The sequence below is a fragment of the Nocardia sp. NPDC051321 genome, from assembly GCF_044455225.1.
Taxonomy (GTDB): domain Bacteria; phylum Actinomycetota; class Actinomycetes; order Mycobacteriales; family Mycobacteriaceae; genus Nocardia.
Genome location: NZ_JBITEM010000006.1, coordinates 428415 through 541661 on the forward strand (window position 1 = coordinate 428415; position 113247 = coordinate 541661).

The following is a 113247-nucleotide window of genomic DNA, read 5'->3' on the forward strand; positions in this document are numbered from 1 at the left end:
ACAATTTTCCTGTCTACTCCCTGAATTCCAGTTGTCTCGAGCGTATTCAAGACATCGAGTCGGAGAACATTGTCCCGATCAGCGCTCTACAATTGCCCGGCACGAGACTGATGAGGGACAACTCCACTGCCTGGAGGACTGCATGGGGGAGCACCAGCGCGTCGGGCGGCCCCTGCGGACCGATCCGGAGCAATTCCCCGCTGATCTGCCCGCGACAACGCGAGAACTGAACGCCGAGCTCAACAGGCTGCTGACCGAGGCGGGGCTGACCCACAAACGAGTTGTCGACCTGACCGACGGGTTGGACCTGACCGACAAGCAGCGCGCTCGCCAGATGGGTGAAACCCCCGGTGGACCCTCGCGACAATTCTTCGACGCGATCATCGCCACCGCGGCGGACAAACTCGATCGTCCGGTCCAGGATCTGCTCGACATCTTTGTCCCGCTGCGGGAACGAGCGCAGGCGGACATCCCGGGATGCAAACTCCCGCAACGGGTTCCATTAGTTCCCCCGGCCGCCGATCCGCCTGGACAATTGGCCGGGGCCAACGGTGGCGTCACCCTGGCGGACAAGACGGCATGGCTGCTCACCCTGCTGTGCGAGGGGAAGGAGGCCAGCGCCGCCGAACAGCTGGATGAGGTCTTCCGCCGCGGCGACCCGATGCTGCCCGCAGCGCTGGTCGAAGTAGGCCGCCGCCTTCCGGGTGCGGTCGCCTCCTTGCTGTACGCGGTCTGTGAACGGGGAGAGAGTGGGCTCGGCGCGGAATTGTTCGAGGCGATCATCGATCTCGACGAGGAGGTTGCCGGGCGAATCGCCGCGGTCCCCTGGCGCCAGATATCTCCTCCGCCCGCACCGACGACCAGCATCCTGACGACCGATCCGGAGCTGCTGTTCGGCCGCCGGATCGCCGCGGTGCTCCGGCGAGGGGATGTCGGGCAGGCAAGTCGCGAAGTCGTCGCGAAGATCCGCGAACCGCTCGGCACGCAGCGGAGCATCCTGAGCGAGATCATCGAAATCAGTTCGGATGGACCGCAACTGGCCAACATGCTGCTGTCGTCGATGGCGAAGTCACACCGCGAACAGATGATCCTGTGTGTGGTTCAGCTCTTGCGCGCCGCGCGGACGATAGATGGCAAAGCCCTGCTGCGCGGCTTCGACAATGCGCTGTCGTCCGAGCTGCGCGCGACCATTCTGCTGCTGCTCAGCCACACCAGCCGGATTCCGAACACGCACGGGCCGAGTGACCAATTCACCGACCTCTCCGGCTTCTTGGCCGCCGCGGCGCCCGCCCGCCTTGCCACGGTGCTGACCGAGGAGGAGGTCGTCTCCGCCGAGGGTTTGGCGGCGGGGCACCTGCTGGAGGCGGTGCCCGACTTCGGCTCGATCCTCGGGCGAATGACCTCCGCCCGGTTCAACGAGACCGCGACGCTGCTGGCGCGCGCGCTCTTCGATTGGGACACCCGCGCGGGCATACTCGGTGTGCCAGAACGGTATTGGCCCGTGCAGAACCTCGCCGACACGATGCTCAATATGACCTCGGGGAGCCAGCTCACGGGGGCGATCCTGAAGAACAACCCCGAAAGCGGCACGCTGCTCTTCCACGCCATGCAATGGCTGGACCACCCGCAGTTCCCCGCGCTACTGGAGGCGTTGGCCGACCATGTGACGATCGAAGCCCTCGCCGACACGCTCATCTCCGTCAACCAAGACCTGCGGCGACTGCGGATCTTCGAAAAGCTGATCACGCAGACGGCGGCAGGCGCCGAGCCGATCATCCACACCGTGGTCAATCACCCGATCGCCGCGACGGCGCTGTTGTCTCCTGCGCGCAAATACGCTCCGCCGCTTGCCGAACGGCTGCACGCGATGCTCGGGGATGAACGAGAGTCCGGCGGCACCCGCCGACCATCGGAACCTCAGCATGTTGCCGCACACACCGAAAAGCCCAGCCAGCCACAATGGTTCGAGACGCCCGCGGCGTCGGCGGTGCCGGTATTCGAGACCGTCGAGGCGAAAGAGCAAGTCGTAGCTTCGGATTCGACACAGCGGGCCGCCGCGCCGGGGGCACCGCCCGCACCGGTGTTCGGTGCTGCCGTCCCGGTCGAGCGATTCACCTCGCTGTTCCCCCGTGCAGTCGCCCCCGGGGTACCAGACCCGAGCGCAAGTGGTGATGCCGGCCGATCGCCCGCGCACTCTCTGTGGTCCCCGGCCGACACCTCGTCCACGCCTTCGCTTTTCCCTCGGTCCCCCGCACCCCAGCCCCCGCCCGCTCCGGTGTCTGGTGTCGCGGGTCCGGTAGAGCAGGACCCGGCTCCGCATTCGCCGTTGACGACTTCGGCCACCGGGACATCGCCCGCCAAGGCCCCCGCTGTGGCCAAGTCGGCCGACCAGACCAGACAGGTCCCGCCCGGATCCTCGTGACCGCGCGCGTCGTAAACCGGTGGTGCCGTGCACTCCTGAGGCATGGCGCGATCCGGTGCGGGCGTCGACGACAACGCAGGCTAGTTGATCTTGTATATCCAGATTCCCGGGTTTGTCAGTTCGCCGGTGGCCGACCATCGGTAGGTGCGGGCCAAGCCCGGGCCTTCGTATCGGTGCAGGTAGTTCAGTAGGTCGGCGCGGTTTCGGTGGCCGGTGGCGATGCCGTTCAGGGTGATGGTGGTCAGGTCGTATGCTTCGATGGCGTTCCAGCCCGCGCCGTGGTTGTTCAGGGCGCGGAAGTCGAAGTAGAACCGTCCGGTGACCGGGGCACAGGAACAGGACAGAAACGCGCCGCGGACCGAAATTGGCGAGGGCGCAACGAAATCCGTGCTCAGTGCGCCTTCGGTGGTGACGAAGGGGGCGGTGACGCCGCCCTGTTTCAGCTGCTGGGCGAAGATTGCCGCTTCGACGGCGTAGCCGGAGTAGAAGACCGCGTCCGGTTTGCTGGCGGCGACCTTGGCCACAGCGACGCTGAAATCGCGATCGCCCTGCTTGACGTCCGCGCGACAGCTGGGCTCGGCGGCGCTACCGAGCATCGCGACGACATCGTGCGCCATGCCCTTGCCGAAGCCGGAATCGTCACGAACCACACAAATCTTGCTGAAATGAGCTGTGTCGGTGAGATATTTGGCGACGGCACGCCGGTAGACATCGGTGGTGGCCACGGCACGGAAGAAGCTGCGCCAGCCGCTTGCGGGGTCGACGGGAGTGGTGCCGGGAAAAAGAACCGGCAATCCGGCATCACTGAAAAGCTGTCCGGTCGGCAGGATCCCGGCGGACAACGGACCGACCAACGCGACAATCGACGGGTCGTTCACGATCTGTCGCGCGACATCGGCCGCGGTCTGCGGAAACCCACCGGAGTCGAATTCGCGCACGGCGACAGGGCATCCGGGGTTCGCCCTGGTGAACTGGTCGACGGCCAGCTTCACCCCGTCGATCAGACCGCGATCGGTACCGGCGTCGGCTCCGGTGAGTGGCGCGGTCGAGGCGATGGTCAACGGCTCGCACGCGGCCTTGCCGTCGCCGGCGGGATCCGCCGCGGCGCTGGCTCTCGGCACCTCCTTGCCCTCGGCGTCGATCTGCATCAGCGCCTGGAACGGTGCGGGGCCTCCGGTCGTGCCCGGTGCGACGGCAGCGGACCAATCGATCGGTCGCAGCGCAACGGGTCCGGTCGAGATGGCAGGCTGCTTGGTGGAGTGGTCACTTGTCGCCCAATGAATCCCGACCACCAGCGCGAGAACGACAGCGAGCACCAACCCGCCGATACCGGCGCGGCGCAGCAATCGACGCGCGGGGTGGTGCGCGTCCTGTGGCATCGGCCGCTGTTGCGGGAGCGGCACGACCGGGCTCTGCGGCACCGCCAAAGCCTGCTGTGCGGCGACCGCGAATTCGGTGCAGGAACTGAATCGTTCGTCGGGATTCTTCGCGAGCGCCTTCGCCAGCACCGCGTCGACGCCAGATGGCACATCCGGTCGCAGGTTGTGCAGTAGCGGCGGGGCATGCTGCAAGTGGCCGGCGATCATCGCGGCAGGACTGCTGGCCGCGAACGGCGAGGTGCCCGACAGCAGCCAGAACAGGCTGCACGCCAACGAGTATTGGTCGCTGCGGTGATCGACGGGGACGAACGACAATTGTTCCGGCGACGCGTATGCCAGCGTCGCCGCCAGTCCACCGTCTTCGGTCAGTTGCCGTGACTCGTCACGTAATCGCGCGATACCGAAGTCCGTCAACAGAACTCGCTCACCCTGCGCCGCGGTCGCGCGAGCCAGCAGGATGTTCGCCGGTTTCACATCGCGGTGCAGCACGCCGGTGGCGTGCGCGTAGTCGAGCGCTTTCGCGGTCTCGACGATGATCTCCGCGGCCCGCTCCGGCGGCAGCGCGCGCGGGTCGAGATCCGCGGCGTCGATGCCGTCGACGTATTGCATCGAGATCCACAGCTGCCCCTCGTCGAGACCGCGGTCGTACACGGCCACGATGTTCGGGTGGTCGAGCCGTGCCGCCAGATCCGCCTCGCGCTCGAACCGTGCGCGAATTTCGGTGTCGGCATACAGATCCGGATAAAGCAGCTTCAAAGCGGTCAGGCGCGGCAGGCGGGGATGTTGCGCCAGGTATACCGCGCCCATACCGCCGCGGCCCAGCTGACGCTTGATCACATATCCGGCGAAAACCTCACCAGCACGCAGCATCCAGCCCCCTCAGACTTCGAGTCCTCCGGACCGAGCCGAGCTAACTGCCGACCACGCGGGTAGCGGTGACGAGCTGCCGATCGGCCCGAATGCATCGTCCCTCGTCAAGCCCATCCTAGCCGCGAGAAACCCTGCCGCACTAACGAAACGGACGCTGGCCGGGGACCGCGCCGCTGGTCGCCCGATGCCGCTCTCTGCGTCGGGTGACGACGCGTCGGGTGCCGCGACGACACCCGACGCGGGTAGAACTACTCCCCCAGGTACACCGGGAGCTGGCGGTGACCGTTGGATACGAAGCTGCCCACGGGCTGCAACTCCGCCGGATCCACCGCCAACCTGAGCTTCGGGAAGCGCTCGAAGAGGGCGGGCAGGGCGATCGCGGCTTCGAGCCGCGCCAGCGGGGCGCCGATGCAATGGTGGGCACCATGACCGAAGGACAGGTGGTCCTTGTTGGTGCGGTGGATGTCGAACTGATCGGCGGTCGCGCCGTGCAGGCTCGGGTCGCGTCCGGCACCCGCGTAGGAGGCAAGAATGGCCTCGCCCTTGGGGATTCGGATGTCGCCGACGTCGATATCGTCGACGGCGTAACGCAACGGCAGGTGCGCGACCGGCGCCTCGTAGCGCAGCGTTTCCTCCACCACTTCCGACCAGGGCACCCGGCGCTCGACCACATCGGCCCGCTGCTCCGGATGGGTCAACAACGCGAAGATCGCCTGATCGAGCAGGTTGACCGTGGTCTCGTGGCCCGCGTTGATGACGAGCATCAGGGTGTCGACGAGTTCCTTCTCGGCCAGTCGCTCACCGTCCTCGGCACGGGTGGTGATCAAGACGCTGGTGACGTCGTCGCCGGGGGTTTCGCGGCGGTAGGCGACGAGTTCGCTTACGAGCCGGTACATTTCGAGGTAATTGGCTTGCGCTTGCTCGGGCGTGAACGAGGTGTCGAAGAATCCGTCGACGCACTTGTGCAGGCCGCCACCGAGATGTTCCGGCACGCCCATCATTTCGGTGATCACCTGGATCGGCACCGGATACGCGTAACCCGCACGGAGGTCTACGGATTCGCCGGGCAGGGTGGCCGCGAGCGCGTTCAGCAGGTTCTCGGTGATCGCCTCGATCCGCGGCCGCAGCGCCGTGCTGCGCCGGTGGGTGAACGCGGGCGAGACCAGTTTCCGGAGCCGCCGATGGTCGGCACCGTAGGCGGTGAACATGTTGTCCACCGCGACCCAGGGCAGCAGCGGCCACGCCTCGGTGATCTCGCCGTTGATGAACGAAGACCAGTGCTGCCGAGGATCTTTGGACACGCGCGGATCGGCGAGCAGGCTCTTGAGCACCGTCGCGTCGGTGGCCGACCACGCGGGCACGCCGCCCGGTAATTCCACCACCGCGACGGGTCCGCGCGCACGGATCCGCGCGGACTCGCCTTGAATGTCGGCACCGGTCGTGTCCAGAACTATCGGTTCATGCTCCATCGGACGCTCCTTACATCATGTTCAACGGAGGGGACTTGGGGAAGACGACCGGCAGCGCGGCGACCGCGCGGTGGAAAGGCCCCGGCCGCCATGCCAATTCGTGCACAGGTACGGCGAGTTCCATTTCGGGGAGTGCGTCGAGCAGCTGATCGATGGCGTCCTGCACGATCAGGTAGGCGACCGACTTGGCCGGGCAGGCGTGCGGTCCGGCCGCCCACGCCAGGTGCGAGCGGTTGCCGGTGCGGTCCCCGCCCCGGATCTCGGGGTCGTTGTTGCAGCCCGCGAGGCTGATCAGGACCGGCTGGTGCGCGGGCAACCAGTTGTTGTCGATGAGAATCGGCTGCCTCGGGTAGGAGGTGCAGAAGTTCGCCATCGGCGGGTCGTTGAACAGCACCTCGTCGAGTGCGTCACGGGTCGACATGCTGCCGCCGAGGACGTCGCCGCCGAAACGATCGTCGGTGACCATCAGCATCAGGGTGTTGATGATCAAGTTCTGCTGCGGTTCGATGCCCGCGCCGTAGAAACTGATCAGCTGGCACAGCATTTCGGTGTCATCGAGTTCGGCAGGGTGATGCGCTAGTCGCGAGGTGACGTCGTCGCCCGGCTCCGCGCGCCGCAACCCGATCAGCTCCAGCAGTGCCTCGCTGAGCATCTGCATGCCCTGGGCGGCGTTGACGGTATCGAAGAGCGCGGCCATGCCGGTCGCGACCCGCTGGCCCAGTTCCGCTGAGCAGCCGACCATTTGGTTGAGTACGTCGAAGACCAGCGGGAACGCGTACTGGGTCACCAGGTCCGCCGAGCCGGTCTCGCAGAAGGAGTTGATCAGCGGGATGGCGATCCGCTCGACGGTGGAATGCAGGGCGTGCAGGTCGATTCCGTCGATGGCGGCGGTGTAGGCCTGCCGGTAGCGCGCGTGCGCGGCACCGCTGTTGCGCAGCGCGTTCGGGTACCACTCCATCATCGGCTTGATGGGTGAGTCGTCGGGGATGTGCTGCTGCCAGGTCCGCGGGTCGGCCGGAAAATGCTCGGGGTCGTTGAGGATTCGCAATGCCGCCTGATAGCCGACCACCAGGGTGGCCGGTACGTCCGGGGCCAGCTCGATCGGCACCAGCGAGCCGTACTGGCGGCGCATCTCGGCGTAGGCGCGATGCGGATCGGCGGCGAACTCCGGGGTGTACAGCTGGACGCGGGGGCCATCGGTGTCGATGGGTGATCCGTGCTGGACCGGGCAGACTCCGGGCGCGGCAGTCTCGGTGAACGGTGACGTGGTCAAAGACGTGACTCCAAGCGGTCGGTGCGCGGGCACGTGGCTCGGTCACGTGCCTCGGGAAAGGTCGGAGGTGTATCAGGTGTCAACCGACCATAGGTGACCATTGCTAACGAGTGCACGCCGAGGACCGGGACGCTCCGTGGCAACCGCAGATTCACCGTGTCTACCTCATAATCCCTGCAGGACACGTATTTTCGACGGGTGCGACACCGACTGATCCCCCTAGTCCCGGCAACCGCCCAGAACCCGACGGCTCACCCACGGTAGCAGCATTGCGGCAAAGTCTCTCTCGATGTGGCAACAGGTTTCAGGTGGTTGACGGCGCGCAAATAGCTAGTGCTACCAGGGGATACACCGCTGCCGTTCAGCTGGTCTGTACCGACTGATGCGGATGGGTGTGGATCTGATCGGGTGGGTTAATTGACCTTGTAGAGCCAGGTTTGAGGCGTCGCGAGTTCGCCGGTGGTGGACCAGCGATAGGTGCGGGCGAGGCCGGTGCCCTCGTAGGCGCGCAGGTAGTCGACGAGGTCGGCGCGGGTCGCGCGGCCGGAGGTGATGCCTTTCAGGATGATCGTGGTGAGGTCGTAGGCCTCGACGGCGCTCGGGCCGGGAGCCTGCCCGTTGAAAGCCTGGTAGTCGCTGGCGAACTCGGCCACGACCGGGCCGCACGAGCAGGACACGAGCGCGCCCGCCGCCGAATTGCCCGCTTGGGTAGCGAAATCCGGCGTGACCGTGCTTTCCGCGGAGACGAACGGTGCGGTGATACCCGCGCGGCGCAGCTGTTGCAGCAGGGCGGCGGCCTCTTCGTAGTAGCCGGAGTAGAAGACGGCATCCGGTTTGGCTGCGGCGATATCGGTTGTCACCGTGGTGAAGTCGCGGTCGCCCTTGCCGATCTCGGCCGCGCACTTCGGATCGGCGGCGGAGCCGAGGCTGGAGACCGCGCTCCCGGCCAGGCTGCTGCCGTAACCGGTTTTGTCCTTGATGACGCAGATCTTGCGGAAGTGCGCCGTATTGACCAGGTATTTCGCCAAGGCGGTGCCTTGGACGTCGTCGGCGGCCAGCCCACGGAAGAATGAGTGCCAGCCGTTGGTGGACAGTGCGGGGCCGGTGGCCGACGGAGTCAGGAACGGGAGCCCAGCGTCACTGAAAACCTTTCCTGTAGAAGCGATTTCCGACGAGAACACCGGACCCACCAGCGCGACGATCGACGGGTCGTGCACGATCTGCGCGGCCACACCCGCCGCCTGCGCGTCGCTCGGAATATCGAATTCCCGCAGTGCGACAGAACATCCCGGATTGGCCTTCGTGAACTGATCGATAGCCAATTTCACCCCGCCGCCTGCGGTATGCGCGGCACCTGCTGTCGTGGCAATGGTTACGGGCGCACACGTCGCCTTACCATCACCATCGGGAGTAAGCGCGGCACCGGGTTTCGCAACCTCTCTGCCCTGGGCGTCAAGCTGCGTCACCGGCTCGAAGGCGCGCGACGCACCGGCGGTCCCCGGCGCCGCTGCCCCCACCCAATCAATTGGCCGCGATGCGCCCGGCCCGGATGATGCGGTGCGCGACACCGCGGTATGCGACGAGGACCACGAATTCGCCCAAACGATCCCCGACACGATCGCCGCCACCACGACCACCACCCCCGCCACACCAGCATTACGTGCGGTTCGCCCAGCAGGACGCGCCGCTATCAGCGCTGCGGTCGTGGCATGATTGGATATCGTTGGGGCACTCGGGGATTGGCGCTCCAACTTGGCTTCTGGACCGAGCGCGCCGGTGGAGAGCGCTTGGCGTGCCGCGGTGGCGAACTCCGCGCAGGAGTTGAAGCGGCCTTCGGGGCGTTTGGCCAGTGCCTTTGTCAGTACGGCGTCGATGGCGGGCGGCAGGTTCGGGCGCCGGCTGGTGAGCGGGGGCGGCGGTTGCTGGAGGTGCGCGGCGATCATGGCCGCCGGGTTGTCGGCGGCGAAGGGCGCGGTGCCGGACAGAAGCCAGAAGAGGGTGCAGGCCAGGGCATATTGGTCGGTGCGGTGATCGACGGTGCCGGCCGATAGTTGTTCGGGGGCGGCGTAGGCCAAGGTCGCCGCGAACATTCCGGTTCGGGTGAGCTGGTGTGCGTCGTCACGGAGCCGGGCTATGCCGAAGTCGGTCAACAGGACTCGCTCGTCCTGACCGGCCGTCGGGCGGGACAGCAAGATGTTGGCCGGTTTCACGTCGCGGTGCAGGACGCCCACGGCGTGCGCGTAGTCGAGTGCCTTCGCGGTCTCGGTGATGATCTCCACCGCGCGTGCCGGTTCCAGCGAGTCGGGTTCGAGTGCTCCGGCGTCGATGCCGTCGACGTACTGCATCGAGATCCACCGGGTGCCGTCGTCGACGCCTCGGTCGTATACCGCGACGATATTCGGGTGGTCCAGCCGCGCGACCAATTCGGCTTCGCGCTCGAATCGTGCCAACATTTCGTCGTTGGCATGCAGGCCAGGACTGAGCAGCTTCAACGCGATCCGGCGCGGTAGCCGCGGGTGCCGCGCGAGATACACCGAGCCCATGCCGCCGCGACCCAGCTGGCGCTCGATCACATACCCGGCGAAAACCTCACCAGCGCGCAGCATCCCGTCCTCTCAGACGTCCAGTAACCCGGCCATCGTAGCCTGCGTTTTTACGCGGGCGAGCTGACCCGAACGCGCTAGCCGGACCCGCTGGAGCCGGTCGGGGCCTGCTAGTCGACTGGCACGATAACTTCCTGCTCAGGTGCCATTACTTGCCCGGGCGAGGTCGCCGACGCGCCGCAGTATCCACCGAGGCGGTAGCGGCCAGTGGGCACACTCGTTTGAGTCTTGCACGCTTCGGGTCGGCGTGACCGGCCGGAATTCCGTTGACCTGGGCCCGGCAGTTCCAGGAGGCTCGGTGTTGTGCACAGGAATACGGAGCCGGTCCGTCTCGAGCCGCTGACCGAGGACAATCTCGCGATGCTGCTCGAAGTGGCGGTCGGCGACGCGGATCCGCTGGAGGTGATGCCGCCGGTCGCGGGTGCGCCAGGCTGGAATGCGCGGCGTGAGCAGGCGTTTCTCGAGTTCCACCGTGGGCGCGCGCTGCTGGCGGAGGCGCCGGTCGAATACACCTATCTGATCGCGGTGGGTGGCCGGGTCGTCGGCGCCGCGCGGTTGCAGCCCGGCGCGGAGGGGCTCGAGGCCGGAGTGTGGATCGGCCGCTCGGAGCGTGGGCGGGGTGTGGGCCGGGCCGTTGCCGAGCAGCTGCGGACGGCTGCCGCGGAGCTCGGTGCACGCCGAATCGTTGCCGTCACCACGGTCGGCAATTCGGCGGCACGCACGCTGCTCGGGGCGGCCACTTCGACGGTCAGCGGCGACACGGTGACGGCGACACTGGCGCTCGATTAGTGCCGCGTACTGGCGGTACTCACTGGTGTGGCGCGAACCTGTTCAACTGTGGCGCAATCACTTCAGGGCCTGCGCGACCTCTGCCAATGCGGCGCGCAACAAGGCTGAGTAGGCGTCGAGGTCGGGAACTGTCGCGGTATCGGCGTGCAGTGAGATCGTGACGGTTTCGCCGAGTCCGTGCACCCCGTGGGTCAACCGCATGACCGAACCGATCGCCGGGAAGCCGCCGGTGAAGTGCACCCGGCCGCCGCCGAAGCTGAGGTCCGCCGGGCCGCGGTGCACGCTGGAAACGACGGTGTGGCCTGTGATGGCGTCGGGGACCGTGGTCAGCGGGTAGCGGGCGATATCGCGCCGGAGCAGCGGGGCGGGCACGACGGCGGTGACGCGATCTTGCGCCGTCAACAGCGGATGCCGGGCGCGCACCCGCCGATCCGCCATGGCGGCCGCGATCTTGTCGGCACGAAGGCGCAGATCGGGTTCGTCGACGCAGAGATCGACGCTGAGACTGCGGTAGTTGTTGCGCGCGTTGGCCATCGCGGTATCGGATAGCGCCATGGGCACCTGCGCACCGAGCCGCCGCACCGCCGCACCCCGCCCGTCGAGGTAGCGCGCGAGCGCGAGCGACACCGCGGTGAGCACGACAACGGTCACCGTGCGCCCAGGCGCCCGCAATGCCGCCGTGTCGCACACCATCATTCGCACGGCGTGCGCCGAATTCGCTTCCGTTGCAGCCTGGTTGACCAGGCTCGGCGGAAAGTCCGGCCCGGGCGACGGCAACTTCCCCGACGTGGTGAGCTCGGCGAGCTCCTGCTGCGCTCGAAAGGCCTGATAACCCCGGAAGACCGTGCGGGCCAGCTGAATCGGCATGCGCGGCAACGCCAAAACCGCGGCTATCGGCGCGGACGTCGCCGACCTGATCGGCACGCGAAGCAAGCCAGGAACCGAATCCTGCAGGCTGGCGGTCGGTCCGAATCCGCCAAGCTCGGCACCGACCGACCGCGCCCACGTCACCACCGTGGCCAGGGTGCTGGCGCGGGCCAGGCGACCGGAGCGCGAAGCACCTCCCACAGAGGTGGCCTCCTCCCCTGGGCCCGCCTCGGCGAACAGCGCCCGCGCGATCTCGGCGGCGCGACGGCCGTCGGCGAGTGCGTGCGATATCTGCAGGACAGCGACGAGCACAGGCTCCCCATGTCCGGGTGAAGGCGCGTCGACGATCCCGCGGAACACGTGCAACCGCCATGGCCGCGCCGCCGCGGCGACTCCGGTGTCGAGCACCTCGCCGAGGGCAGCTTGCAGGTGCGCCCAATTCGGCTCCGGCAGTGGATGCTCGATGAACTGGTCGGGGGTGAAGTCGCACGGCACCCAGGACGGGTAGTCGAGATCGCCCGGCACGGCGCGCGCCCGGACTCGCAGGTCGGCGATGCCCGCGCTGCGTTCGGCGACGAAGGCGCGCAGGTCCGCGGCCGGGAGTCCGGCATCGGCGAAGCAGTACAGCAAGAACAGATCGTTGCGGGTACGGGCCGACAGCCAGTACATCGTCGCGTCCTGCGCTGCCATCGCACTCACCGCCCGACAGTATCGAACCGGTCGGCCCACCCTCCGCTCGAACGCCGGGCGCCTGCACTCGTCATTCTCGGGGCAGCACCGGCGGCGGCTGAATGATCTTGTTCCACAAGTGGATCGCGCTAAACCTATCGATTACCCGATGACCTCCTGCTACCGTCTGTAGTAGAACGCACACCACTCTCAGGGGCGGGGGTCGACCATGGCAACACAACTCGGTCGCAAGGTCAGCGCGCAGGCGAATTCCGCCGACGAGCGATATCAGGCCGCGAACTTTCTCAAGCGGTCGATCAACAAGGTCTTTCCGACGCACTGGTCATTCCTGCTCGGCGAGATCGCGCTGTACAGCTTCATCATCCTGCTGCTCTCTGGCGTGTATCTGAGCTTGTACTTCGACCCATCCATGACCGAGGTGGTCTACAACGGCGCCTACCAGCCGTTACGCGGCGTCACCATGTCGCGGGCCTACGAGACCGCGCTGAACATCTCGTTCGAGGTGCGCGGTGGGTTGTTCGTGCGGCAGGTGCACCACTGGGCCGCATTGCTTTTCGCGGCGTCGATCATCGTGCACCTGTTCCGGGTGTTCTTCACCGGCGCGTTCCGCAAGCCGCGCGAGGCGAACTGGGTGATCGGCGCGCTGCTGCTGATCCTGGCGATGTTCGAGGGCTACTTCGGTTACTCGCTGCCCGACGATCTGCTCTCGGGCACCGGCCTGCGTGCCGCGTTCTCGTCCATCACGCTCGGCATTCCGATCGTCGGCACCTGGATGCACTGGCTGATGTTCGGCGGAGACTATCCGGGCACCATCATCATTCCGCGCCTGTTCATCGCGCACGTGCTGCTGTTCCCCGGCATCATGCTCGCGCTGATCGCGGCGCACGTGGCGCTGGTCTGGTACCAGAAGCACACCCAGTACCCGGGTCCTGGCCGCACCGAGAACAACGTGGTCGGCGCGCGCATCGTGCCGGTGTTCTCGCTGGATCAGGGCTCGTTCTTCGCGTTCACCCTCGGCATCGTCGCCATCATGGGCGGCCTGCTGCAGATCAACCCGATCTGGAATATGGGTCCGTACAACCCTTCTCAGATCTCCGCGGGTTCACAGCCGGACTTCTACATGATGTGGACCGACGGCATGATGCGCCTTATCCCGCCATGGGAGCTGTATCTGGGCCGCTATACGGTGCCCGCCCCGGTGTGGGGCGCGCTGATCATGGGCTTGGTGTTCACGGTGCTGATCATGTACCCGTGGATCGAGAAACGGCTGACCGGCGACTCGGCCGTGAATCACAACCTGCTGCAACGCCCGCGCGACGTGCCAGTGCGCACCGCGATCGGTGCGATGTCGATCGCGTTCTACGTCGTGCTCACGCTGTCCTGCGTGAACGACATCGTCGCCTACAAGTTCAACGTCTCGCTGAACGCGACCACCTGGACCGGGCGCATCGGCATTCTGCTGCTCCCGCCGCTGGCCTACTTCGTTGCGTACCGGATCTGCCTCGGCCTGCAGCGCGGTGACCGTGCGGTGCTCGAGCACGGCGTCGAGACCGGCGTGGTCCGGCGGCTGCCCAACGGCGAGTACATCGAGCTCCATCAGCCGCTCGGCCCGGTGGACGAGCACGGCCATCCGATCCCGCTGGAGTACCAGGGCGCACCGGTGCCGAAGAAGATGAGCAAGCTCGGCCTGGCGGGCAAGCCGGGGACCGGCAGCTTCTTCCGGGCCGATCCGTGGGAGGAGTCCGAGCGCAATCACGAGGCCGACCACAACGAAGAGCGGCGGCAGCTCGCGGTGCTGCGGAATTATCAGGAACGCGATAGCCGGAACGGGAACGGCGCGGACGGTAACGGCTCTGGCCGTTAGCCGACGGTCATTAGCTGACGTGCGCGCGTTATCCCGACATGCAAGTATTCGGACGCCGGAAACCCGATGCCCGAATATTGCGTGGCCCCGAGTCCGTGCCGACTCGGGGCCCGTAGTGCCTGTTCGGACGACCTGTTGTTATCAGGCGCGGCCGAACTCCCCCTGCGCCACTCCGGTTAGGAATGTGTCCCACTGACCCGGGGCAAACGCCAGCACCGGGCCATACCCGTTGTCCTTGGTGTCACGGACCGCGATTTTGCCGTCGACTAGAAAGGCGACTTCCACACAGTTTCCGTCGGGACCGCTGTATGTGCTCTTGCGCCACACAGCATTCGTCAAATCAACCTCCACGGCACTAGCTCCTTTGCTGCGTCGAGAACGAGATTTCTTCTGACATCGTTCTAACTAGCACCGGCACTCGGCCAAGCAACGCCGAATCCCCTGCGCCTGCTGGAAGCGCGCAACTCAACGGTGCGTCGTTATCGCACTGTACGTCGGGGTGAATACACCCCACGAGGTTGCCCCCGCGCGATAAACACTAGCAGGCCTATCGAAAGTTTGCCCGTCTCTTGCTTATTCAATCATCGCAACTGCCACGTTTGCGAAGATAGAATGTTGCGGAAACATTGCCAGCAGCTATCGACCATTCCTCTGATCGGACTGCGGCAAACTTTCCGGCCGACGTAATTGCTCCGTGATCCGTCATTGTTTCCTTATGTGGACACTGGCTCATCGACGCCACGGCCGGTGGCGGGCATGATGGAAGTCATGGTTGACCGCGATCGCGACGACGCAGGTCGCGCCCTTAACTCTCGTCCGCGTGACCGATTGGGCCGTCCGCTGCCGTTCGGCAGTGTCGGAGTTGCCCGAATTCCCGATGATCTGAACCTGCCGCCACAGCAAACCCTCGCCTTCGCTCAGCAACTGCTGGACGACGGATTGGCATTCAACGCGCACGAGGTATTAGAGGCGGCGTGGAAGAACGGACCGTTCGCCGAACGGATGCTGTGGCAGGCACTAGCGCAACTCGCTGTCGGTGTCACACACATCCAGCGCGGTAATCCCAAGGGCGCGCGCACGCTGCTCACCCGCGCGATCACCCGACTGACCGAGTACCAGCCGGAAGACGGCGCGCAGCCGCCCTACGGCATCGACCGCGCCGGCCTGATCGCACACTCGCAGGCACTGCTCGACGCCTTGGCCGCGCAGGCGCCGATCTCGCCGACGGAGCTGACGCCGCGGCTGCGCGGCTGATATCTACGATGGGCATCGTGTCGACGTCATTCCGCCCGTGCCGGGCCCGTGCCTGAGCCGGGTGCGGGCCGGTACGCGCCGAGTCCGTCCGGGGATCTGCACCTGGGGAATCTGCGCACGGCACTGCTCGCCTGGGCATTCGCCCGCTCGACCGGTCGGCGCTTCCTGATGCGGGTCGAGGATCTGGATCGGGTGCGGCCGGGCGCCGAGCAACGGCAGCTGGACGATCTGGCCGCGATCGGACTCGACTGGGATGGACCGGTGGTCCGGCAGTCCGAACGTCTTCCGCATTACCAGGACGCCATCGATCGACTCACCGCCGCCGGCCGCACCTACGAATGCTTCTGCACGCGAAAGGAAATCCAGCAGGCGGCGACCGCGCCACACGGTCCGCTCGGCGCCTATCCCGGCACCTGTCGCACGCTGACCGACCAGGCGCGCATGAGGTTTCGCGAACAAGGGCGTCCGGCCGCGCTGCGCTTGCGGGCCGCCGCAACCGAATTCGAGATCGTCGACGACCTGCACGGGCGCTACCGGGCACCGGTAGACGACGTGGTGCTGCGGCGCGGCGACGGCATCCCGGCCTATAACCTCGCGGTCGTGGTCGACGACGCGGCACAGGGCATCGATCAGGTGGTGCGCGGCGACGACCTGCTACCGTCCACCCCGCGCCAGGCCTATCTCGCGACGCTGCTCGGTCTTCCGGTGCCGCACTACGCGCACGTTCCGCTGGTACTCAATGCCGAAGGACAACGTCTGGCCAAGCGCGACGGCGCGGTGACGCTGACCGATCAACGCGCGCTCGGCAACACGCCCGACCAGGTAGTCGCCGCGCTCGCCGACTCGCTCGGCTACCCGGTGACCTCGGCGGCGGCACTGCTCGACAGCTTCGACCCGGCACATCTGCCGCGCGAACCGTGGATACTCGACGGGAATGGGTTGTTGCAACGCAGTCGATGTCCGTAACGTACGCATTCGTCCAACTACTGATCACTCGACGAGGACAAACTATGACAAGCGGTGGGTACGACCCCAACCAATATCCGCAGGGCGGGCAGCCGTATGGGCAGCCGTACCCGCAAGGCGGCCAGCAGCAACCGCAAGGCGGTCAGCAGTTCCCGCAGGGCGGCCAACAGTTCCCCCAGGGCGGGCAGTACGGTCAGCAGCCGCCGCCGCAGTACGGGCAGCAGCCGCCGCAATACGGCCAGCAGCCGCAGTACGGTCAGGCGCCGCAGTACGGGCAGCAGGATCAGTACGGCCAGTACCCGCAGCAGCCGGGCGGCTTCAATCAGTACGGTGGGCAGCCGGGTGACCTCGGCACCCGCATCGGTGCGCGCGTCATCGACGCGATCATCCTGGCGATCCCCTACGCCATCCTCTACGTGGTGTTCAGCGGCTCGACCGGGGCCACCGTCGGCCTCTCCGTGGTCTGGACGGTGGTAGAACTCGCCTACTTCGTCGGCATGGAGACCACCCAGGGCACCACGCTCGGCAAGAAGATCCTCGGGCTGAAGGTGCTCGCGCCCGGCGGCGCGGCCAAGATCGAACCGGTCACCTCGCTCAAGCGCAACCTGTTCCTCGCGGCGAACATCATTCCGTGCGTCGGTGGCCTGGTCTCGCTGGTTCTCGCGATCTACATCATGGTCACCATCTCGCAGGACCCGAACAAGCAAGGCTGGCACGACAAGTTCGCCGGTGGTACCCAGGTCGTCAAGTCCTGACCCCGATCGGCTGAAGACACGCGCAGGGGCGCACCCGTTCTCGGGTGCGCCCCTGACGTTTTCGTGAAGTCGCGGTTAGGTGGTTCCCGCGATGAGTACGACGACGAACCACAGGATCGCGAGCACGATGGCGCCGACCCCGATCCAGATGCCGGCCAGCGCCATGCCCTTGCCCTCTTGGCCGCTCTGCTTGACCTGGTTCAACGCGATGACGCCGAGGATAATGCCCACGATCGAGCCGAGGCCGCAGGTGACGAATCCGGCCAGGGAGGAGATCAGGGCGCCGATCGCCATGCCGTTGGTGCCCTGCTGTTGCGGCATCCCATACGGCTGGTAGGCGGGCTGGTAGCCGTAGTTCGGCTGACCATACGGTTGCTGCGGCTGGCCGTACGCCTGCTGCGGCTGTTGCTGACCATATGCCTGCTGCGGCGGCTGGTAGCCCGGGTACTGCTGTTGCGGAGGCGGTGTCACGGGCTGGGCGGGCTGCTGTGGGTATTGCGGCGCCGACGGGTACCCCGATGGCTGTTCAGCGTTCGGGTATTGCGGAACTGAGCTCTGCGCACCGGATTCCGGCGATACGCCCTGGCCGCCGTACTGTTTCCACCATTCGTCGGAATCGCCGGGATTCGTCATTGCTACAGGGTATTCCACAACCTGGTTGGATGATGCGGGTGAGTGAGCCGAATAAAATCGAAGTACCCGAATCTGGACACCCCGCGCCGGACCATGCGGCATTCGCCCAGGTGGCGCGGGGGTACTACACACCGATCGTGGCGTTGTTCACGGCGACGCTGATCATCTCCAACATCTGCGCGACCAAGGGCGTGCAGTTCTTCACCGATCACTCGGTGAAGATAGGGCCGTTCGAGGTGCTACCGATCAGCACCGACGGCGCCTGGTTCCTTTTCCCCCTCGCCTACATCCTCGGCGATGTGCTGAGCGAGATCTACGGCTTCAAGTCCGCCCGCCGGGCCATCTACTTCGGGTTCGCCACCCTGCTGTTGACGGTGGTGTGCTTCAAGATCGCGATCGAGTTGCCCGCAGCGACGTTCTACGAGAACCAGGACGCGTTCCGCACCGTCATCGGCACCACGCCGCAGCTGGTCGCGGCCGGCCTGGCCGGTTACTTCGTCGGTGAGATGCTGAACTCCGCGACGCTGGTGCTGATCAAGGAACGGACCAAGGAAAAGCACCTGTGGGCGCGGCTGATCGGCTCGACCGTGGTCGGCGAGTTCGGTGACACGCTGATCTTCTGCTCGATCGCGGCCACCGCCATCGGCATCGACTCGTGGAGTCAGTTCGTGAACTACGTGATCGTCGGCTTCCTGTGGAAGACGCTCGCGGAGGTCATCGTGCTGCCGATCACCTATCGGGTGATCGCCTGGCTCAAGAAGAACGAGCCGACCTACGCACCGAGCAAGGAACCCGCACTACTCAGCTGAAAGACGTGGGCGGCCACCGAACTTCACGCCGTGGAGTTCGGGGCCACCGGTCTACGGGGTCGGCACGCGGCCCTTCCAACGTCCGAGCGTCTCGGCCTTGTGCTCGTCGAAGTAGCCGCCCTCGATGCTCGCGCGGATGCGGTCGACCAGCCGAATGGTGTAGCGCTCGTTGTGAATTGTGCACAGGGTCGCCGCGAGGATCTCCTTGGCCTTGAACAGATGGTGCAAGTAGGCCCGGGTGTAATTGGCGCAGGTGTAGCAGTCGCAGGTGTCGTCGATCGGGGTGAAGTCGCGCCGGAAACGGCTGGTGTTGATGTTGAATCGGCCCTCGGCGACGTAGATGGCGGCATTGCGGGCGACCCGGGACGGGTTCACGCAGTCGAAGGTGTCCGCGCCGTTCTCCACCGCCGTGAAGATGTCCTCCGGCTCGCTGATGCCGAGCATGTGCCTTGGCTTGTCCTCGGGCAGTTCGTCACAGCACCAGCCGACGATGGTGCCGAGGTTGCTCTTTTCCAGCGCGCCGCCGATGCCGTAACCATCGAAACCCGTTCCCTCGCTACCGCGCAACGATGCCAGGCCGCGACAGGCCTGACGGCGCAGGTCTTCGTACTGCGCGCCCTGGATGACACCGAAAAGCGCCTGGTAGGGACGGTGTGCGCGGGCCGAGGTCAGGCGCTCGTGCTCATCGAGGCAGCGTTGCGCCCACGCGTGCGTGCGCTGCAGTGACTTCTCTTGGTAGCCGCGGGTATTGAGCAGGGTGGTGAGCTCGTCGAAGGCGAACATGATGTCGGCGCCGAGCTGATGCTGGATGCCCATGGACACCTCGGGGGTGAACCGGTGCTTCGAGCCGTCCAGGTGCGAGCGGAAGGTGACGCCGTCGTCGTCGACGGTGGCCAGGCGCTCCTTGCCCTTCGCGATCACGTCGTCGCTGCGTACGTCCACCGCCTCCATGGCGAGCACCTTCTTGAAGCCGACGCCGAGCGACATCACCTGGAAACCGCCGCTGTCGGTGAAGGTCGGCCCCGGCCAGTTCATGAACTTGCCGAGCCCACCCGCCTCGTCCACGATGTCGGAACCCGGCTGCAGGTAGAGGTGATAGGCGTTGGCCAGCAACGCCTGCGCGCCGATCTCCCGCATCGTCTCCGGCAGCACCGCCTTCACCGTCGCCTTGGTGCCCACCGGAATGAACGCGGGCGTGGCGATCGAGCCGTGCGGAGTGTTGATCACACCCGAGCGCCCATGCCGCCCATCGAGGCGGTTACCGACGGTGAACGAGAAGGAACCAAGGTCTGACACCCCGACATCCTCCCAGGTCCCCCACCCACCCCTCACCGAGGCAAGCCAAACCGTCCGCCACCAGCAAGATAAGGGCCGCTCCGCCGAGGTGAACGGCGAAGCGGCCCTTGGTCGGGCGCTAGACGTCGGCCGAGGCGGCCGCGAACTGTGCGTTGTACAGGCGGTAGTAGGCGCCGCGTTCCTCGAGCAGGCGTTCGTGGGTGCCGTGCTCGACGATGCGGCCCTGCTCCATCACGACGATCAGGTCGGCGTCGCGGATGGTGGACAGGCGGTGCGCGATGACGAAGCTGGTGCGGTCGCGGCGCAGGGCCGCGGTCGCGTGCTGCACGAGCAGTTCGGTGCGGGTGTCCACCGAGCTGGTCGCCTCGTCCAGGATCAGGATGGACGGCTTCGCCAGGAACGCCCTGGCGATGGTGATCAGCTGCTTCTCACCGGCGCTGACGCCGGAGCCCTCCTCATCGATGACGGTGTCGTAGCCGTCGGGCAGCGCGTGCACGAAACGGTCAACGTACGCGGCCCGCGCGGCCTCGAGGATGTCTTCCTCGCTCGCGTTCGGATTGCCGTAGGCGATGTTCTCCCGGATGGTGCCCTTGAACAACCAGGTGTCCTGCAGCACCATGCCGATGCGGGAGCGCAGGTGGTCGCGGGTGATCCGGGTGATGTCGACACCGTCGATGGTGATGGCGCCGGAGTCGAGCTCGTAGAACCGCATCAGCAGATTCACCAGCGTGGTCTTGCCCGCACCGGTGGGACCGACGATGGCGACCACGTGGCCCGGCTCGGCGATCAGCGACAGCCGCTCGATCACCGGCTTCTCCTCCTCGTAGCGGAAGGAGATGCCCTCGAACTCGACCTCGCCTCGGTCGACCGGGCGGGTATCGGCCGCGATCGGGTCCGGGCTCTGCTCCTCGGCGTCGAGGATCTCGAAGATCCGCTCGGCCGAGGCGACGCCGGACTGCAGCAGGTTGGCCATCGCGCCGATCTGGGTGAGCGGCTGGCTGAACTGACGCGAGTACTGGATGAACGCCTGCACCTCGCCGAGCGAGAGCTGACCCGTCGCCACCCGCAGGCCGCCGACCAGCGCCACCAGCACGAAGTTCACGTTCCCGAGGAACATGATGGCAGGCATGATCAGCCCGGAGATGAACTGCGCCTTGAAGCTCGACTGGTAGAGCTCCTCGTTGCGCTTATCGAACTCTGCGCCGACCTCGCGGTTGCGGCCGAACGCGGTGACGATCTCGTGCCCGGTGTAGGCCTCCTCGACCTGCGCGTTCACCAGACCGGTGTTTTTCCACTGGTCCACGAAGTGCGGCTTGGAGCGTTTCGCGATCAGCGCGGTGACGGTGATCGCGGCGGGCACGGTGAGCAGGGCGATCAGCGCCAGCAGCGGCGAGATCCAGAACATCATCACCAGGATGCCGATCACCGTGAACACCGAGACGATCAGCTGACTCATCGTCTGCTGCAGGCTCTGCGACACGTTGTCGACGTCGTTGGTGACCCGGCTCAGCACGTCGCCGCGCGGCTGGGAATCGAAGTAGCGCAACGGAAGTCGATGGATCTTGTCCTCGATATCGCTGCGCAGTCGCTTGACCGTGCGGTTGATCACCATGTTGAGCAGGAAGGCCTGCAGCCAGCCGAATACCGACGCGCCGATGTAGAGCGCGAGCACCAGCAAGAGCACATGGCCGACGGCGGTGAAGTCGATGCCCACGCCGGGAGTGACGTGCATGGCGCTGAGCATGTCGGCAAAGGTGCTGTCGCCCTTGGACCGCAGGTATTCGACCGCCTGATCCTTGGTGGTCCCCGGCGGGAATTTCAGCTGCTTGCCGACCACGCCGTCGAAGACGAGGTTGGTCGCCTTGCCGAGCATGTACGGGCCGAGCGTGTTCAGCACCACCGAGGTGATGGCGAGCAGCACGACGAGCCAGACGAACTTCTTCTCCGGGGCGAGCCTGCGCAGCAGCCGCTTCAGCGACGGGCCGAACGACTTCGCCTTGGCATCCGGCGCACCGGGGGCCGGCATTCCTGGCCTCATCGCACCTCTTCCGCGCTCAGCTGGGATGACACGATTTCCTGGTATTCCTTGCAGTCGCGCAGCAATTGCTCGTGCGTGCCGATTCCGGCCATCTCGCCGTCCTCGAGCACCACGATCTGGTCGGCGTCGCGGATCGTGGTAATCCGTTGCGCCACAATGATTACCGAGGCGTCCCTGGTGACGGGCCGCAGCGCGTCGCGCAGCCTGGCGTCGGTCGCCTGGTCGAGCGCGGAGAACGAGTCGTCGAACAGATAGACCCTCGGCTGCTTGACCAGCGCACGGGCGATGGCGAGCCGCTGGCGCTGGCCACCCGATACGGTGGTGCCGCCCTGGGCGACCGGAGTTTCCAAGCCCTGCGCCATCTCCCGGACGAAGTCGTCCGCCTGCGCGATCTCCAGTGCGCGCCACAGTTCCTCGTCGGTGGCGTCGGGATTGCCGTAGCGCAGATTGCTGGCGACCGTCCCGGAGAACAGGTACGCCTTCTGCGGGATGAGCCCGATCTGTTCGCGCAGCAGCTCGAGGTCGATGTGCCGGACATCGGTGCCGCCGAGGTAGACGGCACCGTCGGTGACATCCATCAGCCGCGGAATGAGGTTGAGCAGTGTGGTCTTGCCCGAACCGGTGGAACCGACGATCGCGGTGGTCGTGCCCGGCTGCACTTGGAACCGAACGGCTTTCAGCACCGGCTTCTCCGCACCGGGGTAGGCGAACTCGGCGAACTGGAAGTCGACATCGGCCGGGTCGCCCTTGAACGGCTGCGGCAGCGGCGGCGGCACGACCGAGGACTCGGTCTCCAGCACCTCGCCGATCCGGTCGGCCGAGACCGCGGCGCGCGGCGCCATCATGGCCAGGAACGAGGCCATCATCACGGCCATCAGAATCTGCATGATGTAGGACAGCATCGCTGTGAGCGAGCCGATCTGCATGGTGCCTGCGTCGACCGCGTGCCCGCCGAACCAGATCACCGCCACCGCGGTGATATTGCTGATCAGCATGACCAGCGGGAACATCAGCGCCATCAGCCTGCCGACCCGCAACGCGGTGTCGGTCAGCTCTGTGTTGGCGACGCCGAAGCGCCAGGTTTCCTGGCGTTCCCGGACGAACGCGCGGACCACGCGGATGCCGGTGATCTGCTCGCGCAGTACCCGGTTCACCTCGTCGATCCTGGTCTGCATGTCGCGGAAGCCGGGCACCATCCGGCTGATGATCCACCCCATCGACAGCCCGAGCACCGGCACCGCGATGAGCAGCAGCCAGGACAGGCCGAGATCCTCGCGCAGCGCCATGATGATGCCGCCGATGCACATGATCGGCGCCATCACCAGAATGGTCGCGGACATCGCGATGAGCAGCTGAACCTGCTGAATGTCATTGGTATTGCGGGTGATCAGCGACGGCGCGCCGAACATGCCGACCTCGCGCGCGGAGAACGTGCCGACCCGGTGCAGCAGTGCGCCACGCATATCGCGACCAGCGCTCATCGCCGCCTGCGCGCCGAGATACACCGAGCTGCCCGAGGCGAGGATCTGCACGCCGGTGACCGCGAGCATGCGCAGACCGGTGCTCCAGATATATCCGATATTGCCCTTGGTGACGCCGTTGTCGATGAGATCGGCGTTGAGACTCGGCAGATACAGCATCGCGATCACCGAGATCAACTGCAGCACAACGACCCCCGCCAGCTGGGCGCGGTAGGGGTACAGATAGGTGCGCAGAAGTCGAATCAGCATGATGATTCGCAGAATACCGGCGAACAGTGACGTGCGTCGCAAACATTTCTGACCTGCATAAATGCCCTCCGTCGAGGCGCTTACCCGCGCCTGGCGTCCAATTCGGTGGCCCTGGCATCTGATTCAGCGGGTGATATGTCTGATTCAGCGGGCCTAATTCAGCGGGCGCGCTCTACGCGCCCATGCGCCCGGATCATTCGTGAGCGCGTCGACGAACTCGGGTAGCCGATTGTTGGCGACGTCGTCGATCGAAACATTCTCCAGTACCGCACGAATATTCACGCGCAAGGCGATCCAGACACGCTGCAGCGATTCGGCCGCGCCCGGATAGGTGACGTCCTCCGGGCGTTCGCCGCGCACCGAGGCGAGCGGACCCTCGATCGCCCTGATCACGTCGGCGACGGAGATCTCGGTGGCCGGGCGGGCCAGCCAGTAGCCGCCGTCGGGACCGCGCCTGCTGATCACCAGACCGGCCCTGCGCAGGTCGCCGAGCACCGTCTCCAGCACCTTCGGCGGGATTCGCTGGGCCGTTGCGATCGCCTCGGCCTTCACCACCGGCGCGGCCTGCACGACGGGACCGGGCGTGGCCTGGTTCAGCTGCGGCGCGCGGGCGATCTCGAGCAACGTCCGCACCGCGTAGTCGACCTTCGCGGTGATATGCACAGCGTCTCCTGGCGTTTGGTCCGTCGAGTAGCTGCAATCTACGCGCTGCCGCGCGGGTTGAGCACGCAGGTCGCCGCATCCAGCAGGGTGGTTTCCACCAGCGCGTCGTCGGCGCCCGGCGCGAACTCTCGGGACATCAGCGCGACGCCGAGCATCGCGAGCGCCGCGCTGGCGCGAAGCTTGGCTTCATCGGTGGCGTCCGGCCCGGCCAGCCACTCGCGCAGGGTCTGGTCGTCGTCGACGAGGTCGGGGTGCCGGTCGGCCATCGCGTTGACGATCGTCACGGTGTCGCGCAGCACCAGCGCCCCGGCGGCGCGGTGATGGACCAGGCCGCGCAGGTAGGTGCGCAGCACATCCCGAATGCCGTCCGCGTCGTGCGTCGCCCGGTCGAGATCGCCAACCACCGAGCGCATGTGAGCGATAATCGGATCAATAATCGCGTGCAGCAGATCGAGCTTCGAGGCGTAGTGATAGTAGAGCGATGCCTTTGTGATTCCTACCGCATCCGCGACCTCACGCAGGCTGGTCTGCTCGAATCCTTTGTCGCCGAATAGCTTCACCGCGGCGTCGCGGATCGCGGATTTCGTGCCTCGACCAGCGGCAACGCGGCCGGGGGTGGAACGCGCGGTCATCGGATGATCCTCTCACCATTCGTGCGCCGAGCTAACGGACTCAGCGAAATAGAGGTTGCACCTCCGCTTAGGCCTCGAATAGTCTACCTACCGCACGGTAGGCAGAAAGCGTCACGTGGAGGCGGGGACAAGCAGGGCACCCCGCGAGTGCTGTCACCGGCCCGAATCAGCACCCCCCAGCATCGCTAGGAGAACCTTCGTGTCCGTTTATCTGTATAGATGGGGAAAGTTCGCTTTCCGAAGAAAATGGATAGTGCTCCCCGTCTGGCTTGTCCTCTTAGTGATCCTGGTCGGCCTGGGCGGGCAGCTCAAGAAGCCGATGACCAACGACTTCAGCATGCCGGACCTGCCGTCCGCGCGTGCCAACGACATTCTCGACAAGCACTTTCCCGGCGCGTCCGCCGCGTTCAAGTTCGACGCCGTCACCGGCACCTACGTGATCGCCGCACCGGCGGGTCAGAAGCTCACCGACCCGGCGAACCGCACCGCCGTCGACGCGTTCATCGCCAAGCTCGGTGAACTCGGCATCGTCGACCACAGCAAGCCGATCATGAACCCGATCGCCGCCGCCGAGAAGATGGGCTGCCTGGCCGACCCGGATCCCGGCAAGTGCAGTGGCGCACCGCTGAACGTGCTCAGCAAGACCGTGCCCGACTCGGTGGCCGTGCTGAACGTGCCGTTCACCATCAAGAAGTTCACCGACGTCACCGACAAGGAACGCGACGCCGCCTACGCGGTAGCGGCCGACGCGCGCAATGCCGGACTCACCGTCGAGATGAGCGGCTCGATCGCGATGAAGCAGCAGGCGCCGAGCGGTAAGTCCGAGATGATCGGCATGGGCGTCGCGCTGATCGTGATGGTGGTGGCGTTCGGCGCGATCGTCGCCGCCTTCGTGCCGATCCTCACCGCGATCATCGGCCTCGGCGCGGCCACCTCGCTGATCTTCCTCGGTACCTCGGTGATCGAGGTGCCGAGCTTCACCACCTTCCTCGCCTCGATGATCGGGATCGCGTTGTCCATCGACTACGCGTTGTTCATCGTCTCGCGATACAAACATGAACTGGCGGTACAGGATTCGCCGGAGGAAGCGGCAGGCACCGCGCTCGGCACGGCCGGCTCCGCGGTGGTGTTCGCCGGCCTGACGGTGATCATCGCGCTCGGCGGGCTCAGCATCGTCGGCGTGCAGTTCATGACCTTCATGGGTCTCGGCGGCGCGATCGCCGCGGCGTTCGCGGTGCTCACCGCGATCACGCTGATGCCCGCGCTGATCGGTGCGTTCGGGCGGTTCCTGTTCAAGCCGAAGCTGCCGCTGGTCGCGCAGCACGATCCGGAGGACGACCACTCGGTCACCAACGGCATGCGCTTCGGCCGGTTGATCGGCAAGGCGCCCTGGCTTGCCCTCGGACTGAGCGTGCTGGTGCTCGGCGCGCTGGCCGCGCCCGCGGCCGGACTGAACCTCGGCCTGCCCGGCGACGACAGCCAGCCGAAGACCTCCACCATCCGCAAGGCCTACGAATTGCGCACCGAGGGTTTCGGCGAGGGCAGCAACGGCGTGCTGAACGTGGCGGCGGACCTGTCCAAGGTGCCGGTGGAGAACCGGGACAACGCGGTCAAGGCGTTGCGCGACAAGCTTTCCGGATACCCCGGCATGGACTACGTGACCGAGCCGAAGTGGAGCGAGGACAAGCAGGGCGTGCTGCTCGACGGCGTGCCGAAGTCGGGTCCGAACAACCAGGCCACCAAAGACCTGGTCAAGGACGCCCGCGCCGCCGAAGGCCAACTGCAGGCCGAGTTCGGCATGGAATACGGCATCACCGGAAGCACCGCCATCTATGCCGACGTGGACAACGTGCTGCTCGGCAAGATCGTGCCGTACCTGGCGATCGTCGCCGGTGCCGCGTTCGTGCTGCTGATCCTGGTGTTCCGCTCGATCCTGGTGCCGTTGACCGCGGCGCTCGGCTTCCTGCTGTCCATGGGCGCGACGTTCGGCGCGACGGTGCTGATCTTCCAGCAGGGCAAGTTCGGGCTGATCGAGGATCCGCATCCGCTGATCAGCTTCCTGCCGATCATGTTGATCGGCTTGGTGTTCGGCCTCGCGATGGATTACCAGGTGTTCCTGGTGACCCGGATGCGCGAGGAGTTCGTCAACGGCAAGTCACCGAAGGAAGCGGTTGTCGCCGGTTATCACCACGGTGCCCGCGTGGTGACCTCGGCGGCGATCATCATGATCTCGGTGTTCGGCTCGTTCCTGCTGGAGACCGACGTGACGGCCAAGTCGTTCGGCTTCGCGCTGGCCGCCGGTGTGCTGTTCGACGCGTTCATCGTCCGGATGGTGCTGATCCCGTCGCTGCTCGTGCTGATGGGCAAGTGGGCCTGGTGGATGCCGAAGTGGCTGGACCGGATCGTGCCCGATATCGACGTCGAGGGCGCGAAGCTGCGTGAACTGCGGCAGCGGTCGAAGGTAACGGCGAAGGTTCCGGTCGGCGTGAGCTGATCGCCAATGCGCACTCGGCCCCGCACTCGATTTTCGGGTGCGGGGCCGAGTTGTTTCCGCGCTCGGTTCTTGATCTTGTGACCCGTCCGCAGCAGACTCAGAAGAAGTTCGACCTCTCCAGCTCGGTAGTTCCCCGGCGGGCGCAGTCGGCCCGCGGGCGTTCAGTCGCTCGATCCGGCCCGACTCGATCACCGCGAGGAGAACCCAGTGTCTGTGTACCTATACCGATGGGGCAAGTTCGCCTTCCGCCACAAGTGGATAGTGCTGCCCATCTGGATCGTCGGTTTCCTGGTCCTCGGCGTGCTCGGCACCCAGCTCAAGGAGCCGATGAGCGATGACTTCAGCATGCCGAACCTGCCGTCGGAGCGCGCGACGCAGATCCTCGACCAACACTTCCCCGGCATGTCCGAGGGGTTCAAATTCGACGCGGTCACCGGGACCTACGTGATCGGCGCGCCCGCGGGCCAGCGGCTGACCGACCCGGTCAACCGGCAGGCGATCGACGCGCTGATCGACAAGCTGAACCAGCTCGGCATCGTCGACCACAGCAAGCCGATCCCGAACCCGATCACGGCCACCGAGCAGATGGGCTGTCTCGTTGCCGAGCCGGACGCCTCGAAGTGCAGCGGCGCACCGCTGAACGTGCTCAACAAGACCGAGCGGGACACGGTCGCGTTCTTCAGCGTGCCGTTCGGCATCAAGAACTTCACCGACGTCACCGCCGAGAGCCGCAAGGCCGCCTATGACGTGGCCGACCAGGCGCGCGGCGCGGGTTTGACGGTCGAGCTCAGCGGCACCATAGCGATGGAACAGCAGGCACCGAGCGGTAAGTCCGAGATGATCGGTATGGGCGTCGCGCTGATCGTGATGATCGTTGCGTTCGGCGCCATCGTCGCGGCCTTCGTGCCGATCATCACCGCGGTCGTCGGGCTCAGTGCGGCTACCGCGCTGATCTTCCTCGGCACCTCGTTCCTGTCCATCCCCAGCTTCACCACGTTCCTGGCGTCGATGATCGGGATCGCGTTGTCCATCGACTACGCGTTGTTCATCGTCTCGCGATACAAACATGAACTGGCGGTACAGGATTCGCCGGACGAGGCGGCGGGCACCGCGCTCGGGACGGCGGGCTCGGCGGTGGTGTTCGCGGGTCTCACCGTCATCATCGCGCTGGTCGGGTTGAGCATCGTCGGCGTTCGATTCCTCACCTTCATGGGTCTCGGCGGGGCGATCGCCGCGGCGTTCGCGGTACTCACCGCGATCACGCTGATGCCCGCGCTGCTCGGCGCGTTCGGGCGATTCCTGTTCAAGCCGAAGCTGCCGATCATCGCCCAGCACGACCCCGAGGACGACGACTCGGTCACCAACGGCATGCGCTTCGCCCAGGCCATCGGCAAGGCGCCCGCCGTCGCACTGATCCTCAGCGTCGTGGTGCTCGGGTTGCTCGCCCTGCCCGCGACGAATATGAATCTTGGGCTGCCCGGCGAGGACAGCATGCCGAAGACCTCCACCGTCCGGAAGGCCTACGAGTTGCGCACGGCCGGATTCGGCGAGGGCAGCAACGGCGTCCTCCAGGTAGCGGTCGATCTCGCGAATGTGCCCGCGGACAAACGCACCGCGGCGCTGAATTCGCTGCATGACGAGCTCGCGTCCTCACCGGACATGGACTACGTGACCGAGCCACGCCTGAGTCAGGATGGGCTCGGCGCGCTGATCAACGGTGTGCCGAAGTCGGGCCCGAACGACCAGTCCACCAAGGACCTGGTCCATGACGCCCGCGCCGCCGAAGGACGGCTCGACACGCAGTACGGGATGAAGTACGGCATCACCGGCACCACCGCCATCTATGCCGACATCGACCACGTGCTGCTCGGCAAGATCGTGCCGTACATGGCGATCGTCGCGGGTGCCGCGTTCATCCTGCTGATCCTGGTCTTCCGATCCATCCTGGTGCCGCTCACGGCCGCGCTCGGCTTCCTGCTGTCGATGGCGGCCACCTTCGGTGCGACGGTGCTGATCTTCCAGGAGGGCAAGCTCGGCTTGATCCAGGATCCGCGGGCGATCGTGAGCTTCCTGCCGATCATGTTGGTGGGCTTGGTGTTCGGCCTCGCGATGGACTACCAGGTGTTCCTGGTGACCAGGATGCGCGAGGAATACGTGCACGGTAAGCCGCCGAAGGAGGCGATGATCAGCGGTTATCACCACGGGGCCCGGGTGGTCACCTCCGCGGCGGTGATCATGATCTCGGTGTTCGGCTCGTTCCTGCTGGAAACCGATGTCACCGCGAAGATGATGGGTTTCGCGCTGGCGGCCGGCGTGCTGTTCGATGCCTTCCTGGTGCGCATGGTGTTGATTCCGTCGCTGCTGGCGCTGATGGGCAAGTGGGCGTGGTGGATGCCGCGGTGGCTGGACAAGATCGTGCCGGACATCGATGTGGAGGGTGCCAAGCTGTTCGCGTTGCGCGGACAGCCGACGCCGGGGACGAAGTTGCCCGCCGACGTCGGCTGATGCCGAGACTTCACCCCCACTCGGTTTCCGGGTGGGGGCGTTTTTCTACTGGCTCGGCTGCGGCAGCGTGCAGTCGTCGATCTTCGGGTTCATCCCCAGGTAGTTGAGCGGACCGGCGAGCGCCGTCACGGCGATCGTGCCCCAACCCGCGCAGTTCGTCGGGCTGCTATCGAAATAGTGCCGCTGACCCGCGGCGATCATGCCCACGGCCAACCAGATGAGCAGCAGCGTGCTGAACAGCCTGGTACCGGTATGGCGCACTGCTCGGCCGCGGAAACCGCGGTTTCGAATCTCTTGGTCGCGCATGTGATCGCTCCCTTTCCGTGCTCCCCCGCCAGGGAATACCCGGCTGAGCACGGATTATCCCCTACTGACTCGGCTGCGGAACGTTGCAGTCGGTGACCTTCGGGTTGAACGCGACGCGCCGAACGCGCAGGGATTGCCTGCGTGCCGCACGCAAACGGCGGACCTCGCGCCAACGGCCTGGCGCGAGGTCACCGAATGGGTTGGGCCGGTGCGCGTTACGCGGTCACCGGTTTCGTTGACTACTGACTTGGTTGCGGCACATTGCAATCGGCGACCTTGGGATTCACGCCCATATAGTTGAGCGGGCCCGCGATCACGGTCACGGCGATGGTGCCGAACCCGGCGCAGTTCACCGGTCCGCTGTCGAAGTAGTCCCGCTGAGCTGCGGCGACAACGCCGATCAGCAACCAGACCAAGACAATAATGCTTCCGATTCTCATGTTTCTCTCGCTCATCGGTCTCGAGCGGACTGCACGACGGCGCATGGGCCACCACGTCCTTCCCGCATTTAGCTATCCGGCGTATACCCCCGCTCGCCCGAAATATCCGTTGCGACCGAACTATTGCTCGCCGGCTCGACGACCGCCTACTGCGCTGTGATCGGGAACACTCGCTGCGGCCGGATCGTTGAACGGGCATGGCGTCGGTACTGCAATGGTGGATCCCGGGCTGGATCATCTTGCTGATGCTGGTCGCGGTGTACGAGTTGAGCATCGGCAGGCGGCGCAAGCGCCGGCGGACGCCGGTGTCGGGCACCTTCACCGACGAATTCACGGCGCTGTTCTATTCGACCAAGCGGATGGAGCTCGATCACCGCGAGTCGGTGTCGATGTTGCGGGACGAGGACGCGCAGGGCGCGCCGCCATTCGGGGTCGATCTGGACCGGCACACCGTGATCTTGCGGCCGACGGGCGAGTAGCGGCCCGGGTCGGCGCACGATTCGGCACGACTGCCGGTTATCAGGTCCGGCCGGCGATTACGCTCTTACCAGCTCGCCCGCATGCCGACCTTCCAGGAGGTAGCACGATGAGCAGGTCTTTGTCTCGAACCGTGGTGGGTACCGCGATCGTCGCGGCCGTCACCATGATCGGTCCACCGGCGAACGCCGACGTGGCATCCGTCAGCGTCGCCGCCGGGCCCGAAGGGCTGTTGACCGGTTGCCGCTACACGGTGACGGCCGCGGTCACCGATTCGGTGATTCCGCCAGGCTCGGTGTTCTTCCTGCTGGCCGGCGGCGTGATCCCCGGCAATGGGGAGCGGATACCGGGCGAGGCCGTGCATCATCCGGAGAACAACACCGTCACCGCCAGCTGGACGCCGACCCGGGTCGGTTCGCAGAACCTGATCGCCATGCAGAGCGAGCCGGGGCGGTACACGTCATCGAAGTTCATCACCGTCGACGTGGTCGGTAGCGGGCTCGATACCGGAAGTTCCTGCCTGCGTATCGGATAGCGGTCAGGCGAAGTCGGCGGCGTGATCGGCGGCCCACTGCGCGTAGCCGCGGGCGGGTGATCCGGTGACCTCTTGAACCGTCGATGTCGGCTGTCCTGGCGTGTCGACCATCGCGGCAAGACCATCGAGCACGAAGTCGGCGAATTCCGCTGGCAGCCAATCCATCTGCTGCCTGGCCTGTTCCCGGGTGAGCTCCTCCCAGACCAGTGGGCGACCGAGTGCCGCGCCGATGGCCGCTACCTGTTCGATCCTGCTCAGCGGAGCCGGTCCGGTCAGCTCGTAACGGGCACCGATGTGCGCGTCAGTGGTCAGTGCACGCACCGCGACCGCCGCGATGTCCGCCTCGTGCAGCAAGGTCATCGACGCGGCTCCGTACGCGCCGCGCACGACATTGCCCGCGCGGATCTGCGGCGCCCATTCCAGCGTGTTGGTCGCAAAACCGTAGGGGCGCAAAAAGGTCCACTCCAGTCCGGACTCCCTGATCGGCTTCTCGACGGCCGCGTGTGCCTTGCCGATCGGATTGCTCTGTTCCTCGAGATCGTCGCGGACCGCGCCGGATGACAGCAGGACGAGGCGGCGCGCGTGCGCCGCGATCACCTCGACCACCTGAATCGCTTTGTCCGCGGACAACATCGGCCACGTCAGGTAGACGGCGTCCACACCGTCGAGCGCGGGAATCAACGTTTCCGGTGCGGTCAGATCGCCGGGTGCGACCTCGACGCCCGCCGGGAACGCAGCCGCCTCGGGTTTACGAGCGAGCGCACGCACCGCCGTCCCTCCCGCCGCGAGTTGCGAAACAACCTGTCCGCCAACGTGACCGGTCGCCCCGATCACCAGCACCTTGTTTGTACGAGTCATGAGCTCACCATACGAAAGTGACTAACCTTTGGTAAGGCCCCACCTCGAAGTAAGCTCGGGGCGTGAAGGTAGGTTCTCTGGCCAACAGCTCGCCCGACACCGTGCGGCAGGCAATATTCGACAGCGACTGCCCCGGCCGCACCATCCTCGACAAGCTCACCAGCCGCTGGGGCGTACTGATCCTGGCCGCCCTGCGCGACGGGCCGATGCGGTTCTACGTGCTGCGCGACCACGTCGGCGGCATCAGCGAGAAGATGCTCTCGCAGAACCTGCGCACCTTCACCGACTACGGCCTCACCGAACGCACCGTGGAACCCAGCACGCCGCCGAAGGTCACATACGCACTGACCCCGATGGGTATGGAAGTAGCGGAACGATTGCACGGTCTGCTGGACTGGGTAAGCCGCAATGGCGAGGCGATCGTGAAATTCCAGTCAGGGAGGTCAGCACGATGAGCAGGTCCCACTCTCGAGCCGCGGCGAGCGCGGCGGCCCTAGCGGCCGTAACCGTCACCGCCGCGCTGACCGGACCGCCGGCCAATGCCGAGATGACCGCCGTCAGCGTCACCGCGGGTTCCGAAGGCATCGTGACCGGCTGCCACTACCGAGTCACCGCCACGGTCACCGATTTGTCCGCCGATCCCGGTTCGGTCTTCTTCTGGCTCTCCGGCGGGGCCATCCCCGGCTACGGCGAACGCCTCCCCGGCGACCTCATCCCGCACCCCGCCAATAACACCGTCACCACCACCTGGACCCCCACCCACCCAGGCCCCCAAAACATCACCGCCATCCAAAGCGTGCCGGGGCAATACACGTCAACGAAGTTCACCACCATCAACGTCTCAGGTACCGGCCTCGACACCGGAAGTTCTTGTGTGAGAACGGGATAATTGTCGCCACCTCGGCGACGGCGTGCGCGAACTCCGGTTTCGACTCACCGGTGATCGGCCTACCCCATCACCTACTGGTTCCATCGAAAGCAGGGCCGGTGGCGACCCTGCTCACCGCCTTCCGCAAAACCAAACAGGTGGAGATGAAGCAGGTTGCGCGGGCAAAGCAAGCCCGCAAAGTCTGCGCGACCGAGCGCGAAACCGCCTATCACGCCACGTTCGAAACGGAGTGACCATGACCACCAGCACAGGGACCGGCGCGAAGAAGGCCACCAAGAAAACCCGCGGCGAGACGATCGCCAGCCTCGCCGCCAAGCGCGCCACCCCCGAATACCGGGCGACAGCAGCGGCATTCCGGATGGCTGCCGAAATCGGGGAAGCGGTCCGGGCCGTCCGTGAGGCGCGCGGCTGGTCGCAATCGGACCTTGCCGAGCGGACCGGACTGAAACAGCACGCGGTGTCGCGGCTGGAGTCCGGCGACGTGGTGCCCACGTTGAAAACCCTGCTACGGGTGTCGGACGCCCTCGACGTGGAGATTGTCACCATCAAACACGTCGCCTGAACGAGCCCGCACAGCCAGTGAAGGCCTAACCGCTGTACTTGATTCGTGCCCCGAAGCTCGATCAGGTTGCTCCCAGAAATAAAAAGCCCCTCACCTATGTGAGCAGGTGAGGCGCTTTGGCGGGGGATATGAACGCTGCGTCACGGCGTCGACCGGGCTGGCCGGTCACGTTCGAGGGTGCGTGGATCAGCCGGCGTAGAACTCGGCGGCGGGCATCACCTGGTGTGGCATATCTGTCGTCGTGGTGATGCTGACGCGGCCGACTCCGGTGAAGAAGGTGGCCCGGGCGATGGCGCCGGAGTTCGCGGGCAGGGCGAAACCCCAACCGCCACTGAGTGGAACGTCCACGGAGCCGGTGTCTCCGGTGTCGAGGTTGGTCCAGTGTGCGGTGATGGTCACCGTGCACGGGGTGTAGATGAAGGCGCGGTGCTGGAAGCCGTACCAAATGCCGACGGTGCCAAGCGGACCGAGATCCGGGCGACTCTGCGCGTTGCCATTGATCTCGGCGGGGAGGGGAAAGTCGCGGCACGCGGTGGGTGTGTTCGGCAGCTGAGCGCCGAAAGGTCCGGCCGCGCTCGCGGTGGTGCCGGACGAAAGCAGTACTGCGGCAACGAATGCACCGACGATCGGCATCCGAACGAGCATTTTGCGGTATCGCATGGTGTCTCCTAGAAATTGACGGGGAAACGCAGTCGATCTGAGTGCCGCCGTATCCGAGTCTCCGTTCGAAGTCGTAGATCGGACACCCCCACGACAACGTCACGAACCCAGAAACGCGTCACGCGTCCGGACGCTACACCGCACGGGGTCGCGCCCACAGAATTGTGGGCAGGGATCCAGCAGCTCCCTGGACGGTCCCGCACGGTGCTGGATGCGCCACCGCACCAACGTTTTTGCCGCATCGGTACGCCCACGACGGACTAGCGGCGGGTGCGAACGTGCTCCCGCTCGCTAGCCTCCTCGACCACAAAAGCGCGAAGGAAACACTCAGCGGACCTGTTCGATGACAAGCTCGCCAACGCTAATGGACAAGGCATACACACCGTCCGAGTGTGGGCCTGAAGAATCGCACGCTCCTGCGGGGAAGAAAAAGCCCCCCACCTGAGTGAACAGGTGAGGGGCTTTGGCGGTGGCGGAGGGATTTGAACCCTCGGAGGGGGGTTACCCCTCACACGCTTTCGAGGCGTGCTCCTTAGGCCGCTCGGACACGCCACCGCCGACAACCATACCGGACCGACCCCTGATCACTAAATCGGCTGGGCAGTGCGGGTAGTGGTGTGACTTGACGCACGGGAGGTGCACGTGACGTGGGTTGCGGCGTGCGTCAAGAGAGTGAAATGTGCGTCAGGTGGGGTCGCGGTGGGTGTGGAAGAAGGTGTTGAGGAGGGCGGCGCAGTCGGGTTCGAGGATGCCGCCGCGGACTTGGGGGCGGTGGTTCAGGCGGCGGTCTCGGACTACGTCCCAGAGGGAGCCTACGGCGCCGGTTTTGGGTTCCCAGGCGCCGAAGACCAGGCGGGAGATTCGGGAGAGGACTAGGGCACCTGCGCACATGGTGCAGGGTTCCAGGGTGACGGCTAGGGTGGCGCCTTCTAGGCGCCAGCCGTCGCCGTGGCGGTGGGCGGCGCGGCGCAGGGCTAGGACCTCGGCGTGGGCGGTGGGGTCGCCGAGGGCTTCGCGGGCGTTGGCCGCGCGCGCGAGTTCCCTTCCGGCGGAGTCGAATACGACTGCGCCGACGGGAACGTCGCGGGGGTCCGCTTCGGCGGCCGCGGCGATCGCGGCGCGCACCATGTCGGCGTCCGAAGGGAGGGTCACGTCAGCGGGGGAGCTTGTCCAGCACCGCCGATAGTTCGTCGGCGAAGCCGAGCCGTTGGGCGATCATGCCGAGCTGCTCGTCCGGGTAGAGGTCGGTGTCGGCGAGGATGACGCTCAGCACCGGCTCGGGCAGACCCAGATCGGCGAGCACACCGAGGTCGCCCTCTTCCCACGGCTCGATGTCGTCGAGCTCGTCGGGGTCGATGTCCGGGATTTCCACATTCAGGGCGTCGAGTACGTCCGCGGCGATGTCGTAATCAATGGCGGCGGTCGCGTCCGAAACCAGCATCCGGGTGCCGCTCGGCGCGGGCCGGACCACGATGAAGAACTCGTCGTCGATGTCGAGCAGGCCGAAAACGGCACCCGAGCTGCGCAAGGCCTTCAGTTCGTTTTCCGCCGCGGACAAATCCGTAAGCGCCGCCGGGCTCAGCGGGCTGCACCGCCATTTACCTTCTTCGCGGACAACCGCCACTGCGAACCCTTCTACGTCGTCGTAATCATCCGACGCCGCCCTATTCGTGCCCGAGCGCTGTGCTGCCATGGCCGCAACGGTAGTCTGCCCGAGCCGAAATGTTGAAGTCGTATGCGAATCTGTTCAAGTGACTTCTGCTGAGAAAGCCTCCGTCTGTGTCCTCGGAACCGGCTTGATCGGCGGTTCCGTGCTGCGCGCCGCCGTCGGCGCCGGGTATGACGCCTGGGGTTTCAACCGTTCGGCGGCGGGGGCCGAGGCCGCGCGGCGCGACGGCTTCGAGGTGGGCGAGGACCTGTCCGCCGCGCTCACCCGGGCCGCCGACGCGGACGCGCTGATCGTCGTCGCGGTACCGATGCCCGCGGTCGGGCAGCTGCTTTCCGCGATCACCACCTACGCGCCGCGCTGTGCGCTGACCGATGTGGTCAGCGTGAAGGCGCCGGTCGCCGAGGCGGTGCGCAAGGAAGGGCTTTCGGCCCGCTACGTCGGCGGGCACCCGATGGCCGGCACCGCCGAATCCGGGTGGGCTGCCACCGATTCCGAACTGTTCCGTGATGCCGTGTGGGCGGTCGGCGTGGACGAGGGCACCCATGTCGAGGCGTGGACCAGGGTGGTGCGGCTGGCGCTGGACTGTGGCTCGGTGGTCGTTCCGGTGGTCGCGGACGAGCACGACCGCGCGGTGGCCCGGATCTCGCATCTGCCGCACGTGCTCGCCGAGGCGCTCGCCTCGGCGGGGGCGGCGGGCGGCGAGCTCGCCCTCGGCCTTGCGGCGGGTTCCTTCCGCGACGGCACCCGCGTCGCGGCCACCGCCCCCGAGCTCGTGCGCGCCATTTGTGAACCTAATTCGGCGGCACTGCTTGCGGTCCTGGAGGAAACGCTCACGGTGCTCGGCGCCGCCCGCGACAGCCTGCGCGCGGACAATTCCCTGGCCGATCTCATCGAGGCCGGACACGATGCCAGGGAACGCTACGAAACCGCGCGCCGATGGGAAATCACGGATATCCACGCCGGTGACCACAATTGGCTGGCGAACTTGCGTGCCGCCGGACAGCGCGGCGGGGTAATCACCCGGTTGAGCTGAGCGCGGTATGCCGAATTGTCAGATGCGTTCGGCGAGGCCCGGGTAATCGAGCAGGAAACCGTCGGCGTCGACGGTCACCGTCGCGCTGGAGACCGGGGAAAGCACGCTGATGCCGTCGGCGGCCGCGCTGTAGGTGAGGCTCGCTTCCTGCACCAACAGGTCGGGCAGCCGCACGTAGACGACCGGTACCTGCACGTCGTGCACCGCGTGCTGCAGATCGAAGCGGCGGATCGGCAGCGTATTGAAGAACGGGCTGAGCACCACGTCGACATCGAGCGCGCCTGCGAAGGTGGAGCGCACGTGGCTGCCGCCCGCGTCGACCAGCCAGTAGTTCTCCTCGTCCCTGGCGATGGACGCGTGCCGCTCACCCGCCGCCGTGGTGGTGCGCAGCGAGAGCCGCTTTGTCGCGCCGCTCTCGTCGGTGACCAGGTCGTAGGACGCGCTGAATGCCGGGTGGTCGTCGCACGCGCCGCCGATCATGCGACCGGCGGCGCGGATGCGATTGCCGTTCAGCGTCACGCGGACCGACTCCATCCGCGACGCGTTGTGCGCGCGCCAGGTGAGAATCGCCGGCCAACGGGAGGCCGGCGGCGTCTCGGGGCCAGTGGCTTGGCTCTCGGGGGCTGGAGTCGTCACGTATCTACCGTAAGCGACATCGAGCTGTAGCCCGCACCACACCAGCCCGCATCACACCAGGGATTCCCGCCACGCCGCGTGCAGGCTGGCGAACCGGCCGGTGCCCGCGATGAGCTCGGCCGGGGTGCCGTCTTCCACGATCCGCCCGGATTCCAGCACCAGCACCCGGTCGGCGATGGCCACGGTGGACAGCCGATGGGCGATGATCACCGCGGTCCGATCGCGCAGCACCGTCTCCAGTGCCTGCTGCACCAGCCGCTCGCCCGGGATGTCCAGGCTGGAGGTGGCCTCGTCGAGCACGATCACCGCCGGGTCGGCCAGGAAAACCCGGGCAAACGCGACCAGCTGCCGCTGACCGGCGGACAACCGGCCGCCGCGCTTGCGCACGTCGGTGCCGAAGCCCTCCGGCAGTGCCTGCACGAAGTCGTACAGCCCCACCGCGCGGGCCGCCGCGAACACCTCCTCGTCGGCGGCGTCCGGCCTGCCGAGCCGGATGTTGTCGGCCACCGATCCGGAGAACAGGTAGGACTCCTGGGTGACCATCACGACATTGCGGCGCAGATCGGCATCGGAGATCCGGCGCAGATCGACGCCGTCCAGGCTGACCGTGCCCGCGGACGGGTCGTAGAACCGCGTCAGCAGCTTGGCCAGCGTCGACTTGCCCGCGCCGGTGGCACCGACCAGCGCGACGACCTGTCCCGCCGGGATGTCCAGCGAGAACTCCGGCAACACCTGACGCTCGGCCCCGTAACCGAACGACACCCGATCCAGCAACACCGCACCGCTCGCCTTCGCCACCGGCGTCGGGTCGGTGGGCTCGGCCACCGAGGGCTCTTCCTCGAGCACGCCGGAGATCTTCTCCAGCGCCGCGGCCGCGGACTGATACGAGTTGAACACCTGCGCGAGTTCGTCGAGCGGACCGTAGAACTCGTTGAGGTACAACAGGTATGCCGCGAGCACACCGACCGCGATATGCCCCTCGATCACCTGCCACGCGCCGACCACGATGATGACCACCGTGGTCAGGTTGCCGAGCAGCCTGCTCAGCCCCGCGTAGTCGCCCATGCCGCGCATGGCCTTGGTGGTCGCCTGCTGATAGTCGCTGTCCTCGTGCGCGAGCACCGACTCGTTGCGCTGCTCGCGGCGGAACGTCTGCACCGCGCGCATGCCGCCCATCGACTCGACGAACTGCACGACCACCTTCGCGATCGCGCCACGGGTGTGCCGGTAACTCGCCCGCTGCCTGCGCTGCGCCCAGCGGGTGACGAATACCAGCGGCACGAAGCCGATCAGCACGATCGCGGCCAGCGTCAGATCCAGATAGATCAGCAACACCGCGATGGTCAGCACCGAGAGGATCGCGCTGAGCGCCTGATTCAGCGCGCCCTCCAGCAGCTCCTGCAGCGTCTCGATGTCACCGGTGAGGCGCGCGACGACCTTGCCCGAGGTGTACTTCTCGTGGAAGGCGACGCTGAGCCGCTGCATATGCGTGAACGAGCGCACCCGCAGGTCGAACAGCACGCTCTGGCTGAGCTTGCCGGACACCCGCAGGAACAGGAACGTGGTGAGCCCGCCGATCAGCACCGCGGTGAAGTACCCGCCGACCGCCCAGGTCAGCGGGGTCCAATTGCCTTTGCGCCCTTCGCCTATGCCGTTGTCCAGGCCGTGCGCGATGAACAGCGGCGCGGACACCATCGCGGCGTTGTCCACCACGATGAGCACCAGCGCGAGCGCCGCCAGCTTGCGATACGGGCGGACCAGGTCGAGCAGCAGGCGCCGGGATCGCGCGGCCAGCACCAGGTTTCCGGCGTGGGTGACCTCCTTGTCTTCGCTGGCGATGCCGCGCCAGTCGGCGGCTTCGTCGCGTCGTCCGGACGAATCCTCTTTTGTCACCGCATCTTTCGACTCGACCGTTTCCGTACTCACAGCTGCTCACCTCCCATCAGTTCTCGATATCGACTACTGCTGCGCAACAGTTGGTCGTGCGTGCCCTCGGCGACGATCCGGCCGTCGGCCAGCACCGCGACCCGGTCGGCCAGCGCGGCGGTCGAGGGCCGGTGCGCGACGAGCAGCGTTGTCGCGCCGGCCAGCACGGTGCGCAGTCGTTCCTGCACCCGCTCTTCGGTTTCTACGTCGAGCGCGGACAGCGGATCGTCGAGCACCATGATCCGGCTGCGACGGAGTTCACCCACCCCGTCGGCTCCGTCTCCTGCCGTCCCCCGGCCCTCGCCCGCGCCACTCAACACGGCGCGGGACAGCGCGAGCCGTTGCCGCTGGCCGCCGGACAGGCTGAGGCCCTGCTCGCCGATCCTGGTGTCCAGTCCCCACGGCAGGTTGTCCACGAACTCGGTGGCCTGCGCGACGTCCAGCGCGCGCCGCACATCGGCGTCGGTGGCGGACGGGTCGCCGAGCGCGACGTTCTCCCGCACGCTCGCCGAGAACAGCACCGGCTCCTCGAACGCGACCGACACCAGCGAGCGCAGATCGGCCAGTCGCATGGTCGCGATGTCGATGCCGTCGATGGTGATCACGCCGCCGGACAGGTCGTAGAGCCGCGGAATCAGGTTGAGCAGCGCGGTCTTTCCGCTACCGGTCGCGCCGACCAGTGCCACCGTCTCGCCGGGTCGGATCTTGAGCGAAACATCGTGCAGCACCTCCCCTTTAGCATCCGGGAAGGAGAACTTCACGCCCTCCAAACGCAATTCGCCGACAACCGTCTCCGGCAGCTCCACCGGATCGGCCGGATCGGCGATGTCGACCGGGGTATCGATGATCTCCCAGTACCGATCGCCCGCCGTGCGCGCGTCGTTCAGCTCGGCGAGCAGGAAGCCGGTCCAGATGATCGGCCACTGCAGGAAGTTGGCCAGCGTGATCGCCGCGACCAGGGTGCCGAGCGTCATCGAGCCCTGCACCACGGCGTAGCCGCCGTAGCCGAGCGCGAACGCGATGGCCAGTTGCGGCATACCGGTCATGGCCGACCACAGCCGCGCGTCGAGACGCACCTTCAGCAGTTCGGTCTTCTGCAGTTCCCGCGACTGCGCGAGGAATCTGCCGCCGAAGAAGACACCGCGGCCGAACGCCTTGAGCACGCGCACACCCTGCGCCGATTCCTCGGCGGTGGTGGCCAGATCGCCGGATTGATCCTGGGACCGCCGCGACGCGACCGAGTACGCGCGCTCGAAGCGAACGCAGATGTAGGTCAACGGGATCGCGATGATCACGAAGATCAGCCCGATCTGCCAGTTCAGCGCGAGCAGCACGATCAGCCCGACCGGGATCAGCACGAAGTGGATGATCAGGAACGGCCCGGCGAACGCGACGAAGCGGCGCAGGGTGGCCATGTCGTCGACCGCGCGGGAGAGCAGCTGGCCCGACTCCCAGGAGTCGTGCCGCCCGATCGCCAGCGACTGCAACTTGCGGAAGATCTTGGCGCGCATGGTGATCTCGACCAGGGTGGCCGGCTTGGACACCAGCCAGCGGCGGCCCCACACGCCGACGGCTTCCAGCAGGCCGAGCACGAGCACCAGCGCGACCGGCGCGAACACGCCCGCGAAATCACGGTGCGCGATGGGTCCGTCGATGATCCTGGCGATGATCAACGGGATGACGATCGCGGTCAGCGAGGAGAGGATCGCGAGCGTGGTTGCGCCGAGCAGCGCGCGCCGGTACGGGCGCACGTACGGCCAGAAACGGCGCAGCGAGTGCAGGCGGCCCGGCGCGGACACGGCGGGCCGCTGCGGTCTTTCGGCCTCCGGATCGGCCGTTGCGACGTCCAGTGCGACTGACATAGCTCCCCCTCGCGGTCGGTGGATGGCGGTGTCGAGAACCGGGACACTCGGTGATGTTCGCACCGAGGTCCGACATTTCAGGGTGGCAGCATCACCCCGATCAGCCAACCGATTTTTTGGGCTTGACGATTCCCTGTCGCCGGTGTTCGTGCTGGACATCACCGCTGGTTCGCGGGTCTCGCCAACTTCCATCTATACAGCCAACAACCTCAAGTTATCTCGAGGTCAAGGGCCGGCGAGGTTACGCGGTACCGGACATCGAACGACCTCGGCGCCCACATCGTGGGCGCCGAGGTCGGTGCATTCGACTATTCGAACGAGGTCCGGCGCTAACGGATCCCCGCGCTCTCGGCCTCCCGCTCGACCGGTGCGTCCGGGAAGGCCTGCTGCTGGTATCCACCGCGCAGCGTGCCGTCCAGATACGCGGAACGGCAGGCTCGACGCGCGATCTTGCCGCTGGAGGTACGCGGAATCGAACCAGCGGGCACGAGCAGCACGTCGCGCACCGTGACGCCGTGCCGCTGCGAAACGGCCGCACGCACGGTATCCGCGATCGGCTCGGTTTCGAGCTTGCCCGCGCCGGTGTTGCGCTCGGCGACGATCACCAGCTGCTCGGAATTGTCGTCGGCGTCGAACTTGAGGCCGGAGTGACTGTCCTTCGCGAATACCAGCGCCGGAAGCTCATTGGCGGGCACCGAGAACGCCGCGACGAAGCCGGGTCGCAGCGCCGTGCTCGATTCCTGCGCCGAGAACTCCAGGTCCTGCGGGTAGTGATTGCGCCCGTCGACGATCACCAGGTCCTTCACCCGGCCGGTGATGTAGAGCTCGCCGTCGAGATAGGCGCCGTAATCACCGGTGCGCATCCAATTTGCGTCCTCGGGCGTGCCATGCGCATGGCTGCCCGCAGGCTGGCGAGCGGCCAGTTTGGCCCGGAAGGTGGCCGCGGTCTCGTCGGGCTTGCCCCAGTAACCGATGCCCATGTTCTCGCCGTGCAACCAGATCTCGCCGACCTCGCCGTCCGCACGCTCGACGCCGGTATCCGGATCGACGATGGTCGCCCACTGCGACAACGCCACGTATCCACAGGACACCTGGGCGATCGAATTCTCGGCACCCGGCTCGACCTCGACCATCCGGCCCGAATTCAGTTGGGCGCGATCGACATACACCACCCGCGCCTCGTCCTCGGCCTTGGTCGCCGACACGAACAGCGTCGCCTCGGCCATGCCGTAGCAGGGCTTGATCGTCGTCTTGGGCAGTCCATACGGCGCGAACGCGTCGTTGAACTTCTTCATCGACGACAACGACACCGGCTCGCTGCCGTTGATCAGGCCGATCACATTCGACAGATCGAGTTCTTCGCCCGGCTTCGGCTTGCCCCGCGCCGCGGCGTGTTCGAAGGCGAAATTCGGTGCCGCGGCATAAGTTCCGGCACCGTCGGAGGCGGCGGCCAGTTCTTTGATCCAGCGATAGGGGCGCCGCACGAAAGCGCTCGGCGACATAATGGTGATGAATCCACCGCCGACGGTCGGCAGAATCACGCAGAGCAGGCCCATGTCGTGGAACAGCGGCAGCCAGGTGACTCCGCGCGAATTCTCTTTCACACCAATGGCATCGATCATCTGCAGCAGATTCGTGCCGACGGCCCGGTGCGTGATCTCCACGCCCGCAGGCGTTCTGGTGGAGCCGGAGGTGTATTGCAGGTAGGCCACGCTGTCGATATTGATATCGGGCCGCACCCAGGTAGCACCGACGCTGTCCGGAATCGCTTCCACCGCAATAATCCGCGGCCGTTGCGCCGCGGGCAGATGCCGGAAGAAGTTTCGCACACCGCCCGCCGCGGAGCCGACCGTGAGGATCGCCGCCGGGGTGCAGTCGCTGAGCACCGCGGTGAGCCGGTCGGTGTGCCCCTGCTCCTCCGGGTCGAACAGCGGTACCGCGATATTGCCCGCGTAGACGGCCGCGAAAATGGAGACGACATAGTCGAGCCCCTGCGGTGCCAGCACAGCTACCCGGTCTCCGGGTTTGGTGACCTGCTGCAGTCGTGCCGCGACGGCCCGCAGCCGGACACCGAACTGCCGCCAGGTCAGCTCGTGGTACTCGCCGTCGCGTTCCCGCGAATAGTCGATATAGCGGTAGGCGAGGTCGTCGCCGTTCTCCGCGCTGTGCTTGTCGACGAAGTCGATCAGGGTCTTGTCACCGCGGATTTTGATATTGCCCTGGTCGTCCAAATAGTCGTCGAAGGTCTCGTCGATCATCGCCTTATCCTTTTGCCAAAGCACGCACACAGCCGTGCAGTTACACCGAACACAGGTCGATAACGAAGCGTCGGGAAGGCTAGCAGGTGCGCAGCCTTCCGACGCTCAGTACCGCCCGAAGGCGATCGCTACGTTGTGTCCGCCGAAACCGAACGAGTTGTTCACGGCGTAATCGATCCGACCCGCCCTGCTCTGGCCCTTGACGATGTCGAGGTCGATTTGCGGGTCCTGATTGTCCAAATTCAACGTCGGCGGAACGATGCCGTCGCGAATGGAAAGCACGGTGATCACCGACTCGAGCGCGCCGACCGCGCCGATCGAATGCCCGAGTGCCGATTTCGGCGCGTAGACCGAGGTGTGACTGCCCACCGCCGACGAAATGGCTTGCGCCTCAGCGGTATCCCCGATCGGCGTGGCGGTGGCGTGCGCGTTCACGTGGGTGACATCGGTTTTCGTCAACCCGGCCTTCTGGATGGCCCTGGTCATCGCGCGCGCCGCACCCTTGCCCTCCAGGTCGGGTGCGACCAGGTGGAAGGCGTCGGAGGTGATGCCTGCGCCCATGATTCGCGCGTGGATCGTCGCGCCGCGCGCCTTCGCGTGCTCCTCGGTCTCGATGATCATCATCGCGCCCGCCTCGCCGAAAACGAAGCCGTCCCGGTCCTTGTCGAACGGGCGCGACGCGCTCTTCGGATCGTGATTGCGGGTGCTCATCGCGCGCATCATGGTGAACGCCGCGATCGGCACCGCCTGGATGGAGCCCTCGACGCCGCCGGTGACGACCATGTCGGCGTCCCCCATCACGATCATCTGCCAGGCGTTGGCGATCGCCTCCGAGCCCGACGAACAGGCCGAAACCGGGGTGACCACGCCCGCGCCCGCGCCGAGCTCGATGCCGACGCAGGCGGCCGAGCCGTTCGGCATGATCCGCTGCACGGTCAGCGGCGAAATCTTGCGGTAGCCACCGTTTTTGATGCGGTCTCGCGCGTCGATGATGTACTCGCCGCCGCCTAGACCGGTGCCGATGGCGACCCCGAGCCGGTTCTTGTCGACCTCGGGGCTGCCCGCGTTGCGCCACACCTCGCGGCACAGCACGGTGGCCATCTGCTCCACGTAGGACAGGGTGCGCGTCTCGACCCTGGTGAGGCTCTCGGCAGGCGAGACCTTCAGATGCCCGCCGATGCGGACCGGCAGCTCGAACTGCTCGATGAAGCTGTCCTCCAGGACGTCGATGCCGCTCTCGCCGTTGAGCAGGCCCTTCCAGGTCGAGTCGACGTCACCCGCGATCGAGGTCGTCGCGGCCAGACTGGTCACGACAACGTTGGGAAAGCTCCTGTTTTTCGAAGGTATCTGCATGTTCGCTCACTTTCCCTAGCGTGACGACTAAGAAATTTGTCGAGCTCAAAACCTTTGTGGAGCATTTGCATTTCGCATGCGGACGCGCCGACCGACACGTGGGGCGGCATCCGCGCGTATAGCGCTGGAGCGCAGGCAGATCAGCCTGCCGAGCCTGTCATCAGGGCCGCGAACTCGATCGGCCGATAAGCATTATCGAGCAGCAGCAGACCGATCGTGATGCTGACACGCGGACGGTACCAGGCCACGGTTGCGAGCGCTGCGTCGCGCCGTCGTGGCATTGTTCGCGGACGGCACCGGGCAACTCGAGTAACCTCTCCCCGGGCACGGGGCGACGTCGGCGGCGTCTCGACCGAGAACGCGAGGAAGGGACGGTCGGTGACGGGCGCGCGGATGGTCGGGCTGTTCGCCGGGATCGGCGGGCTCGAGCTCGGCCTCGGCCACAACGGCTGGCAGACCGAGCTGCTGTGCGAGATCGACGCGGGCGCACAGGGTGTGCTCGGCGCCCGTTTCCCTGATGTACCACTGCATTCCGACATCACCAGCCTGCGCTCGCTACCGGCGGGCACCGAGTTGGTCGCGGCCGGATTTCCCTGCCAGGACCTGTCCCAGGCCGGGCGCACCGCCGGCATCACCGGAAAGCGGTCGGGCCTGGTCGACGAGGTGTTCCGGCTGGTGCGGCGCAAGCGCGGGCCGCGCTGGCTGCTGATCGAGAACGTGCCGTTCATGCTGCAGCTCGGTCGCGGTGCCGCGATGCGGCACATCACCACCGCCCTGGAGGAGCTCGGCTACACCTGGGCTTACCGGGTGGTGGACGCGCGCGCGTTCGGGCTGCCACAGCGCCGTCAGCGGGTGCTGATGCTGGCCTCCAGGACCGAGGACCCGCGCGGGGTGCTGTTCGGTGACGACGCGGGCCCGCGGATCGTCGGGGACGCCGAGCGCGACCCGTGCGGGTTCTACTGGACCGAGGGTGTGCGCGGGCTCGGCTGGGCGGTGAACGCGGTGCCTACGGTGAAAGGCGGATCCGCGCTTGGTATCGCCAGTCCGCCCGCGGTGCGGTTGCCGTCCGGGGAGATCGTCACGCCCGGCCTCGTCGACGTGGAACGGCTGCAGGGCTTCGCCGCGGATTGGACCGCGCCCGCGGGTGCGGTGCCGGGCATCCGGCAGGGGCATCGGTGGAAGCTGGTCGGCAACGCGGTGAGTGTGCGGATGGCCGACTGGGTCGGGTCCCGGCTGGCCGCGCCGCTCGACCCGATTCCCGGGGACCAGCCATTACCGCCGGGAACGCCGTGGCCGGTGGCGGCGTGGGGGCATGCGGGTGCGGCCTATCGGGTGCCGGTGTCGACCTGGCCGGTGCACGAGCCGTACGAGGATCTGCGGAATTTCCTCACCGATTCGCGGCTGCTTTCGGCGCGCGCGACCGCGGGATTCTTGCGGCGGACCGGCATGGGAAGCCTGCGGTTTCCGCCGGGATTTCTCGACGATGTGGAGAGTCATCTGCATCGGATGGGTGGCTGGGCGGCATGAGCGAGCGGACGGGTCCGCCCGACGACGGCGACGCGCCCGACGCCGCACCAAGATTTGCCAGCGATAGTCGACGACCGACCACCGACGCGGCGACGAGCGCGCGCATGGCGCGACAGCGGCGCAGTGGGACCGAGCCGGAGCTGGCGCTGCGCCGGGAACTACATCGGCGTGGGCTGCGGTATTTCGTCGATCGCGCACCGATCCGCGGGCAGCGGCGGCGCGCCGATCTGGTGTTCCCTCGGTTGCGAGTGGCGGTCTACGTCGACGGCTGTTTCTGGCATCGCTGCCCGCGGCACGCGACCGATCCGCGCAATAACGCGGAGTGGTGGGCCGCCAAACTGGCCGGAAACGTGGCGCGGGACCGCGCGACCGACGCGGCGCTGACCGACGCGGGCTGGCGGGTGATCCGAGTGTGGGAGCACGAAGACGCCGTTGCCGCGGCCGATCGCGTGCAGGCCGCGCTCAGGACGGATGCTAGCGGCGGGACTTGACCCGGACCAATGTCCGTGGCGCGTGGGCCGCAAGGTAGCTCGATGCCACCATCACCGCCATCACCGCTACTCCGGCGGCGGCTGTTGCGTAGCCGATCATGGGGACCTCCTTGGGAACGCTTCCCTGACAGCCTGTCGGTTCAACCTGACAGGAGCCTGTGCGCCGGTTGGCAATGACGTGTGTTTGGTCCCATCGAGTGGGTGATCCCATGACTCCACGCGCCCGCTGACCTACGGTTTGATCATCGGTCCAGTGGCAGGTAGGAGAATGGATCCGTGACAGATAGCCAAAAGATCGCCGAACGGCGCGTGCGGGTGGCGTCCCTGGTGATCGCGGCGGCAATCCTGATCGCGGGAGTCTGCTACTCGTCCTGGTTGCTCGAGTTCGTGCTGAAGATCGACGTCGACCCGGTCAACTCGTTCCTCAGCGAGCTGGACGCCGAAGGCAGGCCGTACCGTGCGGTGTTCGCGACCGCCGACAAGATCGTCGGGGTGCTGCTGCTCCCCGCCGCGATCGGCGGACTGCTGCTGTTCCCGCGCCGCCGGTTCACCACGATCGGCTGGGTCGCGCTGTTCTGCTTCGGCGCAGCGACGATCGCCGACGTGTTGCTGCCCTTGAAGGACTGCACCGCTGGCGACAATGCGTGCGGCGGCGGCAGCGAGCTTTTCCCGCAACTGCACCAGCCACACGCACTGTCGAGCACCATCGCGGTCACCTCGATCGCCATCGCCACCTTCGCGTTCAGCCTGGCCGCGTTCCGCTATCACCGCTGGCGGATTCTGCGCGAAGCCGGGCTGGTCGTGCTGGTGGTCGGGTCGGCGGCGACCGTGTGGATGCTGGTCGCCGACAACCTGCCGGGCAACTACGCGCTCGGCATCGCCCAGCGGATCCAGGTCGGTTCGATGTCGCTGTGGCTGGTCACGTTGGCCGCGGCGGTGATCCTGGAAGGCCGGGAATGGATCGACCCGAGCGACTAGCTATTTCACCTTCAGCTTGATGGTGTGGTCGTGGGTCTTCGCGGGCAACTTGGTGGTGTCGACGAAGAGGATCTCGCCGGTGTCCTGCACGCCATTGGGCAGTGTCTTGGGCTTCAGCTCGAACGGCGGCCGCTCGCCTTTACTACCGGCGAGGCCGAAGTCGCTGTCGTTCGAAATGTAGAGCGTCTTGCCGCCGTCCAGGGTGGCGACACCCTCGATCTTGTCGTGGCCGAAGAACTTACCGTCGGCGTCGAGATCCTTGACCAGGCCCGCGAGGTCGAGGTTCGTCGGCTTGGCCGCAGGCGTGATGCCCGCCTTGGTCAGCGCGGCGACGCCATCGGCGGTCGATACCGTGCCGACCACCGTCTCCAGCGGCTTGCCGTCGATCTGGAGACCGCCGTGCTCCGGATCGTAGTGCGCGCCAGGCACCTTCGAGTCTGGGCCGACATCGGTGGCGTTGGCGATGTCGACGGTCCACAGCTTCTTGTCCGCCTTGGGCGCCAGGTTGCCGTCGCGTTCGTCGATCAGGAAGGTGGTCGCACTCAACGCGGTGATCTCCGAGTCGGCGACCTTGTTGCTCTTCGGGTTCTCCAGCGGAACCAGGAATTCCTTCTGCGCCTTCGTCTTCAGGTCCACCGTGACGATGCGGGTCAGCGGCACGTCCTTGGCGGATCCGTTGAGACCTGGCGTGTTCAGCGCGCTCTGCACCACGCCGACGAGGGTGCCGTCCGGCGTTATGGTCAGGCCCTCCATGCCCTGGTTCGGGGTGCGCAGCGAAAGCTCCTTGGGCAGGCCGGATCCCGGAGCCAGGCGCTCGATTTCGCCACCCTTGGCGTCGAAATGCACCAGGAACGGGCCGTATTCGTCGGAGACCCAGAAGGTGCCGTCGGGCAGGGCGACCAGGCCTTCCGGATCGAGGCCGTGATCGGTGGGCGGCAACACGTTTCCGGCCAGATCCTTGATGGTTTCGCCGGTATTCGCGGAAACGTCTACCTGACCATTGAACGGGACGCCTGCCGCGGTGTGCAGATCGAGGCTGGACTGCAGCACCGCGCGAGTGCCGATCAGCTTGAACCGGCCGATCTTTGGCACGAAACTCGGTGTCGGCGACAGCTTCTCGTTCTTGCCAGGGCCGTCCACGTTCGGGCCGCGGTCGGTCAGCCCGTAGAACTCGTCCTTGCTGCCAGGCACCGGCGTCCAGGCCGAGCCGAAACCGCTGCCCTGCACCGTTGTTCCGCCGAACTCGCCGATCGGCGGGATGGCGGTGGCGTACAGGCGCACGGCGTCGGTGGTGGTCACCTTGAAGCTATCGGATCCCATGTAGCCGGCATCGGGGGTGTAGACGAGCGCGCCGTCGGTGCGACGGCTCAGCTTGCCGTGCTCCGGATCGGCGATGCGGACGGCGGCGCTGCCACCCGTCTTGGCGAGCAGATCATCCAGCGAGATCACCAGCGGCTGGTCCATCGTCGCGGTGAAGTCCGCGGCCGAATCCGACGAGGAGCAGCTTGCGGCCAATACACCGGCACAGAGGACGGCGACGGCGGTGACGCGAGGACGAGATTGAGCTTTCACTGGGACTGCCTACCGTACCGAGCCGACTTCTGGCCGACGCGCAGATGACAATTCGGTGCCGATCCTTGGCGGGTCAGGTGAGCGGCACCACCGCCTCGGTCACCGGCGGCAATGCGGTCGGCGGCGAACAGATCGGCGAAGCCGACGCCGTCGTCGGCGAGCACGCGCGACCAAGTCCCGCCGATCATGACGAAATTCGGCGGGGTATGGCCGGTGTCGCTAGGGTCGCAGCTGTGACAAGTGCTGCTCCGGATACCGTCTCACTCGACACCCTCGCCGAGGCGACCGATCGTCTCCTCGACACCATGCGCAAGCTGGGCGACAACGACGCGGCCGAACCGTCGCTGCTGCCGGGCTGGAGCCGGGGGCATGTGCTCGCGCATCTCGCTCGCAATGCCGACAGCCTGCTGAATCTGCTGCTGTGGGCGCACACCCGGGTGGAAATCCCGCAGTACGCGAGCATGTACCTGCGCGACTTCGACATCGAAGCCGGCGCCCCTCGGCCCGCCGCGGAACAACTCGTGGACAACGAGGCCGCCACGAAACGCTGGCTGGCGCTCGCGAATTCGCTCACCGAGGCCACCTGGCACGCGGAAGTTCGCACCCGCCAAGGACGTCCGATCCCGGCGAGCGAAGTGCGGTGGATGCGGTTGCAGGAGGTGGAGATTCACCACGTGGACCTCAACGCCGGATACACCCCGGCCGATTGGCCCGCACCGTTCGTCGCCCGCATCCTCGGCCAGGCCACCGTCGATATGAACCGAATCACCTCCGCCGCAACGGAACCCGTTCCAGGTTTCGCACTCCGCGCCACCGACACCGACTTCACCGGCATCGTCGGCGCCGACTCCCCCACCAACACCATCTCCGGACCGGCCGCCGCCATCGCCGCCTGGCTACTCGGCCGTTCCGACGGTGCCGACCTGACCGGCGACCTGCCTGCCCTTCCCGCCTGGAAGTAGTTCGCCGAGATCGTATTTCGTCGAACAGGCGTCGACCCGGCTGAGAGCTACCGCGGAGCCGCGCACCGACTGGTGACCGTTCTGTGCGGGGCCTGGGCTACCGGTTCGCGGTTTCGCGAGCGGGGATCCGGCTCGTGCGACCGACCGCGCGGGCCACCGTGTTGCGCACCACGAGGCCCGGCCGGGTGCGGGGCACCATGAGCCGGGAGACCAGACCGACGCGTCGCTGCCGTGGGCCTACTTCACGGCGGAGTCGCGACTCGTAGGCGGCGAAGGCGCGGGCGTGATCACCAGGATGGGCGGCGAGCTCGTCCGCGAGGGCGTACGCGCCCGCCATCGCCATACTGGACCCGTCGCCCAGCAGAGCTGTCGCGCCCGCCGCGTCCCCGAGTAGGACGACCCGTCCGCGGGACCACGAGGGCATCCGGACGGTGCTCAGGGGGTCGAAGAACGGAGCCGGGTGGTCGAGGTACGCCGCAACGAGTTCCGGTGCCCGCCACCGCACGTCGGCGTAGGCGTCGGCCACCGTCTGCTTGTGCAGTGCGATGTTCTTGCGGTCGTGGGGTGCTAGCTGTGCGGCCCGGAAAGTGAAGATCGCGAGCGGGGTGGTCCGCGAGGGGTGCACGACCAGCATCCGGTTCGGCACGGTCAGCATCGTCATCTCGTTCGGGTCCTCGATGGCGTCGGGCGCCAACGGGACGGTCGCGCCATACAGACCCAGATCGCTCACGAACTGCCGCTCGGGTCCGAATACCAGGCGCCGTACGGTGGAGTGCATCCCGTCCGCACCGACTACCAAGTCGAAGCGCCGTGGCGCGGACCGCCGAAAGGTGACATCGACCCCGCCGCCGTCCTGGTCGAGAGCGGTGACAGTGTCGTCGAACAAGAACTCGGCCTCGGGCTGCGCCGACTGGTGCAGCACCTCGGACAGGTCGGCTCGGGTCACCTCGACCGTCGGCGCCTCCTCCGAGGTGAGCGGGAGCCGCAGGATTCGCCTGCCGCCGGGGTCGAGCAGGGTCAGCGACCGATTGCGGGTGGCGAGCCCGCGGAGCTGCGGGAGGATGCCCATGCGCTCGGCGACCGGGATCGCGGGCCCTTTCACCACGATCGCGCTACCGCCGGAGCGCAGCTGCCTGGCAACTTCGACGACCGTCGGCCGATATCCATGCTGGGCGAGCCAGTATGCGAGTGCGGGCCCAGCGATTCCGGCACCGACTATCAGCACTTCGCGCTTCGTCATGACAATGACCTCTCGGAGTGTCGATGACCATGTCCCCGGCGGGTACTGGGGTCTCGGTGAACGGCGGTACAGCGCAGCACAACCGGGTCAAGGTACGATCAAATCCGTACCTCAGTAGAGCACCTCATTGAGGTACGATGCAAGTCGTACCTGAAAGGGGTGTCGCGTGGCCGCGATGAATAAGACCGGGCCGGAGGCCGATGCGCTGGACCTGGGTGCGGTGTTTCGCGCCCTCGCCGACGAGCACCGCCGTTCGGTGATGACGGAGTTGGCCGCCGACGACAACGACAGCGAACGAGGCTGCAACTCGTTCAATCTTCCGATCTCGAAGCAGACCCAGACCCACCACTTCCGGGTCCTTCGCGAGGCGGGCCTCATCGACGAGATCGACTATGGCAACCGCAAGGGCATCCGACTACGACGCGCGGACATCGAGAAGACGTTTCCCGGCCTGCTCGCACTACTGAAAGCAGGCGGTACCGGTCCGCACTGAGCACACCGGAAACCGCTGCGGACCGGTTGGCCACTTCCAACGAAGCGGAACAGGACGGTAGCGCTCAGCCCTCGGGATAGAAGACGAACAATGTGCACCCCGTCTTTGTCTGCGGGATGTGTGAGGAACCGGCTGGTGCATGAATAAAGGAGCCCGCGGGATAGTCCCTGACCCCGTCGTTGAACACCCCGGAGACCACAAAGACCTCCTCCGGACCCGGTTCGTGTACATCGATTCCCTGCCAACAGGTATTCGGATCCATTTCGAGGACATAAGCCTTCGCACCATTACCGCCGAGCCACAACGAGCGTGCGCGAATACCGGGGAAGAGCTCGCGAACCGGGGCGTCCTGCGCGGCCGACCATTCGTAGCCGACCATGTTCAAGTCTGTGCTCATGCAGCCAGCCTCCCCGAGTAAGGTGCCCCCGCCGAGTGTCAGAGATGACATCTCAGGGTACTTTTCTGCCATGCATCGAGTCGTCGCGCTTGTCCATCCGCCGCAGTCGACCTTCGAACTCAGTTGCGCGGCAGAGGTGTTCGGCATCGAGCGAGGCGGACTTCCGACGCGCTATTCATTCGGCGTGTGCACCGAGCATCCGGGGCCCGTCGCGACGTACGCCGGCTACGCCATGTCCGTGACCGACGGACTCGACGCGCTCGAGCAGGCGGACACCGTGATCATCCCTGGCTGGTTACCTACCGAGGAGGCGCCCGCACCGGCCGTCATCCAATCCCTGCGCCGCGCACACGACCGCGGCGCGCGGCTGGTCAGCATCTGCTCCGGGGTCTTCGCGCTGGCGCACACCGGCCTGTTGGACGGGCGCCGGGTGACCACGCACTGGGCCAGAGCAGACGAACTGGCCGAACGCTTCCCCGCCGTATCCGTCGACCGGGATGTGCTCTACGTCGATCACGGCGACGTGGCCACCAGTGCCGGCGCGGGCGCGGGCATCGACCTGTGCCTGCACCTGGTCCGCACCGACCATGGGGCCGGGTACGCCGCGCAGGTCGCGCGCAGCATGGTCATGCCGCCGCATCGCGAGGGCGGGCAGTTGCAGTACGCGGCACCGCCACACCCCGTTCAGATCGATGGCTCACTGGCACCGCTGCTGGAGTGGGTGACCGCCCGTCTCGGCGAACCGCTCACCGTAGAGGATCTGGCCGCGCAGGCCGCCGTCTCGGCCCGCACGCTCGCCCGCCGGTTCACCGACCAACTCGGCATCGGCCCCGGCCAGTGGTTACTCGCCCAGCGAATCGCCGTGGCCCGAGAACTACTCGAAACCTCGGACCTTCCCGTGGATGCCGTCGCCCGCCGCGTCGGCCTCTCCTCCGCCACCAACCTCCGCAGACGCTTCCTCAGCACCCTCGGCACCACCCCAGGCGCCTACCGCCGAGCCTTCAGGACCGACCCGCAATAACCCAATCCCCTAGAGCGCCAAGGTTTTCAAGACGCCCGCGAGGGTAGGGCCCGGCGAGTGGGTGGTCAGTTTGCGGCGAGCGGGATATCGAGGTCCTCTTCGGCGATGAGTACCTCGCCGTTGAATACGGATCGTGCTTCGGCCGCGGCTTTTTCGCGGTCATTGCCCGGCCAGAAATGGGTGAGCAGGAGCCTGCGAGCCCCCGCGCGGGTTGCCCAATATCCGGCTTCGGCCGCCGTGAGCAGGTTCCGATCGGGCTGAAGGAGTTCACCTTCGCGGTCTGTCGCGTCCACGATATAAACATCGGCATCGCGACCAAGTGTGGCAAGTAGCGGGTCTGGATCGGTATCACCGGTATAGGCGAGTGCGACCTCGCCAGCCTGCAACCGGACCCCCACATTGGGCACATAGTGAGGGAGCAGGACACCCGTGAGCTCGAATGGACCGACTCGATAAGCGCCGGGTAACTCGAAGATATCGAACACGGTCCGCAGGTCAGCGTCGGGCTCGAGCCCCTCTAGGCGGGCCAACACTCCCGGCGTGCAGTACCGCGGCAGCGTGCGCCCACGCTGCTCGCCGTACAGGTACATCCGGAACAGCCCGTGCAGGTCGACGCAGTGGTCCGGATGCTCGTGGGTGATCACGACAGCGTCCACCACACCGTCCGGGCAATGCGACAAAAGACGCGGCAGCGTCGCGTAACCGAGGTCGAGCACGAGTCGGAAGCCATCCCATTCGATCAGGAATCCACTACACGCCCGACCTGGCTCCGGATACGCACCGCAACTACCGAGGACCCGTACGCGTCGCATCACTGCTCGAAAGTCTCACATGCCCAAACAAACTCGACAACCGACACAGCGTCTGGCACACGGTCAGTCGAGTATGCACCCACATCGGCTACTATCGCGTGTCCTCTGGACGTCCCGGGGTCGTTCTGACCGCCCCCAGGACCCGCACGTCAGGGTTGTCCGGAAAACGACAACCAAGCCCATAAGCGCTGGAGACCAGGAGAATCGAGTGCATGGCTGGGCTGACGCTGACGACCGAGCGACGCACGGAACTGGCTGCTCTGCTGGAGGATGAGCAGCGGCTTCGGCTGGAGTATCCGAAGGTCGCGGAGTATCTCGATACTGCTCCGATGTTGCCGGGGACGGATGATGCCGCTGCGGATGCGGCATTCGATCTGCGGTTGGTGCACTACATGACTGGGGGTGTGTCGGAGTCAGAGAATCCGTACTGGGACATCGTCGGGCCATCTGTTGGCGACGGTGATGGACGGCGAGTCGTCAACGGTGGCAGGCAGAAAGGCAGCGCACGGCTGGCGTTCGCTCAAACGATCCTGCAAGCGGCGTACGCCTACGCGGTGCCCTCGCCGGAAACGGTCGACTGGTTGGCGCGGTTCAGCCAGGGGCGACGGGTGCTCGAACTTGGTGCGGGACGCGGGTATTGGGCTGGGCAACTGGCCGCCCACGGCGTAGACGTCGCTGCCTTCGACGTAGAGCCACCGGACAGCACGACGAACGTGTCGTTCCCGGGTGCTGCGGGGCAACTGGATGTGTGGCACCCAGTTGGCGGACTGGAGAAGTTCGAGACGGAACTCAACGGTGACGACGTGTTATTCCTGTGCTGGCCGCCTGGGTGGGGCGAGCCGATGGCATCTCGGGCGCTGCTGGAGTTCGAAGCGAGGGGCGGTAACCGACTGCTCTTCATCGGCGAACCTAAAGGTGGGAAGACTGGCGATGATGCCTTCTTCGACCGCCTCACGGAGCGATGGGTGCTGGAATCACAAGACACACAGCATGTTTCGTGGTGGAACCTTGCTGATGTAGCGCAAGGCTGGGTTCTTGAGCCGTAGCGATCCTGGTCCGCCTGGTCGGTTCCGGAGGTCGCGGCAAGACGGTTGCCACAGTGATCACCCGTGAGTACGGCATCGGTCAGGTGGGCTTGCAGCTGGGACATCGGCATGGTTCGAAGGTGACCGAGGAGAGCTACGTCGAGCGGGAGCTGCTGGTGCCCGACTCCACGGCGGCCTTGGAACGGTTCGCGGGTGAGCATCCAACTGCGGGGAAAGTGCGGGATGACAGTGAGATCGCGCCTGTTCCGGGTGACGCAGATGTGGCTCGAAATGATGAAAGCCCCGGCAGTTGGCCTGCCGAGGCTTTCATCTTGTGCGGCTGAAGGGATTCGAACCCCCAACCTTCTGATCCGTAGTTACAGGCAGAGGTCTTGAAGCGGGCTATTCGCCATGGTCCGCACCAGTATTCGGCGGCGGTGATGTCGTCGGTGTCGTCGTCGTTGTCGTCAGGAATGTCGTCTCGTCGAGTCGCGGGTAAATCGCCTATCCGCCGCTTCCGCATGTCTGGGGACTTCCCTTCCCCTGCTTCCTCATACTGGCCATCCCTGAGCGGAGGGAGGTCGTGTCAAGGGCGCTCTTTCCCTTGACTCGGCCGAGTGAGGTCAGACAATTGGGCCATGAGGAGGCAGGGATCTACGCAACCCCTGGCCCCACCACCTCACCGCGGCTTGATGGCCCATGAGGCAAACCATCCCGCTGAGGGATGGTGCGGCAGCACCAAGAACGGGATCTGCGAGGTACACGCCGGCCGTTTCGGTGCCGGGCCGATCCGTAGAGATGGCTGTACTTCGCCAGATGAAATCGTGAGCAGCCATGGCGGCGCAGCCGTGTCGCCGACGTGCCGACGCGCCCGGCGGTGAGGTACGAGCAAGACGGTTGCGCGTCGTAGCGCGGCGGCGGCGCGGTAGCGCCGCCGCAGGCGCTCTTGATCCTCAATGGCGGATTTCGGCAACAACCCGTTGAACGGTCACCTTGCACAGACTGCGGCGTCGACTCTCCGCGCTGCTTCACCGGGCGTTGTGCTGTCGGTGTCGATGACTAAATCGGCGTTGGTGAGCCTCGGTGTTGCATCCCAGGCTGCAAGACGCTCGGGGGTGTCGCCAGTCCGGCGAGCGATGATCCGCGCCTCAGCAGTGGCCCTAGAGCAGCGGAGCTCGATCACGGTCCAGTTGACCGCATCGATCGCGATGCTAACGGCGGCAACGACTTCGGGCTGCCCAGCGTGAACAACAGGAATCGAACCTTGCTGAAAGAGGCGGCTAAGTTCGGGCCGGTCAATTGCGTACCGAGCACCGTAACGCGAGTTCTGCCAAAGAATTTCGCCACGGTTGGCAAGGCGGTCCAGCTCTCCCGGGGTGACCATTCGATACCCCATCTCTCGGCCCGGCCCGGCCTTCAATCGCTCGTAGAGATGAAATCGACCGTCTAACTCGGTGAGTGCCGTCGTTACGGTGTCCTTTCCGCTGGCAGGGGCACCGTAGAGGATCAGACCGTGAGTCATTGGGCTGGCAAGGCATCGCGACGGAACGTGTCGACCAGTTGCCGCGCTTGTGTCCGAAGAGGCTCGTTATCCGGATCGTTGTCGACAACGACATGCTCGATAACCGGCCTGTAGGAGACGTCGATTCGCTTCACATAGTCCTCCCAGTGGGACAGCTTCCACCCATCGCGTGCAGCTCCACGACGGCGGAGGTACATGAGCATGGTGTCGGTTGTGCAGCGAACCCACACGAACGTTGCGTCAGCACCCGATACCGCAGCACGTGCGCGGGCGTTGTCGATCCATGCCCGGTCGTTGAACTCCTTCAGATATGGCGCAGCCGCAATCACGGAGTTGCCGCATTCGATGTTGTCTTGGATGACTGCCGCCAACGCTTCGTACTCGCGCGGCCGAATGCGTTCCACGTAGAGGTCTGACTCGCGATCGTCGAACGTCGAGCCCAAGTCTTCAAGGGCGGGTTCGATGATGGGACGGGCAATAGTGTCCTTATCGAGAATCGCCCAGCCGGTTTCGCGAGCAAGCACGCGCCCGAATTCGCTCTTGCCGCTTCCCGGGTACCCGCCGACGTAGACGATCCGGGGTCGAACCGGTCGCAGTGGTGTCGCAAGAGCCAAGGCAAGTGACGTCGGGGTGGTGACGACGCGGCCGGAACGGTCCTTGCTCGCAACGTATCCCTCGGCGACTAGCTGATCCATCGCTTTCGAGATGGTGGCTTGGCTCGCCTGCCACTGCCTCGCCATATCGCGGGTTGACGGTAGCGGCTGACCATCACGTAACCGGCCGGATTCGATGTCGTTGCGAATCGCCTGAGCGATGCGGACATGCGCCGATACGGGGTGCTGGGGGCCGGTCACGCGGACTCCTTCGATAGCAGTTGCTCTCTTGCAGAGTATCAGTTGGCCCAGGCCGCTGGCCTGCGCGGATGCCGATCTGGCGAGTAGCTGCACATTCACTCACGAAAACAGTTGCTTCTCTAGGGAAGCAACTGCTACCGTTAGTGACATGGCGCACACACCGTGTAGCCGCTCTCAAGACAAAGAGGTAGAGCAATGGCATTGAAGGATCTGCGTTTTCTGCCCGCGTTCCTCGAAGCATTCGAGAAGGGCTTGCTGCTCGTCGGCGACATCGAGCCGGACACCGAGTACAACCAGAACCGCAACGCTCCGGCACGCCAGAAGGTCGACCCGGTGACCGGGCTGCGGCAGTGGAAGGCCACCTGCACCGATCCGTCCGAGTCGAACCCGAAGCGGTCGAGCATTCAGGTGATCTTCCTGGCCGACGTCGCGCCGATCCCTCAGGGCGCGGAGCTGATCCCCGGCACGGGGCTGCGGCTGATCGAGCTGGAGGGCATGACCTTGCAGCCGAAGGTGACCGGTCAGGGTGAGTTCAAGACCCTCGGATGGACCGTCCGGGCGACCGGGATCAAGGGTGATCGTTCGGGCTCGAAGCAGGCTCCTAGCGATCTGGGTGCGGCCCGTCCGTCCGCTTCTAAGGGGGCGTGATGAATAGCAACGAGTCGTACGTGTCCTCGCACACCTTCGGCAAGGTGTCGGCGCACTTTCGCCGGTTCGCCGATGGTGATCAGAACGTCATCGTGAATTTCGGTGGCAACGTGACGGTGTACATGCCTTACAGCCAGGCCGTTGCGTTGCGGGCGGAGTTGGATGACGCGCTGGCGCAGTTCGTTCCTGAGCAGGGTACGGCGGCGGCGTGATGAAGACGGCGGATCAGTCGGCGGGGATGCGTTGGGCGCGCTGGTCCGCCGTGGTCATCATCGTCATCATCGGGACGGCCGCGTTCGTACTGTCCTTCGCTGCGTTGCGTGATCTGGCGATTCTTGCCAACACTCCGAAGCAGTGGGCGTGGCTGTTCCCGGTGATTGTCGACGGCACCATCATCCAAGCAACCATCTCCGCGCTGGTGCTGGCTGCCAGTCCCGAACGCCGGTGGTTCCTGTGGGTGCTCGGCACCGGGGCGATGGTCTCGATCGCAGGCAACTCACTGCATGCGGTCGCGGCCGGCCGAATCCTGCCGTGGTGGGCCTCGGCCCTGGTCGCGGCTATCGCTCCGATCTCGCTCCTGGTCGACACGCACGGGTTGGCGGTGTTATTCCGTGCAGCCCAACATGATTCGGCCCCGGTGCCGGATTCGGCGCCCCAACCAGTCCCGGAGCCGGTCACCGAACCTGCCACCGTTCCAGCCCTGCAAAAGGCTCCCGCGCGTCCTGCTGCTCGTCGTCGTGCGGTGTCTCCGCGTCGCGATCCGGCCAAAGTGGCTCGGGCTGTCTCGATGCGTGCTGAGGGCAAGACGTACGCCGAAATCGGGAAGGCGCTTCATGTTTCGCCTCGCACTGCGGCGAACTACGCCTCTACTGCTGCACCTGCCGCTACTGCGGCCGAGTCTCGTCCGCTGACTGCGGTGGCTCCGGCTGCCTCGGTGCAATCCATTCATTCATCGCGACCAGTGCAGTCGATGCTGCCGATCGCCGTCCCTGTCGGGGGTAACTGACATGTCCATTCCGAACCATGACGTCCCCGTGGCCGGTGGCCTGCGTAACGTGAAATACGTTCCCGCACCGCCGTTTCAGCCGGTCGAATCCTCAGCGGCGGTGTCGTTCCGCATCGGTGGTGTCGAGGTCCGCCTCAGCGTCGAGGACGCCCGATCGCTGTCGCATGTCCTGCCGAACGTGCTCGCTGAACACTCGGTGGCGCTGGCGTTCGCACCGCTGCGGGGGGTGGCGTGATGTCGGCCCTCGTGAGTTTGTTCGTCACCGGTGGAACGGTGGCCGCTGCGGGTGGGTTGGTCTGGATGCGCAACCTCGGTACGGGTACTCGCCCGGCTACCGCTGCCGACATCGCCGCTGATGCTCCGGTCGAATTGCGCACCGCCGTCTTCGTTCTCGCTGATCCGCTGCAAACCAATCTCATGCTCGCCGCGCTTCGCCTCGGGTCCGTGGAGGGCGGGTTTCCGCAGCTCGAGCGCTACGACTACTCCACGTTCGGACTGGAGGTCGACCTGCTCATGCTCGGTGGTCAGTCCCTGGCCGATTGGTCCAATGACGAAACCCTCAACCAGTTCGCTACCTATCTCGGGGTACCGAAGGTGACAGCGTCGTCGCCGGAACCGTCCTGGGTCCGTCTTCAGGTGCGGGTGTTCGACACCCTCGCTACCCCGGCAACGATGCCGGAGGTGGTTCACAACGGTGTGGACCTGGAGGCGGTCCCGGTCGGGATCACCGAGGACTACGACACCTGGCGGCTGCGCATCCTCTACTCCCATATCTTGCTCGCCGGTGCCACCGGATCGGGCAAGGGCTCGGTGCTGTGGTCGATCCTGGCCGGTCTCGGGGTAGCGATCCTTGCGGGCCTGGTGGAAGTCCGCCTGGCTGACCCGAAAGGCGGTGCCGAGTTCGGACGTGGTGAGGATCGGTTGTTCACCCGCTTCGCTGTCGATTCCGGCTCGATCCTGGCGCTGTTGTCCGAAGCAGTCGAAGAGATGGACGAGCGGCTGGTCCGGATGCGCCAAGCCGGGGTGCGCAAGCACGTCCCTACCGTCGATGAGCCGTTGATCCTGATCATCATCGACGAAGCCGCGTCGCTGTCGTCGTATGCCGAACGCGATGAGCGAGAAGAGTTCCGGCGCTTGACCGGCCTGTTGCTGTCCAAGGGCCGCGCGGCGGCGGTGTCGGTGATCGCGGCGTTGCAGGACCCGTCCAAAGAGACCATGCCCAACCGGCAACTGTTCCCCGTCCGCATCGGCCTGCGTCTGGACGAACCCAACCAAACCGCCATGGTCCACGGTCAAGGTGCCCGTGATCGTGGTGCACGTTGCGATGAGATCAACGAACACACCCCCGGCGTCGGCTACGTCGGTGAAGACGGCACTACCGGATTCGTTCGGGTCCGTGCGTTCTGGGTCTCCGACGAGGCCGCTGACGCCATCGTCGACACCTACTCCCCTGCACCTGAAATCGCCGGTCCTACTGAGGATTACAGCGGTTTCGACCCCGATGACCTCGGTGACGAGAACGAAGGGCCGGTGGCGGCATGAAGGGAGGCTTCGTGACCGAAGTACACGTGGTCATCTACTGCGACGGCTGCGGCGACATCTACACCGAGGACACCGGCGAGTCGATCTGCTTCGACTCGGTCCATCAAGCCGTGTCCTACATCAACACCCGCTCCGTTGGCGTCGGCTGGATCTACGACGGGGACCTGGTCCGCTGTGACGGCTGCCTGGCCACCGCGCACTGCGACGAACACGGCCACACCTTCCCCCGCCGCCATGTCCCGGCCCGCCTGCTGAAGAACACACCCACCTCTCGCGCCTGCACGGTGTGCGGCGTTGCTGAATCGGAGATCCAGTCATGAACAACACCTTCCGCCGTATCGACGACCTCGACGACCTCGACGCCTTCGACCGTGACGACATCGACGCCGCCCGGCATATCGCCTCGGTGCGACGGCTGCTCGATTCCGGGACCGGCTGGACCGACGACCTCGACGACACCGATTGGAGGCGGGCGGCATGAATCCGCGCGGACAAACCCAGTGGGGTCTGTTGATCGGTCAGGCGGTGCGCCCGTTGCCCAAGGCCCGAAACGTCACCGACGCCGCTCTCTACGCCTGCAACCTCAAGACCACCAAGAGGGTGAAAACCGCTGTGGTGTACCGCGATTCCGAAGCGGAGACGTGGCGCAAATGGATCGACGAAACCCCGGTGCCGACACAACTCGCATTCGACCTGCACGACAAGGAGGCCCGGTGATGGCCACGAAAACCACTGACACCAAACATGATCCGTTCGACCTGCTCGGCCTGGCCGTCCTAAACACCGTGTGGTGGACGATCATCGGTATCGGAGTCACCGCCTGGTGGGCGCTGCTGTTCCCCATGGTCTCGATCCCGATCGGCCTCACGGTCGCGGCCGGCCTTTTCATCGGCTGGCCCTGGGCGGTCGTGGTCGTCGCGGTATCCATCGCGGGGATGGTGCTCTGGCGTGCGAAGCATCCGGAGACCTTCGAGCGGTGGATAACCTCGCGGGCACGAACCCGATTCCTGACCTGGTTCCGCTACCGGCGTCGTTGGACCCAGCTGCTGGCTGCCTGCTCGCTGACCATCACCCGCGACGACAAGACGTTCGTTCCCCGGTTGCTGTCGGTGCGCATCGGAACATCTGGGGATGTGGTTCAGGTGCGGATGCTCGAAGGCCACTGCCCCGCCGACTGGACCAACCGCGTCGAGCACCTGGCCCACGCCTTCGGTGCCCTGGAATGCCGCGCCACCATCGCCGCCCCGGCTGTCGTGGAACTCGCTTTCCGCCTTGATGATTCGCTTGCTACGCCGATCGACCTGCCGCGCCTCGGTGGCGGTCGCTGGATGAAGGACGCTGCCTAATGAACGACACCGCCGCCCAGCGACGTGCCCTACCCAACCTGTTCGAGGTCGCCCAAGCTGCCGCTGAGCAGTACGACGTGTGCAAGCGCCCGATCGCGATGCGGATCGAGGACCCGAAGACAGGCACGGTCACCTACGAAGGCTCCCCATGCAAGTCGACGATCGAATCGGTGTGCCCAGCCTGCGCGAAGTCCAACCGGTTACTGCGCATCGCGCAATGCCGTGAGGGCTGGCATGCCGCTACCGAACCCGTCGACCCGAAGGCCGACCCGACCGACGCACAAGTCGCGCTGCTGGCCGCCCGAGCTGATCTCGTTGAGCAGTACCGCCAAGCGTTCGCCGAGGGTGACGAGGAGCTCGCGGCCGGTATCGCGGAGGTGATCCGGGACTTGGATGCCGAGCTGCGCGCGACGGGTCTGCGTGGCCGCCTCCCGGCCCTGGACGCGGTCACCAAGGAACGTCGTCGGCGCTCTACTCGTCGGCGTCAGGATGCGCCGGATCTGCCTCGCCGCAAGGTGTCCAAGCGGACTGTCGGCAAGGAGATCGGCGGTCACCTGTCCTCGATGTTCGTGACGCTGACCATGCCCGGCTACGGCAAGATCCACCGTGACGGCGCGGTCAACGACAAGGGCGAACCTTGCTCGGACGGCTCCCCGATCGACCCGGACAGCTACGACTACCCCAGTGCCGCACGTGATGTCGTGTTCTTCTCCCGGCTCGTAGATCGCTGGATTCAGAACCTGCGCCGTTGTGTCGGCTACGACGTGCAGTACTTCGCCACCGTGGAACCGCAACGCCGTGGTGCTCCGCATCTGCACATCCTGATCCGGGGTGTGATCTCGCGCGAGATCCTCAAGCAGGTCACCGCGGCTACTTACCATCAAGTCTGGTGGCCGCGTTTCGACGCTGAGGACCAGGTGTACGGCGGCAAGCACATGCCGGTGTGGGACCACAAGAAGGCCACCTTCGTAGACCCCGAGACCGGGCGGGCGTTGACCTACTGGGATGACGCCCTGGACATCCTCGACGCTGTCGATGACCTTGAGCCTGCGCATACGGTGCGGTTCGGGTCGCAGATGGATCGCAAGCAGATCACCGGCATCGCTGCTGGGACGGAAAAGGCCGGCCGAACCATTGGCTACGTCACTAAGTACCTGGTGAAGTCGATCGCGGAAATCGTCGAGCCACAGTCGGATCGTGCCGCAGAGCATTACGACCGATTGCATGCGCAGTTGCAGCACACCCCATGTTCACCGCGCTGCGCGGTCTGGCTCAAGTACGGCATCGTCCCCCAGGGCGCCAGCGACAAGACCGTGCCCGGACGTTGCAAGGGCAAAGCACATCGGCGAGACACCCTCGGCCTGCCCGGTCGACGAGTGCTCGTGTCCCGGCGTTGGTCCGGCAAGACACTGCCCGACCACAAACAGGACCGGGTCGAGTTCGTTCGGCAACTGCTCGCCGACGCCGGAATCGTCAAGCCGGATACAAGTCACTTCAAGGTGACCCCGGTTGAACCGGGTGACAAGTCCCGGCCCTTGCGTGAGCACCTGATCATGGGCGCAATCGCCAAGCGCACCACATGGCGGGCGCAACTCCTCAGAGCCCAACTTGCCGCCGATCCACCGGGGGCGCAAGAAACTTCGGCAACTCGGCAAGCAGCGTAGGGAGGACCTGAAATGAGCGACAGATTCATAACCGTGCAGGCAGCGGCCGACGAGTTGAAAGTCAGCCGATACGTCATCTACCAGCTGATCTGGGCTGGTGAGGTGCAGTCAGTGAAGCTCGGGCGATGCCGCCGGATTGTCCGGCAGTCATTCGATACCTACGTCTCCGACCTGATCGAGCAGGCGGCGTGATGGCGGAGAAGAAGTCGCGCAAGCGCAATCCGAACGGGTCGGGCACCATCAGTTCCCGCAAGGACGGCCGCTATGAGCTGAAGCTGTTCGTGACTACGCCTGACGGCAACCGCAAGCGGATGAGTGTGTACGGCGCTACGTGGGAGGAGGCTGACGCCGAACGGACCCGGCTCAAAGAGTTGCAGCGCAAGGGCGTTCCGGTCGATGTCGGCACCGCGACAGTCCGCCAGTACCTCGAGCATTGGCTACTCGACGTTGCCAAACCGCAGGTTCGTCCGACGACGTACGTGACCTACGAACTTCTCGTCCGGCTGTACATGGTGCCGGGGCTCGGTAAGCACAGGCTGAAGTCGTTGCAGGCCAGTCATATTCGTACCTGGTTGAGCAAGGTTGCCGGGCAGTGCCAGTGCTGCGCGCAGAAGAAGGACGAAGCACGGGCAAAGAAGGGTGGGGCCCGATGCTGCGCGCGCAGGCCGACCGATTGCTGCGAGCAATTCCCCGGTACCGGAACACGGCGGGCGATCTTGCGGGTGCTGCGGGCTGCGCTACAAGATGCGGTGGAAGAGGAGGTTCTGGTCCGCAATGTCGCCCGGCAGGTGAAGATGCCGACCGGGGGCATTCGCAAGGTGAAGGCGTGGGATCAGCAGGAGGCTGAACGATTCCTCGCGGCGGCCAGAGACCACCGGCTGTATGCGCTGTGGTCGGTGGGATTGGCGATCGGCCTGCGGCGTGGTGAGGCGCTCGGGCTGCGGTGGAGTGATGTCAACTTGGTCGCGGGCAAGGTCGATATCAACCAAGCCTTGTACCGGATCGGTGGGACGCTGGGGATGCACGAGGTGAAGTCGGAATCCTCGGAGTCGACGGTGCCGTTGCCGCCGAAGCTGGTGGAGATACTTCGGCAACATCAGCAAGACCAGCTGAACGACCCGGATATCGCGGAGGCGAACAAGCTCGGGTTGGTGTTCACCTCCGGCCGGGGCACGCCGCTGGAACCACGCAACGTCAATCGGTCGTTCGCGGCGCTGGTGAAGAAGGCGGGTGTCCGTCCGGTTCGGCTTCATGATCTGCGGCACTCGTGCGCGACCCTGCTGTTCTCGATGGGGGTCGACGCGGCGACGGTGCAGCGGATCTTGCGCCACAGCTCGATCACCGTGACCACGGGCACCTATATCGACGTGATCGAGCAAGTCCAGCGCGATGCAGTGACCGGCATGGACAGCCTGTTCGAGTAGCCGTTGTCGTCAAATGGTGTCGTCAGACATGCGAGAAGCCCCCTCTCGAAAACTCGGAAGGGGGCTTCTACGTGGGTGCGGCTGAAGGGATTCGAACCCCCAACCTTCTGATCCGTAGTCAGATGCTCTATCCGTTGAGCTACAGCCGCATGGTTATTCAGTTGTGTTGCCGGTTGCCCGGGTTGTGGCGGAGGCGAGAGGATTTGAACCTCCGGTCCCGGTGAAGGGACAACTCATTAGCAGTGAGTCCCATTCGGCCGCTCTGGCACGCCTCCTGGAGCCTTCTCTTTCGAGGGCACCGGTCCTTTCGAACCGCCGAGCATGAAGATTACAGTAGCCGTTGTCCAGATCGCAAAACGGCTGGTTATCAGCGTAAGTTGCTGTCGAACCAGTCGAAAATCCGGGTCTGTGAGTCGACCAGACCGTAGTCGTCCTCGGTGGCCTGATGGTCGGCTCGGTGGCGCAGGCCGGGGTAGCTGACGACCAGGCTTGCCACGGCGGCGCGGCCGGTCGCGTCGCGCAGTCGCTCGACCTCGACCGGCGGGGTGGCCGGGTCGTCGCTGCCGAACAGGCCGAGCCAGGGCGCCTGCAGGTGCGGGGCCACTCGGACGAGGGCGTCGGCCTGGTCGGTGAGCGGCTCGACGATGCCGGGCGCCGCGACGCTGACCGCCGCGCCGACCGGACGGTTGGTGGCGACCAGGAACGCGGCGGTGCCTGCGGAGTCGAAGCCGAGCACCCCGATGGTGTCGGGGAACACGCCCTGCCGGGTCAGCCAGTCGAAGCAGGCATCGAAGTCGTCGAAGAGCTCGTCGCCGAACACCTCGACGACCGACTCGCGACTGGTCCGATGGAACAGGTTGGGCGCGACCACCGTCCAGCCCTCCGAGGCCAGCGCGCTCATCAGGGCCAGCAGCGCACCGGTGAACTCGCGGGATTCGTGCAGCATCACGATCCCGCCTCGGGCATTGCCCTCGGGCTCGACCACGATGATGGGCACCTGGGTATCGGCGGCCCGGGGTATCGAATCGGTCGCGGCTTCGGGCGACGGGTCGTCGCGGCGCAGGGGGGCTAGGTCGTTGTAGGTGCCCGACATGAATCCAGCGTAGGGCGACTTGCTGATCTTCGGTAGAAATTGCTGTTGAGGGCCTATCGGCCACAGAATTTCCGGTACGCACGCAAGGCTTTGCGGCACGCCACCTATGGTTGGTATGTGACAGCGTCTACTCGGCCGGACCTCGATTCGATTCCGGCGTATGTCCCAGGCCGCGACCATCCCGGCGCGGTCAAGCTCGCCAGCAACGAGACGACCTTCGGCCCGCTACCCGCGGCTGCCAAGGCGATCGCCGAGGCGGCCGAGCTGGCCAACCGGTATCCGGACAACCAGGCGCTCGAATTGCGCGCCGCGCTGGCCGATTTCCTAGGTGTCACGCAGGCGAACGTCGCGGTGGGCTGCGGCAGTGTCGCGCTGTGCCAGGAACTGGTGCAGATCACCTGTGACGCGCCGACCGACGAGGTGCTGTTCGCTTGGCGCTCGTTCGAGGCGTATCCGATCGTCACCAAGGTTGGCAACGCGACCGCCGTTCAGGTGCCGCTCGCCCCGGGCTACCGGCACGACCTGGACGCGATGGCCGCGGCGGTCACCGAGCGAACCAAGCTGATCTTCGTCTGCAACCCGAACAACCCGACCGGTACCGCGGTCGGTACGGCCGAGCTGACCCGGTTCCTCGACGCGGTGCCCGAGCGGGTGCTCGTGGTGCTGGACGAGGCGTACTTCGAGTACATGCGGCTGGCCGAGGAGGACTTCCCGAACGGCATCGAGCTCGGTCGCGCCCGACCCAATGTCGTTGTGCTGCGCACCTTCTCGAAGGCGTACGGGCTGGCCGGGCTGCGCGTGGGATACGCGGTCGGCGATCCGGCGGTGATCACGGCGCTGATGAAGGTGCACATCCCGTTCAGCGTCAATCGGGTCGCGCAGGCCGCGGCGATCGCCTCGCTGGACGCGCGGCACGAATTGCTGGATCGCACCCACTCGCTCGTGGTCGAACGCGATCGCGTGCGCGACGCCCTGCTCGCGGCGGGCTATGTCGTTCCGCCGAGCGAGACCAACTTCGTCTGGCTGCCGTTGGGCGAGCGCAGCGCCGAGTTCGGCGAAGCGAGTGCCGAGTCTGGTGTGCTCGTTCGCCCCTACGGCACCGACGGGGTGCGCGTCACCACCGGCGATCCGCACGAGAACGACCTGTTCCTGAGCTTCGCCACCGATCCGGCGGTGCTCGAACGCTTTCTGAGTTAGGCCCTCAGACGCCGAGGGCACCCGCGACGACGGGCCACGACTGGACCAACTCGTCGGCCCAATAGGGCCACGAGTGGGTTCCGGTCGCCCGGAAGTCCTCGGTCACCGGGATACCGAGGGCGCGAAGCCGATCGGTGAGCCTGCGGGTGCAGGCATTGGTCGCGGCCTCCAGCGGGCCGCCGAAGCTGATGGCAGTGGCCACGTCGACGTCGGGTTCCCCCGGCACGTCGTGGATGCCGGGCACCCCGCTGCCGACGGACATGTAGATCGTCTTGCCGCGCAACGCTTCCGCGTGCAGCGTGACGTCGTGGTCGAGCCAGGCCGGGTCGTCCTGCGCGCCGAACATGTTGTCCGGCTCGCCCTGGTAGGTGGCGATCACGGCTCTGGCTTGCGCCTGGCCGAGGTCGGTGCCCATGGAGAAGCAGCCGCTGTGCGCCGCGATCGCGGTGTAGAGCTGCGGGTGCCGGACGGACAGCATCATCGCGGCCTCGGCGCCCATGGAGACACCCATTACGGCGTTGCGTCCGTTGCCCTTGAACCTCGCGTCGATCAGCGGCGGCAACTCGCGGGCCAGGAAGGTGTCCCACATGTTCGTGCCGAGCACCGGATCCGGCTTCTTCCAGTCGGTGTAGAAGCTGGCCGGGCCGCCGACGGTGAGCACGACGTTGACGTCTTTGTCCTCGAAGAAGCGGTTGGCGTGGCCGAGGTCGGTCCAGTTGTTGCTGGTCGGGTTGGCGCTGCGGCCGTCGAGCATGTAGACGGTCGGCCGCGGTCTCGACGTGTCCCGTGGCAGCAGCACCTGCACCTCGACGGTGCGGCTCATGGCGGGCGATTCGACGAAGACCCGCAGCCACCGATCGTTGATCGGTTCGATGCGGTCGATCACCGGTTTGGCCGGCCGGTCCGTGGTCGGCTCGGCCGGGGCTGGGCCGTCCGCGGAGCCGGAGCTTGGTTTGGAGGGATCAGTGGGGGCCGCGGACAACTGGGGAGCGCCGAACGCCACAGCACCGGAAACCAGTGCCGCGCTGACCAAGACGCTGGAAACCCAGCGCCGCACCCTGCGCCGAGACAGCATGCGACCATCCTGCCAGAAATGCGCAGATCGATCGCCTGGCCATAGCGGGTCGCCATAAGATGTGACCAGGGCCACGTTTGAGCTTCGGCGAGCTCGGAATTCGGCACTGCCAGCACCGTTGCGTTTCCGCGCGCGAGCACGCCGCGAAGGCGATCCCACCTAGTGAGCACCGCAGGCTCGGCATCGGTGTAGCCGAGATCACCCGTTCCATCGGCCGACCGGTTCGTCGGAACAGCGATCCGGGCAGGCGCCACCGGCCAGGTGCGGCGACTGCCAGTTCGCGCACAGCAAACTCTGGCTATCAGAACGCCGTGCGGCGTCAATGGGACTCGACGACACCCGATTTCGGACCGCGACTTGGGCCAACCCAGCAAATCCAGCAAATCTGGGCACACTGCCAGCACACTCGCCGTACGCTACTCTCCGGGTCTCCTCCGGGCATGAACAAGGACGAGCATGATCGCAGATCCGCACCATCGGCACCGAGGTCACCTCGCTGCGCGTAGCCGCGACAAGTGGGAAGGCCGTTCGGTACGGAGTCGCGAAATGCCCGATGGCAGCGCACTCCTCTTCGAGCCGAAGCTATTTCGCCGCATCACTGGTGTTCCCCGCCGCCGCGGGCCGCCGACGGGTGCCGGTGTCGGCCGCGCGCCTACGCGAATTCTCCCGCTCGAACTTGTCTGTTTCACCGCAGTACCGATGCCCGACCGGAGAAAACCGTGAATCCTGTGTTACCTGGAACACCGCTCGAAACTTCCCCTGACACAAAGCCTTTCAGCACCGACCTGAAACGTCGGCTCCGTGATTGCGACGAATTCTTCCGCAAGCCGGAATTGGCACATTTATCGCCGCAGCGCCGCCGTATCGCACTGGACCAACTCGAACAAACCGGTGGCTATCTGCAGACCGCCGAGGAAATCCTGATCGGCGCCAAGCTCGCCTGGCGTAACCACGCCCGCTGCGTCGGCCGAAAACATTGGCGCTCCTTGAAATTGCTCGACGCGCGGCGCGTGCGGTCCGCGCGCGATCTGGCCGAGGTCTGCTGGCAGCACCTGGAGCTGGCCACCAATGGCGGCGCCATTCAATCGATGATCACGGTCGGTCCGCCGCGACAGCCCGACGGGCGCGAATTCCGGATCGTCAGCCCGCAGCTCATCCGGTACGCGGGCTACCGCAACGGGGACGGCACGGTCACCGGCGACGCGGCCAATGTGGCGCTCACCGAATTCGCGATGAAGCTCGGCTGGCGCGGTGCCAGAACACCATTCGATATTCTGCCGCTACTGGTCAGCACACCGGACGAGCCGATCCGCTGGTTCGACATTCCGCCGGAGCTGGCCAGGGAGGTGGAGCTGGAGCATCCGGAGTTCGAGTGGTTCGCCGGACTCGGCCTGCGCTGGCACGCGCTGCCCGCGGTCGCCAACATGAATCTCGAAGTCGGCGGCGTCACTTACCCGTTCGCGCCATTCAACGGCTGGTACCTGGGCGCGGAGATCGGCGCGCGTAATCTCAGCGACACCAATCGCTACAACATGCTGCCGCTGATCGCCGAAATGATGTCCCTGGACACTCGATCCGAGCGCACCCTGTGGCGCGACTCGGCCCTGGTCGAGCTCAACCGCGCGGTGCTGTACAGCTTTCGGAAGGCGGGGGTGTACATCGTCGACCACCACACGGTGGCCAAGCAGTTCTGCGATCACGTGAAACGGGAAGAGGCCGCCGGTCGCACCTGCCCCACCGACTGGAGCTGGATCAACCCGCCGATCTCCGCGGGGCTGACGCCGACCTTCCATCGGTACTACGACCCGCCGGATCTCGATATCCGGCCCAACTTCGTCCGCCGGGATTTCAGCGGGGACTCGGATGCGTGATTATTGCGGCCAGGTGCCGGTCAGCGACTTGTAGCCGGTCGCGCCCGCCCGATCGATCGCGGCCTTCACCAAGCCGAAGATGGCTCCTTGCAGGGCCGCGGCGATCAACACCTCGCTCCAGGTGTAGTTCTTGGCGGTTGCGCTCGGCGCTTGATCTTCGCCGCTGACCGCTCGCCACACGCGGGTGAACGCGAGGTTGGCCACCAAGCCGCCGACCACACTGACCAGCAGACCCAGCGGCTTGTACAGCGTCTTCACGACTGCCGTCTGCGCAGGATCCACCAGACGGCGAGGGCGGCGAGCACCGCTGCCCCGGCGACCGCGGCGGGCTGCCTGCGAGCAACGCCAGCGGCCTGCCTGCCTCGTTCGACGACCGGTTCGGGCGTCGCGGCCTCGGCTTTGTCGGCCAATTCGCGGGCCTGTGTCTTGGCTTGCTGAGCTTTCTCCTCGGCTGCCTGTTTGGTCTCGGCGGCCAGGTGGGTCGCGGATTCCTTGGCCTGCGCGGCCTTTTGGCTCGCTGCCTGCTTGGTCGCGGCCGCCTTCTTGCTCGCGGCCGCCTTGGTCTCCGCCGTCTTCCGGCTCGCGGCCGCCTTGGCCTGTGCTGTCTTCTCGGCGGCGGCTTCGACTGTCTCCGTGGCCTTTTCCCGCGCCGCGTCGGCGGTGTCGTGCAGTTTGTCCTCGGCCCGGCCCTTGACGTCCAGCTTGTCGGTGAGCTCCGAAACCGTTTGGCCGAGTTGCTCTCTGGTCTCGTCCCGGTCCGTGCGCAGAGCTTCCTCGTCGATCGGGCCGCTCACGATCGGCTGGTCGGCTTCGGCGGCTTTGTCACCGGCACGGCGCCCTTGATCGCTCATCGGCGTCTCCCGTCCTTGATGGTTTCGATATCGCGTTTGACGTCGGCGGCGGCCTGCTGCGGCACCGGCGGAACGGCTTCTTGGACGTCCTTCTTCCCCAGCACCGCGAGCACGGCGCCGACCACGAGCAGCACCCCGCCGACGATCAGCGCGGCGGCCCACGCGGGCAACGGAATCGCCAACGCGAATATCGCCGCGGCGATCAAGGCCGCACCACCGTAGAAGGCAAGGAGCGCCCCCGCCCCGGCGAGGCCGGCGCCGCGGCCGATCAGCTTGCCCTTGTTCTGCACCTCGAGCCTGGCCAGCTGAAGCTCGTCGCGAATCAGCCTGCTTATCTGCTCGGTAGCGTCGTTGACCAATTCGCCGACCGACCGCGTCTGCGCCGGTGGGCCGTTTCGCGCTTCCGTCATGTGGCACCTCCCAGTCGACGGCCGGTTACCCGGCGTCGCGGGAGGCAAACACGCGGAGTCGCCTAGATGGGTTGCCAGTGAAAGCCTTGGGCCTCGCTGTAGTCGCACACATATTCTTGGCCGCTGTACCCGGGCCCGTCCCATGCGTGCCAGCCCAAGCCGGCTTCAACGCATTCCATGTCCGTGGGATATGCGGTGGCGTTCGGCGCCGCGAGCGCCAACGAACCGGCGATGGCCGCTGCCGCGACAATGACGAACGGCATCTTCTTACGAAGCATGCTCATGAATCCTCCCCAGGATTAGGTTACTTCCCCGACCATCGAACCGTATCCGTGGGCAATTGAAATTGCCAGCAGCACTGGCACTTTCGGCAGTGCACTGCCATCTTTCGGCAGTGGCGAGCGCCGACGAGCGGCGCGAGGATCGGCGGTGGTCACCGCGTGGCTCCCGCGCCACTCGTCGCGGCGGTCAGCTGCCGAAGCTGCCGGTCGGCGGCTTGGGGGCGGCGGGGGTGACGACGATGTCGACCGGAGCACCCAACTCGTATCCGCCCGCGGGGCTCGTGTCGGCACACCCGCCCCGTGCGGTGATGGTGGATCCCGGCTCGAGACCGGTCAACGAGGTCTTGATCGTCTGGCCCGGCTGGGCCAGCGACTCCAGCTTGCCCTCGCCGAAGAAGACGTGGTTCTTGTCGGGGCCGACGCCCGCCTCGGCCCAGCACTGGCCGCGATCGTTCGTGTTGTGCAGTGTCGCCGTGACCGTTCCCGGCGCGGTGACTTCGAAGGTGACCTCGGGAGCCTTGAACTGGGCCGCCGCGAAAGCCGGTGCGGCGGTAAAGGGCGCGAATGTCACGGCCGCGACGGACGCGGCGAGCAGGATGGATCCATGGAGTCGTCTGTTCATCACACGACCGGATCCTGCCCGGTAATGGCTTCGAGCACAACGGGTTCCATCGCCACAAAGCCATCCAACGAGCAACCGCAGGACCGGGATGGTTTCGCGAAACCGGCCCGACCTGCGGTCTACCAGCGGAGACGGAGGGATTTGAACCCCCGGTCGATCTCTCGACGCTCGCTTTCAAGGCGAGTGCATTCGGCCGCTCTGCCACGTCTCCTCAGTGCACGATGGTAGCGGACGGCTCAGGCGGGTCGCGTGCCGATTTCCTGATCGATGCGGGCGAAGACTTCGGCGATGACTTCCAGCTGGTGCGGGGTGAGCAGGTCGACGAAGTCGCGGCGGACGGCCTCGACGTGACCGGGGGCGGCGGCTTCGAGGCGGCGCAGGCCCTCGTCGGTGAGCTCGGCGAGGACGCCGCGGCCATCCTCGAGGCAGGTGTTGCGGCGCACCATGCGCTCGCCTTCCAGGCGGCGGATCTGGTGGGTGAGGCGGCTCCGGGAGGAGAGCACGCCGTCGGCTAGCTCGCTCATCCGCAGGGCACGGCCGGGGGCTTCGGACAGTAGCACCAGGATGCGGTATTCGGCGACGCTCAGATCGCTGTCGCGCTGTAACTGCCGGTTCAAGGTGGCCATCAGACGCTGGTGCCCGTCCATATAGGCCCGCCAGGCCCGTTGCTGCGCCGGAGTGAGCCACCTCGGCTCGGCTGCCGCGGGACTGCTCGGTTCGGAATGCACGCCGCTCATTCTATGTCGCTCCCAACTGCGGAAACGCGCTGTGGGGAAAGACGTATCAAGCAGCGGCACGGATCGGACGGGCGCTCGCGAGGGGCCCGCGGGCCGCGGCGGGGTGCGCGGGGGCAGTATGGAGTTCGTGCGTGCGATCAAGGTGAATGGTTCCGCCGGGCCCGACGCGATGGCGTGGGCGGACGCGCCGGATCCGGTGCCGGGGCATGGCGAGGTGCTGATCGAGGTAGCCGCGGCCGGGGTGAACCGGGCCGACCTGATGCAGCGTCAGGGGCTGTACCCGCCGCCGCCTGGCGCCAGCGAGGTGATCGGCCTGGAATGTTCCGGTGTGATCGCCGAGCTCGGCGACGGCGTGCACGACTGGCAGGTCGGGGATCGGGTGTGCGCGCTGCTGTCCGGCGGCGGCTACGCCGAAAAGGTGGTCGCGCCCGCCACGCAGCTGCTGCCGGTACCGGAGGGCCTCGACCTGGGCGCGGCCGCCGGGCTGCCCGAGGTAGCGGCGACGGTCTGGTCCAACCTGGTGATGACGGCGGGGCTGCGGTCGGGCCAGCTGCTGTTGATCCACGGTGGCGGCAGCGGGATCGGCACCCATGCGATCCAGGTGGCGCGCGGCCTCGGCGCCCGGGTCGCGGTCACCGCGGGCTCGGCCGACAAGTTGGCGCGGTGCAAGGAACTCGGCGCGAGCGTGCTGATCAATTACCGGGAGGACGATTTCGTCGACGCGGTACGAGCCGAGGGCGGCGCCGACGTCATCTTCGACAACATGGGCGCGGTCTATCTGTCCCGCAATGTCGACGCGCTGGCGAATTTCGGGCACCTGGTGATCATCGGTATGCAGGGTGGCGTCAACGGTGAGCTGAATATCGCTGCGCTGCTGCGTAAATGGGGTACCGTGCACGCCACCAACGTGCGCAACCGCCCGGCCACCGGCCACGGCAGCAAGGCCGAGATCATCGCCGAAGTGCGCCGCAACCTGTGGCCGTTGGTCGCCGACGGCACCGTCGCACCGGTCATCCACGCGGAAGTGCCGATCGCCGAGGCGGGCGAGGCGCATCGACTTCTGGAATCCGGCGAAGCCTTCGGCAAAGTCGTTCTGCGCGTACAGGACCTCTGACCGCGCACGAATCAGCCTGGCGCGAGTACATGAGAATTGTTGCGCGGGAGTCAGATCCGAGCGCGGGAGACCTACTCCAAGGCGGCGAGGGCGCGGCCGAGCTGGTCGATTTCGAACTTGGTGGTGTAGGGCGCGAGGCCGATGGTGACCGCGCCGCCTTCGTCGTTGACGCCGAGCGCGTCCAGCAGGCGGCTGCCGCCGTGCACTCCGCTGAGCGTGCCGATGCGGTTGTCGGCGAGCTTGGCGGCGACCTTCTCGGCCTGCATGCCCGCGAGAGTGAAACTGACGGTGGGGATTCGGGTGGAGGCACGGCCGATCACGGTCAGGTTCGGGATCTTGTCCAGCACGTCCATCAGGTGCTCGAACAGCTGATCGTGGTAGTCCTGCAGCGAGGTGATGGACATTTCCAGCCGCTGGCGCCTGCTGCCCCTGGCCCGCTCGTCGAGTCCGGCGAGGAAGTCGATCGAGGTGGTCAGCCCGGCGAGCAGGGCGTATTGGTGACCGCCGACCTCGAGCCGCTCGGCACCCTTGGCGTACGGGTTCAACGACATCGAGGGAATCCGGTCGAGGAAGGCCGGATCGCGGAACACCAGCGCGCCGATCTGCGGGCCACCCCAGGCGGGTGCGCTGAGCGCGACCACGTCGGCATTGAGTTCGTCGATGTCGATGAGTGCGTAGGGCGCCGCGCCGAACGCGTCCGCGACGAGCAGGCCGCCCACCTCGTGCACCCGGTCGGCGGCCACCCGGACCGCGGGCGCGGAGCCGACGATCGGCGAGGCGGCGGTGAGCGCGACCAGGCGCGCGGTGGGCCCGATCAACTCCTCGAACTGCCAGGACGGCATCTCGCAGGTTTCGATCTCCACCTCGGCCCAGCGCACGTGCGCGCCGTACCTATTGGCGATCCGCAACCACGGGGCGACATTCGCCTCGTCGTCCAGCCGGGACAGCACGATGCCGGTGCCGAGCCCGAGCCGCGAGCTCAACGACTCGGCCAGCCAGGCGAGCAGCACGGCCCGATCCGGGCCGAGCACAACGCCCGCCGGATCGCCGCCGACCAGATCCGCCACCGCCTCGCGGGCCGCGTCCAGAATGGCGGCGCTGCGCACCGCGGCACCATTGCGACCGATATGCGAAAAAGAGGAAGTTCGGAATCCTGTTGAGACGGCGCGAGATACCGCATCGGGCACCAGCATGCCCGCCTGCGGGTCGAGATGAATCCAGCCGTCGCCGAGGGACGGTATCAGGCCCCGAACCCTCGCGACGTCGTAAGTCATGTTGGCCACTCTAAGGGCAGCGGGCGAGCCTGTGTAACCGCGTTCCCCTCCGCTTCATAGCGGGGGCACAGCGACCTGGGACTCAGCATGGCAACCGACTTTCAGCAAATCCGAACCACACGACCCGAACAGAATAGAACGCCACCGGGTCGCCATGCGCGGCCTCGGGCATTCACGCTCGCAAGCGCTCCAAGAGTACCGGAGCAACCTGGTCGCAGCCGGTTATGCACAGGCCGGTGAACACCGGCTTAGCGCGTTCGGGAACGACGCGACATGATAGGGACCATGACGCAATCGGATGAGGCCCCGGACCACATCGTCGTTGTCGGACCGGACGGTCGTCCGTTGGTCATCCCGGCGGAGGCCGCGGCGGACGCGCCCTTCACCGCGCAGGTGGTGACCGACGAGGACAAGAAGGACGAGTCGGACGACAGGGACGATGCCGGCGAATCGCTCGCCGACATGGTCGAGCAGCCCGCGAAGGTCATGCGCATCGGCACCATGATCAAGCAGCTGCTCGAAGAGGTGCGCGCGGCTCCGCTCGACGACGCGAGCCGGGCCAGGCTGAAGGAGATCCACAAGTCGTCGGTGCGCGAGCTGGAGCAGGGCCTGGCCCCGGAACTGCGCGCCGAGCTCGAGCGGCTCACGCTGCCGTTCACCGACGAGGAGATCCCGTCCGACGCCGAGCTGCGGATCGCGCAGGCGCAACTGGTCGGCTGGCTGGAGGGCCTGTTCCACGGCATCCAGACCGCGCTGTTCGCGCAGCAGATGGCCGCGCGGCAACAACTGGAGCAGATGCGCCAGGGCGCGCTGCCGCCCGGCATCCACGCCGGCGACCCCCGCGGCGGTCCGGCCAACCATGTGACCGGCGGCTCCGGGCAGTATTTATGAGGTGCCCGACCCGCGTCCACGCGGGTCGGTAGGAATATCCAAGGGTAGTGTCGAGCACCGTGCCCGCCGCTGCCGCCCGCCCCGACTCGGACATGGGTTCGGGGCGTCCCGAAGAGAGCTCAGTGCGTTCAGATGACAGCTCAGATGAATCCGCGCGCTCGGAGGACGATCCCTCCGACGACAGCGCGGTGCGCGCCGATGACAGCGCGGCGGAAGAGGATCAGGTGACCCCGAGCGAGACCTCGACGGCGCGTGCCGAACCCGTGGACACCGAACCGTTCCCGTCCGATTCGCAGACCTATCGGCGCGCGTTCAAGGACTTCCGTATCGGTTTCGGGCAGCGGGAACTGTGGTTGTCGCTCGGCTGGCAGGACATCAAACAGCGGTACCGGCGCTCGGTGCTCGGGCCGTTCTGGATCACCATCGCGACCGGTGTGCAGGCCGCGGCGATCGGCCTGCTGTACTCCGCGCTGCTGAACCAGCAGATCAAGGACTACCTGCCCTATGTGGCGATCGGCATCATCGTCTGGAATGTGATCAACGCGAGCATTCTCGAGGGTGCCGATGTGTTCATCGCCAACGAGGGGCTGATCAAACAGCTGCCTTCGGCGCTGAGCGTGCACGTCTATCGCCTGGTCTGGCGGCAGCTGCTGTTCTTCGCGCACAATCTGGTGATCTATTTCGTGGTGCTCGTCGTGTTCGGCGTCTGGGAGAAACTGCACTGGACCGCGATTTTCGCCATTCCCGCGCTCGGGCTGCTCTTTCTCAATGCGATGTGGGTGTCGATCGTGTTCGGCATCTTCAGCACCCGCTACCGCGATATCGCGCCGATTCTCGGCAGCCTGACGCTGATGCTGTTCGTGCTGACCCCGGTGATGTGGAGCACGAAAAGCCTGACGTCGCAGGGTGGTGCGGTCGGTGACCGCGCGAAGCTGGCCGAGATCGTCCCGACGTTCCACTACCTGGAGATCATTCGCGCGCCCTTGCTCGGCGAGGACCAGCATCTTTATCACTGGGTGATCGTCGGCTCGATCACCGTGGTCGGCTGGCTGGTGGCGATCTTCGCGATGAAGCAGTTCCGCTCACGCGTGCCGTACTGGGTTTAAGAGGGGATCGATGACCGACCATGTGAGTATCGAAACCCGCCATGCCTGGGTCGAATTCCCGATCTTCGACGCTAAATCGCGGTCGCTGAAGAAGGCGTTCCTGGGCAAGGCGGGCGGCGCGATCGGGCGCAACCAATCCGATGTCGTTGTCGTCGAGGCGTTGAACGACATCACGCTGTCGCTGCAGGAAGGCGACCGGGTCGGCCTGGTCGGGCACAACGGCGCGGGCAAATCGACCCTGCTGCGCCTGCTCGCGGGCATTTACGAACCGACAAGGGGCAGCGCCCGCATCCGCGGCCGGGTCGCGCCGGTCTTCGACCTCGGGGTCGGCATGGACCCGGAGATCTCCGGGTACGAGAACATCATCATCCGCGGCCTTTTCCTCGGGCAGACGCGCAAGTCCATGCTGGCCAAGATGGACGAGATCGCCGATTTCACCGATCTCGAGGACTACCTGTACATGCCGCTGCGCACCTACTCGACGGGCATGCGGGTACGCCTGGCGATGGGCGTGGTGACCTCGATCGACCCGGAGATTCTGCTGCTGGACGAGGGCATCGGCGCGGTAGATGCCGAATTCATGAAGAAGGCCCGGCTGCGTCTGCAGAAATTGGTGGCTCGATCGGGCATCCTGGTATTCGCCAGCCATTCCAACGAATTTCTCGCGCAACTCTGCGATTCGGCGCTCTGGATCGATCACGGACGGATCCGGCAGCGCGGCGGTATCGAAGAAGTGGTGCGCGCGTACGAAGGACCGGACGCGGGCAATCACGTCGCGACCGTGTTGCGTGAGTTGGCGGCCGAACGCGAATTGGAAGCCGAAAAGACCATGGGAACCGAACGAGAACTGGAGCGGAATAAGGCATGAGTTGGTCAGGGCCCGGAGGAGGCAGCCCGCGTAACCACGCAGGGCCCCCAACTCATGCCGAATGGGCTCAGCATGAGTGAGCCGACCGGGCAGGACACCCCGATCGAGGCCGGGGCGCCAGCCCAGGTCGACGCCGCGCCGCAGAGCTCCAGTGCCGCAGCGCCGTACACACCGACGGGGACCGGTCCGGAGGCTCGCATCGTTGCCGTCGTGGTCACCCACAAGCGCCGCGAGCTGCTCGCTGAATCGCTGAAAGTCATTGCCTCCCAGGCTCGTCCGGTCGATCACCTGATCGTGGTCGATAATGCCAACGAGTCCGAGGTCGCCGACCTGGTGCGCGATCAGCCGATCGAGTCCACCTATCTCGGTTCGGCGCACAACCTCGGCGGCGCGGGCGGTTTCGCGCTCGGCATGCTGCACGCGCTGAGCCTCGGCGCGGACTGGGTCTGGCTTGCCGACGACGACGGCCGCCCCGAAGGACCGGAAGTCCTTGCCACCCTGCTGGATTGCGCGCAGCGGCACGGGCTCGTGGAGGTGTCGCCGGTGGTCTGCGACATCAACGAACCCGACCAGCTCGCCTTCCCGCTGCGCCGCGGGGTGGTCTGGCGGCGGCTGCGTTCCGAACTCGGCGACGAGGACTTCCTGCCTGGCATCGCCTCGCTCTTCAACGGCGCCCTGATCTCCGCCAAGGCCGTCGACGTGATCGGCGTGCCCGACCTGCGCCTGTTCGTGCGCGGCGACGAGGTCGAGGTGCACCGCAGGCTGGTCCGCTCCGGGCTGCCCTTCGGTACCTGCCTGCAGACCGCGTACCTGCATCCCAACGGCGCCGCCGAATTCAAGCCGATCCTCGGCGGGCGCATGCACACCCAGTACCCGGACGATCCGATCAAGCGGTACTTCACCTATCGCAACCGCGGGTACCTGATGTCCCAGCCCGGCATGCGGAAGCTGCTGCCCCAGGAATGGGTCCGCTTCTCCTGGTTCTTCCTGGTCACCCGCCGCGACCCGGCCGGCCTGCGCGAATGGTTCCACCTGCGCTCCCTCGGCCGGCACGAGCAATTCGGCAAACCCGACCAGCGCCCCTAGCGATAAATCGGTTGCGTGGGTGCTCGGCCCATGCCAAAGTTGGGACGACTGCGAGAGAGGCGAGGAGGTGTGACCGTGGCTAGGAAACTTCGGATTGTCGTGTCCGGACGAGCTGTGCTCGAGCACGCCGCCACACGGAACGCCACCTCATCCCTCAGTCGCTGAGTCCGCGTTGGGCTCAGTGCCCAACGAAAGATTCCTTCCATCATGGTCGAGAACGACCTTCTTGTTCCTTACGGCTGGACCGAAGCCGTAGCTGATGACTACGCCTCGATGATCGAGGAGAACTGCGTGCCCGCCCGGGTTATCCGGATGGATCGCAGTGAATGTGATGTCGCCACACCGGCCGGTGTCATCCGCGCCCGGTGCCCTCGGGCCGATGCCGAGGTCAGCGGGCTGTGCACCGGCGACTGGGTCACTATCGACGCCGAATTGACTGTGCGGCAGCTGCTTCCGCGACGGTCGGCGATCATGCGATCGTCGGTGTCCGGCCGGTCGCGGGGCCAGGTACTTGCCGCCAATGTCGACACGGTGTTGCTCTGCACCGCCGCCGACGCGGACGTCGACCTCGGGCGGATCGAGCGAATGCTCGCGCTGGCCTGGGAGAGCAATGCGCAGCCGATCGTGGTGCTGACCAAAGCCGATGCGGCAGTGGATATTCCACTCCAGGAAGTGCAGGCCATCGCACCCGGTGCGAGTGTGCTCGCGGTGAGCGCGAGCAGCGGTGCCGGGCTGGACGTGCTCGCGGCCATGCTCGACGGAACCGTCGCGCTCATCGGCCCGTCGGGCGCCGGGAAGTCCACCCTCGCCAATGCCCTGCTCGGGCAGGAAGTGTTCGCCACCAACGCCGTTCGCGCGGCGGACAAGAAGGGACGGCACACCACGGTGCATCGAGAGCTGCGGCCGCTGCCGAACGGCGGCACGCTCATCGACACGCCGGGCCTGCGCGGGATCGGGCTGTGGGACGCCGCCGAAGGCATCGAGAAGACCTTCAGCGATATCGAATCCCTCGTCGCCCGTTGCCGATTCGGCGACTGCGCGCACAACGGCGAGCCGGGCTGTGCCGTGCTGGCCGCCATCGATAACGGCGAACTCCCCCAGCGGCGCTTCGACAGCTACCGCAAGCTGGCCAAGGAGAACGCCTGGATGGCGGCCCGCGCCGACAAGCGCCTGGAAGCCGAGCGCAAACGCGACTGGCGCGTAATCGCCAAACAGCAGCGGCAGGGTTATCGGGAACGCGGCTCCCGCCGCTGAAACGCGCAGGGCGGGTGGTCCCCTGTCGGCGATCAGCGACCGCCCGCCCCGCGCACCAGCCCCCGCGGCTCGACCGCCCTATGCAACCCGTTGCATATGACGAGGGTTTACGCTTATTGTGCACACGGTGGAAGGCTGCGGGGCCTTACCTGCGGCGCTGACGAGGAGGAGCAGGTCAATGACGGAATCGGGATCCAAGCCGCTCGCGGGCCGGACGCTGATCATGTCCGGCGGTAGCCGGGGCATCGGTCTGGAGATCGCCAAGCGGGCCGCGGCCGATGGCGCGAACATCACCCTGATCGCCAAGACCGATCTGCCGCATCCCAAGCTGCCCGGCACCATCCATACCGCGGCGGCGGAGCTCGAGGCGGCCGGTGCGCAAGTGCTGCCGTTCGTCGGCGACGTGCGCATCGACGAGTCGGTGGCAGAGGCCGTGCGGCAGACGGTCGAGCGGTTCGGCGGCATCGACATCGTGGTGAACAACGCCTCGGCCATCGATCTGTCGCCCACCGACGCGCTGGCGATGAAGAAGTACGACCTGATGCAGGACATCAACACCAGGGGCAGCTTTCTGCTGTCCAAGACGAGCATCCCGCACCTGCGCGAATCGGCCGCGGCCGACCGCAATCCGCATATTCTCACCCTGTCCCCGCCGCTCAACCTCAACCCGAGGTGGGCAGGCATGGCGCTGGGCTACACCATCGCCAAGTACGGAATGTCGCTCACCACACTGGGTTTGGCGGAGGAACTGAAGGGCGACGGCATCGGCGTGAACTCGCTGTGGCCGCGCACCACCATCGCCACCGCCGCGGTGAAGAACCTGCTCGGCGGCGAGGAGATGATCGCGACCTCGCGCACCCCCGACATCTACGCCGACGCCGCTTACCTGGTGCTCACGTCACCGGCCAAATCGACCTCGGGCAACTTCTTCATCGATGACGATGTCCTTGCCGCGCACGGCATCACGGATCTCGAGCAGTACCGCGTGGTGCCAGGCGACGGCAAGCTCACCACCGACCTCTTCCTGGACGACTCGCCGCTCGGCAGGTAGTACCGAAAGCAGCGGGGACGGGCATGCTTTGCCCGTCCCCGCTGCCTTGTCCGAAATCAGTTGTCGTGCTTGGTATTCGTGATGCCGTACAGGCGTTCCCAGTTGGCCCGGCTGGTCAGCTCGGGCACCGCGGCGCGGTATTCCTGCTGCAGGGCGGGCAGTTCGTTGCGGAGCCTGCGCAGCACCTGGATGGTGCGGCGCAGCAGCTGACGGGCTCGTGCCTTGTCCCGCTGCCGGACTCGGACGCCGGACTGTGAGGCGTCGGTGACCACCACGTGGTCGAACAGCGAAACATGCCACCAGTACGCGTCTTCGCGGGTGACGCCGATGACGCCGTGCTGGGTGCGACCGAACCACTGGTTGATGGCCCGCTTGATCAGCACCAGCACGGGACGGCTCGGTTCGCCGGTGGCACGGCGCAATTGGATGTCACCGGAGCGCACCGGCGGGGTGGACGCCGGGTGCTTGATCGTCTCGGCATAGTCGGCCCTGGTGCCGCGAGCGGCGGCCAACGCGTCGATGCCGCCGTCCTGCAACACCTTCGGACCCTTCAGGAAGTCCTCGATGCCCTGCAATGTGGTGTGCACCAGACCGTACTGCATGGCGACCAGCTGCTCGGACAGCTCGCGGAACAGCTTGCGGGTGATCGCCTTGGCGTCCAGATCGGTGTGCAGCGAGCCGACGATCAACGAGTTGCGCGTGCTGAAGTAGCGCGCCCAGTCGTCGTAGTCCTTCCAGTAGAAGTCCGCGTGCCACACCGCCGCGTTCGGCAGGGTGACCGTGACGAAGCCGTTCTCGCGGGCCCGGATGCCGTATTCGACGTCGTCCCACTGGAAGAAGATCGGCACCGGCAGCCCGATCTTGGCGACCACCTCGGCCGGGATCAGGCAGGTCCACCAGGCGTTGTAGCCCGCGTCGACGCGCCGCTCCTGGTTCTTCTTCAGCATGCTGGTGTTGCGCAACGCCTTCGGCACCTTCTGCCCGTGCCGCAGCTGCTGCAGATGCACCTCTTCGGCGCCGACATTGAGGTAGTCAGGGTTGAGCAGGAACAGCATCTGCGCGCCGACCAGGGTCGGCTCCACCGTCATGTTGGCGAAGGCGTTGAGCCGCAACACCGTTTCCGGCTCGCACAGGATGTCGTCGTCCATCAGGATGACGTCGGCGTGCTCGTTGGCGGCGGACACCTCGTAGAGGCCGCGGGTAAAGCCGCCCGCCCCACCGAGATTGGGCTGGCGGATGTAGCGCAGCTTGTCGCCGAAGACCGGCACCACCTCTTGGTAGCGCGGCCGGTTCTGCACCAGATCGGTGCCCTGGTCCACCACGTACACCGCGTCGATCGCGGCCAGCACGACCTCGTCGGAGGCCAGCGCCGCGACCGTGTGCGCGCAATCCTCGGCCCGGTTGAAGGTGCAGATGGCGATCGCGACGGGCCGAATGTGATCCGGTGCGGCGGTGGTCCAGCTGACCTCGGTGATGCCGAGGTCGCCGCCGATGGCGTCGAATTCGATCCAGATCGCGCCGCCGTCGACGTACTGATCCAGCGGCGCGCTGAGGGTCAGCGGGCCGCTCGCGGTGACCTGCGCGGTGTCGATGATCCGGCGATGCCCCGCGATATCGGAGGCGACCAGGCGGACCCTGGCCTTCTTGGTCACGTCGAGCACCATGGTCACCCGCACCTCGGTGACGGTGGTCCAGCGCTGCCAGTAGCTCGCGGCGAAGCGGCCGAAGTAGGTGTTGGTGTGTGCGGCGGTCCCCTTCTCCAGCCGCAGCACCTGGCGTTCCCGGTGCGCGCGACCCTTGACGACGGCATACAGCTCGTCGCTCACCTTCGCCGACGGGCCGGTGAAGATGCCGCGCTGCAACACCAGCCGATCCGGCGCCAGGTGGTCGGAGCGCAGCGAGGCCGGGGCGACAACGGCCGGCGCTCGATCGTTCGTTTCGGTCACGGCTTGGGTAGCCGACTGATCCATGAAGTCCTCGAAATCGTTATCGTGCCGGACGGGACAGACTGCCCCTGGATGCCGTTCGCGGCGGGGGTGAGGATATCAACCAGCGTAGCTAGCTGCCTGTTCAGTGGTGGTGCCGACGTGTCTTTTACGGTTGCCGAACATTCGCTGAAGTCTCGGTATCGGGTGCGGCCACCGGCTCACGAGCGCCGGTGAAGACGAACCTGTCGTAGGCCCAGTAGCGGAAGATCACGGCCACGATCTGGCCGATGAGCGTGCCGGAGATGTTGTCCGACAGCGGCGAAGACAGGTCGAGCACGTACCGGGAGAAGCCGAGACAACCCAGTTGCAGGCCGATCGCGACGACATTGAAGACGGCGTAGAGAAGGTATTCGCGCCCGGGATTGTCCGTCTTCTTGTGCGCGAAGGTCCACCACTTGTTCCCGAAGTAGGTGACCACCGTCGCCACCGCGATCGCGATGATCTTGGCGGGCAATGGGTAGTGATAGAGCACCCCCTCGCCACCCCAGAACACCAGGAGGTTGTAGGTGCCCGCGTCGACCAGGAAGCCGATCGCCCCGACCACCAGGAACGCGCTGCCCTGCCGCAGCGCGGTGAGCACCTTGCGCACGATCGATGCTTCGGCGGGCGGCACGGTCTCGCCCGGCCGCGCGGTCGACTCACTGGTTGGCACGGCCCGACGGTACCGCAGCCCGCGCGCGTCGTGCCCCGACCGAAAATTCCGCCGCAGACGCGGTGAGGTCGGCCACGCGTCGACGTCGAGTTGCCTGTACCCTCCCGGTGTTCCCACATTCACCACCGATCGCGAGGATTGACCCGGGTGGACTCCACCGAGCTTCGTATTGCCGCCGTGGTGCCGTGCCACAACGAAGAAGCGTCCGTCGCCAAGGTCGTGGCCGACCTGCAGGCCGCCGTGCCGGGGATCGTCGTTTACGTCTACGACAATCTGAGCACCGACCAGACGGCCGAGCGCGCCCGCGCCGCCGGGGCGATCGTGCGCCACGAGTACACCAAGGGCAAGGGCAATGTGGTCCGCCGCGCCTTCGCCGACATCGAGGCCGATGTCTATCTGATGATCGACGGCGACGACACCTACGAGGCGTCGGCCGCGCCGCTGATGATCAAGACGCTGCTGGACGGCCCGTACGACCACGTGCTCGGCGTGCGCAGGCAAGACGAGAGCGGCTCGGCCTACCGCGCCGGTCACGAGACCGGTAACAAGGTGCTCAACGGCGTGGTCGGCAAGGTGTTCGGCGAGAACGTCGAAGACATGCTGAGTGGCTTCCGGGTGTTCTCCCGCCGCTTCGTGAAGAGCTTTCCCGCGGTCTCCCGCGAGTTCGAGATCGAGACCGAGCTGACGGTGCACTCGCTGCACCTGCGGGTGCCGCGGACCGCGGTGCCGGTCGACTTCCGGGACCGCCCGGCGGGCAGCGAGAGCAAGCTGCGCACCTATCACGACGGTCTCAAGATCCTGGCCCTGATCATCGGCCTGGCCAGGCACGAGCGGCCGGTCCTGTTCTACGGCCTGTTCGGCACCCTGAGCTGGTTGGTGTCGATCGTCCTGAGCATCCCGATCGTCGTCGAGTTCTACAACACCGGCACGGTGCCCCGGTTCCCGACGCTGTTCCTCGCCTTCACCCTGCTGCTGCTCGGCAGCCTGGCCTGGACCGCGGGCCTGATCCTGGACGGCATCCGGCGCTCGCGGCACGAGGCCGCGCGGCTGGTGTACCTGCGCTACTCCGCGGTGAGCGCGGACGACTTTCATCCGAACGGCAACGGCGGTGACGCCCGCACCGGCGGAGCCGGACGGTGACCGCCTCGGCGGAACGAGCCACGGCGGAAGACAGCGAATCGACTCCGGTGCGGACGCCGGCCGAGACGGCCCCCGTCTCGGCCAACGGCAATGGTGCGGCGAAGTCGGTGTCGGTCAAGACTTCTGACGGCTCGTCGACCGGGTTCGCCGGCCGCGCCGTGACGCGCTTCGGCGGCGCGACGATCGCCTTCACGGTGCTCGTCGCGATCTTCGGCGGCCTGTTCACCTATCTCACGCCCGCCTTCTGGGGCCATGACGAGATCACCCAGTTCGGCCGCGCCTATCAGGTCGCGCACGGCGGACTGCTGCCGCAGCGGATTCACGACGATCGCGGGGTCGCCTACGGCGGCGACGTCCCGAAGAGCATCACCGCCCTGATGGGCTACGCGCTGCGCGACTACACGACCAACCCCGAAGAGCCCGGCTCGATGGTCGAGGACCCTGGCGCGTACGACCGGCTCGGCGGCGCCGCGGTATCCGAGGCCACCGAACCCGTCTGGTTCACCAACACCGCCGCCTACTCACCGGTGCCGTATATCCCTGCCGCCGTTGGCATTCGGCTTGCCGAGGCGTTCGGTCTCGACGTCGGTGCGACGATCGCGCTGACCAGGCTCGCCGGGCTGGTCGCCTACCTGACCGTGGTCGGCTTCGGCCTCTACGCGTTGCGCAAGCACCGGGTGCAGTGGCTGGCCTTCACCGTCGCGGTGCTGCCGATCGCGGTATTCCAGGCGGGCACCGTCACCGCGGACACCATGACCAACGCGCTGGCCATCATGGTGTCGGCGCTGCTGGTGAAGGCGCTGTTCCTCGGCGACCGGCTCGGCCGGGTGGAAACCGGTGCGCTGCTTGCCGCGACGATCCTGCTGCCGGTGAGCAAGCCGACCTACGTGCTGCTTGCGATGCTCGTCGTGCTGGTGCCCGCGGACCGGCTCGGCTTCAGCGGCTGGAAGCGCGGGATCCCCTCGGCCTTCGCGGCGCTGGGCGGGCTGGTCTTCGCGGTCTGGATGAAGATCGCCGCGCCTACCGGCGACGGTATGGGCCTGATGCGGCCGGAGCACCAGTGGCATTCGGTGAAGCCGGGCGAGCAGTTGCGCGGGATCCTCACCGACCCAGGGCATTTCATCAACGTCTTCGGCGAGAGCATCGCGCTGCGGGACGAGCGGTGGTTCAGCCAGTTCTTCGGCGAGCTCGGCTTCTCCTATATCGACGTGCCCGCCTTGACGATGCTGGCCTGCCTGTTCGCCTTCGCGGTGAGCATCGGTGTCGCGGATCGGATGACCGCCGCCACCTTCCGGCGCACGCTGCTGGTCGCACTCACCGTCGCGGCGAGTGTGGCGATGATCTACGTGACGCTGTACATGTCGTTCACGCCGGTCGGCTACTACATCATCGACGGCGTGCAGGGCCGCTACTTCGTGCCGCTGGCCATCATCGCCTTCGCCGTGCTGCTGCGCTGGATGCCGTTGCGGCTCACCAACGTTGCCGGGCGGACCCCGACGGTCGGCCCCGCGGTGACGGTCGTCGTCGCGACAGTGATCGCGCTGATCGGCGCGGTCTGGAAGTACTACGACATCGTCTGGGGCTGAGCGCAGCCGCACCACTCTTGAGATGGTGCGCCTAGGTGAGGGTCTGCTCGCCTGCGGCTACGTAGGCGCGCTCGGTGATGGCTTTGTAAGGGCGCCACCAGGATTCGTTGTCGCGGTACCACTGGACGGTGGCGGCGAGGCCGGCCTGGAAGTCGGCGTAGCGCGGGGTCCAGCCGAGTTCGGTGCGCAGCAGTGTCGCGTCGATCGCGTAGCGCTGGTCGTGGCCGGGCCGATCGGTGACGTGGTCGAAGTCGTCGGGGTCGCGGTCGAAGGCGGCCAGGATCATCCGCACCACGGACTTGTTGTCCAGCTCACCCTTGGCGCCGATCAGGTAGGTCTGCCCGATTCGCCCGCGGTCCAGGATGTCCCACACGGCGCGGTTGTGGTCGTCGACGTGGATCCAGTCGCGCACCTGATGGCCCGCGCCGTAGAGCCGCGGCCGGACGCCGTCGATCAGGTTGGTGATCTGGCGCGGGATGAACTTCTCCACGTGCTGGTACGGCCCATAGTTGTTGCTGCAGTTGGACAGCGTGGCGCGCACGCCGAACGAGCGGGTCCAGGCGCGTACCAGCAGGTCACTGGACGCCTTGGTGGCCGAGTACGGGCTGGACGGGTTGTACGGGGTGTGTTCGGTGAACGCGGGCTCGTCGGGCAGCAGATCGCCGTAGACCTCGTCGGTGGAGACGTGGTGGTAGCGCACGTCGTAGCGACGCACCGCCTGCAGCAGTGCATAGGTGCCGACAATATTGGTCTGCACGAATGGCCACGGCTCGGCGAGGGAATTGTCGTTATGTGATTCGGCGGCGAAATGCACTACCGCGTCGACACCGCTGACGAGCTCGTCGACCAGATCGAGATCGGCGATGTCACCGTGCACGAAATCGATGCGGTCGGCCACCGGGTCCAGCGAGGCGCGATTTCCGGCATAGGTCAGCGCGTCCAGCACCGTTACGGTGGTATCCGGACGGTCGGCAACGGTCTGCTTGACGAAGTTGGCCCCGATGAATCCGGCTCCGCCGGTGACAAGCACTCGCACGCCATGACTCTACGTGCACGGTGGGCTCGAGATCGACGCAACACCAGGCGATCTCGGCCGATCCGCCAGAGTTGCGCTCTGTGACCTTGGTCTCATACCCTTCGGTAGATAGAGGACGCCCAGTCCGCTTTGCCGCCCAAAACCCTGGCATGCGTGCACATTTCCGCAACCCCACCATGCCACGGGTCCCCTTGGTGAACAAAATTTGAATAAAAGGTCACAACCGGTTCACCGTGCGTTAGCTGGTCTAGATTTCGATCGTCTAGTCCCCTCCGAACGCTTCACATCGAGGTTTTCAACAAAATGCTGATGAGGAAATTCGCCGCGACTTCGGCGCTGCTGATCGCCGCTCTTGGCGTGTCCGCAGGCACCGTCAACGCGGCTCCGGCCCCCGAGGCCGATAACGGAGCCGTCAATTTCACGGCGAGCTCCACCCCCACCCAGACCATCGTCTCGACCGACTCCGGCTCCATGGTCGTCGAAGACGGCGCCTTGAAGATCAAGGCCGCCAACGGCACCACCCTCACGGGCACCGAACTGAAGTTCCGCGTGGACGAGTTCGAGTTCCCGATCGCGGCCGACATCGCGGATCACACCGCGACGCTGACCCCGCAGTTCGAAATGGACAAGGCGACCTACAAGCCGGTCGCCCTGCCGTTCGAAGACAAGGCTCCCTGGAAGAGCGAGTACGACCGTGAGCAGGCCGCCTTCAACCGGATGAAGGACACCATCGCGATGGGCGCCACCATCGGCACCCTCGTCGGTGGCCTCGGCGGCGCGGCCGTCGGTTGCGTGCTCGGCGGCATCCTCGGTGCCACCGCTGCCGCTGCGACCATCATCGGCATGTTCGGTCCGTTCATTCCGGCCGCCGCGGTCGGCTGCCTCGGCGGCATCATCGCCGTCGGCGCGCTCGGCACCGTCGCGGGCCAGATCCTGATCACCGCCCCGGTTGCCATCGGTGCGGCCATCCAGTACTTCGCGACCACCTCCGGCCCGTTCAATGCGCCCAAGTAACAGTCGAGAAGCTTTCTTACACAACTGAATTCGCACAACTGAAGATACGAGCCAGGGGAGCCCGCTCGACTGTCCGTCGAGCGGGTTTCCGCAAGCCCAGCCGAGTTACTGATAGTTTGCGACCTCAGTTTTCGGCCCCCACCCCTGCCAAAAGCACCTGGATGAGGACCAAGATCATGATCATCAAGAAGTTTGCCGCTACCTCGGCCCTACTCATCGCCGCGCTCGGTGTCACCGCAGGCACCGTCAACGCGGCCCCGGCCGCCGATCAAAAGGTGATCAACTACACGGCCACCGGCACCGACACCCAGTCCATTCTTTCGATCGACCAGGGCGCGATCGAGGTCGAAGACGGTGCCCTCAAGATCAAGGATGCGGCCGGCACCACCGTCGCGGGCACCCCGCTCGCCATGCGGATCGACGATTTCGAATTTCCGATCGCCGCGGACATCTCCGGCCGCACCGCAACCCTGACCCCGCAGTTCGACATGGCGCACGCGACCTACAAGCCCGTCGCCCTGCCGTACGAGGACAAGGCGCCTTGGAAGACGGAATACGATCGTGAGCAGGCCGCCTGGTCGCGCATGACCTCCACCATTTCCATGGGCGCCACCATCGGCACCCTCGTCGGTGGCCTCGGCGGCGCCGCTATCGGTTGCGTGCTCGGCGGTACTGCCGGTCTCGTGCTGACCGGTGCGCTGTCCGCAATGCTCGGCGCCCCGGCCGGCTTCATCGGCGGCTGCATCGCTGGCTTCCTCGCCATGGGCGCCCTCGGCACCCTGCTGGGCCAGATCTTCGTGACCGCACCGGTCGCGATCGGCGCGGCGATCCAGTACTTCACCACCATCAACGCCCCCTTCGTGGCTCCGCCCGCGCCCGCCAAGTAGGCAACGCGGACAACCGAATACCTCGTCGAAACCTCGCTCGGCCAATGGCCGGGCGGGGTTTCGCCGGTTTCCGACAGGCGCGAGCCCCGTCCCGGCCACAAGCGGAACGGGGCTCGCCTGGACAGGCCGGACGGCTTACGCGGTCCGCGCCTGTTGGCCCTCCTCGATGCGAGCACGGACGAAGCGCGACACCCGAGCCAGCGCCGCCCTGCTCTCCGGCAGGTTCGGCGCGATGCTCATGAACGCGTGCACCTGACCGCGCCAGAGCTCCACCGCGTTCGGCACACCCGCCGCGGTGAGCCGCTGCGCCATCAGCTCGCAGTCGTAGCGCAGCACCTCGTCCTCGGCCGCGATCAGCAGCACCGGCGGCAGGCCGGCCAGGATCCCGTTGACCGGCGAAAGCAGCGGATCGAGCTTGCCGTCGATCTCCGCGCCGATGCGGACCACCGCCTCCAGCGCGAGCAGCGGGATATACGGGTCCTTGCGGACATTGACGTGCGTTCGCTTGGCCGCGTAGTCCAGATCGAGCAGCGGGCTCAACCCGACCAGCCCGGCGGGCGCGGGCAGGCCGAGCTCGATCGCGCGCAACGCGGTGGCGAAGGTCAGGTAGCCGCCCGCTGAATCACCGGCGAAGACGATCCGGCTCGGATCCGCGCCGTGCCGCAGCAGCCAGCGATACGCGGTGAGGCAGTCGTCGACCGAATTGGTGATGCGCTTGTTCGGCAGCTGTCGATAGTCGACGTTGACCACCGGAAGGCCGGTACGCCGCGCCAGGCTCGCCGCGACCGGCCGATGGGTACGAAGTCCACAGACCGCGAACCCGCCGCCGTGCATGTACAGCAGGGCACCGTGGCGCAGTGCCCTTGCCGCGCCCGCCGGACGCAGGATCTCCATCCGGAACCCGTTGAGCGACACCTGCTCCCGATCGATGCCTTGTGGCTCCGGCCGCAACCTGGCCAGCGCGTCGATGGCCAGCGCGCCGATCGGGATGGTCGCGCGGGTGATCGGTGCGGCGCGCAGGGCGGGCCGGACGACGCCGAGGCAGGCCGCGAGCACCAGCCGCGCGGGGGCACTCAGATTGTCCGGATTCATCACGTTGCCGGTCTCGCCGACGCTGGTCGCTGCCATCGCGCACCTACCTCACCCACTGGTGCGCCGAGCCACGACCGAGCGGTCCCAGGCGAGCTGTCGGCGCTGACATCTCACACGATGATGTTTCAAAACACCATGTGTTGTGTGACCTAAACAACAGAATCGCCGAATCGGTGGCTCCTGAAACCGCGAAAGCCCATTCCGTAATCAATTCGACTCCGCGCCTGCGAACCTCGCGGCACCCGGCGCGGACCGAACTGGCAGACTCCTGGTCATGCGGGGAATCATCTTGGCTGGTGGCACCGGATCCCGGTTGCATCCGATTACGCGCGGGGTCAGCAAGCAGCTGGTCCCGGTCTACGACAAGCCCATGGTCTACTACCCGCTGTCCACCCTGATGCTCGCGGGCATTCGCGACATCCTGGTCATCACCACGCCCGCGGACGCGGACGCGTTCGGCAGGCTGCTCGGCGACGGCACCCAGTTCGGCCTCGCCATCAGCTACGTGGTGCAGCCGGAACCGGACGGCCTGGCCCGCGCCTTCGTGCTCGGCGCCGATCACATCGGCACCGACAAGGCGGCACTGGTGCTCGGCGACAACATCTTTCACGGCCCCGGGCTCGGCACCAGCCTGAACCGCTTCGCCGGCATCGACGGCGGCGCGGTGTTCGCCTACCGGGTCTCGGATCCGACCGCGTACGGCGTGGTCGAGTTCACCGAGGGCCGCGCGGTGTCGATCGAGGAGAAGCCGAAGACGCCGCGGTCCAACTACGCCATCCCCGGGCTGTATTTCTACGACAACGACGTCGTCGAGATCGCCCGCACGCTACGGCCGTCCGCGCGTGGCGAATACGAGATCACCGACATCAATCGGGCCTACCTTGCCCAGGATCGGCTCAGTGTCGACGTGCTCGCCCGCGGCACCGCGTGGCTCGACACCGGCACCTTCGATTCGCTGCTCGACGCCGCCAATTACGTGCGCACCATCGAGGAACGGCAGGGTCTCAAGATCGGCGTGCCCGAGGAGGTGGCCTGGCGGATGGGCTTCATCGACGACGAGCAGCTGTGCGCGCTCGCCGCACCGCTGGTCCGCTCCGGTTACGGCAGCTACCTGCTCGACATCCTCGAACGCGGCAGGGACTGGTGAACATGGAGTTCAGGGAACTCGCGGTGCCCGGCGCCTGGGTGATCACCCCGCGCCAGCTCGGCGACGGCCGCGGCATGTTCCTAGAGGCATTCAAGGCCTCGGAGTTCGAGAAGGCGACGGGCAAGCCGTTCGATCTGCGCCAGGTGAACCTGTCGGTCTCGGCGGCGGGCGTGCTGCGCGGCATCCACTACACCGAGGATCCGCCGGGGCAAGCGAAGTACGTGACCTGCGTGCGCGGCGCGTTTCTCGACGTTGTCGTCGACCTGCGCCCCGGCTCGCCGACCTACGGGCGCTGGGACAGCGTGCTGCTCGACGATGTCGACCGGCGCTCGATGTACCTGTCCGAGGGACTCGGGCACGCGATCCTCTCGCTCGAGGACGACTCCACCGTCACCTACCTGTGCTCGCTGGAGTACGCGCCCGAATTCGACAGGGACATCGACGCTTTCGATCCGCGCCTCGGTATCGACTGGCCGACGGTCGGCCGGGACGGCAACCCGCTGACCTTTATCCGCTCCGCCAAAGACACTGCGGCACCGCCCTTTTCCTGAGCAACGCGAAAGCCGACCGGCACCACCCCACAGTGGTGCCGGTCGGCTTTTCGGGTCGGCCGCGAGGGTCAGCCGACGAGTTCGAGCTCCGGTTCCGGTTTCGGAGCCGCCTCGGCCTGCTCGGCACGCTTCTTCCCGAAGAAGGCCGAAAGGGCAACCAGCGCACCGACGATCGAGACCGCCGCGGCGAAAATCAGGGCGGGCCGGTAGGTGTCGAGCATCGCGGTGGGCGAGGCGTCACCGTGCGTACCCGACGCGATGATCGCGGTGGTCACCGCGAGCACGATGGCCGCGCCGACCTGCATGGAGGTCTGCAGCACGCCGGCCGCGAGCCCTTGCTCGTCGTCGTCGATCCCGTTGGTCGCCTGAATGTTGATGGCGGGGAAGCCGACCCAGCCGATGCCGATCAGCATGATCGCGGGCAGCAGCATCGTCCAGTACGACGGCGCGGTGTCCAGCCGCAGGAACAGCAGGTAGCCGACGGCCATCACGGCCATGGTGACGCCGATGATCGGTCCGGTGCCGAACCGGTCGACCAGCTTGTCCGAGAACACCGCTGACAACGCGACCATCAGGCCGACCGGCAGCAGCGCCATCGACAGCTTCAGCGGCGACCAACCGAGGGTGTCCTGCATGTACAGGGTCACGATGAACTGCCAGCTGAAGTAGGACCCTGCCACCGCGACGATCGCCAGGCTGGCACGGACCAGCGACACCTTGCGCAGGATGCCGAGCCGGACCAGCGGGTGCTTGACCCGCTTCTCCACCGCGATGAATCCGGCGAACAACACGAGCACCCCGGCGAACGAACCGAGCGTACGAGCCGATGCCCAGCCGGCCTCCGGCGCCGTGACGACGGTGTAGACCAGCAGCAGCATGGCGGAGGTGGACAGCAGCGCGCCGAACAGGTCGTGGCCGCCACCCTCGGCGGGCTTGTCCTTGGGCACCAGCACCCACGCGGCGGCCAGCGCGGCCAGCGCGATCGGGACGGGCAGCAGGAAGGTCCAGCGCCAGCCGACGCCGGTCATCAGGCCGCCGAACAGCAGGCCGGACGAGTAGCCACCGGCACCGAACACGGTGTAGATGGACAGCGCCTTGTTCCGGGCCGGGCCCTCGGCGAAGTTGGTGGTGATGATCGACAGACCGGTCGGCGCGGTGAACGCGGCGGCCAGGCCCTTGATGAAACGGGTGAGGATCAGCAGCGGACCCGAACTCACCAGGCCACCGGCGAGCGAGGCGACCGCGAAGATGGCCAGCGCGATCAGGAAGACCTTGCGGCGGCCGAACAGGTCGGCGGTGCGGCCACCGAGCAGCAGCAGGCCGCCGTAGCCGAGGATGTAGCCGCTCACCAGCCACTGCAGAGTTGAGGTGGAGAGATCGAGTTCGTTGCCGATGGACGGCAGCGCCACACCGATCATCGACACGTCGAGGCCGTCGAGGAACAGCACGATGCACAGCGTGATCAGCATGCCCCAAAGGCGGGTAGTCCATTTGGTCGGATCGGTCGCGGAAGCGGCCGCCAGGGTTGCTGGTGAAGTCATGCGGGGTACATTACATGCGTGCGCATTAAATGCCAACACATTTAATGCAGTTGCATAGATCGAGGACGGCCACTAAGATGGGGCCATGTCGAACCCATCGACAATCGAAACAGCCCGCCGCACCGTCGCGCAGACCGGGTTGATTGGCGAGTGGCGAGAGCTGCTCGACCGGCACGCGGCGGTGAGTTGCGCACTGGAAAAAGCGCTACAGGGACAGCACAAGATCGGACTCAGCGAGTTCGAGACGCTGGACCGGCTGGTCGACGCCAACTGCGGCGACTATCGGATGAGCGATCTGGCCAACGACATCTACCTGAGTCAGAGCGCGCTCTCGCGTGCGGTGGCCCGGCTCGAGCGCGACGGCCTGGTGTCACGCACCATGTGCGTCGACGACCGCCGCGCGGTATTCGTCTGTCTCACCGAGAAGGGCCGCGAGGTCTACGACCGGGCGCTGCCAACGCATCGCTCGGTACTGAGCGCCACTTGGGGCCATCCCGGCCAAAAGTGCTGAGGCCCAAGGGCGCTAGACACCATTGGCTCACACGCCGCAGTTGGCGCGCGCCTTCTCGATGCTGTCGCGCGCGTCCACCGCTACCGACCCCAGACTCGTGAAAGCCCTTCGGTACCGGTCCATTTCGATTTCCTTGTCCAGATAAACCGGCCCGGTGAAGGCCTCGACGTAGACCACCGGCGGCTCGGCCTGCTCGCCGACCCGCAATTCGGGGAACTCGAGCAGGACGAATCGGCCCGAGTCCATGCCCTCGTGATAGCCGGAATCCGGTGGCACCACCCGGATTCGGACGTTGGGCAGGTCGCACATGCGCCGCAGGTGTTCCAGCTGTCCGGCGGCCACCTCGGCACCCCCGATCCGCCGCCACAGCACCGCCTCGCTGATCACCGCGTCCAGGTGCAGCGGCGCGTCGATCCGGGTGACCAACGCCTGCCGCGCCATCCGCAGCTGCACCCGGCGATCGATCTCGCTCACCGACATCTCGGGGCGGGCGGCGACCAGCATCGCGCGGATGTAGGCCTCGGTCTGCAATAGACCTGGCACCACCTCGTTCTCGTAGGTCGACAGCCGGGCGGCGGCTTCTTCCAGGCCGATATAGACCTCGAAGCCCTCGGCGATCACGTCGCCGTACGCGGTCCACCACCCGCGCGCCTTGGTCTCCCGCGCCAGGGCGGTGAGCGGCCCGACGAGGTCGGACGGCGCGCCGTAGACCTTGCACATCGCCTCGACATCGAGGCTGCGCAACGAGGTTTGGCCCGTCTCGATCCGCCAGATCTTGGCTTCCGACCATTCCAGCTGCTGCGCTGCCGTCCTGGTGGTCATTCGCGCCCGATTGCGCAGGTCACGCAGATGGCGCCCGAGTTGGCGCCGGGGCATGGTCGATCCAGTCGTCCCCTGCGGTAATGCCATAGGTTTTCCCCCTAGTTGCCGTGCGCCGGTCGCACTCCCGAACCCATCCGAGTTCGCCCTTGCGGCCATCCCTAGCAGATGCCCGATTCGCCTAGCCCGGCATCCGAACAGCATTGTTTCACAGCAAATCGGACATAGGTCACGATCGGTGACCCAGCTAGGCCGATGGCCTCACAACGCCAAATATGTTTGGTGAGCGCGGTTTAGTGCCGCTACCTGCGCGACCCACCCTTGCGGAAGCGCCAGAACTGCACCGCGCGAACGTCTTCGGAAAGCTGGTTGACCGGCTCGGCGACATCGGACAGCGCCTGGAACAGATCGTCGGCCAGCTCGCTGATGTGCTCCATCCTGGTCGCCAGGCGAGACGCGTTCGCCAGGAATTCCAGCATCAGCCGGACCGCGGCCGCGATGGTAAGCCCGAGCGGAACGCCGATCAGCGCCGCGACCACCCCGAGCACCGCCGACACCCGCCACATGAACACCGTCAGCGCGATCGGCACCGCGCAGGCGAACACCAGCCCGAGCAGATAGACCAGCGGCAGCAGCGTGCGCGTCGCGGTGCGGCGGAATTGCACATCGAGCAGACCGCGCGCCGCCTCGACGCTCCACTGCCCGAAGGCGCGCGGGCTCTCGAACGGCTCCGGCGGCTGTTCGTCCGCGACCACGGTGCCGCGGGAGAATCGGCGTGCCGCCGATTCCTTCCAAGTGATCCACCGGGATTCGGCTTCGTACTCCTCCGGGTCCGGCAGCTCACTTCCCTTGCCGGTGCCATTGGACTCATCACTCATGATCGAAATCCTCCCCGCAATCCCACTTCCGAGCCAGCCGGAACCTCATGCAGACCACACGAGTCCCACCATCCACAGCGGCCTCGCAGGAACGGCACAGCGAAAGAACAGGTCAGCGGCCGAAAGTAGCGGCAGGACAACAAGTCTTGACCAGTTCGAGCAACGTCATAGCAATTAGCTTTCAAGCAGGGCTGAAAGAGACGTAGCCAACAGTCCTAAAGAAGTTTTGAAGATCGCGTAACGCTGCGCACCACGAGCACCGATACGCCCCATGAAGATGCAGGACCCAGATCTACCGGGGAATGGAGAGAACAGTGCGCACCACGTTTCCGACTTCCGTCTCGGCGGCCGCAATGACCGCCGCTGCGCAGGACTACACCCAGCGCGGATGGACGGTCGCAGAAACGGCCAACGGTCTCTGCCTGATCACCGATGACGACCTTTCCGCCATCGAGGTCAGCGGCGAGCTGGCCGGCGAGGTTCGCCGCTTCCTGCGGGCGAACAACCTGTCCGGCCCCGTCATCGAGCTGCCCGGCGCCGAGCGTCGCGAGATCCACTTGGTCACCGGCGTCCGCAAGGCCGCCATGGCGCTCGAGGCGCTCACCGCCGCGGGTGCCGTTGTCTACACCGACGGCGCGGGCGTCCCGCTGCCGCCCACCCAGCTCTCGGCCGGCTCGGCCTGCTGGAGCGTCGCACCCGCCGAGGCCCGCTGGGTTCCGCCGGTCGTCGCGATCAGCGCCGCCGTCCGGGCCGCGACCGCGGGCAAGCGTTCCGCGCTCACCAGCGTCGCCTGCTGAGGTAAGCACGACGGCCGGGCACACCACCCGGCCACCACGGCCGATACCCGAATCACCGGTATCGGTCGTTTTGTCGTTGTAGATCCGATTGATACCGCAGGGTCTACGCCCGCCTCGATTACGCTGTCGAATAAGGCACTCCCGAGGCGAGGACTTTGAGCACATGGGTAACTCACCGGGTACGGGCTCAGCCCCGCACGCAGGGAATTCCGACCTGGATACGCTGAGCGGCGGCCCAGCGTCGCGCAACTTGTTGCGCACCTGCCCGCTTTGCGAGGCCGTGTGCGGACTCGAAATCACCGTTGACCCTGATGACCACGTGACCTCGGTCCGTGGCGACAAAGCGGATCCTTTCAGTAAGGGCTTCATCTGCCCCAAGGGGGCGAGCTTCGGCAGTCTTGACGAAGATCCGGATCGGGTGACCGAGCCGATGATTCGGGATCGGGTGACCGATACCTGGCGGGTCGCCTCATGGAATGAGGCGTTCGATCTCATCGCGGAACGTTTTCCGAGCGTTGTCGCCGAGCACGGAAAACAATCGGCGGCGGCATATTTGGGCAACCCGAACGCACACACCGTGGCGGGCGCACTGTATGTCCCGGTGCTGCTGCGCGCGTTGAGCACGAAGAACATCTTCTCGGCCAGCACCGCCGATCAGATGCCCAAGCAGGTGGCCAGCGGGCTGATGTTCGGCGATCCGCTGACGGTGCCGGTGCCGGACCTCGATCGCACCGACTATCTGCTGATGCTCGGCGCGAACCCGCTCGAATCCAACGGTTCGCTGTGCACCGCACCGGACTTCCCCGGCCGGTTGAAGGCCTTGCAGCGCAGGGGTGGCCGGTTCGTTGTGGTCGACCCGCGGGTCACCCGCACCGCGAAGCTTGCCGACGAGCATCTGTTCATCCGGCCGGGTAGCGACGCGTATCTGCTGTTCGGGATCGTGCACACGCTGTTCGCCGAGGAGCTCACCGATATCGCGGTCGACGTCGCCGGGCTCGATGAACTACGAACGGCCGCAGCGGCATTCAGCCCGGACTCGGTAGCGGTACGCACCGGCGTACCGGCGGCGACGGTGATTCGCCTCGCGCGCGAAATCGCCGCGGCGCCGACCGCAGCGGTGTACGCCAGGATCGGCACCTGCACAGCGGAATTCGGCACCATCACGCAGTGGCTCGTCGACGCGATCAACGCGCTGACCGGCAACCTCGACTCCCCCGGCGGCGCGATGTTCGCCACCGCGGCGACGGGCGGAATCGCGCGCAGCAGGCCGTTCCGGCTCGGCCGCTGGACCAGCCGGGTCCGCGAATTGCCCGAGGCGATGGGCGAACTGCCGGTGGCGACCCTGGCCGACGAGATCCGCACCCCGGGCGCGGGACAGATCCGCGCGCTGGTGACGGTCGCGGGCAACCCGGTGCTGTCCGCGCCGAGCGGCGCCCGCCTGGACGCCGCCTTCGCTCAACTCGACTTCATGGTCAGCGTCGACCGCTATCTCAACGAAACCACCAGGCACGCCGACGTGATCCTGCCGCCGCCGCGGCCGGTGCAGTCGCCGCATTACGACTTCGCGCTGCTGCAGTTCGCGGTGCACAACTACGCGCGCTACTCCCGCCCCCTGGTTCCGCTGGGTGATCGCCCTTCGGAATCGGCGGTACTGGCCCGCCTGGCCGCGGCGGTCTCCGGCATGCCGCACGCGGGCGTTGACGGCGTCGACCCGATCACCGGCGTGGACGAACTGATCATGGCAGGCACCCTGCAGAAGGCCGGAATGGCCGACCGGCGTGCCGAATTGGCCGGACTAGACACCACCGAGCAACGCCTCGACCTGATGCTTCGCCTCGGCCCGTACGGCGAGTGGAACGGCGGCACGCTGAATCTGCAAGTGCTGCTGGATAATCCGCACGGCGTCGACCTCGGGCCGTTGCGGCCGCGGCTGCCCGGCGTGCTGCGGACCGCGTCGAAGCAGGTAGAACTCGCCCCGCAGCCGCTGCTCGACGACGTGGCGAGGATGCGGGCCCGGCTGGCCGATATCGCGCCGGACGTGGTGCTGATCGGACGACGCCAGCTGCGGTCCAACAACAGCTGGATGCACAACATCGGACAGCTGGTGAGCGGGTCGAATCGCTGTACCCTGCACATCAATCCGGCCGACGTGGCCCGGCTCGGGCTAGGCGAGCACGCGGTGGTGAAGTCCGCCGCGGGCACGCTGACGGTGCCCCTGGAGCCGACGGAGACGATCATGCCCGGGGTGGTGAGCCTGCCGCACGGGTGGGGCCACACCGACAGCACGCAGACGGTCGCCCGAGCGCACGCGGGCGTCAACGCCAATGTGCTGACCGATGATTCGGTGGTCGATGTGCCGTCGGGCAACGCGATCTTCAACGGTGTCCCGGTGACACTGAACCCGGCGTGACGACGGGCCGCTCTGATCCGGCAGGCCGGGGTAAACCATCCCGGCCGGTCGGCATCTAGCCGAACTACGGAAACCCTTGCGCTAACTACGCATTCGGTGCATTCTCAACGTTGATTTCACAGTTTTTGCCAGGCCGAACGGACTAAAATGGACAGGATTTCGGTTTAGTCGCGGGCTCAACGACGACCCTCGAAGGATCCGGATTCCGGCGACCAGAGGGTGGCGAAGATGCCCGGTATACAGCGCGGCAGCGACGGTGAGCACGAGCTACAGGATCGGTACGGCACCCAGGACAGAGCCGCTCGCTTCTATGACGACCAGGTACTCGAAGAGCTGAATCCCACGATGATCGAATTCATCGGCCGGATGGAGATGGCCTTCATCGCCACCTCGGACAAGCACGGCGAATGCGATTCGAGCTTCCGGGCGGGCGAGCCCGGCTTTCTGCACGTCATCGATGAACGCACGATTGCGTACCCCGAATACCGCGGCAACGGCGTGCTGGCCAGCCTGGGCAACATCCTGGAGAACCCGCACGTCGGCATTCTGCTCATCGATTTCGTCCGCGATCTGATCGGCCTGCACATCAACGGCTCGGCCAGGATCATCCCCGACGGCGCCCTGCGCAACGCGACGCCCGGCCTACCCGAGAACCTCAAGGGCCGTACCGCCGAACGCTGGGTGGTCGTCGACATCGAAGAGGCATACATCCACTGCCGCAAGCATATTCCGCACCTGGTGCCCGCGGACCGCGAACGACGCGACTGGGGCACCGACAACGTCCGTGCCAAAGGCGGCGACTACTTCGGCGCCAAGGCGGACAGCGCCGACCGGGCCGGGGCACTGGTCACCCGCTGACTCGCGGTCAGTGGATCTTGAAGATCACCAGGCGTTGCACGACGAAGTTGATGACCGTCGCGGTGCCCTGCGCGACGACGAAGGCAAGCAGCTGCCGCCAGGCCGCGTCCGGCAGGGCGTCGTAGAGCACCGCGTTGATACCCACCTGGACGGCGAAGGTGACCGCGTAGAGGATCACCACGGCAACGAACCGGGCCCGGCTCGGCGGCGCCTGGAACGTCCAGCGGCGATTGATCAGGTAGGCCGTCGTGGTGCCGACGATGAAGCTGAGCGACTTGGCGACCTCGCGCGGCAGCCCGATCAGGTTGAACAGCAGGCTGTACAGCCCGAAGTCGACCACCGCCGACAGCCCGCCGGTCAGGGTGAACCGGACGATCTGGGTCTTCAGGTCGACGTCGGTACCGCCCGGCTCGTCGACCAGCGGCAGCTCGGCCGGGAGCGGCAGGTGGGGTTCGGCATGCACGCGACGAGCGTAGCGGTCGCTAAACCGATATGTAGATCACTACTCCGGAGTAAGAGACATCGACGCCGATGTCCGGCCATACCTGTAGCCTCTATGCCGATGTCCACGAAAGCTCCGACCGCCACCACGACGACCGGTAACGAGAGCGGCACCACCGTCACAAACGATGGGGCCGACGCCGGGACTGCGTTCGCATTGCCGACGCGCACCCGCACGTTGACCGGGTGGGGTCGCACCGCACCAACCTCATCCGAAGTGCTCTCGACCGGCGACCCCGAACTGATCGCCAAGGCCGTCGCCATGGTCGCCGAGGACAACGACGCCAAGCCCCCGCATCTGCGCCGCGGCGTGATCGCGCGCGGGCTCGGCCGGTCCTACGGCGACCACGCGCAGAACGCGGGCGGCCTGGTCATCGATATGACGGCGCTGAACAACATCCATCGGATCGACCGCGATACGCGGATCGTCGACGTGGATGGCGGCGTCAGCCTGGACCAGCTCATGAAGGCGGCACTGCCGTTCGGGCTGTGGGTCCCGGTGCTGCCTGGCACCCGTCAGGTGACGATCGGCGGCGCCATCGCCTCCGACATCCACGGTAAGAATCATCACAGCGAGGGCAGCTTCGGCAACCACGTGCGCTCGATCGATCTGCTGACCGCCGATGGCCAGGTGCAGCACATCACCCCGAAGCGCAACGCCAAGCTGTTCTGGGCGACCGTCGGCGGCAACGGCCTCACCGGCATCATCCTGCGCGCGACCATCGAGATGACGCCGACCGAGTCGGCGTACTTCCTCAACGACGGCGTGAAGACCACGACGCTCGACGAGACGATCGCGGCGCACAGCGACGGCAGCGAGGCCAACTACACCTATTCCAGCGCGTGGTTCGACGTGATCAGCCCGGCGCCGAAGCTCGGCCGGGCCACCATCACCCGCGGCCGCCTGGCCAAGGTCGACGAGCTGCCCAAGCGGCTGCGCGCCAAGCCACTGAAATTCGATGCGCCGCAACTGATGACGGTGCCGGACATCTTCCCGAACTGGACCATGAACAAGCTGACGCTGCGGTCCATCGGCGAGGCGTACTACGCGATGGGCGGCAACTACACCGGCAAGGTGCAGAACCTGACGCAGTTCTATCACCCGCTGGACATGATCGCGGAGTGGAACCGTGGCTACGGTTCCAACGGATTCCTGCAGTACCAGTTCGTGGTGCCGACCGAGGCGGTCGAGGAGTTCAAGAAGATCATCATCGACATCCAGGGGTCGGGCCACTACTCGGCGCTCAACGTGTTCAAGCTGTTCGGCGCGAGCAATCCGGCGCCGCTGAGCTTCCCGATGCCGGGCTGGAACATCTGCGTCGACTTCCCGATCAAGCCGGGGCTCAACGAGCTGGTCAGCGAGCTGGACCGGCGGGTGGTCGAGTTCGGCGGGCGGCTGTACACCGCGAAGGACTCGCGGACCACCGCGGAGACGTTCCACAAGATGTACCCGCGGATCGACGAGTGGATCAAGATCCGCCGAACTGTCGATCCCACAGGCGTTTTCATGTCCGACATGGCGAGAAGGCTGGAGCTGCAGTGATCAATGCCGTAGGTAACCCGCAGGCCATTCTGCTGCTGGGCGGGACCTCCGAGATCGGTCTGGCGATCTGCGCGGAATACCTGAAGAAGGGGCCCGCGCGCGTCGTCCTCGCCGCACTGCCGAACGATCCGCTACGCGAAGACGCGGTCGCCAAGATGACGGCGGCCGGCGCGAGCCAGGTCGATCTCATCGATTTCGACGCGCTCGACACCGACAGCCACCCGAAGGTGATCGACGCGGCCTGGGACGGCGGCGACATCGATATCGCCATCGTCGCGTTCGCGCTGGACGGCGATCCCGAAGAGCTGTGGCAGAACCAGCGCAAGGCCGTGCAGGTCGCCGGAATCAATTACACCGCATCGGTTTCCGTCGGCGTGCTGGTCGGCGAGAAGATGAAGGCGCAGGGCTTCGGGCGGATCATCGCCATGTCCTCGGTCGCCGGCGAGCGGGTCCGCCGCTCGAACTTCGTCTACGGATCGACCAAGGCGGGCCTGGACGGGTTCTTCCTCGGACTCGGCGAGGCGCTGCGCCCGCACGGGCCGCGCGTGCTGGTGATCCGGCCGGGCATGGTGCGGACCAAGTTCTCCGCACACGTCAAAGAGGCGCCGCTCACCGTCGACAAGGAAGACATTGCGGTGCTTGCGGTTTCGGCCGCGCAGAAGGGCAAGGAGCTCGTCTGGGCGCCGGGCACCTTCCGCTACGTGATGATGATCCTGCGCCACATCCCGCGCCCGATCTTCCGCAAACTCCCTATTTAGTCTTGGTCTGAGAGCCGCACCTCGATCCGGCCCCGCACCTATTGCGTGAGTCGGGAGGTGCGGCTTTTTCGTTTCGCCACGACGGCACGCGCTGTCACATCCGAAGCCGGACCTGGCAGCATGATCGCCGATCGTCCGCGCAACTCGAATGAACCCGGAGATGCCATGCGAGTAATCCGAGAACGTCGCAGCACGGCGTGCCCGCCGCACGTCCAGGCTGTCGGAGCGGATCGATGACGGCCACGGTCGTGGAACAGGGCGAAGCACCTGCTCCGGTGCGCGGACGAGGATCTCTGCTCGCTGAGCAAGTCGGGTCGGGTGTTGGCGAGGCTGTGCTGGCGATGCTGGTTGCCATCGTGGTAACCGCGGTCGGGCTCGTCGCGTTCTCGCTGGTGCACTGGCCCGCGTTCAACTCCTCCAATGTGACTCGGGCGTTGACGACGGTCGGGCAGGTGGTCGCCGCGGTCTTCGTGGTCACGGCGATCGCGCTGACGCGGCTGCGGCCGGGTCGGTGGTTCGCTCGGCCGTGGGTGGCGAAACTGCTGTCCTGGGTCGGCATTTCGACGTTCGTCACGTTCACCCTCGGGATGCCGTTGGGGGCGACCAAGCTGTATCTGCTCGGCGTCTCGGTGGATCAGGAATTCCGGACCGAGTACCTGACTCGGCTCACCGACTCCGCCGCGCTGCACGACATGACCTACGCGGATCTGCCGCCGTTCTATCCGGCCGGGTGGTTCTGGATCGGCGGACGCGTGGCCAACGTACTCGGCATGGACGGGTGGGCGGTATTCAAGCCGTACGCGATCGGGTCGATCGCGGTGGCGGCGGTGATCTCACTCGTGCTGTGGTCCAAGCTGATTCGCGCGGACTGGGCCATCGCGGTGACGGCGGCGGTGACCGCGCTCGCGGTCGCGTACGCGTCGCCGGAGGCGTACAGCGCGGTGATCGTGATCCTGCTGCCGCCCGCGCTGGTGCTGGCCTGGGGTGCGCTGCATCGGCCGGTTGATCGCGGGCACACCCTCGGCGGTTGGGGTGCGGTGCTCGGCACCGGGTTGTTCCTTGGCATGTCCGCCACGTTCTACACCTTGTACGCGGGCTTCGCGGCCTTCGCCGTCGCGCTGATGGGTCTCGTCGCGGCCGGGCTCGCGGTGCGCGAACAGTACGCCGCCGCGCATCCTCGACGTACCCGCGCCGACGACACCATCCGGCCGTGGCGGGCGGCCGTCGCCCCGCTGGTGCGCCTAGTAGTGATCGCGGCGATCGCCGCGGTGATCGCGCTGATCGTGTGGCTGCCGTATCTGCTGAAGACGCTGAGCGGCAAGGTCGCGACCTCGGGCTCCGCATTCCACTATCTGCCCGAGTCCGGCTCCGAACTGCCGTTGCCGATGGCCGAATTCTCGTGGCGCGGCGCGCTCTGCCTCGTCGGCCTGCTCTGGCTGGTAGTGCGGGCCGCGTCGTCGCGACGCGCGCAGGCGCTCGGCATCGGCGTGCTCGCCGTCTACCTGTGGTCGCTGCTGTCCATGGCGGCGACCGCGGCGGGCACCACGCTGCTGTCGTTCCGGCTGGAGTCGGTGCTGCTCGCGCTGCTCGCCGCGGCGGGCGCGTTTGGCTTCGTCGAGGGGGCAAGGGCGATCTATCAGGTGGTGAACGAGCCGAGCGGCTTCCGGCTCGCCACGGTGGCGGTCGCTATCGTCGGCGCGCTCGCGTTCACCCAGAACATCCCGCACATCCTCGCGCCGGAAATCACCACCGCCTACACCGACACCGACGGCAACGGTGAACGCGCGGACAAGCGCCCGCCCTCGGCCGTTGGGCACTATCGCGAGATCGACAGGGTCCTGCTCGCCCAGACCGGGCGACCGCGCTCGGACACGGTGCTGCTCACCGCCGACACCAGCTTCCTGTCCTTCTACCCGTACTACGGCTTCCAGGCGCTCACCTCGCACTACGCGAACATGCTCGCCGACTTCCCCGGCCGGGCCGCGACCATCGAGAACTGGAGCAAGCTGAAGTCCTCCGGCGAGCTGCTCGACGCGCTGGCGGCCAGCCCGTGGCGGGCTCCGGACGCCTTCCTGTTCCGCAATAGCGGCGACACCTACACGCTGCGTCTCGCCAGGGACGTCTACCCGAACGATCCCAACGTGCAGCGCTACACCGTCGCCTTCTCCAAGGAGCTGTTCGCCGATCCGCGCTTCACCACCACCGTCATCGGCCCCTTCACCTTGGTCACCCTCCGCCGATAGCAAGATCTAATAAACAGGGCAGAAGCGCGGTCCGACCTGCGCCGCTGCCCTGTTTTCGCGTTGCGCGCAGCCCCCGTTGCCAGGCACAACACAGTGTCTTCGGTTAGCGTGGGCGGCTGAGTTGAAGCTAGTTATGGGAGAAGTTTGCAGGTGGTACGGGCACAACAGGTCGATCTGGGCGAGCAGGACGGGTCGGCGGTAGGAATCGCGGAAAGAGATTCGACCGCGACCGGAGTGCTCACCACCGGGACATCGACCCCGGTCCGCAAGCGCAGGCTCCCCCGCCTCCGGATCAACCCGGTCGATCTGGTCCCGGCTTTCGGGTACCTGGCGTTGGCGGTCGTCGTCCTATCCGGGCAGTGGCGCAATACGCAGAGCGGATACCTGATCAAGAGCGGTCAGGACCAGACCATGTGGGAATGGTTCTTCGCGGTCACCGCGCATTCGGTGGCGCATCTGCACAACCCGCTCGGCACGACGCTGCAGAACTTCCCGGCCGGGGTGAACATGATGGCCAACACGGCCATGTTCGGGGTCGGGGTGCCGCTGACACCGATCACCCTGTTGTTCGGGCCGACCGTGACGTTCGTGCTCGTCCTGACGCTCGGCCTGGCCACCACCGCGCTGGCCTGGTATTGGCTGTTCTCGCGAGAGCTGGTCGAGTCCAGGGTCGCGGCCGGAATCGGCGGGTTGTTCTGCGGTTTCGCGCCCGCGATGATCTCCCATGCCAACGCGCACCCGAACTTCGTTGTGCTGCTTCTGCTTCCGATCATGGCCGGACTGCTGATCCGGATGGCGCGGCGGGCCGGGGTCGGCGCCGGAGAGCGGCGGCGCTGGCGCATTCGCGACGCCGCCCTGCTGGGATTCCTTGTCGCACTGCAGATCGCGCTCGGCGAGGAACCGCTGCTGATCTTCGCGCTGTCCTTCGGCCTGTTCACGGTTGTGTACTACTTGCACACCCCGCGACAGGGCTTGCGGGTGCTGCGCGGGATCACCCCGGCGATCCTGCTGGCCGGGGCAATCGCCTTGCTGTGCACCGTGATACCGCTGTGGTACCAGTTCTTCGGGCCGCAGAGCTACCGCTCGATCGATCACGGCCCGATGGGCAACGATCTGAAGGCGATCACCCAGTTCCCCTCCGAGTCGCTGGGCGGGATCTTCTTGCCGGGGCAGTACGTGGCGATCAACGACACCGAGCAGAACGCCTACTTCGGCTGGCCACTGCTGCTGGTGCTCGCGGTCACCGTCGCGCTGCTGTCGCGGGAACGGGTGGTCCGGGCCGCGACCGTGGTGATCGCGGTGTTCGGGGTGCTGTCGCTCGGCGCGGTCGCCATGTTCGGCAAGCGGGACACCGGCATCGCGTTGCCGTGGCGCTTGGCCGAACACGTCCCGCTGCTGAGCACGGTGCTGGAAACCCGGCTCACCATGGCGGCCATCCCGGCCATCGCGGCGGTGCTCGCCCTGGCGACCCAGCGGGCGATCGGCTGGTGGCGGGAGTCGCCGGTCGACTGGCGGCCGCTGGCCTGGTTCGGCGCACTGCTTTTCGCGTTGCTGCCGCTGATACCGACCGTCCTTCCGGTGGTGCAGCGCCCGCCGACACCCGCCTTCTTCGCGGACGGAACCGTGCGCGATTACGTCAACAACGGGTCCGTGGTGATGGTGCCGCCGTCCCGGCCGATGGACGCGGGCGCGCTGCGCTGGCAGGCCGAAGCGAACTTCGACTTCCCGCTGGCCGGTGGCTATTTCGTCGGCCCGACCAGCACCCAGAAGAAGGGCATCTACGGCCCCGAGTTCCGGCCGACCACCGCGCTGCTCGTGCAGGCGCAGGACACCGGCACCGTGCCGCCGCTGACCGACGAGGCGCGCGACCAGATCCGCGCCGACCTGAACTTCTGGCGGGCCGACGTGTTCGTGCTGCCCGCGACCAGGAATGTGGACGCGCTGCGCACCACCATGACGCAGCTGCTCGGTTTCGGGCCGACCCGGGTCGATGACGTGTGGGTTTGGGATGTTCGCGCGCTGCGATAGGTGGTGATCACCGGCTCCGGCCACTCGGGTGGCTAGCATCAACCCCCGTGCGACCGGACCGATCAACTCGAGCGTTCACCCGTTACCGCCTGATCGCCCTCGTCTCCGGGCTCCTCGGATTCGTGCTGGCGCTGCTGACACCGCTGTTGCCGGTGCGGCAGGACCGGGCCGCGCTGGACTGGCCACAGGCCGGCGTCAGCAGCGTCGAGGCACCGCTGGTGTCGTATCAGCCACTGCGGTTGAACGCGACGCTGCCGTGCTCGCTGATACAGGCGGTGGGATCGGGCACGGTGGTGTCCACCGTGCCGGTCTCGTCGGGGCAGGCGGCGACCACCGGGCTGGTGGTGTCGGTCGCCGACGGCACGCTGTCGGTGGTGCTGCGCGATGTGCCGCTGCTGTCCGCGCCGGTCGCCGAGATCACCGCGGGGGGCTGCACGGCGCTCACCATCGATTCGACGGCCGCCGCCACGAGCACCGAGATCACCGGTGCGACGCGGCAGGACGGGACGCCGTTCCGTAACACCGTGACTCGGGACATCCGGCCGCAAATGGTCGGCGTGTTCACCGATCTCGAGGCCGGACGGTTGGACGGCGCTCGGTTGCACGCCGACATCGACTCGCGCTTCTCCTCGTCGCCGTCGGTGCTGAAGCTGGTCGCGATCATCGCGGCCGTGGTGTTCACGATCATCGCGCTGCTCGCCATGCACATGCTGGACACCAGCGATCGGCGCCGGGCACGCCGGTTCCTGCCCGCGCACTGGTGGCGGTTCACGGTGACCGACGCGGTGGTGCTCGGCACGCTCGGGCTGTGGCACTTCATCGGCGCCAACACTTCCGACGACGGCTACATCCTGAACATGGCGCGGGCCTCCGGGCACGCCGGGTACATGGCCAACTACTACCGCTGGTTCGGCGTGCCGGAGGCGCCGTTCGGCTGGTCGTACGAGGTGCTCGCGTGGATGACCAGGATCTCCGATGCCAGCCCGTGGATGCGGCTGCCCGCCGTGCTCGCGGGTGTGACGTGCTGGCTGGTGATCAGCCGGGAAGTGTTGCCGCGCTTGGGCGCCCGGGTGCGCCGGAACAAGGTGGCGCTGTGGACGGCCGGGCTGGTGTTTCTCGCCTTCTGGTTGCCGTATGACAACGGGCTGCGGCCTGAGCCGCTGATCGCGGCGGGTGCGTTGCTCACCTGGTGCTCGATCGAACGCGCCATCGCTACCGGCCGCCTGCTGCCCGCGGCGATCGCGGTGCTGATCGCCGGGTTCTCGCTGGCAGCCGGGCCGACCGGGCTCATCTGTATCGGAGCGTTGATCGCGGGTTCGCGGCCGGTGCTGCAGATCATCATCAAGCGCGCACGGGGGGTTGTTCCTGCGGTTGGTGGTGGAGTTGCCGAAAGCCCCTCGGGTTCAATGGGACTCGACGAAGACGCGGACGAGAACAGTGCTCCGGCAACAAAGTCCGGCGCGCACGCGACTCGACCCTCTTGGGCGACAACGCTTTTCCGCTATCTGGCGCTGCTCGCACCCGGCCTCTCCGCCGGAACCCTGGTGCTGGTGGTGGTTTTCGCCGATCAGACGCTGTCCACCGTGCTCGAAGCCACCCGGGTGCGCACCATCGTCGGGCCGAACGTGGCCTGGTTCGATGAACGCACGCGGTGGGATTCGCTGCTGATGCTCTCGCCGGACGGGTCGCTGGCCCGGCGGTTCGGTGTGCTGGTCATGCTGCTGTGCCTGCTGGTCTGCGTGCTGCAGGTGTTGCGCAAGGGACGCATCCCCGGCACCTCGCGCGGGCCGTCGGTGCGGATTCTCGGCATCGTGTTCGCGTCACTGGTGCTGATGATGTTCACGCCGACCAAGTGGACGCACCACTTCGGCGTGTACGCCGGATTGGCAGGCTCGCTGGCCGCGCTCGCCGCGGTCGCGGTGGGCAGCGAGGGAATTCGCTCGCCGCGCAATCGGGCGTTGTTCGCGGCGGCGGTGCTTTTCCTGCTCGCCGTGACGTTCACCGGATCGAACGGCTGGTGGTATGTATCCAGCTACGGCGTGCCGTGGTGGGACAAGGCGCCGCTGTTCGCGGGCAAGGGCTTCTCCACGCTGTTCCTCGGGCTCAGCGGGGTCGCGCTGGCGGCCGCGGTGTGGCTGCACTATCGGGAGCCGTATCGCCGGGCGCGCACGACGCCGAAGCGTTTCGATCGGTTCGCGAGCGCGCCGCTGACCATCGCCGCGGCGCTGCTCGTGCTGTTCGAGGTGGCGTCGTTGGCCAAGGCGGCGGTCGCGCAGTACCCCGCGTACTCGGTCGCCAAGTCGAATCTTCAGTCGCTGAAGGGCGATTCGTGCGCGTTGGCGAACGAGGTGCTGGTGGAGACGGACACCGCCAAGTCGGTGCTGCTCCCCTACTCCGGTGCGGCCGCCGACGGATTGGCGGCGGAGTCAAAGGGATTCACGCCCAACGGGGTCGCGAGCGACCTCACCGCCGACGCGGATGAGACCGTGTCCGGCGGGGCCAACTCGGTGAACTCCGGCGCCAAGAACAAGACCACCAAGACCACCGGCGCTGGCACCGGCGGCGGCACCACCACGCAGACCGGCATCAACGGCAGCACGGTCGCGCTGCCGTTCGGGCTCGACCCGGCGACCACGCCGATCATGGGCAGCTACCAGGAGGACGAGCAGCAGCAGGCCTCGCTGACCTCCCAGTGGTATCACCTCGATCTGTCCGACAGCATGCGCCACGACCCCGCCTATCAGGTACTTGCCATCACCGCGGCGGGCCGGATCCGGCACGTGGACGCCGACGGTGTCGTCACCTATGGCCAGGAACTGCACCTCGAATACGGCGTGCGCGCGGCGGACGGCTCGGTGCGCAAGCTCGGCTCGGTCGACCCGATCGACATCGGGCCCGCGCCGTCCTGGCGCAACCTGCGGGTGCCGCTGGACCGGCTGCCGGTCGAGGCGAACGCGGTGCGGCTGGTCGCGGCGGACAACGACATCACCCAGAAGCAGTGGCTCGCGGTCACCCCGCCTCGGCTGCCCAAGCTGGCCACGCTGAATTCCGTTGTCGGATCGCGGAACCCGGTGCTGCTCGACTGGCACGTCGGGCTCGCCTTCCCGTGCCAGCGCCCGTTCGACCACCACGACGGGATCGCCGAGGTGCCCGACTGGCGCATCCTGCCCGACCGGGTCGGCTCCGACGCGTCCAATGCCTGGCAGGACGACATCGGCGGCGGGCCGCTCGGCTGGACCGGGCTGCTGCTGAAGTCGCAAACCATCCCCAGCTACCTCGACCACGACTGGTCGCGCGACTGGGGATCCCTGGAGAAGTTCACCCCATATGACCCGAACGCGACACCGGCTGAGATCGGCGTCACGGTGCAAACCCGAAGCGGTTTGGCCAAGGACGATCCGATCCGGGTTCGCTAGCCGTAGTTGCCGTTCCGTGACACCGGACCAGCCGGTTCGGTGTTGCGGGGCCGCAAAGATGTTGTAAACAGACCGGTTGGACGGCAAAAACACCGCGAGATCGCAGGACGAAACCCACAGAAATCCGTAACCTGTGAACTATGACGTCGGCTTTCGACCAGATGGATCTGCGTGACCTCGTCGGTCTGCTCACCGCAGATGAACAACGCGAACTGCGCCCCGCGATCCTGCGCGTACTCGACCGCCTCCCCTCCCAGGAGGTCCTCCGCCGCGAACTCGGTCTGCGTATGACAAAGGTCTGAGCAACCCTCCCGCCACCGGTTTACTGACCGAACTGGGCCATGGTCTCAAATCGGTCAGCCGCGCCACCGAACCCGGGCAGACCCACGCAGAGTCGACGCCTTTACGGGCTATGCCCGGCACAACAATGACCAGGCGTCGCATGGTTCGCGAACGATAGGCTGGAAACCATGACAATGGCCTTCGACGACACGGACCCGCCCGAGCTCGTCGGCCTGTCTTTCGTCGGAATAGTCGAGGCGACAACCGAGTTCGCCAGCACCTCACAAGAGGTGCTCAGGCGTGAGCTCGGCGGCGTCGACTGTTCTTGACCCGCCGCTTACCCTGCCACCAGGTCACCGAACGCGACGTCGACCGGGATGGGTGAATCCAATGTCAGGCGGCGGGTGTGCAAGCAGACGAGGTGGTATCGACCTTCGGACAGGCGATATTCCTCGATCAGCTCGATGCCGTCACCTGCTTCGGTCAGAAACACTATGAGATACACCGGGATCCCGGCTGCGGCGTAAGCCGCCTTCTTCTCCACGGTGTCGGTGTGGAAGGAACTGTCGGGCGATACGACCTCGACAGCAAGGACTGTGTCGCCCGCGTAGAGCTTCACATCGTCATCGAGGCAGCGATACACGATCACATCGGGCCTGCGCAGACTCAAGGGAACATCGCTGATTCGGACGTCGACATCGGTGTCGACCATGAGGCAGGGCTCCGGTTTACGTCCGGCCTCCATGTGCGTGGCTATGCGGCGCGCCACTCGGTTGTGCAGACGCGACGGGCTCTCGCA

The 113247-nt window shown here is 66.4% G+C and carries 110 protein-coding genes and 4 tRNA genes (1 of these 114 cut by a window edge); 62 read left to right on the forward strand and 52 right to left on the reverse strand.

Going from position 1 to position 113247, the window contains the following annotated elements:
- Nucleotides 1-142 precede the first annotated feature (142 nt).
- Nucleotides 143-2422, forward strand: a complete 2280-nt coding sequence (locus tag ACIA8C_RS16880) for a hypothetical protein (protein ID WP_397135447.1) — start codon at nucleotides 143-145, stop codon at nucleotides 2420-2422.
- A gap of 80 nt (nucleotides 2423-2502) precedes the next feature.
- Here the strand turns inward: ACIA8C_RS16880 and ACIA8C_RS16885 are convergent, their stop codons facing one another.
- The 4 genes from ACIA8C_RS16885 to ACIA8C_RS16900 form a co-directional block, all read right to left on the reverse strand.
- The gene (locus ACIA8C_RS16885) at nucleotides 2503-4671 is read right to left on the reverse strand and encodes a bifunctional serine/threonine-protein kinase/ABC transporter substrate-binding protein (protein WP_397135449.1); all 2169 of its coding nucleotides are present in this window, start codon (nucleotides 4669-4671) and stop codon (nucleotides 2503-2505) included.
- Nucleotides 4672-4919: 248 nt separating this feature from the next.
- Nucleotides 4920-6140 (reverse strand): cytochrome P450, encoded by a 1221-nt coding sequence (locus ACIA8C_RS16890; protein ID WP_397135451.1) that lies wholly within the window; start codon nucleotides 6138-6140, stop codon nucleotides 4920-4922.
- Nucleotides 6141-6150: 10 nt separating this feature from the next.
- On the reverse strand, nucleotides 6151-7413 hold the full coding sequence (locus tag ACIA8C_RS16895) for a cytochrome P450 (protein WP_397135453.1): 1263 nt from the start codon (nucleotides 7411-7413) through the stop codon (nucleotides 6151-6153).
- Nucleotides 7414-7826: 413 nt separating this feature from the next.
- Nucleotides 7827-10019 (reverse strand): bifunctional serine/threonine-protein kinase/ABC transporter substrate-binding protein, encoded by a 2193-nt coding sequence (locus tag ACIA8C_RS16900; protein WP_397135455.1) that lies wholly within the window; start codon nucleotides 10017-10019, stop codon nucleotides 7827-7829.
- 300 nt (nucleotides 10020-10319) lie between these two features.
- Here ACIA8C_RS16900 and ACIA8C_RS16905 point away from each other — a divergent pair, with 300 nt between their 5' ends.
- Complete coding sequence (locus tag ACIA8C_RS16905) at nucleotides 10320-10805, forward strand: GNAT family N-acetyltransferase (protein WP_397135457.1); 486 nt, start codon at nucleotides 10320-10322, stop codon at nucleotides 10803-10805.
- Between the two features lie 57 nt (nucleotides 10806-10862).
- Here the strand turns inward: ACIA8C_RS16905 and ACIA8C_RS16910 are convergent, their stop codons facing one another.
- Entirely contained in the window at nucleotides 10863-12371 is a 1509-nt protein-coding gene (locus tag ACIA8C_RS16910; RefSeq protein ID WP_397135459.1) for a WS/DGAT domain-containing protein, read from the reverse strand.
- A 199-nt stretch (nucleotides 12372-12570) separates the two neighbouring features.
- On the opposite strand from ACIA8C_RS16910, the gene ACIA8C_RS16915 reads away from it, so the two are divergent.
- On the forward strand, nucleotides 12571-14226 hold the full coding sequence (locus tag ACIA8C_RS16915; RefSeq protein WP_397135461.1) for a cytochrome bc complex cytochrome b subunit: 1656 nt from the start codon (nucleotides 12571-12573) through the stop codon (nucleotides 14224-14226).
- Nucleotides 14227-14367: 141 nt separating this feature from the next.
- Here the strand turns inward: ACIA8C_RS16915 and ACIA8C_RS16920 are convergent, their stop codons facing one another.
- Complete coding sequence (locus tag ACIA8C_RS16920) at nucleotides 14368-14565, reverse strand: DUF397 domain-containing protein (RefSeq protein ID WP_397135463.1); 198 nt, start codon at nucleotides 14563-14565, stop codon at nucleotides 14368-14370.
- Nucleotides 14566-14994: 429 nt separating this feature from the next.
- Between ACIA8C_RS16920 and ACIA8C_RS16925 the strand changes: the two genes are divergently transcribed.
- From ACIA8C_RS16925 to ACIA8C_RS16935, 3 genes are read left to right on the forward strand one after another with little or no spacing between them, the layout of a single operon-like run.
- A complete protein-coding gene (locus ACIA8C_RS16925) occupies nucleotides 14995-15480 on the forward strand; it encodes a DUF309 domain-containing protein (RefSeq protein WP_397135465.1) in 486 nt (161 codons plus the stop codon).
- 48 nt (nucleotides 15481-15528) lie between these two features.
- Nucleotides 15529-16446 carry a tRNA glutamyl-Q(34) synthetase GluQRS gene (gene gluQRS / locus ACIA8C_RS16930; RefSeq protein WP_397135467.1) on the forward strand — a complete coding sequence of 306 codons (918 nt, stop codon included), beginning with the start codon at nucleotides 15529-15531 and terminating at the stop codon, nucleotides 16444-16446.
- A gap of 44 nt (nucleotides 16447-16490) precedes the next feature.
- A complete protein-coding gene (locus ACIA8C_RS16935; protein WP_397135469.1) occupies nucleotides 16491-17201 on the forward strand; it encodes an RDD family protein in 711 nt (236 codons plus the stop codon).
- A gap of 75 nt (nucleotides 17202-17276) precedes the next feature.
- Here the strand turns inward: ACIA8C_RS16935 and ACIA8C_RS16940 are convergent, their stop codons facing one another.
- Nucleotides 17277-17834 carry a DUF4190 domain-containing protein gene (locus ACIA8C_RS16940; RefSeq protein ID WP_397135471.1) on the reverse strand — a complete coding sequence of 186 codons (558 nt, stop codon included), beginning with the start codon at nucleotides 17832-17834 and terminating at the stop codon, nucleotides 17277-17279.
- A 29-nt stretch (nucleotides 17835-17863) separates the two neighbouring features.
- Here ACIA8C_RS16940 and ACIA8C_RS16945 point away from each other — a divergent pair, with 29 nt between their 5' ends.
- The gene (locus tag ACIA8C_RS16945) at nucleotides 17864-18643 is read left to right on the forward strand and encodes a queuosine precursor transporter (RefSeq protein WP_397135473.1); all 780 of its coding nucleotides are present in this window, start codon (nucleotides 17864-17866) and stop codon (nucleotides 18641-18643) included.
- Between the two features lie 51 nt (nucleotides 18644-18694).
- On the opposite strand, the gene tgt is transcribed toward ACIA8C_RS16945, so the two are convergent.
- The 5 genes from tgt to ACIA8C_RS16970 form a co-directional block, all read right to left on the reverse strand.
- Entirely contained in the window at nucleotides 18695-19939 is a 1245-nt protein-coding gene (tgt, locus tag ACIA8C_RS16950; RefSeq protein ID WP_397135475.1) for a tRNA guanosine(34) transglycosylase Tgt, read from the reverse strand.
- Between the two features lie 118 nt (nucleotides 19940-20057).
- Nucleotides 20058-21965 (reverse strand): ABC transporter ATP-binding protein, encoded by a 1908-nt coding sequence (locus ACIA8C_RS16955; RefSeq protein ID WP_397135477.1) that lies wholly within the window; start codon nucleotides 21963-21965, stop codon nucleotides 20058-20060.
- An 8-nt stretch (nucleotides 21966-21973) separates the two neighbouring features.
- Nucleotides 21974-23707, reverse strand: coding sequence for an ABC transporter ATP-binding protein (locus ACIA8C_RS16960; RefSeq protein WP_397135479.1), 1734 nt, complete (start codon nucleotides 23705-23707; stop codon nucleotides 21974-21976).
- Between the two features lie 153 nt (nucleotides 23708-23860).
- Nucleotides 23861-24370 carry an RrF2 family transcriptional regulator gene (locus ACIA8C_RS16965; protein ID WP_397135481.1) on the reverse strand — a complete coding sequence of 170 codons (510 nt, stop codon included), beginning with the start codon at nucleotides 24368-24370 and terminating at the stop codon, nucleotides 23861-23863.
- Nucleotides 24371-24408: 38 nt separating this feature from the next.
- On the reverse strand, nucleotides 24409-25002 hold the full coding sequence (locus ACIA8C_RS16970; RefSeq protein WP_397135483.1) for a TetR/AcrR family transcriptional regulator: 594 nt from the start codon (nucleotides 25000-25002) through the stop codon (nucleotides 24409-24411).
- 199 nt (nucleotides 25003-25201) lie between these two features.
- Here ACIA8C_RS16970 and ACIA8C_RS16975 point away from each other — a divergent pair, with 199 nt between their 5' ends.
- Complete coding sequence (locus ACIA8C_RS16975; protein WP_397135485.1) at nucleotides 25202-27496, forward strand: MMPL family transporter; 2295 nt, start codon at nucleotides 25202-25204, stop codon at nucleotides 27494-27496.
- Between the two features lie 207 nt (nucleotides 27497-27703).
- On the forward strand, nucleotides 27704-30001 hold the full coding sequence (locus ACIA8C_RS16980) for an MMPL family transporter (protein WP_397135487.1): 2298 nt from the start codon (nucleotides 27704-27706) through the stop codon (nucleotides 29999-30001).
- Between the two features lie 45 nt (nucleotides 30002-30046).
- Here ACIA8C_RS16980 and ACIA8C_RS16985 read toward each other — a convergent pair whose 3' ends face one another.
- Together ACIA8C_RS16985 and ACIA8C_RS16990 are read right to left on the reverse strand one after the other, a co-directional pair.
- Complete coding sequence (locus tag ACIA8C_RS16985) at nucleotides 30047-30307, reverse strand: hypothetical protein (protein WP_396991745.1); 261 nt, start codon at nucleotides 30305-30307, stop codon at nucleotides 30047-30049.
- Nucleotides 30308-30546: 239 nt separating this feature from the next.
- Nucleotides 30547-30747, reverse strand: coding sequence for a hypothetical protein (locus tag ACIA8C_RS16990; RefSeq protein ID WP_397135489.1), 201 nt, complete (start codon nucleotides 30745-30747; stop codon nucleotides 30547-30549).
- A 197-nt stretch (nucleotides 30748-30944) separates the two neighbouring features.
- On the opposite strand from ACIA8C_RS16990, the gene ACIA8C_RS16995 reads away from it, so the two are divergent.
- Together ACIA8C_RS16995 and ACIA8C_RS17000 are read left to right on the forward strand one after the other, a co-directional pair.
- Nucleotides 30945-31226, forward strand: coding sequence for a DUF6191 domain-containing protein (locus ACIA8C_RS16995; protein ID WP_397135491.1), 282 nt, complete (start codon nucleotides 30945-30947; stop codon nucleotides 31224-31226).
- 107 nt (nucleotides 31227-31333) lie between these two features.
- Nucleotides 31334-31759 (forward strand): hypothetical protein, encoded by a 426-nt coding sequence (locus ACIA8C_RS17000; protein ID WP_397135493.1) that lies wholly within the window; start codon nucleotides 31334-31336, stop codon nucleotides 31757-31759.
- A 3-nt stretch (nucleotides 31760-31762) separates the two neighbouring features.
- Here the strand turns inward: ACIA8C_RS17000 and ACIA8C_RS17005 are convergent, their stop codons facing one another.
- On the reverse strand, nucleotides 31763-32617 hold the full coding sequence (locus ACIA8C_RS17005; protein WP_397135495.1) for an SDR family oxidoreductase: 855 nt from the start codon (nucleotides 32615-32617) through the stop codon (nucleotides 31763-31765).
- A gap of 62 nt (nucleotides 32618-32679) precedes the next feature.
- Here ACIA8C_RS17005 and ACIA8C_RS17010 point away from each other — a divergent pair, with 62 nt between their 5' ends.
- The 4 genes from ACIA8C_RS17010 (at nucleotide 32680) to ACIA8C_RS17025 (ending at nucleotide 34068) form a co-directional block, all read left to right on the forward strand.
- The gene (locus ACIA8C_RS17010; protein ID WP_397135497.1) at nucleotides 32680-33072 is read left to right on the forward strand and encodes a winged helix-turn-helix transcriptional regulator; all 393 of its coding nucleotides are present in this window, start codon (nucleotides 32680-32682) and stop codon (nucleotides 33070-33072) included.
- On the forward strand, nucleotides 33069-33506 hold the full coding sequence (locus ACIA8C_RS17015) for a hypothetical protein (protein WP_397135499.1): 438 nt from the start codon (nucleotides 33069-33071) through the stop codon (nucleotides 33504-33506). Before ACIA8C_RS17010 ends, ACIA8C_RS17015 begins: the two co-directional genes overlap by 4 nt.
- A gap of 98 nt (nucleotides 33507-33604) precedes the next feature.
- On the forward strand, nucleotides 33605-33739 hold the full coding sequence (locus tag ACIA8C_RS17020; RefSeq protein ID WP_397135501.1) for a hypothetical protein: 135 nt from the start codon (nucleotides 33605-33607) through the stop codon (nucleotides 33737-33739).
- Nucleotides 33740-33741: 2 nt separating this feature from the next.
- Entirely contained in the window at nucleotides 33742-34068 is a 327-nt protein-coding gene (locus ACIA8C_RS17025) for a helix-turn-helix domain-containing protein (RefSeq protein WP_397135503.1), read from the forward strand.
- Nucleotides 34069-34254: 186 nt separating this feature from the next.
- Here ACIA8C_RS17025 and ACIA8C_RS17030 read toward each other — a convergent pair whose 3' ends face one another.
- The 4 genes from ACIA8C_RS17030 to ACIA8C_RS17045 all read right to left on the reverse strand — a co-directional run bounded on the left by ACIA8C_RS17030 (nucleotide 34255) and on the right by ACIA8C_RS17045 (nucleotide 36421).
- Nucleotides 34255-34728 (reverse strand): hypothetical protein, encoded by a 474-nt coding sequence (locus ACIA8C_RS17030; RefSeq protein WP_397135505.1) that lies wholly within the window; start codon nucleotides 34726-34728, stop codon nucleotides 34255-34257.
- A gap of 464 nt (nucleotides 34729-35192) precedes the next feature.
- A tRNA-Ser gene (locus tag ACIA8C_RS17035) sits at nucleotides 35193-35283 on the reverse strand.
- Nucleotides 35284-35412: 129 nt separating this feature from the next.
- Nucleotides 35413-35856, reverse strand: coding sequence for a nucleoside deaminase (locus tag ACIA8C_RS17040; protein ID WP_397135703.1), 444 nt, complete (start codon nucleotides 35854-35856; stop codon nucleotides 35413-35415).
- 25 nt (nucleotides 35857-35881) lie between these two features.
- On the reverse strand, nucleotides 35882-36421 hold the full coding sequence (locus ACIA8C_RS17045; protein WP_397135507.1) for a tRNA adenosine deaminase-associated protein: 540 nt from the start codon (nucleotides 36419-36421) through the stop codon (nucleotides 35882-35884).
- 58 nt (nucleotides 36422-36479) lie between these two features.
- Between ACIA8C_RS17045 and ACIA8C_RS17050 the strand changes: the two genes are divergently transcribed.
- Nucleotides 36480-37430 carry a prephenate dehydrogenase gene (locus ACIA8C_RS17050; RefSeq protein ID WP_397135509.1) on the forward strand — a complete coding sequence of 317 codons (951 nt, stop codon included), beginning with the start codon at nucleotides 36480-36482 and terminating at the stop codon, nucleotides 37428-37430.
- An 18-nt stretch (nucleotides 37431-37448) separates the two neighbouring features.
- Here ACIA8C_RS17050 and ACIA8C_RS17055 read toward each other — a convergent pair whose 3' ends face one another.
- The 5 genes from ACIA8C_RS17055 to ACIA8C_RS17075 all read right to left on the reverse strand — a co-directional run bounded on the left by ACIA8C_RS17055 (nucleotide 37449) and on the right by ACIA8C_RS17075 (nucleotide 45465).
- Nucleotides 37449-38066 (reverse strand): putative glycolipid-binding domain-containing protein, encoded by a 618-nt coding sequence (locus tag ACIA8C_RS17055; protein ID WP_396991763.1) that lies wholly within the window; start codon nucleotides 38064-38066, stop codon nucleotides 37449-37451.
- A 51-nt stretch (nucleotides 38067-38117) separates the two neighbouring features.
- Entirely contained in the window at nucleotides 38118-39959 is a 1842-nt protein-coding gene (locus ACIA8C_RS17060; RefSeq protein ID WP_397135705.1) for an ABC transporter ATP-binding protein, read from the reverse strand.
- Nucleotides 39960-39988: 29 nt separating this feature from the next.
- A complete protein-coding gene (locus ACIA8C_RS17065) occupies nucleotides 39989-41854 on the reverse strand; it encodes an ABC transporter ATP-binding protein (RefSeq protein ID WP_397135511.1) in 1866 nt (621 codons plus the stop codon).
- 329 nt (nucleotides 41855-42183) lie between these two features.
- Nucleotides 42184-44112, reverse strand: coding sequence for a long-chain-fatty-acid--AMP ligase FadD32 (gene fadD32, locus ACIA8C_RS17070; RefSeq protein ID WP_397135513.1), 1929 nt, complete (start codon nucleotides 44110-44112; stop codon nucleotides 42184-42186).
- A 105-nt stretch (nucleotides 44113-44217) separates the two neighbouring features.
- Nucleotides 44218-45465, reverse strand: coding sequence for a KasA/KasB family beta-ketoacyl-ACP synthase (locus tag ACIA8C_RS17075; protein ID WP_397135515.1), 1248 nt, complete (start codon nucleotides 45463-45465; stop codon nucleotides 44218-44220).
- Between the two features lie 393 nt (nucleotides 45466-45858).
- Between ACIA8C_RS17075 and ACIA8C_RS17080 the strand changes: the two genes are divergently transcribed.
- The 3 genes from ACIA8C_RS17080 (at nucleotide 45859) to ACIA8C_RS17090 (ending at nucleotide 48461) form a co-directional block, all read left to right on the forward strand.
- Nucleotides 45859-46992, forward strand: coding sequence for a DNA cytosine methyltransferase (locus ACIA8C_RS17080; RefSeq protein ID WP_397135707.1), 1134 nt, complete (start codon nucleotides 45859-45861; stop codon nucleotides 46990-46992).
- Entirely contained in the window at nucleotides 46989-47483 is a 495-nt protein-coding gene (locus tag ACIA8C_RS17085; protein ID WP_397135517.1) for a very short patch repair endonuclease, read from the forward strand. The genes ACIA8C_RS17080 and ACIA8C_RS17085 overlap by 4 nt, the downstream gene beginning before the upstream one ends.
- Before the next feature lie 276 nt (nucleotides 47484-47759).
- Complete coding sequence (locus tag ACIA8C_RS17090) at nucleotides 47760-48461, forward strand: DUF998 domain-containing protein (protein WP_397135519.1); 702 nt, start codon at nucleotides 47760-47762, stop codon at nucleotides 48459-48461.
- Here ACIA8C_RS17090 and ACIA8C_RS17095 read toward each other — a convergent pair whose 3' ends face one another.
- On the reverse strand, nucleotides 48462-50033 hold the full coding sequence (locus tag ACIA8C_RS17095) for an esterase-like activity of phytase family protein (protein WP_397135521.1): 1572 nt from the start codon (nucleotides 50031-50033) through the stop codon (nucleotides 48462-48464). It abuts the gene before it with no gap.
- A complete protein-coding gene (locus tag ACIA8C_RS17100; protein ID WP_397135523.1) occupies nucleotides 50030-50221 on the reverse strand; it encodes a hypothetical protein in 192 nt (63 codons plus the stop codon). Before ACIA8C_RS17100 ends, ACIA8C_RS17095 begins: the two co-directional genes overlap by 4 nt.
- Before the next feature lie 45 nt (nucleotides 50222-50266).
- Between ACIA8C_RS17100 and ACIA8C_RS17105 the strand changes: the two genes are divergently transcribed.
- The gene (locus tag ACIA8C_RS17105; RefSeq protein ID WP_397135525.1) at nucleotides 50267-50995 is read left to right on the forward strand and encodes a maleylpyruvate isomerase family mycothiol-dependent enzyme; all 729 of its coding nucleotides are present in this window, start codon (nucleotides 50267-50269) and stop codon (nucleotides 50993-50995) included.
- A 97-nt stretch (nucleotides 50996-51092) separates the two neighbouring features.
- Here ACIA8C_RS17105 and ACIA8C_RS17110 read toward each other — a convergent pair whose 3' ends face one another.
- Nucleotides 51093-52235 carry an FAD-dependent monooxygenase gene (locus ACIA8C_RS17110; protein ID WP_397135527.1) on the reverse strand — a complete coding sequence of 381 codons (1143 nt, stop codon included), beginning with the start codon at nucleotides 52233-52235 and terminating at the stop codon, nucleotides 51093-51095.
- A 175-nt stretch (nucleotides 52236-52410) separates the two neighbouring features.
- Between ACIA8C_RS17110 and ACIA8C_RS17115 the strand changes: the two genes are divergently transcribed.
- The gene (locus ACIA8C_RS17115) at nucleotides 52411-52728 is read left to right on the forward strand and encodes an ArsR/SmtB family transcription factor (protein ID WP_397135709.1); all 318 of its coding nucleotides are present in this window, start codon (nucleotides 52411-52413) and stop codon (nucleotides 52726-52728) included.
- 64 nt (nucleotides 52729-52792) lie between these two features.
- Here ACIA8C_RS17115 and ACIA8C_RS17120 read toward each other — a convergent pair whose 3' ends face one another.
- A complete protein-coding gene (locus ACIA8C_RS17120; RefSeq protein WP_397135529.1) occupies nucleotides 52793-53125 on the reverse strand; it encodes a cupin domain-containing protein in 333 nt (110 codons plus the stop codon).
- Nucleotides 53126-53195: 70 nt separating this feature from the next.
- On the opposite strand from ACIA8C_RS17120, the gene ACIA8C_RS17125 reads away from it, so the two are divergent.
- A complete protein-coding gene (locus ACIA8C_RS17125; protein ID WP_397135531.1) occupies nucleotides 53196-54146 on the forward strand; it encodes a helix-turn-helix domain-containing protein in 951 nt (316 codons plus the stop codon).
- A 65-nt stretch (nucleotides 54147-54211) separates the two neighbouring features.
- Here ACIA8C_RS17125 and ACIA8C_RS17130 read toward each other — a convergent pair whose 3' ends face one another.
- A complete protein-coding gene (locus ACIA8C_RS17130) occupies nucleotides 54212-54958 on the reverse strand; it encodes an MBL fold metallo-hydrolase (protein WP_397135533.1) in 747 nt (248 codons plus the stop codon).
- A gap of 212 nt (nucleotides 54959-55170) precedes the next feature.
- Here ACIA8C_RS17130 and ACIA8C_RS17135 point away from each other — a divergent pair, with 212 nt between their 5' ends.
- Nucleotides 55171-56004, forward strand: coding sequence for a hypothetical protein (locus tag ACIA8C_RS17135; protein ID WP_397135535.1), 834 nt, complete (start codon nucleotides 55171-55173; stop codon nucleotides 56002-56004).
- A gap of 53 nt (nucleotides 56005-56057) precedes the next feature.
- The gene (locus ACIA8C_RS17140; RefSeq protein ID WP_397135537.1) at nucleotides 56058-56327 is read left to right on the forward strand and encodes a hypothetical protein; all 270 of its coding nucleotides are present in this window, start codon (nucleotides 56058-56060) and stop codon (nucleotides 56325-56327) included.
- 644 nt (nucleotides 56328-56971) lie between these two features.
- Here ACIA8C_RS17140 and ACIA8C_RS17145 read toward each other — a convergent pair.
- The gene (locus tag ACIA8C_RS17145; protein ID WP_397135539.1) at nucleotides 56972-57505 is read right to left on the reverse strand and encodes a kinase; all 534 of its coding nucleotides are present in this window, start codon (nucleotides 57503-57505) and stop codon (nucleotides 56972-56974) included.
- A complete protein-coding gene (locus ACIA8C_RS17150; RefSeq protein WP_397135541.1) occupies nucleotides 57502-58359 on the reverse strand; it encodes a GntR family transcriptional regulator in 858 nt (285 codons plus the stop codon). The genes ACIA8C_RS17145 and ACIA8C_RS17150 overlap by 4 nt, the downstream gene beginning before the upstream one ends.
- A 195-nt stretch (nucleotides 58360-58554) precedes the next feature.
- Here ACIA8C_RS17150 and ACIA8C_RS17155 point away from each other — a divergent pair, with 195 nt between their 5' ends.
- Genes ACIA8C_RS17155 through ACIA8C_RS17210 form a run of 12 tightly spaced genes read left to right on the forward strand, consistent with a single transcriptional unit; the run spans nucleotide 58555 to nucleotide 65989 of the window.
- A complete protein-coding gene (locus ACIA8C_RS17155) occupies nucleotides 58555-59007 on the forward strand; it encodes a hypothetical protein (RefSeq protein WP_397135543.1) in 453 nt (150 codons plus the stop codon).
- Nucleotides 59007-59219 carry a hypothetical protein gene (locus tag ACIA8C_RS17160; RefSeq protein ID WP_397135545.1) on the forward strand — a complete coding sequence of 71 codons (213 nt, stop codon included), beginning with the start codon at nucleotides 59007-59009 and terminating at the stop codon, nucleotides 59217-59219. The genes ACIA8C_RS17155 and ACIA8C_RS17160 overlap by 1 nt, the downstream gene beginning before the upstream one ends.
- Nucleotides 59219-60013, forward strand: coding sequence for a DUF2637 domain-containing protein (locus ACIA8C_RS17165; RefSeq protein ID WP_397135711.1), 795 nt, complete (start codon nucleotides 59219-59221; stop codon nucleotides 60011-60013). Before ACIA8C_RS17160 ends, ACIA8C_RS17165 begins: the two co-directional genes overlap by 1 nt.
- A 1-nt stretch (nucleotide 60014) precedes the next feature.
- A complete protein-coding gene (locus ACIA8C_RS17170; RefSeq protein WP_397135547.1) occupies nucleotides 60015-60248 on the forward strand; it encodes a hypothetical protein in 234 nt (77 codons plus the stop codon).
- Entirely contained in the window at nucleotides 60248-61555 is a 1308-nt protein-coding gene (locus ACIA8C_RS17175) for an FtsK/SpoIIIE domain-containing protein (protein WP_397135549.1), read from the forward strand. Before ACIA8C_RS17170 ends, ACIA8C_RS17175 begins: the two co-directional genes overlap by 1 nt.
- Before the next feature lie 11 nt (nucleotides 61556-61566).
- Nucleotides 61567-61875: a hypothetical protein gene (locus ACIA8C_RS17180; RefSeq protein WP_397135551.1), complete on the forward strand. Its 309-nt coding sequence runs from the start codon at nucleotides 61567-61569 to the stop codon at nucleotides 61873-61875.
- The gene (locus ACIA8C_RS17185; RefSeq protein ID WP_397135553.1) at nucleotides 61872-62036 is read left to right on the forward strand and encodes a hypothetical protein; all 165 of its coding nucleotides are present in this window, start codon (nucleotides 61872-61874) and stop codon (nucleotides 62034-62036) included. Before ACIA8C_RS17180 ends, ACIA8C_RS17185 begins: the two co-directional genes overlap by 4 nt.
- Complete coding sequence (locus tag ACIA8C_RS17190) at nucleotides 62033-62272, forward strand: hypothetical protein (RefSeq protein ID WP_397135555.1); 240 nt, start codon at nucleotides 62033-62035, stop codon at nucleotides 62270-62272. Before ACIA8C_RS17185 ends, ACIA8C_RS17190 begins: the two co-directional genes overlap by 4 nt.
- Nucleotides 62272-62901: a hypothetical protein gene (locus ACIA8C_RS17195; protein ID WP_397135713.1), complete on the forward strand. Its 630-nt coding sequence runs from the start codon at nucleotides 62272-62274 to the stop codon at nucleotides 62899-62901. Before ACIA8C_RS17190 ends, ACIA8C_RS17195 begins: the two co-directional genes overlap by 1 nt.
- A complete protein-coding gene (locus tag ACIA8C_RS17200) occupies nucleotides 62901-64565 on the forward strand; it encodes a replication initiator (protein ID WP_397135557.1) in 1665 nt (554 codons plus the stop codon). Before ACIA8C_RS17195 ends, ACIA8C_RS17200 begins: the two co-directional genes overlap by 1 nt.
- 12 nt (nucleotides 64566-64577) lie before the next feature.
- On the forward strand, nucleotides 64578-64757 hold the full coding sequence (locus ACIA8C_RS17205; protein ID WP_397135559.1) for an excisionase family DNA-binding protein: 180 nt from the start codon (nucleotides 64578-64580) through the stop codon (nucleotides 64755-64757).
- Entirely contained in the window at nucleotides 64757-65989 is a 1233-nt protein-coding gene (locus ACIA8C_RS17210) for a tyrosine-type recombinase/integrase (RefSeq protein ID WP_397135561.1), read from the forward strand. Before ACIA8C_RS17205 ends, ACIA8C_RS17210 begins: the two co-directional genes overlap by 1 nt.
- Before the next feature lie 76 nt (nucleotides 65990-66065).
- On the opposite strand, the gene ACIA8C_RS17215 is transcribed toward ACIA8C_RS17210, so the two are convergent.
- The 3 genes from ACIA8C_RS17215 to ACIA8C_RS17225 all read right to left on the reverse strand — a co-directional run bounded on the left by ACIA8C_RS17215 (nucleotide 66066) and on the right by ACIA8C_RS17225 (nucleotide 67082).
- Nucleotides 66066-66138 (reverse strand) — tRNA-Arg (locus ACIA8C_RS17215).
- A 36-nt stretch (nucleotides 66139-66174) separates the two neighbouring features.
- Nucleotides 66175-66264, reverse strand: a tRNA-Ser gene (locus ACIA8C_RS17220).
- A 92-nt stretch (nucleotides 66265-66356) separates the two neighbouring features.
- Nucleotides 66357-67082 carry a dienelactone hydrolase family protein gene (locus ACIA8C_RS17225; protein WP_397135563.1) on the reverse strand — a complete coding sequence of 242 codons (726 nt, stop codon included), beginning with the start codon at nucleotides 67080-67082 and terminating at the stop codon, nucleotides 66357-66359.
- Between the two features lie 117 nt (nucleotides 67083-67199).
- On the opposite strand from ACIA8C_RS17225, the gene hisC reads away from it, so the two are divergent.
- A complete protein-coding gene (hisC, locus tag ACIA8C_RS17230; RefSeq protein ID WP_397135565.1) occupies nucleotides 67200-68279 on the forward strand; it encodes a histidinol-phosphate transaminase in 1080 nt (359 codons plus the stop codon).
- A gap of 4 nt (nucleotides 68280-68283) precedes the next feature.
- Here hisC and ACIA8C_RS17235 read toward each other — a convergent pair whose 3' ends face one another.
- Entirely contained in the window at nucleotides 68284-69354 is a 1071-nt protein-coding gene (locus tag ACIA8C_RS17235) for an alpha/beta hydrolase (protein WP_397135567.1), read from the reverse strand.
- A gap of 785 nt (nucleotides 69355-70139) precedes the next feature.
- On the opposite strand from ACIA8C_RS17235, the gene ACIA8C_RS17240 reads away from it, so the two are divergent.
- Nucleotides 70140-71225 carry a nitric oxide synthase oxygenase gene (locus ACIA8C_RS17240; protein WP_397135715.1) on the forward strand — a complete coding sequence of 362 codons (1086 nt, stop codon included), beginning with the start codon at nucleotides 70140-70142 and terminating at the stop codon, nucleotides 71223-71225.
- Here the strand turns inward: ACIA8C_RS17240 and ACIA8C_RS17245 are convergent, their stop codons facing one another.
- The 7 genes from ACIA8C_RS17245 to ACIA8C_RS17275 all read right to left on the reverse strand — a co-directional run bounded on the left by ACIA8C_RS17245 (nucleotide 71226) and on the right by ACIA8C_RS17275 (nucleotide 74126).
- A complete protein-coding gene (locus ACIA8C_RS17245; RefSeq protein WP_397135569.1) occupies nucleotides 71226-71483 on the reverse strand; it encodes a DUF4235 domain-containing protein in 258 nt (85 codons plus the stop codon).
- Nucleotides 71480-72076, reverse strand: coding sequence for a DUF3618 domain-containing protein (locus ACIA8C_RS17250; RefSeq protein WP_397135571.1), 597 nt, complete (start codon nucleotides 72074-72076; stop codon nucleotides 71480-71482). Before ACIA8C_RS17250 ends, ACIA8C_RS17245 begins: the two co-directional genes overlap by 4 nt.
- Complete coding sequence (locus tag ACIA8C_RS17255; RefSeq protein WP_397135573.1) at nucleotides 72073-72486, reverse strand: phage holin family protein; 414 nt, start codon at nucleotides 72484-72486, stop codon at nucleotides 72073-72075. The genes ACIA8C_RS17250 and ACIA8C_RS17255 overlap by 4 nt, the downstream gene beginning before the upstream one ends.
- A 62-nt stretch (nucleotides 72487-72548) precedes the next feature.
- Nucleotides 72549-72770, reverse strand: coding sequence for a hypothetical protein (locus tag ACIA8C_RS17260; protein ID WP_397135575.1), 222 nt, complete (start codon nucleotides 72768-72770; stop codon nucleotides 72549-72551).
- Nucleotides 72771-72954: 184 nt separating this feature from the next.
- A complete protein-coding gene (locus tag ACIA8C_RS17265; RefSeq protein ID WP_397135577.1) occupies nucleotides 72955-73389 on the reverse strand; it encodes a hypothetical protein in 435 nt (144 codons plus the stop codon).
- Between the two features lie 126 nt (nucleotides 73390-73515).
- Nucleotides 73516-73600: transfer RNA gene (locus ACIA8C_RS17270), tRNA-Ser, on the reverse strand.
- Between the two features lie 25 nt (nucleotides 73601-73625).
- On the reverse strand, nucleotides 73626-74126 hold the full coding sequence (locus ACIA8C_RS17275; RefSeq protein WP_397135579.1) for a MarR family winged helix-turn-helix transcriptional regulator: 501 nt from the start codon (nucleotides 74124-74126) through the stop codon (nucleotides 73626-73628).
- Between the two features lie 127 nt (nucleotides 74127-74253).
- On the opposite strand from ACIA8C_RS17275, the gene ACIA8C_RS17280 reads away from it, so the two are divergent.
- Nucleotides 74254-75240 (forward strand): NAD(P)H-quinone oxidoreductase, encoded by a 987-nt coding sequence (locus ACIA8C_RS17280; RefSeq protein WP_397135581.1) that lies wholly within the window; start codon nucleotides 74254-74256, stop codon nucleotides 75238-75240.
- Between the two features lie 71 nt (nucleotides 75241-75311).
- Here the strand turns inward: ACIA8C_RS17280 and ACIA8C_RS17285 are convergent, their stop codons facing one another.
- Nucleotides 75312-76514: a cysteine desulfurase-like protein gene (locus ACIA8C_RS17285; RefSeq protein ID WP_364726169.1), complete on the reverse strand. Its 1203-nt coding sequence runs from the start codon at nucleotides 76512-76514 to the stop codon at nucleotides 75312-75314.
- Nucleotides 76515-76799: 285 nt separating this feature from the next.
- Between ACIA8C_RS17285 and ACIA8C_RS17290 the strand changes: the two genes are divergently transcribed.
- The 6 genes from ACIA8C_RS17290 to ACIA8C_RS17315 all read left to right on the forward strand — a co-directional run bounded on the left by ACIA8C_RS17290 (nucleotide 76800) and on the right by ACIA8C_RS17315 (nucleotide 82770).
- The gene (locus ACIA8C_RS17290; RefSeq protein ID WP_396991784.1) at nucleotides 76800-77405 is read left to right on the forward strand and encodes a bacterial proteasome activator family protein; all 606 of its coding nucleotides are present in this window, start codon (nucleotides 76800-76802) and stop codon (nucleotides 77403-77405) included.
- A gap of 122 nt (nucleotides 77406-77527) precedes the next feature.
- The gene (locus ACIA8C_RS17295) at nucleotides 77528-78511 is read left to right on the forward strand and encodes an ABC transporter permease (RefSeq protein WP_397135583.1); all 984 of its coding nucleotides are present in this window, start codon (nucleotides 77528-77530) and stop codon (nucleotides 78509-78511) included.
- 10 nt (nucleotides 78512-78521) lie between these two features.
- Complete coding sequence (locus ACIA8C_RS17300; RefSeq protein ID WP_397135585.1) at nucleotides 78522-79379, forward strand: ABC transporter ATP-binding protein; 858 nt, start codon at nucleotides 78522-78524, stop codon at nucleotides 79377-79379.
- Between the two features lie 72 nt (nucleotides 79380-79451).
- On the forward strand, nucleotides 79452-80465 hold the full coding sequence (locus ACIA8C_RS17305) for a glycosyltransferase (protein WP_397135587.1): 1014 nt from the start codon (nucleotides 79452-79454) through the stop codon (nucleotides 80463-80465).
- A gap of 207 nt (nucleotides 80466-80672) precedes the next feature.
- Nucleotides 80673-81719 carry a ribosome small subunit-dependent GTPase A gene (gene rsgA, locus ACIA8C_RS17310; protein WP_397135589.1) on the forward strand — a complete coding sequence of 349 codons (1047 nt, stop codon included), beginning with the start codon at nucleotides 80673-80675 and terminating at the stop codon, nucleotides 81717-81719.
- Nucleotides 81720-81897: 178 nt separating this feature from the next.
- Complete coding sequence (locus ACIA8C_RS17315) at nucleotides 81898-82770, forward strand: SDR family oxidoreductase (protein ID WP_397135591.1); 873 nt, start codon at nucleotides 81898-81900, stop codon at nucleotides 82768-82770.
- 56 nt (nucleotides 82771-82826) lie between these two features.
- On the opposite strand, the gene ACIA8C_RS17320 is transcribed toward ACIA8C_RS17315, so the two are convergent.
- Nucleotides 82827-84740 carry a glycosyltransferase gene (locus tag ACIA8C_RS17320; protein ID WP_397135593.1) on the reverse strand — a complete coding sequence of 638 codons (1914 nt, stop codon included), beginning with the start codon at nucleotides 84738-84740 and terminating at the stop codon, nucleotides 82827-82829.
- Nucleotides 84741-84864: 124 nt separating this feature from the next.
- A complete protein-coding gene (locus ACIA8C_RS17325; RefSeq protein ID WP_397135595.1) occupies nucleotides 84865-85410 on the reverse strand; it encodes a GtrA family protein in 546 nt (181 codons plus the stop codon).
- A gap of 147 nt (nucleotides 85411-85557) precedes the next feature.
- Here ACIA8C_RS17325 and ACIA8C_RS17330 point away from each other — a divergent pair, with 147 nt between their 5' ends.
- Together ACIA8C_RS17330 and ACIA8C_RS17335 are read left to right on the forward strand one after the other, a co-directional pair.
- Entirely contained in the window at nucleotides 85558-86550 is a 993-nt protein-coding gene (locus ACIA8C_RS17330; RefSeq protein ID WP_397135597.1) for a glycosyltransferase, read from the forward strand.
- Entirely contained in the window at nucleotides 86547-88136 is a 1590-nt protein-coding gene (locus ACIA8C_RS17335; protein WP_397135599.1) for a DUF2142 domain-containing protein, read from the forward strand. The genes ACIA8C_RS17330 and ACIA8C_RS17335 overlap by 4 nt, the downstream gene beginning before the upstream one ends.
- A 31-nt stretch (nucleotides 88137-88167) precedes the next feature.
- Here ACIA8C_RS17335 and rfbB read toward each other — a convergent pair whose 3' ends face one another.
- Nucleotides 88168-89172 (reverse strand): dTDP-glucose 4,6-dehydratase, encoded by a 1005-nt coding sequence (rfbB, locus tag ACIA8C_RS17340; RefSeq protein WP_397135601.1) that lies wholly within the window; start codon nucleotides 89170-89172, stop codon nucleotides 88168-88170.
- Between the two features lie 303 nt (nucleotides 89173-89475).
- Between rfbB and ACIA8C_RS17345 the strand changes: the two genes are divergently transcribed.
- Nucleotides 89476-90186 (forward strand): hypothetical protein, encoded by a 711-nt coding sequence (locus ACIA8C_RS17345; protein ID WP_397135603.1) that lies wholly within the window; start codon nucleotides 89476-89478, stop codon nucleotides 90184-90186.
- Between the two features lie 176 nt (nucleotides 90187-90362).
- A complete protein-coding gene (locus ACIA8C_RS17350) occupies nucleotides 90363-91073 on the forward strand; it encodes a hypothetical protein (RefSeq protein WP_397135717.1) in 711 nt (236 codons plus the stop codon).
- Between the two features lie 135 nt (nucleotides 91074-91208).
- On the opposite strand, the gene ACIA8C_RS17355 is transcribed toward ACIA8C_RS17350, so the two are convergent.
- Nucleotides 91209-92201, reverse strand: a complete 993-nt coding sequence (locus ACIA8C_RS17355; RefSeq protein WP_397135605.1) for an alpha/beta hydrolase — start codon at nucleotides 92199-92201, stop codon at nucleotides 91209-91211.
- 238 nt (nucleotides 92202-92439) lie between these two features.
- On the opposite strand from ACIA8C_RS17355, the gene rfbA reads away from it, so the two are divergent.
- Together rfbA and ACIA8C_RS17365 are read left to right on the forward strand one after the other, a co-directional pair.
- Nucleotides 92440-93312 (forward strand): glucose-1-phosphate thymidylyltransferase RfbA, encoded by an 873-nt coding sequence (rfbA, locus tag ACIA8C_RS17360; RefSeq protein WP_397135607.1) that lies wholly within the window; start codon nucleotides 92440-92442, stop codon nucleotides 93310-93312.
- A gap of 2 nt (nucleotides 93313-93314) precedes the next feature.
- Complete coding sequence (locus ACIA8C_RS17365; RefSeq protein ID WP_397135609.1) at nucleotides 93315-93863, forward strand: dTDP-4-dehydrorhamnose 3,5-epimerase family protein; 549 nt, start codon at nucleotides 93315-93317, stop codon at nucleotides 93861-93863.
- Between the two features lie 68 nt (nucleotides 93864-93931).
- Here the strand turns inward: ACIA8C_RS17365 and ACIA8C_RS17370 are convergent, their stop codons facing one another.
- A complete protein-coding gene (locus tag ACIA8C_RS17370) occupies nucleotides 93932-95404 on the reverse strand; it encodes an MFS transporter (RefSeq protein WP_397135611.1) in 1473 nt (490 codons plus the stop codon).
- Nucleotides 95405-95489: 85 nt separating this feature from the next.
- Here ACIA8C_RS17370 and ACIA8C_RS17375 point away from each other — a divergent pair, with 85 nt between their 5' ends.
- Entirely contained in the window at nucleotides 95490-95915 is a 426-nt protein-coding gene (locus ACIA8C_RS17375) for a MarR family winged helix-turn-helix transcriptional regulator (protein WP_397135613.1), read from the forward strand.
- 27 nt (nucleotides 95916-95942) lie between these two features.
- On the opposite strand, the gene ACIA8C_RS17380 is transcribed toward ACIA8C_RS17375, so the two are convergent.
- Together ACIA8C_RS17380 and ACIA8C_RS17385 are read right to left on the reverse strand one after the other, a co-directional pair.
- Nucleotides 95943-96791, reverse strand: a complete 849-nt coding sequence (locus tag ACIA8C_RS17380) for a helix-turn-helix domain-containing protein (RefSeq protein WP_397135615.1) — start codon at nucleotides 96789-96791, stop codon at nucleotides 95943-95945.
- A gap of 245 nt (nucleotides 96792-97036) precedes the next feature.
- Nucleotides 97037-97612: a DUF4282 domain-containing protein gene (locus ACIA8C_RS17385; RefSeq protein WP_397135617.1), complete on the reverse strand. Its 576-nt coding sequence runs from the start codon at nucleotides 97610-97612 to the stop codon at nucleotides 97037-97039.
- 314 nt (nucleotides 97613-97926) lie between these two features.
- On the opposite strand from ACIA8C_RS17385, the gene ACIA8C_RS17390 reads away from it, so the two are divergent.
- The 3 genes from ACIA8C_RS17390 (at nucleotide 97927) to ACIA8C_RS17400 (ending at nucleotide 101677) form a co-directional block, all read left to right on the forward strand.
- A complete protein-coding gene (locus ACIA8C_RS17390; protein WP_396991804.1) occupies nucleotides 97927-98409 on the forward strand; it encodes a hypothetical protein in 483 nt (160 codons plus the stop codon).
- 223 nt (nucleotides 98410-98632) lie between these two features.
- Nucleotides 98633-100819, forward strand: a complete 2187-nt coding sequence (locus ACIA8C_RS17395; protein WP_397135719.1) for a molybdopterin-dependent oxidoreductase — start codon at nucleotides 98633-98635, stop codon at nucleotides 100817-100819.
- A 228-nt stretch (nucleotides 100820-101047) separates the two neighbouring features.
- A complete protein-coding gene (locus ACIA8C_RS17400) occupies nucleotides 101048-101677 on the forward strand; it encodes a pyridoxamine 5'-phosphate oxidase family protein (RefSeq protein WP_397135619.1) in 630 nt (209 codons plus the stop codon).
- A 7-nt stretch (nucleotides 101678-101684) separates the two neighbouring features.
- Here the strand turns inward: ACIA8C_RS17400 and ACIA8C_RS17405 are convergent, their stop codons facing one another.
- A complete protein-coding gene (locus ACIA8C_RS17405) occupies nucleotides 101685-102140 on the reverse strand; it encodes a GtrA family protein (RefSeq protein WP_396991807.1) in 456 nt (151 codons plus the stop codon).
- 93 nt (nucleotides 102141-102233) lie between these two features.
- On the opposite strand from ACIA8C_RS17405, the gene ACIA8C_RS17410 reads away from it, so the two are divergent.
- From ACIA8C_RS17410 to ACIA8C_RS17440, 7 genes are all read left to right on the forward strand, one after another.
- Nucleotides 102234-103721, forward strand: a complete 1488-nt coding sequence (locus ACIA8C_RS17410; RefSeq protein WP_397135721.1) for an FAD-binding protein — start codon at nucleotides 102234-102236, stop codon at nucleotides 103719-103721.
- Complete coding sequence (locus tag ACIA8C_RS17415; protein WP_397135621.1) at nucleotides 103718-104479, forward strand: decaprenylphospho-beta-D-erythro-pentofuranosid-2-ulose 2-reductase; 762 nt, start codon at nucleotides 103718-103720, stop codon at nucleotides 104477-104479. The genes ACIA8C_RS17410 and ACIA8C_RS17415 overlap by 4 nt, the downstream gene beginning before the upstream one ends.
- 341 nt (nucleotides 104480-104820) lie before the next feature.
- Entirely contained in the window at nucleotides 104821-106722 is a 1902-nt protein-coding gene (locus ACIA8C_RS17420; RefSeq protein ID WP_397135723.1) for an arabinofuranosyltransferase, read from the forward strand.
- A gap of 150 nt (nucleotides 106723-106872) precedes the next feature.
- On the forward strand, nucleotides 106873-108750 hold the full coding sequence (locus tag ACIA8C_RS17425) for a glycosyl transferase (protein WP_397135623.1): 1878 nt from the start codon (nucleotides 106873-106875) through the stop codon (nucleotides 108748-108750).
- Between the two features lie 47 nt (nucleotides 108751-108797).
- The gene (locus ACIA8C_RS17430) at nucleotides 108798-112166 is read left to right on the forward strand and encodes an arabinosyltransferase domain-containing protein (RefSeq protein WP_397135625.1); all 3369 of its coding nucleotides are present in this window, start codon (nucleotides 108798-108800) and stop codon (nucleotides 112164-112166) included.
- Nucleotides 112167-112306: 140 nt separating this feature from the next.
- Nucleotides 112307-112468 (forward strand): hypothetical protein, encoded by a 162-nt coding sequence (locus ACIA8C_RS17435; protein WP_396991813.1) that lies wholly within the window; start codon nucleotides 112307-112309, stop codon nucleotides 112466-112468.
- Nucleotides 112469-112636: 168 nt separating this feature from the next.
- Nucleotides 112637-112777, forward strand: coding sequence for a hypothetical protein (locus ACIA8C_RS17440; protein WP_397135627.1), 141 nt, complete (start codon nucleotides 112637-112639; stop codon nucleotides 112775-112777).
- 8 nt (nucleotides 112778-112785) lie between these two features.
- Here ACIA8C_RS17440 and ACIA8C_RS17445 read toward each other — a convergent pair whose 3' ends face one another.
- Nucleotides 112786-113247, reverse strand: the 3' portion of a protein-coding gene (locus ACIA8C_RS17445) for a Uma2 family endonuclease (protein WP_397135629.1). Its footprint extends 126 nt past the window's final position; 462 of the gene's 588 nt are visible here — the last part of the coding sequence; its start codon lies off the right edge, out of view — the gene reads right to left on this strand; it ends in the stop codon at nucleotides 112786-112788.

Coding starts and splice junctions, on each gene's coding strand:
- ACIA8C_RS16880 (WP_397135447.1), top strand. CDS start 143: ATGGGGGAGCACCAGCGCGTCGGGCGGCCCCTGCGGACCGATCCGGAG.
- ACIA8C_RS16885 (WP_397135449.1), bottom strand. CDS start 4,671: ATGCTGCGTGCTGGTGAGGTTTTCGCCGGATATGTGATCAAGCGTCAG.
- ACIA8C_RS16890 (WP_397135451.1), bottom strand. CDS start 6,140: ATGGAGCATGAACCGATAGTTCTGGACACGACCGGTGCCGACATTCAA.
- ACIA8C_RS16900 (WP_397135455.1), bottom strand. CDS start 10,019: ATGCTGCGCGCTGGTGAGGTTTTCGCCGGGTATGTGATCGAGCGCCAG.
- ACIA8C_RS16915 (WP_397135461.1), top strand. CDS start 12,571: ATGGCAACACAACTCGGTCGCAAGGTCAGCGCGCAGGCGAATTCCGCC.
- ACIA8C_RS16925 (WP_397135465.1), top strand. CDS start 14,995: ATGGTTGACCGCGATCGCGACGACGCAGGTCGCGCCCTTAACTCTCGT.
- ACIA8C_RS16935 (WP_397135469.1), top strand. CDS start 16,491: ATGACAAGCGGTGGGTACGACCCCAACCAATATCCGCAGGGCGGGCAG.
- ACIA8C_RS16940 (WP_397135471.1), bottom strand. CDS start 17,834: ATGACGAATCCCGGCGATTCCGACGAATGGTGGAAACAGTACGGCGGC.
- ACIA8C_RS16945 (WP_397135473.1), top strand. CDS start 17,864: ATGATGCGGGTGAGTGAGCCGAATAAAATCGAAGTACCCGAATCTGGA.
- ACIA8C_RS16955 (WP_397135477.1), bottom strand. CDS start 21,965: ATGCCGGCCCCCGGTGCGCCGGATGCCAAGGCGAAGTCGTTCGGCCCG.
- ACIA8C_RS16960 (WP_397135479.1), bottom strand. CDS start 23,707: ATGCTGATTCGACTTCTGCGCACCTATCTGTACCCCTACCGCGCCCAG.
- ACIA8C_RS16970 (WP_397135483.1), bottom strand. CDS start 25,002: ATGACCGCGCGTTCCACCCCCGGCCGCGTTGCCGCTGGTCGAGGCACG.
- ACIA8C_RS16985 (WP_396991745.1), bottom strand. CDS start 30,307: ATGCGCGACCAAGAGATTCGAAACCGCGGTTTCCGCGGCCGAGCAGTG.
- ACIA8C_RS16990 (WP_397135489.1), bottom strand. CDS start 30,747: ATGAGAATCGGAAGCATTATTGTCTTGGTCTGGTTGCTGATCGGCGTT.
- ACIA8C_RS16995 (WP_397135491.1), top strand. CDS start 30,945: ATGGCGTCGGTACTGCAATGGTGGATCCCGGGCTGGATCATCTTGCTG.
- ACIA8C_RS17000 (WP_397135493.1), top strand. CDS start 31,334: ATGAGCAGGTCTTTGTCTCGAACCGTGGTGGGTACCGCGATCGTCGCG.
- ACIA8C_RS17005 (WP_397135495.1), bottom strand. CDS start 32,617: ATGACTCGTACAAACAAGGTGCTGGTGATCGGGGCGACCGGTCACGTT.
- ACIA8C_RS17015 (WP_397135499.1), top strand. CDS start 33,069: ATGAGCAGGTCCCACTCTCGAGCCGCGGCGAGCGCGGCGGCCCTAGCG.
- ACIA8C_RS17025 (WP_397135503.1), top strand. CDS start 33,742: ATGACCACCAGCACAGGGACCGGCGCGAAGAAGGCCACCAAGAAAACC.
- ACIA8C_RS17030 (WP_397135505.1), bottom strand. CDS start 34,728: ATGCGATACCGCAAAATGCTCGTTCGGATGCCGATCGTCGGTGCATTC.
- ACIA8C_RS17040 (WP_397135703.1), bottom strand. CDS start 35,856: ATGGTGCGCGCCGCGATCGCCGCGGCCGCCGAAGCGGACCCCCGCGAC.
- ACIA8C_RS17045 (WP_397135507.1), bottom strand. CDS start 36,421: ATGGCAGCACAGCGCTCGGGCACGAATAGGGCGGCGTCGGATGATTAC.
- ACIA8C_RS17065 (WP_397135511.1), bottom strand. CDS start 41,854: ATGTCAGTCGCACTGGACGTCGCAACGGCCGATCCGGAGGCCGAAAGA.
- fadD32 (WP_397135513.1), bottom strand. CDS start 44,112: ATGATCGACGAGACCTTCGACGACTATTTGGACGACCAGGGCAATATC.
- ACIA8C_RS17075 (WP_397135515.1), bottom strand. CDS start 45,465: ATGCAGATACCTTCGAAAAACAGGAGCTTTCCCAACGTTGTCGTGACC.
- ACIA8C_RS17080 (WP_397135707.1), top strand. CDS start 45,859: ATGGTCGGGCTGTTCGCCGGGATCGGCGGGCTCGAGCTCGGCCTCGGC.
- ACIA8C_RS17085 (WP_397135517.1), top strand. CDS start 46,989: ATGAGCGAGCGGACGGGTCCGCCCGACGACGGCGACGCGCCCGACGCC.
- ACIA8C_RS17100 (WP_397135523.1), bottom strand. CDS start 50,221: ATGATCGGCGGGACTTGGTCGCGCGTGCTCGCCGACGACGGCGTCGGC.
- ACIA8C_RS17110 (WP_397135527.1), bottom strand. CDS start 52,235: ATGACGAAGCGCGAAGTGCTGATAGTCGGTGCCGGAATCGCTGGGCCC.
- ACIA8C_RS17115 (WP_397135709.1), top strand. CDS start 52,411: ATGAATAAGACCGGGCCGGAGGCCGATGCGCTGGACCTGGGTGCGGTG.
- ACIA8C_RS17120 (WP_397135529.1), bottom strand. CDS start 53,125: ATGAGCACAGACTTGAACATGGTCGGCTACGAATGGTCGGCCGCGCAG.
- ACIA8C_RS17125 (WP_397135531.1), top strand. CDS start 53,196: ATGCATCGAGTCGTCGCGCTTGTCCATCCGCCGCAGTCGACCTTCGAA.
- ACIA8C_RS17130 (WP_397135533.1), bottom strand. CDS start 54,958: ATGCGACGCGTACGGGTCCTCGGTAGTTGCGGTGCGTATCCGGAGCCA.
- ACIA8C_RS17135 (WP_397135535.1), top strand. CDS start 55,171: ATGGCTGGGCTGACGCTGACGACCGAGCGACGCACGGAACTGGCTGCT.
- ACIA8C_RS17145 (WP_397135539.1), bottom strand. CDS start 57,505: ATGACTCACGGTCTGATCCTCTACGGTGCCCCTGCCAGCGGAAAGGAC.
- ACIA8C_RS17155 (WP_397135543.1), top strand. CDS start 58,555: ATGGCATTGAAGGATCTGCGTTTTCTGCCCGCGTTCCTCGAAGCATTC.
- ACIA8C_RS17160 (WP_397135545.1), top strand. CDS start 59,007: ATGAATAGCAACGAGTCGTACGTGTCCTCGCACACCTTCGGCAAGGTG.
- ACIA8C_RS17165 (WP_397135711.1), top strand. CDS start 59,219: ATGAAGACGGCGGATCAGTCGGCGGGGATGCGTTGGGCGCGCTGGTCC.
- ACIA8C_RS17170 (WP_397135547.1), top strand. CDS start 60,015: ATGTCCATTCCGAACCATGACGTCCCCGTGGCCGGTGGCCTGCGTAAC.
- ACIA8C_RS17175 (WP_397135549.1), top strand. CDS start 60,248: ATGTCGGCCCTCGTGAGTTTGTTCGTCACCGGTGGAACGGTGGCCGCT.
- ACIA8C_RS17185 (WP_397135553.1), top strand. CDS start 61,872: ATGAACAACACCTTCCGCCGTATCGACGACCTCGACGACCTCGACGCC.
- ACIA8C_RS17190 (WP_397135555.1), top strand. CDS start 62,033: ATGAATCCGCGCGGACAAACCCAGTGGGGTCTGTTGATCGGTCAGGCG.
- ACIA8C_RS17195 (WP_397135713.1), top strand. CDS start 62,272: ATGGCCACGAAAACCACTGACACCAAACATGATCCGTTCGACCTGCTC.
- ACIA8C_RS17200 (WP_397135557.1), top strand. CDS start 62,901: ATGAACGACACCGCCGCCCAGCGACGTGCCCTACCCAACCTGTTCGAG.
- ACIA8C_RS17205 (WP_397135559.1), top strand. CDS start 64,578: ATGAGCGACAGATTCATAACCGTGCAGGCAGCGGCCGACGAGTTGAAA.
- ACIA8C_RS17210 (WP_397135561.1), top strand. CDS start 64,757: ATGGCGGAGAAGAAGTCGCGCAAGCGCAATCCGAACGGGTCGGGCACC.
- ACIA8C_RS17225 (WP_397135563.1), bottom strand. CDS start 67,082: ATGTCGGGCACCTACAACGACCTAGCCCCCCTGCGCCGCGACGACCCG.
- ACIA8C_RS17235 (WP_397135567.1), bottom strand. CDS start 69,354: ATGCTGTCTCGGCGCAGGGTGCGGCGCTGGGTTTCCAGCGTCTTGGTC.
- ACIA8C_RS17250 (WP_397135571.1), bottom strand. CDS start 72,076: ATGAGCGATCAAGGGCGCCGTGCCGGTGACAAAGCCGCCGAAGCCGAC.
- ACIA8C_RS17255 (WP_397135573.1), bottom strand. CDS start 72,486: ATGACGGAAGCGCGAAACGGCCCACCGGCGCAGACGCGGTCGGTCGGC.
- ACIA8C_RS17260 (WP_397135575.1), bottom strand. CDS start 72,770: ATGAGCATGCTTCGTAAGAAGATGCCGTTCGTCATTGTCGCGGCAGCG.
- ACIA8C_RS17265 (WP_397135577.1), bottom strand. CDS start 73,389: ATGAACAGACGACTCCATGGATCCATCCTGCTCGCCGCGTCCGTCGCG.
- ACIA8C_RS17275 (WP_397135579.1), bottom strand. CDS start 74,126: ATGAGCGGCGTGCATTCCGAACCGAGCAGTCCCGCGGCAGCCGAGCCG.
- ACIA8C_RS17285 (WP_364726169.1), bottom strand. CDS start 76,514: ATGACTTACGACGTCGCGAGGGTTCGGGGCCTGATACCGTCCCTCGGC.
- ACIA8C_RS17290 (WP_396991784.1), top strand. CDS start 76,800: ATGACGCAATCGGATGAGGCCCCGGACCACATCGTCGTTGTCGGACCG.
- ACIA8C_RS17300 (WP_397135585.1), top strand. CDS start 78,522: ATGACCGACCATGTGAGTATCGAAACCCGCCATGCCTGGGTCGAATTC.
- ACIA8C_RS17305 (WP_397135587.1), top strand. CDS start 79,452: ATGAGTGAGCCGACCGGGCAGGACACCCCGATCGAGGCCGGGGCGCCA.
- rsgA (WP_397135589.1), top strand. CDS start 80,673: ATGGTCGAGAACGACCTTCTTGTTCCTTACGGCTGGACCGAAGCCGTA.
- ACIA8C_RS17315 (WP_397135591.1), top strand. CDS start 81,898: ATGACGGAATCGGGATCCAAGCCGCTCGCGGGCCGGACGCTGATCATG.
- ACIA8C_RS17320 (WP_397135593.1), bottom strand. CDS start 84,740: ATGGATCAGTCGGCTACCCAAGCCGTGACCGAAACGAACGATCGAGCG.
- ACIA8C_RS17345 (WP_397135603.1), top strand. CDS start 89,476: ATGCTGATGAGGAAATTCGCCGCGACTTCGGCGCTGCTGATCGCCGCT.
- ACIA8C_RS17350 (WP_397135717.1), top strand. CDS start 90,363: ATGATCATCAAGAAGTTTGCCGCTACCTCGGCCCTACTCATCGCCGCG.
- ACIA8C_RS17355 (WP_397135605.1), bottom strand. CDS start 92,201: ATGGCAGCGACCAGCGTCGGCGAGACCGGCAACGTGATGAATCCGGAC.
- rfbA (WP_397135607.1), top strand. CDS start 92,440: ATGCGGGGAATCATCTTGGCTGGTGGCACCGGATCCCGGTTGCATCCG.
- ACIA8C_RS17365 (WP_397135609.1), top strand. CDS start 93,315: ATGGAGTTCAGGGAACTCGCGGTGCCCGGCGCCTGGGTGATCACCCCG.
- ACIA8C_RS17370 (WP_397135611.1), bottom strand. CDS start 95,404: ATGACTTCACCAGCAACCCTGGCGGCCGCTTCCGCGACCGATCCGACC.
- ACIA8C_RS17375 (WP_397135613.1), top strand. CDS start 95,490: ATGTCGAACCCATCGACAATCGAAACAGCCCGCCGCACCGTCGCGCAG.
- ACIA8C_RS17380 (WP_397135615.1), bottom strand. CDS start 96,791: ATGCCCCGGCGCCAACTCGGGCGCCATCTGCGTGACCTGCGCAATCGG.
- ACIA8C_RS17385 (WP_397135617.1), bottom strand. CDS start 97,612: ATGAGTGATGAGTCCAATGGCACCGGCAAGGGAAGTGAGCTGCCGGAC.
- ACIA8C_RS17400 (WP_397135619.1), top strand. CDS start 101,048: ATGCCCGGTATACAGCGCGGCAGCGACGGTGAGCACGAGCTACAGGAT.
- ACIA8C_RS17410 (WP_397135721.1), top strand. CDS start 102,234: ATGCCGATGTCCACGAAAGCTCCGACCGCCACCACGACGACCGGTAAC.
- ACIA8C_RS17420 (WP_397135723.1), top strand. CDS start 104,821: ATGCTGGTTGCCATCGTGGTAACCGCGGTCGGGCTCGTCGCGTTCTCG.
- ACIA8C_RS17435 (WP_396991813.1), top strand. CDS start 112,307: ATGACGTCGGCTTTCGACCAGATGGATCTGCGTGACCTCGTCGGTCTG.
- ACIA8C_RS17440 (WP_397135627.1), top strand. CDS start 112,637: ATGACAATGGCCTTCGACGACACGGACCCGCCCGAGCTCGTCGGCCTG.